The organism is Sphingomonas sp. P2_B6, assembly GCF_056404755.1.
Genome location: NZ_JBFUDK010000012.1, coordinates 1 through 110,929 on the forward strand (window position 1 = coordinate 1; position 110,929 = coordinate 110,929).

The following is a 110,929-nucleotide window of genomic DNA, read 5'->3' on the forward strand; positions in this document are numbered from 1 at the left end:
GAGGGGCTTGAAGCGCGGAACATCTGTCCCGCGCTTCAAGCCCCTCCACCACTTCGTGGTCCCCCTCCCCGAGCAAGCTCGGGGAGGAATAGAGGTCAGTTTTTGCGAGTGATTCTCACTCCTCGCGGCCTTGCCCAATAGGGGTCATCGTCCTAAAGCCGCGCCAATCATTCGCACCTGCGAGAAGCCCATTGGTCGACCTGTCGCAATATCTGCCGATCCTGCTGTTCCTTGGCGTCGCGATCGTGCTGTCCAGCGCGTTCGTGTTCCTGCCGATCATCGCCGCGCGCTTCACCGGCGCGCACAAGCCGACGCCCGAAAAGCTGACCGAATATGAATGCGGTTTCCCCGCCTTCGAGGATTCGCGCAGCCAGTTCGACGTGCGCTTCTATCTCGTCGCCATCCTGTTCATCATCTTCGATCTCGAAGCCGCGTTTCTCTATCCCTGGGCGGTCAGCGTCTTCTCGCTCGGCTGGACGGCATGGTTCGCGATGATGGGCTTCATTGCCGAACTCGCGCTCGGCCTCGTCTATGCATGGAAGAAGGGAGCGCTCGAGTGGGAGTAGAACTCACGCCAGCCGCCTCCGGTGGCGCGATCATCCCGCCTGACCAGACGTTCTTCAACGATCTGAACGGCGAGCTGACCGACAAGGGCTTTCTCGTCACCTCGACCGAGGATTTGTTCCACTGGGCCCGTACCGGTTCGCTGTGGTGGATGACCTTCGGCCTCGCCTGCTGCGCGGTCGAGATGATCCATGTGAACATGCCGCGCTACGATCTCGAGCGCTTCGGCGCCGCGCCGCGCGCCTCGCCGCGCCAGTCCGACGTGATGATCGTCGCCGGCACGCTGTGCAACAAGATGGCCCCGGCGCTGCGCCGCGTCTACGACCAGATGTCCGAGCCGAAATACGTCATCTCGATGGGCTCCTGCGCCAATGGCGGCGGCTATTATCATTATAGCTACAGCGTCGTACGCGGCTGCGACCGGATCGTGCCGGTCGACATCTATGTGCCCGGCTGCCCGCCGACCGCGGAAGCGTTGCTGTACGGCATCATGCAGCTGCAGCGGAAGATCCGCCGCATCGGAACGATCGAACGGTGAGGGCGCCGGCGCCGGCCTACACGGCCAATGACGGGGTTATCGATCGCGCGGGTGGGGTGCTCGGCGCGAACCTGGTGTCGTCCCTCGATGCGGTGGGCGAAGTCGCGCTGACCGTCGACCGCGAGACGCTGGTCGAGACGATGGTTGCGCTCCGCGACACGCCCGGCCTCGAATATCAGCAGCTGATGGAAATCGCGGGCGTCGACTATCCGGAGCGGCCCGACCGGTTCGAGGTGGTCTATTGCCTGCTCTCGCTGACCCGCAACCACCGCATCCGGGTGCATGTGCAGACCGATGAGGAAAAGCCGGTGCCGTCGGTGACGGGCATCTGGCCGGTCGCCGGCTGGCTCGAGCGTGAAGTGTACGACATGTACGGCGTGCTCTTCTCGGGCAATAGTGATCTGCGCCGCATCCTGACCGATTACGGTTTCCGCGGCCATCCGCAGCGCAAGGATTTCCCGCTGACCGGCTATGTCGAGCTGCGCTATTCCGAGGAAGCGAAGCGGGTGGTCTATGAGCCCGTCCAGCTCGCCCAGGATTTCCGCAGCTTTGATTTCATGAGCCCGTGGGAAGGCGCCGAATATATCCTGCCCGGCGACGAGAAGGCGAAGCTGCCCGAAGCCAAGGGCGCGCCGACGCCGCTCAAGGCCGACGAGATCCAGAAGGCGGATGCGGCCAAGACCGCCGCCGCTGCGCCGCCGGCGACGCCGAAGGTCACCGAGAGCACGGCGCAGACCGGTGCCGGCAAGGCCTCGCCCGACGCGGAACCCAAGCCCGCCGATCCGGATGTGGTGAAGAAGCCGCGCGCGCCGCGCAAGCCGAAGGCGTCGTGATGGATATTCTTCTTTGCTTCCCCGGCGAAGGCCGGGCCCCAGTTGGGGGACTTTCCTTGGCTGGCGTTGCGCTTCTTCACTTCAACCTTCCCAACTGGACCCCGGCCTTCGCCGGGGAAGAGCTAGTAGTGCCGGGAGGCGCGCATGGCTGATCATCTCGAAGCGATCGAGGGCAGGACCGACGCCGCCGACCCCGAAGTCGGCGATATCGCGATCCAGAACTACACGATCAATTTCGGCCCGCAGCATCCGGCCGCGCACGGCGTGCTGCGCCTGGTGATGGAGCTCGACGGCGAGATCGTCGAGCGCGTCGATCCGCATATCGGCCTACTCCACCGCGGCACCGAGAAGCTGATCGAGCACAAGACCTATATCCAGGCGTTGCCCTATTTCGACCGGCTCGATTACTGCTCGCCGCTCTGCATGGAGCACAGCTTCGTGCTCGCGATCGAGAAACTGCTCGATCTCGAAGTGCCGATCCGCGCGCAATATCTGCGCGTGTTCTTCGCCGAGCTGACGCGCATCTCGAACCACATGCTCAACCTCGGCAGCCATGTCATGGACGTCGGCGCGATGACGCCGAACCTGTGGCTGTTCGAGATCCGCGAGGATTGCCTCAACTTCTTCGAGCGCGTCTCCGGCGCCCGCATGCATTCGGCCTATTTCCGGCCGGGCGGGGTGCACCAGGATACGCCGCTCAAGCTGCTGACCGACATTGCCGACTGGCTCGACGGCCGCCTGCCGCGCCTGTTCGAGGATGCGATCAGCCTCGTCGCCGACAACCGCATCTTCAAGCAGCGCAACGTCGACATCGCGACCGTCAGCCGCGACGATGCGATCAAATGGGGTTTCTCCGGCCCGATGATCCGCGGCTCGGGCATTCCCTGGGATCTGCGCAAGTCGCAGCCCTATGACGTGTACGCCAAGATGGATTTCGACGTGCCGGTCGGCACGCGCGGCGATTGCTACGACCGCTTCATGGTGCGCGTGGAGGAGGTCCGCCAGTCAGTGCGGATCATGAAGCAGTGCCTGAACGAGATGCCCGAAGGGCCGATCGCCAGCCTCGACCGCAAGGTCGTGCCGCCCAAGCGCGCCGAGATGAAGCGCTCGATGGAGGCGCTGATCCATCACTTCAAGCTCTATACCGAGGGCTTCCACGTGCCGGCGGGCGACGTGTACGTCGCGACCGAGAGCCCGAAGGGCGAGTTCGGCGTCTATCTCGTCGCTGACGGCAGCAACAAGCCGTACCGCTGCAAGATCCGCCCGACCGCCTTCTCGCATCTCCAGGCGATGGATTTCATGGCCCGGGGGCACATGCTCGCCGACACCACCGCCATTCTCGGCGCGATGGATATCGTGTTCGGGGAGTGCGACCGGTAATGGACTCGTTCAGCATCATCCATATTCTGATCTACCTGATCCTATTGCCGCTGGTGTTCCTGCCGTCGATTATCGCGGCGGCGCGCAAACACCCGAAATTGCTGGCGATTTTTCTCATCAACCTCTTCCTTAGCTGGACGGTCGTCGGCTGGATCGGCGCCTTGGTTTGGAGTCTCTTGCCGATCTCACAACGCAACGAGTCGATCTGATGGCTGAAGCACCCAAAATCCCCGACGAGGCCGAGACCCGCGCACGCTGGGGTTCGTTCATCTGGACGGCAGAGAACCGCAAGAAGGCGACCGAGATTCTCGGCCGCTATCCCAAGGGGCGCGAGCAATCCGCGTCGCTGCCCTTGCTCGATCTCGCCCAGCGCCAAGTCGGCGCGGAGACGCATACCCAGGGCTGGCTGCCGGTCCCGGTGATCGAATATGTCGCCCGCGAGATCGGCGTGCCCTACATGCGCGTCTATGAGGTCGCGACCTTCTACACCATGTTCAACATGGCGCCGGTCGGCCGCTATCACGTCCAGGTCTGCGGCACGACGCCGTGCATGCTCGGCGGATCGGACGATGTGCTCGCCGCCTGCAAGAATCGTGGCCTGGTCAAGGGCGCGACCACGCCCGACGGCCTGTTCACCTTGACCGAGGTCGAGTGCCTCGGCGCCTGCGCCAATGCGCCGATGGTGCAGATCAACGACGACAATTACGAAGACCTGGATTACGATCGCACGACCGCGATCCTCGATGCGCTGGCCGAGGGCAGGACGCCCACGCCGGGCTCGCAGACCGGGCGCCGCGACAGCTGCCCGGCGGGCGGCCCGACCAGCCTCAAGGAAATGGTCGACGAGAATCACGATTACCGGGGGGAATGGGCATGAAGGGTACGAATCCCATCGTCGCGATCCTCGCGATCATCGGCGGCCTGGTCGTGCTCGGTTTCGTGCTGAAGGTGACCTTCAAGCTGCTCGGCCTGCTGATCCTGATCGGCATCGGCCTCGTCATTTACTTCGCGGTGCAGAGCGCGACGGGGAAGGGCCGCTAGATGCTCGCCGACAAGGACCGTATCTTCACCAACGTCTACGGGTTCCAGCCGTGGAATCTCGAAGGCGCGCTCAAGCGTGGCGATTGGGATGACACCAAGGGCCTGATGGCGCGCGGGCAGGATGCCCTGATCGACGCGGTCAAGGCATCGGGCCTGCGCGGCCGTGGCGGCGCGGGTTTCCCGACCGGCACCAAATGGTCGTTCATGCCGAAGGAGCCCAAGCCCGAGCGGCCGAACTTCCTCGTCATCAATGCCGACGAATCCGAGCCCGGGTCCTGCAAGGACCGCGAGATCATGCGCCACGATCCGCACAAGCTGATCGAAGGCGCGCTGATCGCCGGCTTCGCGATGCGCGCCCGCGCCGCGTACATCTATATCCGCGGCGAATATATCCGCGAGGCGGAGGTGCTCTTCGCCGCGGTCGCCGAAGCCTATGACAAGGGCCTGATCGGCAAGAACGCCTCGGGGTCGGGTTATGATTTCGACGTGTTCGTCCATCGCGGTGCGGGCGCCTATATCTGCGGCGAAGAGACCGCGATGCTCGAGAGCCTCGAGGGCAAGAAGGGCCAGCCGCGCCTCAAGCCGCCTTTCCCGGCGGGTGCCGGCCTCTATGGCTGCCCGACCACGGTCAACAATGTCGAATCGATCGCGGTCGTGCCGACGATCCTGCGGCGCGGCCCGGAATGGTTCGCCAGCTTCGGCGCGGAGAACAACCGTGGCACCAAGCTGTTCCAGATCTCCGGCCATGTGAACAAGCCCTGCGTGGTCGAGGAAGCGATGAGCATCCCGTTCCGCCAGCTGATCGAGGAACATTGCGGCGGCATCCGCGGCGGGTGGGACAATCTGCTCGCGGTCATCCCGGGCGGATCTTCGGTGCCGCTCGTCCCGGCGGCGCAGATCATGGACTGCCCGATGGATTTCGACGGGCTGAAGGCGCTGGGCTCCGGCCTCGGCACCGCGGCGATCATCGTCATGGACAAGTCGACCGACATCGTCCGCGCGATCAGCCGCATCTCCTATTTCTACAAGCATGAGAGCTGCGGCCAGTGCACGCCGTGCCGCGAGGGCACCGGCTGGATGTGGCGCGTGATGGAGCGGCTGCGCACCGGCGATGCCGATATCAGCGAGATCGACACGCTGCAGCAGGTCACCAAGCAGATCGAAGGCCACACCATCTGTGCGCTCGGCGACGCGGCGGCCTGGCCGATCCAGGGCCTGATCAAGCATTTCCGGCCCGAGCTGGAGCGCCGGATCAAGGAACGCGGCGGCGATCTCGCCCCGATGATGGAAGCGGCGGAATGAAGCTGCTGTCGATCGCGCACGTGACGGCCTGTCTCGCGATGACGATCGCCTGGCAACCGCTGCTCGCCCAGTCCCAGCCGGCGCCGAGACTGGCGTATTCGGCCGTTCGCGTGATCGGTTTTTGCGTGGCGGATCGCAGTTCCCCGGCCGCACGGCGGGTCATCGATCTGGATTTTGGCACCGAGACCTATCGTATGGCCCTGGCGACGCTGGTGCAGCCGTCAGACAGCTGCATGCCGCAGGGGCATGTCGTTTATAATCCGGTCCAGCTGGGCGGCGGGATCGCGGAATATTTCCTGGCGTCCCATCTGTCGCGCGGTTCGCTGGAGCGTGAACTGGCGCGAGGTTCCATGGACCGGGAACTGGCGTCCACGGATGCGACTCAACGTCTTGGCGCGTGCATCATCCACAGGTCGCCCGGGAAAGTGGTCGCCTGGCTGAAGTCCGTGCCGGACAGTGCCGAAGAGCCGCGCGCCTTGCGCGCCATCACGCCCGATGCGAGTGCCTGTGTCGCGGCGGTGCATAGCGCGCGTCCAAGCGCCGCCGGGCTCCGCGCAATCCTGGCGCTGACCAGCTACCATATCGCGACGCGGCCCGGCGCCGCGGTGAGGAGCTAGCGCCATGGGCACGATTGAGCTCGTGGGAAGCGGGATGCTGCGCGGCTATCCCATGTCGTTGTCGTCTGTCGGGGGGAAGGCGGAATGAGAATAATGGTCATTGCTGCCGCTATCGCCGCACTGCCATTGGCAGCGGCGGGCGCCGCCGCTGGCGAGCGCAAGGCCGATCCGCGCGAATTCCGCGCCACGGCCGAATGCGTGATGGCGGAAGCGCCCGATCAGGTGCGCCAGCTGCTCGGCAGCTTGCCCGGCTCTTCCGACGAGCAGCGTGCGGCGAAGCGGCTTGCTTCGGTCTACAGCTCGTGCAGCGGCGACTCGTTCGGTCTTTCGCTCAGCAACGGGACGCAGGGTCTCTATAACGGCCGGGCCGATATGGCGGCTGCCGCGACGTCGTTGGCGCTGAAAAGTGGCCGCAGGGCGCTGCGTCCGGGCGAAGTGAAGACGTGGTATCTCGGTTCTATTGCGGGACGGTCGCCGGGCAATGGTTATGACGCGGTCGCGCTCGGCATGCAGGAATTCGGCACCTGCGTGGTCAACGCGGCGCCGGAAGCCTCGACCGATCTCGTTCAGTCGGCGGCCGGCAGCGATGCCGAACGCCGCGCGCTCGATGCGATCAAGCCGGTGCTCGGCGGTTGCGTCGTGACAGGCAAGCCGATCAGCATGAAGCGCGATCAGCTCCGCCTGATGATCGCCGAACCCCTTTATCACGCCATTGTCGACGGCCCTTCGGCCGGCCGGCGCAGCTAGCAAGTACGAAACGCATGCCAAAGCTCAAAGTCGACGGAATCGAGATCGAGGTGCCGCAGGGCGCCACAGTGCTGCAGGCGTGCGAGCTTGCCGGCAAGGAAATCCCGCGCTTCTGCTATCACGAGCGCCTGTCGATCGCGGGCAATTGCCGCATGTGCCTGGTCGAGGTGAAGCCCGGGCCGCCCAAGCCCCAGGCGTCATGTGCGCTGCCCGCCGCGGAAAACCAGGAAGTCTTCACCAACACCCCGATGGTGAAGAATGCGCGCGAAGGCGTGATGGAATTCCTGTTGATCAACCACCCGCTCGATTGCCCGATCTGCGATCAGGGCGGCGAGTGCGACCTGCAGGACCAGAGCCTGGCTTATGGCCGCGGCCATTCCCGCTATGACGAGAACAAGCGGGCGGTCACCGAAAAGTACATGGGCCCGATCGTGAAGACGGTGATGACGCGGTGCATCCAGTGCACTCGCTGCATCCGCTTCGCCGAGGAAGTCGCCGGCGTCGAGGAAATCGGCGCGATCGGCCGCGGCGAGGACATGCAGATCACCTCCTACCTCGAGGGTGCGGTGACGAGCGAGCTGTCGGGCAATGTCGTCGATCTCTGCCCGGTCGGCGCGCTGACCTCCAAGCCCTATGCCTTCGAGGCGCGGCCCTGGGAGCTGAAGAAGACGCTGACCATCGATGTGATGGACGCGGTCGGCACCAATATCCGCCTCGACAGCCGCGGCCGCCAGGTGCTGCGCGCGCTCCCCGTGATCAACGAGGACGTCAATGAGGAATGGGCCAGCGACAAGACCCGCCACGCGGTCGACGGGCTGGTCCGCCGCCGGCTCGATCGTCCGTTCGTGCGCAAGCAGGGCAAGCTGACCGAGGCAAGCTGGGACGAGGCCTTCGCCGCCATCGCTGCGGTCGACGCCGGCTCCAGCGTCGCCGCGATCCATGGCGATCTGGTCGATTGCGAGACGCTCTACGCCGCCAAGGCGCTGCTCGGCGCGATGGGCTCGACCCTGCTCGAAGGCCGTCAGACCGGCATGGCGTATGACGCGTCGTCGCTGTCCGCGGTCAATTTCAACACCACCATCGCCGGCACCGAAGACGCCGACGCGATCCTGCTCGTCGGCACCAATCTGCGCTGGGAAGCGCCGCTGGTGAACACCCGCATCCGCAAGGCGATCAAGAAGGGCGCGAAGGTCTTCGCGATCGGCGAAGAGACCGACCTGACCTACAAGGTCGAATGGCTCGGCAACGACCTGTCGCTGCTCGGCAAGCTACCCGATGGCCCGGCCGAGGCGTTCAGGAATGCCCAGCGCCCGATGGTCATTGTCGGCGGCGGCGCGCTCAAGGGCGGTCACGGTGCCGCGCTCAAGCTGGCCTCGTCGCTGAACCTGGTGCGCGATGGGTGGAACGGCTTCAACGTGCTGCACATGGCGGCGTCACGCATGGGCAGCCTGATGCTCGGCCTCGCGCAAAAGGGCGGTATCGCCGATATCGTCGCGGCCAGTCCCAAGCTCACCTTCTTCCTCGGGGCCGACGAGGCCGATTTCTCGGCTTTCGTCGACAGCTTCAAGGTCTATATCGGCCATCACGGCGACAAGGGCGCGGCCGCTGCCGACGTCGTGCTGCCGGGCGCGAGCTATGCCGAGAAGTCGGGTACCTGGGTCAATCTCGAAGGCCGCGTCCAGCGCGGCGAACGCGCCGTCTTCCCGCCGGGCGACGCCCGCGAGGACTGGACCATCCTGCGCGCGCTTTCCGCCGTGCTGGGCAAGACCCTGCCGTTCGACACGCTCGAGGAACTGCGCGCGGCGATGGGCGTCGACACGCCCGATCTCGCCACGCTCGGCCTGCGTCGCTTTGCCTGGAACGCGCCGGCGCTCGACGCGAAAGGCGAGGGGCCTGTCGGTTACCCGATCAAGGATTTCTACCTGACCAACGCCATCTGCCGCGCGTCCCCGACGATGCAGCGCTGCTCGGCCGAGCTGATCCACGGCGAAGAGTTCGCGGAGGCAGCAGAATGACGGCTCTCTTCGTCTCCTGGGGCATGCAGTTCGAATGGGCGTGGTTCATTGCCACGATCATCGGCATCCTCGTCATCGCCCTGCCGCTGATGCTGGCGGTTGCCATGATCATCTATGCGGATCGCAAGATCTGGGCGGCGATGGCGCTGCGCCGCGGCCCGAACGTGGTCGGCCCGTTCGGCCTGTTGCAGAGTTTTGCCGATGGCCTGAAGGTCTTCCTGCAGGAAACCATCATCCCGACCAGCGCGAACAAGGGCCTGTTCCTGCTCGCGCCGATCATCACCTTCACCGTCGCGCTGATCGTGTGGGCGGTCATCCCGTTCCAGGCGGGCGTGGTGCTGGCGGACATCAATGTCGGCCTGCTCTATGTGCTCGCGGCCTCGTCGCTCGGCGTCTACGGCATCATCCTGGCGGGCTGGTCGTCCAACTCGAAATACCCCTTCTACTCGGCGATCCGCGCCGCGGCGCAGATGGTGTCGTACGAAGTCGCGATCGGCTTCGTGCTGATCTCGGTGGTGATGTGGGCGGGCAGCTTCAACCTGTCGGACATCGTCGTTGCCCAGAAGGGGCTCTACGGCTTCGTCAACGGCTTCTACGCCAACCCGCTGCTGTTCCCGATGGCGATCGTGTTCTTCATCTCCTCGCTCGCCGAAACGCAGCGCGCGCCGTTCGATCTGACCGAGGCGGAGAGCGAGCTCGTCGCCGGCTACCAGACCGAATATAGCTCGATGAGCTTCGCGCTGTTCTGGCTCGGCGAATATGCCAACGTCATCCTGATGTGCGCGCTCAACGCGACGCTGTTCTGGGGCGGCTGGCTGCCCCCGGTCGACTGGGCGCCGCTCTACTACGTGCCGGGCATCATCTGGCTGTTCGCCAAGATGCTGTTCTTCTTCTTCGTGTTCAGCTGGGTGAAGGCTACCGTCCCGCGCTATCGCTACGACCAGCTGATGCGGCTGGGCTGGAAGATTTTCCTCCCGCTCTCGCTGTTCTGGGTGTTCCTGGTGTCGGGCTTCCTGATGCTGACGCGGGTCGGCACCGAGTGCGATCCGTCACAGCGCGTGTATCTCAAGCAATATGCGACGGCTGAGGGGCTCTATCAGGCGCAGCGTCCTCAATATCCTACCGACGGCGCGTGTCGCAGCCAGCTCGTCGTCCAGCCGGAGAAACGCCCGTGAACGTCGGCCAGATCATCAAGTCCTACACGCTGTGGGAATTCGTGAAGGCGCACGCGCTCACCCTGAAGTATTTCTTCAAGGCGAAGGCGACGATCAACTATCCGTTCGAGAAGAACCCGATCTCTCCCCGCTTCCGSGGCGARCATGCGCTGCGCCGCTATCCSAAYGGCGAGGARCGCTGCATCGCGTGCAAGCTGTGCGAGGCGGTGTGCCCGGCCCAGGCGATCACGATCGAGGCCGAGCCGCGCGAGGACGGCAGCCGCCGCACCACGCGCTACGACATCGACATGACCAAGTGCATCTATTGCGGCCTGTGCCAGGAAGCCTGCCCGGTCGATGCCGTGGTCGAAGGGCCGAATTTCGAATTCGCCACCGAAACCCGCGAGGAGCTGATCTACGACAAGGCGAAGCTGCTCGATAATGGCGATCGCTGGGAACGCGCGATCGCTGCGAACCTTGCCGCCGATGCACCGTACCGTTAAGCGCCAGCCGAATCCGAGGGGCCTCCTGATTCCGTGATACAGACACTCGCCTTTTATCTGTTCGCCGTGATGGTGCTGCTGTCGGCAGCGCTGACGATCACCGCGCGGAACCCGGTCCATGCCGTGCTGTGGCTGATCCTCGCCTTTTTCAACGCGGCGGGGCTGATGGTGCTGCTCGGCGCCGAGTTCATCGCGATGCTGCTGGTCATCGTCTATGTCGGCGCCGTCGCGGTGCTGTTCCTGTTCGTCGTGATGATGCTCAACATCGATTTCGCCGAGCTGCGCAGCGGCTTCGCGCGCTACCTGCCGATCGGGCTGGTGCTGGCGATCGGCCTCGCGGCGGAGATCGTCGTCGCGATCGGCGCCTATAGCGCGGGCGCGATCGAGCTCAGCCGCCGCGCGGCGCCGATCGCTGAGGACGTGCCCAACATCCAGGCGATCGGCAACCTGCTCTACACCCGCTACCTGTTCATCTTCGAAGGCGCCGGCCTCGTCCTGCTCGTCGCCATGATCGGCGCCATCGTGCTGACTCACCGCGAGCGTGGCGGCACCCGTCCGCAGAACATCAACCGCCAGGTGTCGCGCCGGCCGCAGGATGCGACCCGCAACACACAGCCTGGCGTAGGGCAGGGGATCGAGCTGTGATCGCGTCCTCCACCCGTCATGCTGAACTCGTTTCAGCATCCATGCGCGTTCGCATCCTCTCGGGTGACGCTCGTGGATCGACTGTCCGCGCATGGACCCTGAAACAAGTTCAGGGTGACGAAGAAGAAGGATCCGGCCTGTGATCGGCCTGACGCATTATCTCGTCGTCGCGGCGATCCTGTTCGCGCTCGGCGTGCTCGGCATCGTCATCAACCGCAAGAACCTCATCGTCATGCTCATGGCGGTCGAACTGATCCTGCTCGCGGTGAACCTGAACCTCGTCGCCTTCTCCGCCTATCTCCACGATCTGGTCGGGCAGGTGTTCGCGATGTTCGTGCTGACGGTCGCCGCCGGCGAGGCCGCGATCGGCCTGGCCATCCTCGTTATCTATTTCCGCGGACGCGGCACGATCTCGGTCGACGACGTCAACCGGATGAAGGGGTAATTCGTTGATCCTCCTCATCGTCTTCCTGCCGCTGCTCGCGGCGATCGTCGCAGGCCTCGGCAACCGGGCACTCGGCAACACCGTCGCCAAGTCGCTCACGACAGGCGCGCTGTTCGTCTCGTGCCTGCTGAGCTGGCCGATCTTCATCTCCTATCTCGGCGGTGCCGAACCCAGCGTCACGCCGGTGTTCGACTTCATCCGCTCGGGGGATCTCGACGTCGCCTGGGCGCTCCGCGTCGATGCGCTGACCGCGGTCATGCTGGTGGTCATCACCAGCGTCTCCGCGCTCGTCCACCTCTATAGCTGGGGCTATATGGCGGAGGATCCGGATCAGCCGCGTTTCTTCGCCTATCTGTCGCTGTTCACCTTCGCCATGCTGATGCTGGTGACCGCGAACAATCTGGTCCAGATGTTCTTCGGCTGGGAAGGCGTCGGTCTCGCCTCCTATCTGCTGATCGGTTTCTGGTTCAAGAAACCCAGCGCCAATGCCGCCGCGATCAAGGCGTTCGTCGTCAACCGCGTCGGCGATCTCGGCTTCATGCTCGGCATCTTCGGCACCTTCCTGGTGTTCGGCACGGTGTCGATTCCCGACATCCTCACCGCTGCGCCCGGCATGGCCGGCTCGAGCATCGGCTTTCTCGGCCAGCGCTGGGATACGATGACGATCCTGTGCCTGTTGCTGTTCGTCGGCGCGATGGGCAAGTCGGCGCAGCTCGGCCTGCACACCTGGTTGCCCGACGCGATGGAAGGCCCGACCCCGGTGTCGGCGCTGATCCACGCCGCGACGATGGTCACCGCCGGCGTGTTCATGGTCTGCCGCCTGTCGCCGATGTTCGAGACGAGCCCGTTCGCGCTCCACGTCGTGATGACGGTCGGCGCCGCGACCTGCTTCTTTGCCGCGACGGTCGGCCTGGTGCAGACCGACATCAAGCGCGTCATTGCCTATTCGACCTGCTCGCAGCTCGGCTACATGTTCTTCGCGGCGGGCTGCGGCGCCTATGGCGCGGCAATGTTCCACCTGTTCACGCACGCTTTCTTCAAGGCGCTGCTGTTCCTCGGTGCCGGCTCGGTGATCCATGCGATGCACCATGAGCAGGACATGCGCTATTATGGCGGCCTCAGGAAACATATCCCGATCACCTTCTGGGGCATGATGGCGGGCACGCTCGCCATCACGGGCGTCGGCATCCCCGCGGTGTTCGGCAATCCGCTCGCGATCGGTTTTGCCGGCTTCCATTCGAAGGACGCGATCATCGAAGCGGCCTGGGCCGCTGGCCAGGGCGGCGCCTCGATCGTCGGCATGATCGTCGCGCTGCTGACCAGCTTCTATTCCTGGCGCCTGATGTTCCTGACCTTCTGGGGCAAACCGCGCTGGGCGCAGTCGGAGCATATCCAGCACGCGGTGCACGACGCGCATGGCCATGGCCATCACGACGATGCGCCTGCCGACGAGACGTCCGCGCACGGCGCGCATCATGACGATCATGGCCATGCGCATGATCATGATGACGGCACCGGCGGCTATCATCCGCATGAGAGCCCGCTGCCGATCCTGATCCCGCTGATCCTGCTGTCGATCGGCGCGGTCGCCGCCGGCTTCGTCTTCCATGGCTATTTCATCGAGCCGACGGCAGGCGAGGACTATTGGAAGGGCAGCATCGCCTTCAGCGAGCATCTCATGCACTCGATGCACGAAGTGCCGCTGGGCGTGAAGCTGTCGGCGTCGGTCGCGATGCTGCTCGGGCTGCTGGGCGCGTGGCTCGCCTATATCCGCAACCCGGATTTCCCGGCGAAGCTCGCGGGGCAGTTCAGCCTGCTCTACGATTTCCTGCTCAACAAATGGTATTTCGACGAGCTGTACAACATCCTGTTCGTCCGCCCCGCCTTCGCCCTTGGCCGCCTCTTCTGGCACCGCGGCGACGAGAAGACGATCGACCGCTTCGGGCCCAACGGCTCGGCCTGGGTCGTCGCGCTCGGCTCGCGGGTCGCCGGCAGGGTCCAGACCGGATATGTCTATACCTATGCCTTCGTCATGCTGATCGGCCTGACCGCCGCTATTACCTGGGCGATCACACGATGAGCGGTTTCCCCATCCTGTCGCTGATGCTCGCGATCCCGGCGATCGCCGCTGTCGCGTGCCTGTTCGTCAGTGCGACCAACGCGCGCTGGATCGCGCTGATCGCGACTCTGGTCGATCTGCTGCTCGGCATCGGTCTGTGGGCGCAGTTCGATATCGGCGGGCCGCAATGGCAATTCGTCGAGGCGCACGAGAATCTGTTCGGTCCGATCGGATGGAAGCTCGGTATCGACGGCTTCGCGCTGATGCTGATCATGCTCAGCGTGTTCCTGATGCCGATCTGCATCGGCGCCAGCTGGGTCGCGATCGAGAAGCGCGTCCAGGAATATATGTGCGCATTCCTCGTCACCGAGCTGCTGATGATCGGCACCTTCGCGGCGCAGGACCTGTTCCTGTTCTATATCTTCTTCGAAGCCGGCCTGATCCCGATGTACCTGATCATCGGCATCTGGGGCGGCGCGAACCGCATCTACGCGTCGTACAAATTCTTCCTCTACACCTTGCTAGGCTCGGTGCTGATGTTCATCGCGATGCTGTGGATGGCGCAATATGCCGGCACCGCCGACATCCCGACCCTGCTCAACACCGATTTCCCGGCGCATGCGCAGACCTGGCTATGGCTCGCCTTCTTCGCCTCCTTCGCGGTGAAGATGCCGATGTGGCCGGTCCATACCTGGCTGCCCGACGCGCACGTCCAGGCGCCGACCGCCGGCTCGGTCATCCTGGCGGGCGTGCTGCTGAAGCTCGGCGGCTACGGCTTCCTGCGCTTCTCGCTGCCGATGTTCCCGGAGGCGTCGGCCGAGTTCGTCTGGCTGATCTTCGGCCTGTCGGCGGTCGCGGTGATCTACACCTCGCTCGTCGCGCTGGTTCAGTCCGACATGAAGAAGCTGATCGCCTATAGCTCGGTCGCGCACATGGCGATCGTGACGATCGGCCTGTTCGCCTTCAACCGCCAGGGCATCGAAGGCGCTATGGTCGTCATGCTCAGCCACGGCCTCGTCTCGGGCGCGCTGTTCCTCTGCGTCGGCGTGATCTACGATCGGCTGCACACCCGCGAGATCGACCGGTATGGCGGCCTGGCGATCAACATGCCGCGTTACGCGCTGTTCTTCATGCTGTTCACCATGGCCTCGGTCGGCCTGCCGGGCACCAGCGGTTTCGTCGGCGAGTTCCTCTCGCTGGCCGGCACCTACAAGGTTTCGACCACCATCACGCTGCTGTGCACCACCGGCATCATCCTCGGTGCCGCGTACATGCTCTATCTCTACCGCCGCGTCGTGTTCGGCGATCTGACCAAGGATGACGTTCGCGCGATGCCCGATCTCAGCTTGCGCGAAATCGCGCTGCTCGCCCCCATCGCGGCGGTGGTGCTGTGGATGGGCGTCTATCCGGAAAGCTTCCTCGCCCCGATGCGCGGTGACGTCGCCACGCTCGAGGCGCGCATCGCCCGCGCCGCGCCCGCCGGTGACTCGCTGCCGACTGCAGGGAAACCTGCCGCCCCCGCCGCGCACCATGGGGAGGCACATCAATGAACGCCTCCCTGCTGATGACCCTGCCGGAACTGGTGCTGACCGCCGGCGCGCTGATCCTGATGCTCGCCGCCGCCTGGGGCGGACAGGCCTCGACCAAGGCCATTTCCTGGACGTCGGTCGCGGTGCTGTTCGGCGCCGGGATCGCGCTGATGGGCCCGGCCTCGTCGGGGGGTGAGGCGTTCGACGGCCTGTACCGCGCCGATGCCTTTGCCGCGTTCGCCAAGGTGCTGATCTATATCGCGGCCGGCGTCGCGATCCTGGTCGCCCCGCGCTTCTTCCAGCAGACCTCGGGCGACGATCTGCGTCCCGAATATCCGGTCCTGATCCTGCTCTCCGCCATCGGCATGGGCATGATGGTGTCGGCCGGCGACCTGCTGACGCTCTATGTCGGTCTCGAGCTGCAGAGCCTTGCCGCCTATGTGCTGGCGAGCTTCATGCGCCGCGACGCGCGGTCGGCCGAAGCGGGCCTCAAATATTTCGTGCTCGGCGCCTTGGCGAGCGGCATCCTGCTCTACGGCATCAGCCTGGTTTATGGCTTCAGCGGCACGACGCTTTTCTCGCTGATCGCCGATGCGTACGGCGCGGGCCATTCGCTCGGCCTGACCTTCGGCCTGGTATTCGTCTTTGCCGGCCTCGCCTTCAAGATCAGCGCGGTGCCGTTCCACATGTGGACGCCCGACGTGTACGAAGGCGCGCCGACGCCGGTGACGACCTTCTTCGCCTCCGCGCCCAAGGTCGCGGCGATGGCCCTGGCGGTGCGTGTCGCGGTCGAGGCGATGGGCCCGGCGACCGATCAGTGGCGCCAGATCGTGATCTTCGCCTCGCTCGCCTCGATCATCTTCGGTGCGGTCGCCGCGATCGGCCAGAGCAACATCAAGCGCCTGCTCGCCTATAGCTCGATCAACAATGTCGGCTTCGCTTTGGTCGGCCTCGCCTGCGGCACCGCCGAGGGCGTGTCGGCGGTGCTGATCTACCTGACCATCTATATCGCCATGACGCTCGGCAGCTTCCTCGTCGTGCTCCAGATGCGCGACCAGAGCGGCCAGCCGGTCGAGACGATCGCCAGCCTCTCGGGCATGTCCAAGACTCAGCCCGGCCTCGCGTTGGCGCTCGGCCTGTTCATGTTCAGCCTGGCCGGCATCCCGCCGCTGCTCGGCTTCTATGCGAAGTTCGTGGTGTTCCAGGCGGCCGTGCAGGCGGGGCTCTTCCCCTTCGCGGTGGTCGGCATCGCGGCCTCGGTGATCGGCGCCTATTATTATCTGCGCGTCGTGAAGACGATGTATTTCGATGACGCCGCGACGGCCTTCGCGCCGATCGACAGCAAGGTCGAGGGCGGGTTGATCGCGGTGGCCGCGACCTTCATTTCACCGATCGGCTATCTCGCCATCCCGTGCCTCGGTGCCTGGGCTGCGGCCGCTGCCAAGGCGTTGTTCTGACGCATAGCATCCGTACCGTCGCGGAGACGGGGTCGACCAACGCCGACATGCTGATGCTCGCCGGCAGCGGGGCCGTCGAGGGGCTCTGGCTTCGCGCCGAGCGCCAGACCGGCGGCCGAGGGCGGCAGGGCAGGGCCTGGTCCTCGCCCGAAGGCAATCTCTACGCGAGCACGCTGGTCCGCCTGCGCCCACACGATCCACAGGCGGCCACGCTGGCCCTGGTGGCCGCTGTGGCGCTGGAGGAGGTCGTTCGCGCCTACCTTCCTTCCCTGTTCCCCCGCGAAGGCGGGGGGGCAGAGTCGCAGAGCGCGTCGCTTGTGGCTCTGGACCCCCGCCTTCGCGCGGGAACGGTGGGGGTCGGTGGGCTGGCGATCAAATGGCCCAACGACCTGCTGCTCGATGGGGCGAAGCTCTCCGGTATCCTGCTCGAACGCGCTGATGATGCGGTGGTCATCGGCATGGGGGTCAACCTCGCGCACCACCCGACCGATCTCGAACGCGCCGCCACCAGCCTCGCGGCGCACGGCGTGGAGCCCGATCCCGCCGACTTCCTCGAAACCCTTGCCGACGCGTTCGAACGCTGGCTCGGCATTTGGCGCGTCGAAGGCCTTGCCCCGATCCGCACCCGCTGGCTGGAACGGGGATATCAGCCCGGCACCGCGCTTACCGCACGCCTGCCCGACGGCAGCGCGATCGACGGCCTGTTTCAGGGCCTGAACGCGGAGGGCGCGCTCATCCTGCGCTTGGCGGACGGATCGAGCCGTGTCATTCACGCCGCCGACGTCTTCCTGATCTGATATGACTCCGTTCGTTTCGAGCGAAGTCGAGAAACAGGGCTTGGCGCCAGGCAAATGTGTCTCGACTTCGCTCGACACGAACGGAAGGGATTGAGGTTCGCATGCTGCTCGCGATCGATGCCGGCAATACCAATGTGGTCTTCGCACTTGTCGATAGCGGCACGATCAAGGCGCGCTGGCGCATCGCGACCGACCCGCGCCGCACCGCCGACGAATATGCAGTCTGGCTCAGCCAGTTGCTCACGCTCGAAGGCTATGACCGAAGCGCCGTCACCGGCGTCATCATCGCCACCGTCGTCCCGCGCGCGCTGCACAATCTCCAGACGCTCGCCCGCAAATATTTCGGCGGCGAGCCGCTGATCGCCGGCCAGCCCCCGGTCGAATGGGGCATGCAGCTCGACGTGGAAGAACCGCACGCCGTTGGCGCCGACCGCGCCGTCAACATGATCGCGGCGCATGCGCTCCATGCCGGTGATCTGATCACGATCGATTTCGGCACCGCGACCACCTTCGACTTTTCGGACTTTCGCGGCGCGTACAAGGGCGGCATCATCGCGCCCGGCATCAACCTGTCGCTCGACGCCCTTGTCACCGCCGCCGCCAAGCTGCCGCGCATCGCGATCGAGGCGCCGGCCAACACCAGCGTCATCGGCCGCGACACGGTCAGCCAGATGCATATCGGCATCTATTGGGGCTATATCGCGATGATCGAGGGGCTGGTCTCGCGCATCAAGGCGGAGGTCGGGCGGCCGGTAAAGGTCATCGCGACCGGCGGTCTCGCCACGCTTTTCGAGAAGCAGACCGACGTTTTCGACGTGATCGAACCCGACCTCACCATTCAGGGGCTGGCGATGTTGTGGGATCGCGCCCATATAAGGGTCTGATGTGCGATCCCGGCAAGGGGTCCCGTGGCGTTACCGCCATCTCCATCGCGATATTATTCAGCGCTGACCGCGCATCCAGTACGTCCCCGCACTCGCGTGGACTCCACGACAAGAAAGAACAAAAACTAAGTGACTCCCAATAACGAACTCCTCTTCCTGGCCCTTGGTGGGTCGGGGGAGATCGGCATGAACGTCAATCTCTATGGCTGCCGCGGCAAGTGGCTGATGGTCGATTGCGGCATCACCTTTGCCGACCCCCAATATCCCGGGATCGATGTGATCCTGCCCGATCTCGCCTTTATCGAGGAACAGATCGACAATCTCGTCGGCATCGTGCTCACCCATGGTCATGAGGACCATATCGGTGCGCTGCCTTACCTCGCCGAGGATCTGGGCGTGCCGCTCTACGCGACGCCCTTCACCGCCGGCCTGATCCACGGCAAGCTCGAGGAAGAGGGTAACGCCGATCGCGTCCGCCTCAACATCGTGAAGCCCGGCCAGCGCGTCGATATCGGCCCGTTCGGCGTGAACTTCGTGCCGATGTCGCACTCGATCCCCGAAGCCAACGCGCTGCTGATCGACACGCCGTACGGCCGCATCTTCCACACCGGCGACTGGAAACTCGATACTGCCCCCGTGCTCGGCCAGCCGGCCACGCCAGAGCAGCTCGAGGTGATCGGCGACGAGGGCGTGCTCGCGCTCGTCTGCGATTCGACCAACGTCTTCAATCCCGAGCCTTCGGGCTCCGAGGCCGAGGTCCGCGTCGGCCTGGCCGACGTGATCGCCAAGGCCAAGGGCCGCGTGCTCGTCACCACCTTCGCCTCCAACGCCGCACGGCTGCACACGCTTGGCCAGGTCGCACGCGAGACGGGGCGCAAGCTCTGCGTCGCTGGCCGCTCGCTCGACCGCATCCTGAAGGTCGCGCGCGCGACCGGCTATCTCAAGGATTTCCCGGAGACGGTCGATCCCGATGCGGCGATGCGCCTGCCGCGCAACAAGGTGCTGATCGTCGCCACCGGCGGGCAGGGCGAGGAGCGCGCCGCGCTGGCCCGCGTCGCCGCCGGCACGCATCCGATCAGCCTCGATGCGGGCGACACCGTCGTCTTCTCGTCGAAGCAGATTCCGGGCAACGAAGTCGCCATCGGCCGTATCCAGAACCAGCTCGCCACCAAGGGTATCGAGATGATCACGGAGCGCCAGGCGCATGTCCATGTCTCGGGCCATCCCGGCCGGCCCGAGCTGGCCGCGATGTATCGCTGGATCCGCCCCGAGATCCTGATGCCGGTGCACGGCGAGATGCGCCATCTGATGGAGCAGGCGCGTTTCGGTCTGTCCGAGGGTATTCCGCGCGCGCTGGTGCAGACCAATGGCGATATCGTCCGGCTCGCGCCCGGCGTGCCCGAGAAGCTCGGCCATGCCCATGTCGGCCGGCTGGTGCTCGACGGCGACGTGATCCTGCCGGGTGACGGCGCGACGATCAACGAACGCCGCAAGCTGGGCCTGTTCGGCCAGATGTCGGTCGCGGTGGCGATCGATCGCGGCGGCAAGATGATCGGCCAGCCCCAGGTCCGGCTTCAGGGCATCCCGGTCGAGGAGGATCGTGATCCCTTCCTCGACGAAGCGATCGACGCGGTCATCGAGGCGACCCGCAAGGGCGGCCGCGACCGCGACCGGCTGCGCGAGGATATTCGCCTGTCGGCCCGCCGCGTCGCGACGCGGTGGACCGGCAAGAAGCCCATTGTCGACGTCTTGCTGATCGAGGCCTGATCCGATGCGCTGGCCGTCGATGCTCGCGATCTACTTCCTGTTCTGGGCCTTGTCGGTCTTCCTCGTCCTGCCCTTCGGGGTCAGGACGGCGGACGAGGCAGGAACCGAGCGCGTGCCCGGCCAGGCCGAAAGCGCGCCCCATGAATTCCGCGTGGGCCGCACGGCGCTGCGGGTGACGATCGTCGCGACCATCCTGTTCGGCATCTTCCTGCTGAATTATTCCTACGGCTGGGTCACGCCCCAGACGCTGGATTTCTACGGCCTGTCGAACGACGCGGCGCGGTAAAAAGGCTGGGTCTCGATCCTCCGTCATGCCGGACTTGTTCCGGCATCCATGTTTCGGCGATAGATGTCGCTCGTGAGAGAACGGCAGCCTTGCGTCTATATCTTGGCCAGCGGCTTTTACGGTCGCGTCTATACGGGGGTAACCTCGAACCTGGTCGGCCGCATCCAGCAACATCGCGACGGCATGTTCGATGGGTTCACCAAACGCTATAATATCAAGCGCCTCGTCTGGTTCGAGGTCGGCGACACGATGGACGGCGCGATCGCGCGCGAGAAAACCATCAAGAAATGGCCGCGCGACTGGCGGATCAACCTGATCGAGCGCGACAATCCGGCATGGAACGACCTTGCGGTGGGGTTCGGGCTGGATCCGCTACCATAACGCTTGTTGCCCGATGGACCCCGGAACAAGTCCGGGGTGACGGTTATTTCACGTCAGGCGTTTCCGCCTCACCCATCCTCATCCGCGGATTTGCTCTGCAGCTGCACATAATTGGCGATGCCCATGCGCTCGATCATCTCGAACTGGCGCTCCAGCGTATCGACATGCTCTTCCTCGCTGTCGAGGATGCGGCGGAACAGGTCGCGGCTGACATAGTCGCGGACCTTTTCGGAATGCTCGATCGCGTCGCGCAGCAGCGGAAGGGCCTCCATCTCCAGCGCGAGATCGGCCTTCAGCACTTCCTCGACCGTCTCGCCGATGCGCAGGCGCCCGAGCAGCTGGAAATTGGGCAGGCCATCGAGGAACAGGATGCGCTCCGACAGCATGTCGGCATGCTTCATCTCGTCGATCGATTCGTGCTTCTCGAACTCGGCCAGCTTGCGCACGCCCCAGTGATCGAACAGCCGGTAGTGCAGCCAATATTGGTTGATCGCGGTCAGCTCGTTCTTGAGCGCCTCGTTCAGATAGTCGATGACCTTGGGGTCGCCCTTCATGTCGTGTCTCCGTAATGCCTGCGTAACCTAACGCAGAACAGGGACTCCGAACAGGCGAAAAATGGCGGAAATCCGCGGTTTTCTATGCCTGCGAACGCTACGCAGCCGCACGTTCCTCGTCGATAATGGCTCGCGCGAACGGCACGCACTGGCCGCATTTCGGCTGGCGGCCGAGCGTCCGATAGGCCTGGCAGGCACTTTTTGCGCCGCCGCGCGCTGCCTCGCGCACATCCTGCTCACGAATCGCATTACAGATACAAACGACCATGGGTGCTCCCTCGCCTGACCCTGATCTAGGGCTAATGCGAACCAGTCGCAAGCGCTTTTGCGCATCAGTCGCAGAAGACTAATTGTCCCCGGCCGCCCCGCGCATGGGCTGAAACCGCATCCGCGCCAGCGATCGCCACAGCCATTCGAGCGGACCGAATCGGAAGCGGGCGAGCCAGGGCTTCGACCAGAGCAGCATCAGCACCCACACCGCGATCACCACCGGATAGAGCTGCGCCCGCGACAAATGCCCGTACCAGCCGAGCCCATAGCCGTAGAACAGGGTGGTGCAGACGATGCTGGTGCCGAGATAATTGGAAAAGGCCATGCGCCCCGCCGCGCCGATCCGCGTGACGATGGCGCCGCCGCGCTGCGCCAGCAGCACGATCAGGCAGGCCCAGCCGATGATCATCAGCGGCCGGAACAGCGTGGGCAATGCCAGCGCGCCGAGCACTAGCGGGAATAGCGCGAAATTGCGCGAGGCCACGTACCAGGCAAGCGCCATATAGGCGGGCACACCAGTCCCGAAGCCGATCGCGATCCAGCGCAGATACCGCCTTCGGTCCCACGCTCCGGTCAGCATCCCCGCTTTGAGGCACGCCATGCCCAGCAGCATATACGCCAGCGTCTCCGCCCCGACAAAGGCGGCGGTCTGCAAAGTCGTCGTCAGCGCCTTGGCCAGCCGGTGCGCCATCAGTGCCGGCCAGGGGCCGCGATGCAGCGCCAGGTCCTTCGCCAGCACCTCGGGCGTCGGCGCGCCGAATCCGCGCTGGAACTCCTGATATTGGCGCACGGCCTCGGCGCTTGGTTTGGGCGCCTGCATCGCGATCTCGCTCGCGCGCACGCTAGCCGTCACGGAGGAAATCAGCGCGAACTCGACCAGCAGCAGGAGGATCGCGATCGACACCAGCTTGTACGGCGCGGCCTTGCGGAACAGATAGGCGATGCAGCCGATCAGCGCATAATGGTGGAGGATGTCGCCCCACCAGAGCAGGATCAGATGCGCCTCGCCGAACAGGAACAGCCAGAACATCCGCGAGAAATGCACCCTGGCCGGGCTGGTCCCCTTGGCCGTCGCCAGGTCGATCACCAGCAGGGTCGAGGCGCCGAACAGGAAGGAGAACAGGCCGCGCATCTTGCCGTCGACCAGCACGAAGTTGAACGCCCACACGGCCAGATCGGCGCCCCTATGCCCGCCAAAGGCCGCCGGGTTCATATAGGCGACCTCGGGCATCGCGAACGCCACGATGTTCATGATCAGGATGCCCATCACCGCGACCCCGCGGATCACGTCGAGCGTCGCAATCCTGCGCGGTCCGGCGAACGCGGCTGCCTCTTCCGTCGTCGTCATGCAGTCCCCCCGGTTTGCACATGTGCGGTGGGGGAAGCTACCGGCCGCAACGGCCAAGGTCCATGCCGAGCTGACGCATTTTCGGACCGATCCGGGCCGGTCTCCGCCAAGGGCTCAGACGATCGTATCGCCCATCAGGGTCGGGAAGAAACCCTCATGCGCCGCGCGCAGATCGGCCAGGGTCACGACATGGTCGTCGTCGGGCAACTCGAAGATCAGCCGGCCGGCAATGGTCCGCCCGATCCGCTCGACCTCGATCCCCGCGGCACCGGCGCCCGCCAGCGTGTCGAGCAGCGCATGGTCGGCGACCGTCACGACATACAGCCCCTGGTCTTCGCCGAACAACGAGCAGGCGACGCCACAGGGCAGGGGGGCATGCAGCATCGCGCCGATGCCGCTCGCCAGCGCCATCTCCGCGATCGCCACCGCGACGCCGCCGTCGGACACGTCGTGCACCGCGGTGAACGCGCCCGAGGCGATATGCGCCCGCACGAACTCGCCGTTCCGGCGCTCAGCGGCGAGATCGACCGGCGGCGGCGGGCCCTCTTCGCGGCCATGCACGTCGCGCAGCCACAAGGACTGGCCGAGATGCCCGCGCCGCGTGCCGACCAGCAGGATCACGTCGCCCGTGCCCTTGAACGCGATCGTCGCCGATTTCGACCAGTCCTCGAGCAGTCCGACGCCGCCGATCGCCGGAGTGGGAAGGATCGCGCTCCCGGTACCGTCGTCATTCTTGGTCTCATTGTAGAGCGAGACATTGCCGCTCACGATCGGGAAGTCGAGCGCGGCGCACGCCTCGGCCATGCCCTCGATGCAGCCGACGAACTGGCCCATGATCTCGGGCCGCTGCGGGTTGCCGAAATTCATGCAGTCGGTCGTGGCGAGCGGCTTCGCGCCGACCGCCGAGAGGTTGCGATACGCCTCGGCGATCGCCTGCTTCCCGCCCTCATAGGGATCGGCATAGCAATAGCGCGGGGTACAATCCGTGGTGATCGCCAGCCCCTTGCTCGTCCCATGCACGCGCACCACCGCGGCATCGCCGCCCGGGCGTTGCACCGTGTCGGCGCCGACCATGTGGTCGTACTGCTCCCAGATCCAGCGCCGGCTGGCGACATCCGGCGAGCCCATCAGCTTCAGCAGATCGGCCGCGATATCGTTCGTGTCGGGCACGTTGGTCAACGGCGCCGCCGGCGGGGTCTTCACCCAAGGCCGGTCATAAGCCGGCGCTTCGTCGGCGAGCGGCCCGAGCGGAATGTCGGCGACGGTCTCGCCCTGCCATTTCAGCACCATCCGCCCGGTGTCGGTGACATGGCCGATGACCGCGAAATCCAGCTCCCATTTGTGGAAGATCGCCTCGGCGAACGCTTCACGGCCGGGCTTGAGCACCATCAGCATGCGCTCCTGGCTCTCGCTCAGCATCATCTCGTACGGCGTCATGCCGGTCTCGCGCTGCGGCACCGCGTCCATCACCAGCTCGATGCCGACCCCGCCCTTGGACGCCATTTCGACCGAGGAGGAAGTGAGGCCCGCCGCGCCCATGTCCTGGATCGCCACGATCGCATCCGACGCCATCAGCTCCAGGCACGCCTCGATCAGCAGCTTCTCGGTGAACGGGTCGCCGACCTGCACCGTCGGGCGCTTCTCCTCCGAATCCTCGGAGAAATCAGCCGAGGCCATGGTCGCGCCGTGAATGCCGTCGCGCCCGGTCTTGGAGCCGACATAGACGATCGGATTGCCGATGCCGGAAGCGGCCGAATAGAAGATCTTGTCCTGCTCGGCGACGCCCACCGTCATCGCATTGACCAGGATGTTGCCGTCATAGGCGCGGTGGAAATTCACTTCGCCGCCGACCGTCGGCACGCCGACGCAATTGCCGTAGCCGCCGATGCCATGGACGACGCCGGCGATCAGGTGGCGCATCTTGGGATGATCGGGCCGGCCGAAGCGCAGCGCGTTGAGATTCGCCACCGGCCGCGCGCCCATGGTAAACACGTCGCGCAATATGCCGCCGACGCCGGTCGCCGCGCCCTGATAAGGCTCGATGTACGATGGGTGGTTGTGGCTCTCCATCTTGAAGATCGCCGCTTGCCCGTCGCCGATATCGATCACGCCCGCATTCTCGCCCGGGCCGCAGATCACCTGCGGGCCGGTGGTCGGCAGCTTCTTCAGATGGATGCGGCTGGATTTGTACGAGCAATGCTCGGACCACATCACCGAGAAGATGCCAAGCTCGGTCAGGTTCGGCTCGCGCCCCATGGCGTGCAGCACGCGCTCATATTCTTCCACGGAAAGCCCATGCTGGGCGACGATCTCGGGGGTGATCTGGCTCATGCCCGCGGGCTTTAGCGGGGGAGGGCGGCAGGGGCTAGGGGCGTCGATAGGAGCAACAGCTATCGAAACGGCAAAATTGCGTGGTGTCACGGGAGAGCCGGGTTACGGCTTAACTTACGGGGCAAAGCCCGACGGCTCGCTGGGGCTGCTATCTATGAGGGAGATGAGGTGGCTCGATGCGTCTTCCACGAATCATCAGCCTTGAGGTTCGTAGCTGGGCTGCCCTACGCGTCGGCAGAGCCAGAGAAGAACTCAAGCCCGGCTCCTTCGGCGATTGACCGGGCCTCATTGACGGCGTCGACAAACTGTTGCTGGGTCACAGGGTCGCTAAACAGACTTTCACTTCGATAAAAGTCAAAATAGCTGCGCCACTGCTCTCCCGTTGGCTTATTTAGGTGAGTAACAAACATCATGCCAAAACCCAATTCCACCGCTAATCGTGCGGCGGCTACAAGCTGATCAATATTGGACTTGCAGGCCACGAAATACCAGCCCAGACGAGGCATGTTAACCCCGAGTCTGGCTTTCTCTTCATTAATGGCTTGGATGCCCAGCATCGTCTTTTCTATCGTTCCACCTTTGTGTAAATACGCGTAGGTATCCGGCTCGGTTGCATCAATTGAAAGCATGATCTTGTCAACGCCGAGGTCGACAAGTTCAGCAGCGCGCTCCGGAGTAATTAGCTGCCCGGTGGTATTGAACATAAAGCGACATCCGTTCGCCTTGATTTCGCGAACCATTTCGATGAACCGTTTGTGTAGCATGCATTCGCCATTCTCATGGCCGATAACCTCAAGTGCGGTTCTAAATAGGGGCTTGACCTTGTCGAAAACGGAGTCGGGCATATGGCCGAGGCCGTATTGCATATCGGAATGATAAACAAAGCATTTCTGGCAACGAATATGACACTTTGAGCTCATATCCATAACAATGACTATGGGGCCCGTGTTGGGATTAACGACGCCGCCAGACCACGAATCATAAACGTCATAATAATTCGCAACTTTATCAAAACCAAAATCTCCGCCAATATTACGCCCAAAGCTATTCAAATGATCTATTGTGCGTGTCGGCGAAGAAAAGCATGAGCGGCAGGCGGCATTTAATCGGCTGCCCTGTGCCACCGAATCCCTTACGCTCTGAAAGGAGGCGCCGTTCCACAAACTCCGTATGTCGGAGATGGAATCGAGCGAGCCCATATTCTGAGGCCCACGAATGCAAGGCCTGGTTACTTGACCATCCCATTGGACGTATAGAGTGGTCCAAGGCTGACTGCAGAACGGTAATTTCTCAGTTTCCATGGCTGGAGCATGCCAAAATCTTGATACGCCAGCAAGCAGTACGCGACGCGTGATCGCGAATATGGACAGCTTACGCAGTCCGTCGGCATGTCGATGCCATGACGCTGCCGCGAGGTTTTTCGAGCCCGAGAATGTGTCCGCCCAGGTCCGCGATGGGCGCGCCGGCGTGAATTCCGACGATTTCAGTGCGCTGACGTCGACCACCCCGGTATTCGCGCCAGAGGTCACCGATCGTCGGCAGGCGACGATCTCGGGGGCGATTCAGTCCATGCTCGTGGGCTTCAGCGGGACGTGCGCGCAGCGACAGGGCGCAGTCGTCACAGCACCGCTTCTCCGGCCGAAGCGGAAAACCATTCGGTCGCACTTCCGACGCATCCCCCTCGCCGCTGCAATATCGCTCCGCTAGCGTCACGACCGGGACCAAGGGGGCAATCGGCGATGCGCGAACCGTTCAATCCGCTGCAGGCGGTCATCCTCAAGGCGTTGACCGAGGCGCTGTTCCACGGCGTCGACATGAAGATCCCGCCCGAACGCGTCGTCGCCAATCTCCAGCATCAGTTCGGCATGGTCGAAGGGGGCAAGCCGCGCGAGATCGGCTTCACCCTTTATCTGATCTGCCTGTTGATGGGCGGCCCCTTCTTCCTGTTGATGGGTCCGGCCTGGCGCAAGCGGCGCGTGGCGAATCGGCTCCAGCGCAGCCGCAACAACCTCATGCAGGATCTCGCCCGCATCCGGGGCATCATCTATGCCGGCTATTACGGCCACTGGATCGGCGCGGCGGAGGCCGACAATGACGCCAATCCGGTCTTCCAGGCGATCGGCTTCGAGCTTCCCCACCAGCGCAAGCGCGGGCTGGGCGAGGTGGCGATCACGCCCTTTCCCGGCCGCGACCTCGGCCATGACGACGTGCTCGATCCCGCCGAGGCGCCGGCCTCGGCCGAGGTCATCGTCATCGGCTCGGGTGCCGGCGGCGCCGTCTCCGCCGCCAATCTCGCCCGCCATCACGATGTACTGGTGATCGAAGCCGGCCCGCATTTCCCCTCGGGCGCGATCACCCATGAGGAGCGCCGCATGACCGCGCGCCTGTTCGTCGACGGCGGCGTCCAGACCAGCCGCGACCATGACATCGTCGTCTTCCAGGGCCACTGTGTCGGTGGCTCGACCGTCATCAACAACGGCATCGCGCTGCGCGTGAAGCAGGACGGCCTCACGCACCCGCATGCGAACGACGTGTTCGCCACCTGGGCCGCGCTCGGCGCGCCGGTCGACGTCGCGCGGTTCGAGGAATCCTATCGCGCGGTCGAGACCCGGCTCGGCATCGAACCGATCGATCCGAAGGCCGGCCGCAACAACGGCACGCATCTGCTGAACGGCTGGGCCACCCACGCCGGTGCCAGCAGCGACCCGATGGACACCGCTGCCCCCGCGCTCTGGTTCAGCAAGAATTATGGTCCGCGCAGCCTCAAGGCGGACTGCGCCTATTGCGGCTATTGCAACACCGGCTGCCCTTACGGCCGCAAGCAGGGCATGGCCCAGTCCTTCCTGATCGACGCCCGCCGCTCGGGCGCCCGCATCCTGCCCGAGACCCGGGTCGAGAAGATCGTCTGGGGCGATCCCGGCCTCGACGGGCGCCGCGTCGCGACCGGCGTGGAGGTCCTGCTTCCCGATGGCAGCCGCCGCACCATCGCGGCGAAGAAAGGCGTGGTCGTCGCCGCCGGTACGATGGCGTCGAGCCGGATCCTCGACAAGAGCGGCATCGAGGGCACGGGGGAGGGCATCTCGCTCAACATCGCCTGCCCGGTGGTGGCGCTGATGCCCGGCCAGGTCCGTGCCTGGGACGAGGACCAGATGGCGACCTATGTCGATCGCGGCGACTTCCTGCTCGAATCGCATTTCCAGCCGCCGATGAGCATGTCGACCCTGATGCCCGGCTGGTTCGGCCGCCATGCGAAACGGATGCTCAACTACAACAAGCTCGCCTCGGCGGGCATCCTCTTCCCCGCCGACCGCCAGGGCCGGCTGATCGGCGGCTCGCTCCACTTCAAGCTCCGCGCCGATGTCGAGCTACCCCTGCTCCGCCGTGCGCTCGGCACGCTGGCCAAGGTGCATTTCGCCGCCGGCGCGACCGAAGTCTATCCAGCCCTCGCCCGCGGCCAGACCCTGCACCGGGGCGAGGACGTGGATGCGTTCTTCGATCGCCATATCGGCGAGGCGGACGACGTCACTTTGTCCAGCTCGCATCCCCAGGGCGGCAACGCGCGCAATGCCGATCCGGAAAAGGGCGTGGTCGACCTGGAGTGCCGCGTCCACGGCACGGCGAATGTGCTGGTCACTGACGCCAGCACCTTTTCGAGCTGCATCCGCGTGAACGCCCAGCTCACCACCATGGCGATGGCGCATTATGCGACGGCGACCGACCCCTTCGTCAGCGCGTCCTGAACAGCAGCTGGAAGGGCTGGGCGGGCGTGCCCGCCACGGACCTGAAGTTCATATAGGGCGCCCGGTTGAACCAGATTTCGTACTTCCGGCCCGGCAAGGTCGTGCAACGGAGCGTGAAGGTCCGCCGGTCCGCTGAAACCTGAGGGCGCGGCTCGCATGTCGGATAGGTCTCCTCCGACATCTGAACGAAGGAATAGCTCCCGTCGCGCATCGCCTGGTCGAACGTGACCGAGAGCGTGAGCGACCCGGACGGGATCGTGCTATCCCGCGCCGGATAGGTCGCGACGACCCTGGGTGCAGCGGCGGGGACCGGGCCTTCGTTCTTCTGGTCGGGTGCCGAGACCCAGAACATGATCGAGGACAGAGTCAGGAATATCATCAGTAGTGCTCCACCTGCATAGAGGAGCAGGCGGTTGCCGCCTGCGGTCCGCATCGCGTCCCGACGGCGAACAGCCATGGCGGCGATCCCGTCGCCAACCCCGATATCCTTGTGCCCAAGGAATTTGGGGACTTCCGCATCGGTCGCGCACAACAGGCGCGCCGCCTCGCGGCTGCTCGACACCCCGAGCTTGCGCCGTGCCTCCCGCAGGGGTTCGTTCACCGTGTGCACTGAAAGCCCGAGGGCATTGGCGGCCGACTTGGCGTTGTGGCCAGCGAACAGGAGCCGCAACGCCTCTCGCTCGCGCTCCGAAAGGCTGGCGATACGGTCGTTCAAGAACGGCTCCCGCATTGTCGGTCACGACCGACTTTGCAGGCGTCGCGGGGCGCTATCAAGACGGCAACGCCCACAGAGCAACTGCGGTCCTGGCTTCAGTCCAGCAACCTCTCCGCATCGAGAAAGTCGAGAAACGCCAGCGTGTCGGGCTCCACCGTATCGACCGGTACGCCATAGGCCTCAGCGAGCGCCTGGCAGAGATCGCCGACGCGGGTCGGGGTTTCCAGCCGATGCCAGATATCGCGGCTGGTCGCGGTCAGGGCGTAATATTGATCATTGTCGGCGCTCATCAGCACGGTTTCCGCGCCGAGCTGCGCATCGAGGATCCCGTCCTTGCGCACGACCACCCTGTCCATTGCCATCATCGTGTCGAACCCTTTCGGACCTGCCATCGGCACAGTATAGGAATCGTCCGGCATTCATGGTCGGATAAAATGTCCCACCGTCGATATTTCTCCCGCTTTCCGCGCGGGGGGCGAAAGCTGCCGGAGCGCATGAACGATTACGGTCTTTTCGGCTGGCGCGTGCGAAGCGCCCTGCCGCTTCCCGATCTGCTGCCGTGGCGGGGCGATGCCCGCGACCCGGACCTTGCCGTGGAGATCGGCGCGGTGCCGCCGCTCGATCCGGAACAGCCGGTTTTCAGCCCCGCCGTGCAGGTCCTGCCGGCCGGCGTGCGCGTGACGATTCCGGCGGTGGCGGATTATTGGGTCGAGGCCGGGCGGCGGGTGATCATCCAGCCGGTGCTGCCGCTGGAGGCGCCCGATATCCGCGTGTTCCTGCTCGGGTCGGTGCTCGCCATCCTCTGCTTTCAGCGCGGGCTGGTGCCGCTTCACGCCAGCGCGGTCGATATCCATGGCCACGTCCTGCTGCTGTCGGGGAATTCCGGCGCGGGGAAATCGACGCTCGCCGCCGCCTTCGTCCAGCGGGGCTATCGGCTGCTCGGCGACGATCTCTGCGCGCTTGACCTGGACGGGCCGGACGGACCGAAAATCCGTCCCGCCTTTCCGCGCCTGAAGCTGTGGCGGGATTCGGCCGATCATCTCGCCATTGCCACCGACGGCCTGGAACGCAGCCGGGAGGAGCTGGAGAAATACCATATCCCCCTTGGCGAAACCGGCTTCCAGCCCGATCCGCTATCGCCCGTCTGCACCCTGTTCCTGCGCGCCAACCACGCGTCCGGGCCACCGCGCCTCCGGCGGTTGAGCGGGCTGGAGGCCTTGCGACGCTATGATCTCGTGCACCGCTGGAAGCTGGGGCTCGGGCTCGGCCAGCAGGCGCTGATGTTCAGGGGCATGGCCCGGCTGGTGGAAGCCGCCCCGGTGGTCGAGGCGACGCGCGGCGACGATCTCGCCGATCTCCCGCGCCTGGTCGACTCGATCCTCGCCGCGCTGAACTCCTCGCCGCCATGACGGGCATCTACTGGCTCGCTTCCTACCCGAAATCGGGCAACACCTGGCTGCGGCTGCTGCTGCAATCCTGTCTGGCGGGGGGCGAGGCGGTCGACATCAATGCGATCGCGCTGGCCGGCCGGCGGGGCAAGGATCGCGCGCAGTTCGACGAGGATATCGGCATCGCGTCGGCGGATTTGACCGAGGACGAGATTCTGGCCTGGCGCCTTGCCGCGCTGCGCGCCTGGGCGCGGGCCGAGACGCCGCCGGTCTTTTTCAAGACTCATGAAATGCGGAGGCCGCTTGCGGGGATCGCCAGCCTGTTCCCCGCCGACCTGACATCGGGCGCGATCTATCTGGTGCGCGATCCGCGCGACGTGGCGCTGTCGCTGGCGCGGCATCTGGACGTGAGCGTCGATGCCGCCATCGCGGTGATGGGCACGCCCGGCCAGCGGATGGAGCGGTCGCGCCATCGCCTGCGACCGCAGCTGTTCGATCATTGGGGCAGCTGGAGCGAGAATGTCGAGGATTGGTGCGCGCCGCGGCCCTTCCCGGCGCATATCGTTCGGTACGAAGCATTGCGCGCCGATCCGGAGAGCGCTTTGGCCGGGATCCTCGCCGCTCTGGCCCTGCCGCTCGATCCCCGGGCCGCGCGGCTGGCGATCGCGGCCACCACGCTCGACACGCTGCGCGCACAGGAGGCGGAAAAAGGCTTCACTGAATGGGAAGGGCGGGCGTTTTTCGGCGAAGGCCGGGTGCAGGGCTGGCGCGACCGGCTGACACCGCACCAGGTCGCGCGGATCGAGGCCGATCACGGACCGGTCATGCGCCGCCTCGGCTATCGCCCGGCCTATTGATTGCTGCCCTCGGCCCAGCGGATGAAGCGGCCGGTCTGGATCGCGCGCGGTATCAGATGCTCATAGTCGAAGCGCCGGGCCGCCGCCGCGGCGGCATCGGCGGGCCAGGTGTCGATCAACTGCTTCAGCCGCGGCAGATCCAGCATCTCGGCGGCGAGCGGCACATGGCTCAACCGGTCGATCTCGTCGGCGAAACGCGCGCGCTGGACGGACAGGCGGGCGAACCATTCCGGGTTCTGCTGGCCATGGCGCCGTTCGGCGATCAGGGCGGGCGGCAGCCGGTCGGCCAGCGTGCGCCGGGCGAGGCTGCGCGGTTCCCCGCCCAGGAGATATTGGTCGCGCGGGATCGCCAGGCAGAAATCGACGAGATCGGGGTCGGCCAGGGGGTCGCGCAACTCGAAACCGTACAGGGCTCTCAGCGTGCCGAGCGTCTCGAGAATGCGGATCCGCTGCGTCTGCAGGAAATGCGCCGCCAATTTCCGACTGTCGGGGCTGATCTGATAATGCGCGTCCACCTTCGAGGCGCGCAGCATGGCCTCCAGATCGATCTCCGCTGCAAACGTGGCGCGGATCGCGGCATAGCTTGCCCAAGGGCGCTCGCCGGGATGCCGCCGGCGCCACAGCCCGTCGCGCACGGCAGGGGGCAGGGAGGGCGCCAGGACATGAGCCTTGATCATGGTCCACACGGATTGCTGCCGGAACCGTGCCGCGCCGGGCAGGAGCTGGAAGAGCTTGTCCAGCCGCCCGGCCCGCGCATAGTCGCCCAGCCCGCGCAGGCCATCGAAGCTCAGCGTCATATTGCCCATCGCACCGGTCAGCAGCGCGACATGCCCGTCGTTTCGAGCGGCGCGATAGGCCGCGTCGAACCAGCCGATGTGATTGGCGATGAACTGCATGCGCCCCCCGGCGACGAACAGGGCGGTCGGGTCCTCCTCGAACGACGCGGGCTCGGTCGAATGGCAGAAACGGGCGTCGAGATTCGGGTAGCGCGCGGCGAGCGCCTCGACATGCGGCCGCTCGCGATCATAACGGCCCTGGGTGCTTTCGAGCGCATGTCCCGGCGGCGGCTCGGCGGTATAGGTCTGGAGCGTCGCCGGCGCGATCAGGCGCGCTGCCGTGGCTGCGACCGCCGCGCTGTCGAGCCCGCCGGAGGCGAGCACGCCCGGCGTCCTCGCGCCGCGCAGCTGGCGCCGCACTGCCTGGTCCAGGCGCTCGCGTGCCGCCTCGACATAAGCCTGCGGTGTCGGCAAGGTCAGGCGGCGGCTGGGGTCGGGGCGCCAAAAGGCCCGTTCCCGCACGCCTCGGGCATCGGCCGTCAGATGCGTTCCCGGCGGCAGCAACCGGATCTGCTGGTAGAGCGTATCCGCCGGATCGGCGACGTGAGCGGTGAAGTGAAGCGCCAGCTGCAACGGATCGAGCTGCCGGGGAACGCTCGGGAACTGGTGGAGCGCGCTCAAGGTGGTGGCGAACCAGAAGCCTTTGGGCCGCGCATGCCAATAGACGACCCGGATCGCCATCGGCGCCACCACCAGGTGCATCTGCCGCCGGTTCGGATCCCATAGCGCGAAGGCATAGTCGCCCTTCAGCCGGTGCAGTTCGTCGAAACCATATCGCTCGATCCACGCCGCGGCGATCCGGGAATCGGGCGATCGCGGCGGCAGGCCAAGGGCCGCGCTCATCCCGGAAGGGTCGAACAGATAGCCATTGAACAGGATGACGCGCCCCGCCGGGTCCTCGATCGGCTGGCGTTCTCCGCGATCTTCCTCGGTCACGATCCGCTGAGCGAGCGCCAGCGCCGCATGCTCGTCAAACCAGGCGCGCGGCGGCCCGACACCGGCCGCGAGGAACGCCGCGCCCGCCCGCGCTCGATCGTCCGGTGAGCCTTCTTCCCGCTCGAAGGCGAGATAGCCGCGGAATTCCGTCATGCGGGCCGTGTCGATGGCGCGCGGGTCATGGTCGGCCCTGCAAGGTCATGGTGGGCGGCACCGTGCAGGCCTCCCGCCAATCGCGAGGCCGATGATCGGGAGAGCGTCGTCGTACCAGAAATGCGCCATCTCCGAAAGATGTCGCGCGTCTCGACTGGCTGGATTGAAAGATCATCTTGACGTAAAGGACGAAGTAAAATCCCAATACGACGGATCTTCGGCTCTCCATCGAAAGTCCCGGCAAGACGTGCCGAAGATGTCGTGGCCTGGAGAGTGATCCAGGTGCCGGCTTATCTCTGGCTGTTCAGGATGTCGTCCAGGTGCCGTTACCGTCGTCGTTGGGAGGAAACGCCCCACCTTCGGTGAATTCCGCGACCGAAAAGACCGTCACGCACTGGAGCGGGGCGACCCAAAGGGCCGGCGGGGCATCGGCCGCGCGCTGGCCCACAAGAGCGTCGGTATTGCACTGTTCGGTCATCATCACTCCCGTCATATCAATTAGTTGCCGTAACGGACCGCCGGGGATTTACGAAGCTCGTCGCGCCGCGGCAAGCTTGTTTATCTCCCTATGTCTCATCGGACTTACCGCAGCTTCCGGTTCATCTCAAGAACCTGCCCCACCCGTAATGGGGCGGGCAATAGTCGCATTTGATGATGGCAGCCGTTATCAAATCTGTTCTGTTCGCAGTGATTAAAAACGGACTTCCTGAACAAATTGCACCATTTCTTGTTGTAAAAGATGTGGCGCGCCAAGGTTGTGAAGTTACGTGCGGTTGAAATCGCCAGAGGATAATCGGTGGGAGGGAGTGGATGTCTGAAAATTTTGTTGGTGAATTGCGGCTGTTCGCGTTCGGAAAAACGCCCGTCGGGTGGCTACCGTGCGAGGGCCAGATCCTGACCATAACGCAATATCAGGCGCTCTTTGCGCTCATTCACAACACTTATGGCGGGGACGGCAAGGTCAATTTCGCGCTGCCCGATTTGCGGGGCCGCGTCGCCGTTGCACAGGGCCAATCGAACGCCGGTCCGACCAATTATCAGCTCGGGAAGACCGGGGGCGCGGAAGGCGTGACGCTGACGGCGACTCAAACCCCGCCGCATGTCCATGTCGTCGTTGCATCACAGTCCACGACGACGACAGCGAGCGGCCCCGCCAACAACTATATCGGGGAGGCGCTCGCCAGCAATACGGGAATTCAGCCCTTCAATCTCTATGCGCTGACGCCCGGGAATCCCAACGACCCCAGCTGGCTGCCGCTGCACCCTTCGACCTTTTCTTCGGTAGGCGGCGGCGGGGCGCATGAAAATCGGCAGCCGATTCTCGCGGTGCAGATCTGCATCGCCACGCGCGGCCTCTGGCCGGCGCGCAATTGATTGTGCTCCCCATCAAGCGGAGGAATATATGTCGGATTATTTCCTGGGCGAAATTCGCCTTCTGGCGTTCGATCAATTTGCGCCGGTCAATTTTCTGCCCTGTGACGGTCGCCTGCTCGGCATTTCGCAGTATCAGGCATTATTTTCGCTCCTTGGCACGACCTATGGCGGCGACGGAGTCTCGACCTTCGGTATCCCCGATTTGCGCGGCCGCAGTCCCGTCCACAAGGGCCAGACCACGGGCGGCGGTACCAATTATGCGCTCGGGCAGTCCGCCGGGGCGGAACTGGTGACGCTGACCCTGGCGACGGTGCCGCCGCATACACACACGATATCGGCGCTGAACAGCACGGCGACCGCCATGATACCCGCGTCGAACAATGCGCCGGCCAATGTCGGATCGGATTTCTATTATTGTAACGAATCCCAGGCCGGCACGATGGTGACTCTCGCCCCGGGGAGCGTGATCACGAATGGCGGGAGCAATCAGCCGCACCTCAATGTGCAGCCAAGTCTCGTGCTGTCCTATGTGATGGCCGTGAACGGCACCTATCCCGACTTCAACTCGTGATCCTGACCACAGGAGATTTTTATGGCTGATGCTTTCATTGGCGAAATTCGCATGTTTCCTTTCGGCTATGCCCCGATCGGGTGGATTGTCTGCAGCGGTCAGCAGGTCGGTCTGATGCAGAATCAGGCGCTCTACAGTCTGCTGGGGTCGAGGTTCGGCGGCGACAACAAGACCTATTTCAACGTGCCCAATCTGAACGGCCGCATCCCGCTGAGCTTCGGAACCGCGAAGACGGGCACGCCCTATACCTTTGCCGGGACATTGGGGCAGGAGACCGTAACGCTGGTCTTCAACGAGGCGCCGGCCCATACCCATGTCGTCACCGCCAAGGTGTCGAGCGCGGGGATAGCGGGCATGACGGGCGTCGCGCAGACGACCGGCACGCCGCCGTCGTTGGTCGGGACGTCGTTCCTGAGCCGGCCGCTGACGGCTGCGGGCCAGACCATCAAAGCCTATGATATTCCACCGGCGACCAACGATACGGCGTTTGGCGTGAAGGTTTCGGTGGGCTATGGCAATGTGCAGTTGGGCACGGATCCGCACCCGAACATCCAGCCCTATCTCGTCATGGCCTATTATATCTGCAACGACGGGACCTACCCGCCGCGCCCCGATTGATCGGGGCCGGACGGGTGGGGCCGAGTGGCCCGTGGTTGGCGCTGTCGGCCGAGTGGCAGGCGCGCGGGATCGGCCTCAGGCTGCGGCAGCCGGAGGATCTGGCGTTCCTGCGCGACCTCTACCGCAGCACCCGGGCCGAGGAAGTGGCGGCTGCCGGGCTCGATCCGCTGTCCGCCGCGCTTTTCCTGAGTAGCCAGTTCGATCTCCAGTGCCGCCATTTCGACGCGCACCATATGCTGGGCGGGCAGCGTCTCGTCGTGCTCGCCGGGGATCGGCCCATCGGCCGCATCGACCTCTGGCGGACCGAGGCGGCGGGGCGCCCCGATCTGCGCCTGGTCGATATCAGCGTCCTGCCCGAATGGCGCGGCCAGGGTCTCGGCGCCGGGCTTCTCGCCGCGGTGCAGCGTGCCGCGGCGGAGGGCGGGCGCAGCGTCAGCCTGCACGTCGACAAGATGAGCCGCGCCATCCACCTCTATCGCCGCATCGGCTTTCGCAAGACGGCGGACACCGGCGCTTCGTGGCGCATGGAATGGCGGGCGGGCGGCGCCCCCCAGGGCGCGAGGCTGAGCGATCCACGCTTGCCTGGTCGAGCGGAATCCCGCCCTGGCTGAAACTCCTGGCGCGGCTCGCCTTGCTCTCGGCGCCTTGGCCCGTTCAGGGATCGAGCAGGCCATAGTCGACAACCGCCCGGTTGCGGAACACGCGCTTGCCGAACGGGGTGAGCAACGTGTCTCGCGTATCGCGCCACTGGCGGATCAGTGAGTCCTTTAGCTGTGGGTGGCCATAATCGGCATAGACCTTGTTCTTGTCGAGCTCGCCCCGCTTGGCCCAGTGCATCGAATAGGGGATGTGGTTGCCGTCCAGCGTGTCGCGCACCAGTTTGGCACCTTGCGGCAGCGTGTCGGCGAGCAGTTCGAGGGCGGCCTTCAGGTCCGCGGCGTAGGACAAGGTCGGTTTGACTGTCGCATGGGCCATCGCGCAGATCAGCGGCGACAGGCCGTCGATCTCGATCACCGCATTCTTCTCGAAGCGAGTGAAGGCGAGCGTGCCGCATGCCTTTTCGACGAAACGCACGGTGAACACGAACGACGGAGGCAAATCCCTTACGGCAGCGCAGAGCAGCGGCAGCACCTGCGCAAGTTGCTCGAGCGGGACGGCGAAGGAGGCATTGTACAGCGCGCCCGGCCGGTCGCCCGTGATTTCCCCGTCATGCATCTGGCTCCAGCGAAACGGTCCCGGTGCGTCTGCGCCGTCCGGATCGAAGTCGCCATTGATCATGTCGTAATGCTGCATGCCGAGATACCGGGCGAAGGCCGACGGCGCGTTGATGAGGAGCGAGAAAACCCAGGCCGGGACGGTGCCGGCGGCCTTGGTGGCGAAGCCCATCGGAATGGTGGCCGGTGCGTTTGCCACCGCGTTGACGAGCAGATCGCCGAGTTCCATGAGCACCAGGTCCGGATGCTGGATGTTGGCGGATTCCGAGACGAACGCGGCGCGGCTGGTGCGGAAATACATGGTGTGTGTGGACACATCGTCGAACAACGCGTGCGGATTGATCGTGACCTCGTAGAACAGCGGCGCCGCCTTGCAGCCGAGGTGCTGGGCCATGGCGGTGAAGTCGCCGGCGGCGATGCTTGTCAGCAACGCGGGCTGCAGGATGTCGACGCGCCGCATCACCGTGAAATGGTCGTTGGTCGTCAGCTCCAGGGCCATACCGTTGACGATTCCCATCGCGCCGAGATGGACCAGCGCATCCTCGAAACGATCATCGTCCCGCACCAGCCTGGGCGGTTTGCCGTTGATCGCCAGCCTGGCCAGACCCTGGGCGCTCAGCAGCGGCGCTGACGCCGGCTCGATCCACACATGCTCGCCGCTGCCGACGATAAGGTGGAGACCCAGCACCATATTCTGGATACCGCCAAAGCCGAGCCGTGAGCCATGGCTCGACGTGCCGATCGATCCGGCGACGCTGGGCCATAAAAAGGTACCGCTGGTGTGGATCGTGCGGTTCCTGCTTTCCGCCCAGTCGGCGAGGTCGCGCAACGTCGTCCCCCCGCTGGTCAGCGCCACGAAATCGGCGGCCGACCGGCAGCGCGGGTCGCGTTCGTCGTCGGCGAGCATCTCGGTCCCCTTGAGGCCAAGCGCATCGAGCTGTGCGTCAGGCGTGCCGATCAACGGCGCGAAGCTCCAGCATTTGCCGGTGGTGCCGGCGGCGAAGCCGGTCGGAGGTGCGGGATTCTGCGCTTCGAGTTTGGCCAGATAGTCGAACAATACAGCCCCGGTCGCCGCGAAGCGGGCCAGCCCAGATGGCATCGTCACATCGCTCGCATCGATATGGGCCAGGCTCCTGATCTGGAGGTGCGGAACGGGGTTTTGCGGCGTCGGTACGCCCAGCGTATAGTGGAAGTTCGACCAGTCCACATTGGACTCATAGGTGATCTTGGGCATCGCTTGCTCCTTCACGGATCGGTTCAGCGGCCACCGGGGGTGGCGGGCAGGTGCTTCATCTCCAGCTCGGACAGCGCAATGAAGTCAGGCCCGTACCTGGCCTTGAACCGCCCCCAATCGGCCAGGCAGTTCATGAAGGTCTTGTCGAACAGCGCGGCCGGGCGGGGGCCGCAGGAAGGGGGAATCACTGGCACTTCGCCGGCCGGGTGCGAGATGTCGCCCGGCTTGGGGCGCGGCGCGTTGAAGCCGTCGGCCGAGATCACGCTGATCGGCCCCTTCGGATAGTTGATGCGCAGGCTCGCGATCGACATCAGCTCGTTCTGGTTCACGATCGTCGAATAGCCGCGCAGGCCCAGGCGCAGGATATCCGGCCTTGCATCGACTTCGGCGATGCCGGGATGGTCCTTGTCATCGGCGTCGCGGAAGACGATCGTCGGGCCGTTGCGGATCACATAGAGGTGCGGCCGGTCGCGGGCATCGGGGCGTGCCAGGAACTTCGTCATCCGCTCGCCGATGCCGGTATCGAACACCGAACTGCGCACGCCGCCATCGGTGTAGCTATGCCCGTCGATCTGCACGGGCGTGAGCCGCACCGGGATGGAGCTTGACGCGATCGCGGCGCCGGCGACGCATTCGGCCACGCGGGACAGCGGCTGGTTGGTGGCGATTGCCTGGCGCACCAGCCGGGTGATGTGCACTACCTTCAGGTCACCGCTGCGCGCTTCGACCGTCGCAACCGACAGGGCGGGGCTGTCGGGGCGGGCGATGCGCAGCAACGGCGATTCCGAGCCATCCGACGGGAGCAGATAGGCCATGACCTTCGCCCGGAGCGGCGTGATATCGTTTTCGGATCCACGCGACAGCATGCGGAGCAGACCGTTCTTCTTCGACAGCTCGCTCTCGTCCTTGATGCGATAGGCGGCCTCCAGGCCCGCATAGTCGTTGGCGGCGATGAACAGCCCCTGCAGCGCCCCCGTGCTCACGCCGGTCACCACCGCCCAGTCCCGCTTGCCGAGCTGGTTCAGATAACCGGCCCCGAACGCGCCCCAGCTGCCGCCGCCGGAGAGCATGAGCACTGGCAATTCCAGCGGCGCAGCGCGCTTGTCCGACAGGATACTGGCCCGCCGGTCCTCCCAGCCCTTGAGCGCCTCGATGATCGGATCGTTCCCGCTGCCATCGATCTGGAAGGACCGGATTCCGCTACAATCCGGCTTGCCGTCCGACCCGTTTGGGCATTCGTCATATCCGGCGTCACGCTGCAGTTCCGCGAAGAGCGGCGTGGATTGATAGCTCTCGATGTTGCCGCTGAGCATGTCGCCGCAGCGAAACTGCATCGGTCGTGCGCCCAGATGGACGCACCCCCCCAAAAGAACCGGGACGGAGATGATTGCCGCGATTCGCATTTCGGTTGCCCCTCTTTGGCGTTAGGAAAGGATTCACTCGTTGCCGGGGGCTTTAAGCGGCGCAGAGTCCGAAAAGCGTGAAACGGGCGTCGCTGCGTAACGGGTTCCGGCATCGGCCGTGGGGGCGGGGAATTGGGGATGCAGCGCTATCGGCTCAATCTGGTGGGGCCCTTCGGGCTTTTTGCGCCCGATGGCAGCCGCATCGAGATCAGCAGCCAGAAAGCCGCCGCGCTCATTGCGATCGTCGTCGTTTCGTCGGGCGGCGTGCGCGCCCGCCGCAAGCTGGAGGCGATGTTGTGGGGGGCTCGCGCGCCCAAACAGGCACAGGACAGCCTGCGCCGCGAACTCTCCAATCTGCGCAGGGTGCTGTCCGATCATGGCGCGAGCGATCTGCTGATCTGCGAGACCAAACGGGTGGCGCTGGCGATCGACCGGCTGGAAGTCGACGTGTTCGCGCTCGGCGTGAGCGCGCCCGATGCCCGCACCCGCTTCGGTGGCGATTTCCTGGAAGGCATCGATCTGCCGGATTGCGACGAGTTCGAGGACTGGCTGCGCGAGGAGCGCGAGCGCGTGCGCGACATGATCGAACTGGCGCTGCCCGAGCCTGCCGAGCCGCTGCCCAGCGCCGACGAGATCTTCGGCGGCGCCGTGCCGACCGCGCGCGAGACCCTGGCATTGGGTACGCGGCCGTTGCCACCGCCCAAGCCGTCGGTTGCCGTCCTCCCCTTTACCGTGCTCGGCCCCGATCCCCAGGCCTGGCTCGGCATCGGGCTGGCAGGTGAGATCAGCGTGTGCCTGAGTGGTTTTCCGCAACTTTTCATCGTCTCCAGCAACGCTTCGCGCCTCCTGGCGGAGGAGGGGCGGTCGCGCCCCGAGATCGCCAGCCGACTGGGCGTGCGCTATCTGCTCGACGGCACGATATTGAGCGACGGCGACAATCTGCGCGTGCTCGCATCGCTGATCGACGGGCTGAACGGCGAGCAATTCTGGTCGGACACCTTTATCGGCCGGATCGACGCCAGTTTCACCTTCCAGCAGGCGATCGCCGGAAAGATCGCACCGCAGATATGGACCAAGGTGGATCATGCCGAACGCCAGCGCAGCCTGCGCCTGACTGGCCCGATCTCCGGAGACTATGAACGTTATTGGCGCGCCAATGCCCTGTTCCGTAGCTGGGAGAAGGAGGCGATCGCCGAGGCGCTCGACCTGACCTTGCAGCTGGTCAATGACGATCCGACCTGCCCTTGGGCCACCTCGCTCGCCGCCTATTGTTGCAGCATCGCCTATCTCATGAACTATTCGCCGGACCGCGAGGCGACGCTGCGCCGGGCGATCAGCAATTATCAGGCCGCGATGCGCTTCGGGGCGGAGAATGTGGAGGCGCTGGGCTATTGCGCGGGCACGCTGATGAATATCGGCGGCGACCTGGAGATGGCCGATCGGATCGTCGCCAAGGCGCTGCATCTGCTGCCGGCGCACCAGCCGACGCTGTTCTGGGGCGGCTGGGTGGACGTGCTGCGCGGCGATGCCGAGCGCGCTTCCGAGCGGTTCGAACTGGCGCTGCGGATCAATCCGGCGACCGGCGCGCTTGGGCAGACGCTGTCGGGCATCGGCTTCGCGGCGCTCCAGCGCGGCACGATCGAGGACGCCTATCACTTCTTCGTCGAGGCGGACCGTGCGACGCCGGGCTTTCCGCCGACGGCGCTCGGCCTGTGCGTGAGCGCCCACTTGCTCGGCAGGCAGGAAGAGGCCCGCACGCTTGCCGCCACGCTGGTGAATGGTCCGGGACTGGCGCTCGCGCGGCAAATGCGCCGACCCGAGCATCGCCAGATGCTGGAGGCCATCTTGCAGGCGGCTGGCGCGTGATCGGGACATTCTGAACCGTTTCGGCGCGAATTCCCTTTTTCACGCTCGGCGAACAGGAATTTCACGCTGCCCGGACCCTGATGGGAGGACTGTCTCCTCGTTGCGATCGACCCGGATCGCGAAGGAGGAAGATCATGCAAGCCATTGTCACGATCACCGCATTGGTGATGGGCGGCCTGTGTTTCGCGCTGTTTCTCTGGTTGAGTGTGAAGGCGCAAACCGCAAGGCCGTCCGAACCGGCCAGGCAGATGGCCGTCAAAGCCCAGGGGCTCACCCCGGTGAGCGTCGGCGAACTCACTGACCTCGTCAAGGCGCTGACGTCGCTGAGCGAGAGCCTGTCCAAGGCGGGGCCTGCGCTTGCCTTGCTGATCGGCTCGATTCTGTTCCTTTCCATCGCCGCGGTCGCCAGCGGCGCGGTCGTCGGCAAGCCCGGGCCTGCGGAGTGCACCGCGAAATGCACGCCCGCCAGCGGTGCACAAGGCAATGCCCTCGCGCCGGCCGAGCCGCCCAGGAAATAGTCCTGTCCGCCGGCGCGTCGTCGGCATCCCAACTTCTTACCACAGGAGTGCGTCATGACCGTTCATACCTGCACGCCCAAGCGCCTGCCCGAAGCGTCGATCGACGGTGCGCTGATCAAGGCCGTCGAGATCAATCTGCGCAACTATTCTCCCGTCACGCGCTTCAAGCGACTGCTCCCCACGCACTACCTCGACCGCGCGTCGCTTTCAATTCTCGTCGAGCGGAAATGGAAGACCAACGGGGTGCGGCTGACCGTCGGATTTCTCGACAATCCCGAGCCGGTGCTGCGCCGGCGCATCCTCGCGCACATGAACGCATGGGGGACGAGCGCCAACGTCGCCTTCACCGAGACCAGCGGCGAGGCCCAGGTCCGCATTGCGCGCGGCGGCGGCGAGGATGGTGGCTATTGGTCCTATCTCGGCACCGATGTCCTGCTGATCGACGCCGACAAGCCCACGATGAATCTCGAGGGCTTCACCATGAACACGCCGGAAAGTGAGTTCATTCGCGTCGTCCGGCACGAGACCGGCCATACCCTGGGTTTCCCGCACGAACATATGCGCCGCGAACTGGTCGAGAAGATCGACCGGGAAAAGGCCATCGCCTATTATATGGCGACGCAGGGCTGGTCGCGCGAGGAAGTGATCGCGCAGGTCCTCACGCCGATCGAGGATGGCTCCCTGCTCGGCACGCCCCGCGCGGACAGCAATTCGATCATGTGCTACCAGATCCCCGGCGCGCTGACGCGGGATCACCATCCGATCCCGGGCGGCGCGGATATCGACACGCTCGACTATGACTTCGCCGCCACCTGCTATCCGCACGCGCCCGCCGCCGCGGCGATGGAGGCGCTGCATGCGCTCACGGCGGCGCGGGACACGGGCGGCGGCGTTGCCGACTTCTCGCAGGCGCAGGCGGAGACCTGCGTGATCGACGGCGTGCTGCGCGTGCCCGCCGAGGAACCTTCGCTGACCGACACGGTCGCGGATGCGTTCGACGATGCGGACAAGGTGCGGGTCCTGCTGAGCTGCGTGCAGGATGTGATCCACGATCTCGGAATCTTCGTCTCGCTTGCCAGCGGCAGCGACGCGGAAATGACCGAACTCGGCAAGGAATCCTATCTCTCCCTCGCCGCCTGGGTGCGCGACCAGGTGCTGGCCAATGGGAAATATCTGTGAACCGCGCGCTGCTCGCCGCCGCCACGGGGCTGGCGATCGCCGCCTCTCCCGCCGCGCAGGCACGCCCGGGGGCCGAGAGGCCGGACCGGAACCTCATCGACAACCTCGCCCCGCTGATCGCGAAGCATTGCACGCCCACCGGCGACAGGCGGGGTGAGATCAAGGCCGCGGCGCTGTACGAGGCGTTGCTGTCGAGCGATGTGGTGACCTTCAAGAACGTTGCGCCGCTGCTGGCGCAACCGGGGAGCGTGCTGGCGCCGCTCTTCATCGCCGGCAAAGGCGATGACCGGGGAGCGTATCTGCTGGTCAGCCGCACGGTCGGCGGCTGGACTGCGCCGACGGAGGAGGGGGCCGGACGCTTCCTGCCGCTCGCCTATGGTGGCATCGAGGTGCAGGCGCGCAGCGGCGGTCCGCTCGGCGCGGCTGACACCGCGGCCGTGCTTGCCGACATTTTCGATCGGAGCGACGCGAACTACCGCTTCCTGTGCATCCCGTCGGCCGAGCACACGCCGCCGCCCTCCGATGGCGGGGGTGTCGGGCAGTTGCTGATCGCCAAGGAGCCGACCGATTTCGCGGCGGCAAAGCTTACCGACCGCCCGTTCGCGGAGTTCGCCTATCTGCGCGACGAGGATGCGGACACTGACACCTATTCATTCTACGGCACGCTCGGCATCGGCTTTGGCGACCGGTCGATCGGTAGAAAGGCGTATGACGCGGGGCGCAGCAAGGTGATGGCGCGCATTCGTCCGCTTGTCTTCACGCAGCTCGAATATGAGAAGGCGAGCGATGCCGCGACGGCAAAGGTCGACAATCTCAATCTCGGTCTGCAACTCGGCGGTGTCGTGCAAACCCGCGGGAAGACCACCGCCAATCACTTCTATGCGCTGAGCGTGCGCTATCTCACCGATACGCGCTTCGACTCCTCGGGCTGGTCCGTCGCCGCCCAATGGACACCGCGCTTTCCCATCCCTGGCAATCTTATCGCCGCGCCGCTGGGCGGCGGCGTCGACTTCTCGTGGAAGCTGACCGGCGTCGGCGATCATGCGGGCTTCAGCGATATCGGCCGCAAGACCGATCTGACAGGCGCACCGCATTATACGCGGCTGGGGTTCGATGCTGCCGCCCAGCTGCGCCTGAAGCTGGCGAACGCGGATATCCTGTCGCTGGCCGGCACCTATGCGCTGCGCGAGAATCTGGAGCGCGGGCTCGGGGATGCCCAACGGCTCGGGCTTCGCCTGACCTTCGCGCCGTCGGACAATCTGTCGATCGGGCTCGGCTATGATCGCGGACGCAATCTCGACACGCTCGAGCATTCACGCACGGTGAAGCTCGTCGTCGGCATCCGCAAATGATCGCACAACCTCTCGATCGGGGCCGCGCACGCGCATCCCTCAGAGAATCTCGCGTACCTTCTCCGGCGGCCGGCCGAGCCGGACACCCTTTTCGGTCTCGACGAGCGGCCGCTCGATCAGGATCGGATCGACCATCATCGCGTCGAGGATCGCGTCGCCCTCGGCATATTTGAGGCCGCGCGCCGCATCCTCGGCCATGCGCAGGCCCTGGCGCGGGGTCATGCCGGCGCGTTCGTACAGCGCGGCGAGCTTCTCGCGGGTCGGCGGGGTCTTGAGATACTCGATCACCTCGACCTCGACGCCGGGCGCCTCCTGCAGGATCGCCAGGGTCTCGCGCGACTTGGAACAGCGCGGATTATGCCAGATCGTCGCCTTCAACTCTCAACTCCCAACCTTCAACTGTCTCGTCAGGCTCACCCACCAGGCGAGCAGCGCGAGCAGCACATAGGCAAGGAGTCCGAGAATGGCGAGCGATGGCGGCGGCGGATCGACGATCGTCGCCGGCTCCGGCCCGAACCAGTTGAACGCCTGGAACGCGGCCATCGCCACGGCCAGCGCCGCGACCGGCATCCACGGCCCGCGCGTCCTGCGGGTGAACCAGGCAAGCGTGCCATATGCGAGGATCAGTTCGAGCGGCATCTCGATCGCCGGATAATTCCACAGGCCCAGCCCGAACGGCGGCGGCCCGCCCGCGAGCGTCAGATCGGGCCGGTGGACCAACAGGTCGATCAGCCAGTGCGAGAACACCACCGCCCCGCCGATCAGCGCTGCCGCATTGCTCCGCATCCACAGCCGGATCAGCAGCGCGAACCCCGCTGACCAGGCCAGCGCGCCGATGAGGCTGTGAGTCCAGGGCATGTTGTACAGGTCCATCGGGTTCATCGCGGTGATGCCGGGGACGAGCCGCATATGCTCCACGCCGAGCAGCACGAAGGAGAAGAAGGCGAGATCGACGAGCTGCGCCGCGACGAACAAGGTGCCCAGCCGCGGCGCCTTCGGCGAGGTCGCCGCCACGAACGCTGCACTGTAATGACCGATGAACATATTTCCCTCTCCCCCTGTGGGATGAGGAGCATTGGGTGAACAGCGCCCCGCGCTGTTCAGGTCATGCCGGGGGCATGACCGACCCGATGCTGGGCCCAAGCGAAGCTTGGGAAGGGTGAGGGGGACACTCGCCTGTGTCCCGAACCTCACTCCCCCTCATCCGGCGCTACGCGCCACCTTCTCCCACAAGGGGAGAAGGTCTCTCCACAACTCAATCCTCCTGCCGCGCCAGCCATTCCTCGAGCCACTTGATCGTATAATCCCCCGCCTGGAAATCCGGGTCCTCGATCAATGCCTGATGCAGCGGAATGGTCGTCTTCATGCCCTCGATCACGAACTCCTCCAGCGCCCGGCGCAGGCGGCGGATCGCGCCCTGGCGGGTGGTGCCGTAGACGATCAGCTTGGCGATCATCGAATCATAATAAGGCGGCACGCGGTAGCCGGCGTAGAGCCCGCTATCGACCCGCACGTTCATGCCGCCCGGCGCATGATATTGCTTCACCAGCCCGGGCGAAGGCGCGAAGGTCCGCGGGTCCTCGGCATTGATGCGGCATTCGATGGCATGGCCGCGGAACACCACGTCCTGCTGGCGCAGCGTCAGCGGATGCCCCTCGGCGATGCGGATCTGCTCGCGCACCAGGTCCAGACCGGTGATCATCTCGGTCACCGGATGCTCGACCTGAAGCCTTGTGTTCATCTCGATGAAGTAGAACTCGCCGTCTTCCCACAGGAACTCGATCGTGCCCGCGCCGCGATAGCCCATGTCGGACATCGCCTTGGACACGATCCCGCCCATGCGCTCGCGATCCTCGGCGCCGAGCACGGGGGAGGGGGCCTCCTCCAGCACCTTCTGGTGGCGGCGCTGCAGCGAGCAGTCGCGCTCGCCGAGATGGATGGCATTGCCCTGGCCGTCGCCGAACACCTGGAACTCGATGTGGCGCGGGTTGCCGAGATATTTTTCCATGTAGACGGTCGCGTCGCCGAACGCCGCCTTGGCTTCGCTGCCCGCCTGCATCATCAGCGTTTCGAGCTGATCCTCGGACGCGCACACCTTCATGCCGCGCCCGCCGCCGCCGGAAGCGGCCTTGATGATCACCGGATAGCCGATCTCCCGCGCGATCGCCTTGGCCTCGACCACGTCGCCGATCGCGCCGTCCGAACCGGGGACGAGCGGCAGGCCGAGCGCCCCCGCGGTGCGCTTCGCCTCCACCTTGTCGCCCATGGTGACGATATGCTCGGGCTTGGGCCCGACGAAGATGATGCCATGCGCTTCGACGATCTCGGCGAACCGGGCATTCTCGGAGAGGAAGCCGTAACCGGGATGGATCGCGTCGGCATGGCTGATCTCGGCCGCCGAGATGATGTTGGCGACGTTGAGATAGCTCTCGGTCGCGGGCGGCGGGCCGATGCAGATCGCTTCGTCGGCAAGCCGGACATGCATCGCGTCGGCATCGGCGGTGGAGTGCACCGCGACCGTCTTGATGCCCATCTCATGGCAGGCACGATGGATGCGCAGCGCTATTTCGCCGCGATTGGCGATCAGGAGCTTCTTGATTTCAGCCATTATGGCTTACTCGACGACCACGAGCGGCTGGTCGAACTCGACCGGCTGGCCGCTCTCGACCAGGATCGCGCGGACGGTGCCGGCACTGGGCGCGAGGATCGGGTTCATCACCTTCATCGCCTCGACGATCAGCAGCGTATCGCCGGCCTTGACCGTCTTGCCGACGCTGATGAACGAGGCCGCACCGGGCTCGGGCGACAGATAGGCAGTGCCGACCATCGGCGACTTGACCGCGTTCGCGGCAGGAACGGCCGCTGGGGCCTCGACCGGCGCGGCGGCGGATGCCACGGGTGCGGCGACAGGCGCCGGCGCGTAATGCGCCGTTGGCGCCGCTGCGGCGGCCTTGCGCGCGATCCTGATGCGCCGTCCGCCGTCCTCGACCTCGATCTCGGTCAGCTGGGTTTCGTCGAGCATCTGCGCGAGCTGGCGGACCAGCTCCACATCGATCCGCATCGGATCGGTATTCGTTTCTTCGGCCATGCGACCCATGATCTCCCTTATTGGGCCAAAAACCCTATTAAGCGGGGCGTCCTGTCAGAGACGGGCGGCGGCATCAAGCGCAAGCAGGTACGAAAGCGCGCCGAAGCCGGCGATGGTTCCCCGTGCGGCACGACCTACCCAGCTCAAATGCCGGAAGTCCTCGCGCTTGTGGGGGTTGGAAAGATGCACTTCGATCACGGGCGTCTTGATCGACTTGATCGCGTCGTGAATCGCGACCGAAGTGTGGGTGAACGCGGCGGCATTGAGGATCACTGCCCTGGCGCCGACGGCCTGCGCCTCGTGCAGCCAGTCGACCAGATGCCCCTCGTGATTCGACTGGCGCACATCGACCTTCAGGTCGAGCTCCCGCGCCCGGTCCTCGAGCTGCCCGGCGATGTCGTCGAGCGTGTCGCTGCCGTAGATCTCCGGCTCGCGCAGCCCGAGCAGGTTCATGTTCGGACCGTTGAGGACGAAGATCGTATCGGCCAAGGAGGAGCCTTTCGGTTGCGGGCAGCGTCTCGCCCTCTATATCGCGGGCGGCCCTTCTTTAGCCGTTCGTGTCGAGCGAAGTCGAGACACAGTGGTGCGGGAACGGGCTTCTCGACTTCGCTCGAAGCGAACGGCTAGGGAAGATCAATGCACACCGATCACACCGTCTCGATCCGCGTCAACGGCGAACACCGCCGCGTCGCCGCGGGCCTCACCCTGGCGCAGCTCGCCGCCGATCTCGGCCTCATCCCCGAAAAGGTCGCGGTCGAGCGCAACCTCGAGGTGGTGCCGCGCTCGACGCTCGGCCAGGTCATGGTTGAGGATGGCGACGAGCTGGAGATCGTCCATTTCGTCGGCGGCGGCGACGTCACGCCGACGCTCGACAGCTGGACGGTGGCCGGCCGCACCTTCCGCTCGCGGCTGATCGTCGGCACCGGCAAATACAAGGATTTCGCCCAGAACGCCGCCGCGCTCGAGGCCTCGGGCGCCGAGATCGTCACCGTCGCGGTACGCCGCGTCAACGTGTCCGATCCCAAGGCGCCGATGCTGACCGACTTCATCGACCCGAAAAAGGTCACCTATCTGCCCAACACCGCCGGCTGCTTCGATGCCGAATCGGCGATCCGCACCCTGCGCCTGGCGCGCGAGGCGGGCGGCTGGGACCTGGTGAAGCTCGAAGTGCTGGGCGAGGCCAGGACGCTCTATCCCGACATGGTCGAGACGCTGCGCGCGACCGAGATCCTGGCGAAGGAGGGGTTCCTGCCCATGGTCTATTGCGTCGACGATCCCATCGCGGCGAAGCGGCTGGAAAATGCCGGCGCGGTCGCGATCATGCCGTTGGGCGCGCCGATCGGTTCGGGGCTCGGCATCCAGAACAAGGTGACGATCCGCCTGATCGTCGAGGGCGCGGGTGTGCCCGTGCTGGTCGACGCGGGCGTCGGCACGGCGTCCGACGCAGCGGCGGCGATGGAGCTCGGCTGCGACGGCGTGCTGATGAACACCGCCATCGCCGAAGCCAAGGACCCGATCATGATGGCCGCGGCGATGAAGGCCGGGGTCGAGGCGGGGCGGCTCGCCTATCTCGCCGGCCGCATGGGCAAGCGCCTCTATGCTGATCCGTCGAGCCCTTTGGCGGGGTTGATCTGATGAAGTCGGTGCGTGTCGGGTTGATGCTGCTCGCGGCGACCGCGCTGTCGTCGTGCGACAAGCCGGAGACCAAATACAACAATGTGCCCCCTTCGGAGGCGCATTCCTGGACGCCGGTGACCTTCAAGGCCGCCGACGACCTCACCATCTTCGCGCGCAGCTACCCGGCGGTTAAGCCCAGGGCCGTGATTCTGCTGTTCCACCAGGCGGACTCGAGCAAGGGCGAATATACCGAGATCGCGCCGCGCCTGCGCGACGCCGGCTATACCGCCATCGCGATCGACCAGCGCTCCGGCGGCAAGCTCTATGGCGATAACGAGACCGTGGCGTTGCTCGGCAAGAGCACTGACTATCTCGAGGCGAAGCCCGACCTGCAGGCCGCGCTCGATTTCGCCAGCCAGTCGAAGCTGCCGGTCATCCTGTGGGGCAGCAGCTACTCTTCCTCGCTGGCCTTCCCGCTCGCTGCGGAGAATCCCGGCAAGGTAAAGGCGATCCTGGCCTTCTCCCCCGGCGAATATTTCCCGGACAAGGCGCTGGTGAAGACGGCGGCGGCCAGGGTCGCCGTCCCGGTCTTCATCACCTCGTCCAGTGATTCCGGGGAGATCGCCGAGGCGAAGGCGATCGCCGCGGCGGTGCCCGGCGGTCGCGCCGAGCAATATGTACCCGCCGCTGGTGTGCATGGCTCGTCGACGCTGATCGCGGCGAAAGACCCCAAGGGCGCCGAGGCGAACTGGGCGGCGGTCATGGCCTTTCTGAAGAAGGTCGCGCCCTAGGGTGCACGCCTCGGCGGCATCTTCCCCCTCTGTTTTCAGTACATTGCGAGGCGGATACGCGATGAGCCGCAGGAACCGCGCGCCCGATCGACCGTTCTTGTTCCGGGAGTGGCTGGCGCCGGCCCTCGGCGCCGCGGACACCAAGGAGCACGGACATGGGTGAACTCGTCGACAAGATCAAAGGCAACGTCAACGAAGCGATCGGCAAGGCCAAGCAGCAGAGCGACAACCCCGCCACGCGCGATGAAGGCGCCGGTCAGGAAGTGAAGGGCAAGGCCCAGCAGACGATCGGCAAGGTCAAGGGCGCGCTCGGCGACGATATCTGACGCGATCCGTTTCGATTGTCTTGAAGGCCGCTCCGGGTGACCGGGGCGGCCTTTTCCATCCTGGTTATCGCTTCCGGATCGCCGAGATCGTCGTGGCGGGCGTGATTGCCTCCAGGTCGGTCTTCAGATGGAGCAGGCGTACCCCGGTCTCCGCCATCGCGCGTTCGAGCGCGGGGGCGAAGGCTTCGGTCGTCTCCACCGTCTCCGCCCAGCAGCCATAAGCCCGGCCGAGTGCCGCAAAGTCCGGGTTGCGCAGCTCGGTGCCGGAAATGCGCCCGGGATATTCGCGCTCCTGGTGCATGCGGATCGTGCCGTAGCCGCCATTGTCGATCACCAGCACCAGCATGTCGGCGCCGTGCCCGACCGCGGTCGCCAGTTCCTGCCCGTTCATCAGGAAGCAGCCATCGCCGGCCAGCGCCACCACCATGCGATCCGGATGCCGTAGTGCCGCGGCGGTGGCGGCCGGCACGCCATAACCCATCGCGCCGGCGGTCGGCGCCAGCTGGCAGCCGGGGCCGGCATAGCGCCAGTAGCGATGCCACCAGCCCGAATAATTGCCCGCGCCGTTGCAGATGATGGTGTCGGCCGGCAGCGCATCGCGCATCGCCGCGACACAGGGGCCGAGATCGAGCTTGATGTCGCGCGGGGCGGGGTTGGACCAGCCGAGCCACTCCTCATGCGCTTCCGTGCCGGCAAAGCCGGGCAGGGCGGCATTGGATGCGGCGAGCGCGGCCGAGAATTCCGCCATGCCCGCGCAGATCGCGAGATCGGCGTGATAGGCGCTGTTCAGCTCGTCCGGGTCGGGATGGACATGGATCAGGACCTGGCCGGGATGATCCGGGGTGATCAGCGCATAACCGTCGGTCGTCGCCTCGCCGAGGCGCGGTCCGACGACCAGCAGCACATCGGCCGCCTTGATCCGCGCGACCAGCTTCGGGCTGGGGCCATAGCCGAGATTGCCCGCCCAGGCCGACGAGGCATTGGGGATCGCATCCTGTCGGCGGAACGCGGCGGCGACGGGAAGGCTCGAGCGTTCGGCAAAGGCCGTGAAGTCTCGCGTCGCGGCGGCATCCCAGCCCGCGCCGCCGATAATGGCGACGGGCGCCTTCGCCCCGGCGAGAAGATCGATCGCGGCCGTGACCGCGTCACTGGAAGCCGCCTGCGCGGGCCGCTCGATCCGCGACCGATCCACCGCGACGACCTCGTCCAGCAACATGTCCTCGGGCAGTGCCAGCACCACCGGCCCCGGCCGACCCGACAGCGCGATACTCCACGCCCGCGCGACATATTCCGGGATGCGCGCGGCATCGTCGATCTTCGCCGCCCATTTCGCGATGGGCCCGAACATCGCCGGAAAATCGATCTCCTGAAACGCCTCGCGGTCCTTCGTCCCGCGATCGACATCGCCGATGAACAGCAGCATCGGCTGCGAATCCTGCATCGCGACATGGACACCGATCGAGGCGTTGGTCGCGCCCGGCCCGCGCGTCACGAAGGCGACGCCCGGCCGCCCGGTCAGGGTGCCGTCGGCGCAGGCCATGAAGGCGACCCCGCCCTCCTGCCGGCACACCACCAGGTCGATCTCGGGCGTATCGTGCAGCGCGTCGAGCACGGCGAGGAAGCTCTCGCCGGGAACGGTGAAGATTCGGTCGCAGCCTTGCGCGACGAGCTGGTCGACCAGGATACGGCCGCCGGAGCGTGAGTTCGTCATGCCGTGATTCCTGGACCGGCCCGCGCCAATTTGCTAGTCCGTGCCGGTCGAAAAGAAGCAGGCCGGTATCGGTAAGCCCGGCCACCGCTCCTTCGGGAGCGCTCTCCGTATCCGCCGAGGCGGAACCCGCGACAGGAAGGGACGCGATACCCGCGTTCCCGGCCTGTCGGGGTGTGCCCCACAGGCCTGTACGGAGAAACGACATGCCGATCATTACCAGCGGAACCGGGGTCATCACCCAGATCAACGTCTTCACCTGCGATCCCGCCAACCAGGCGGCGCTGATCGCCCTGCTCGCCGAGGGCGCGCGATCGGTCAGCGACGTGGAGGGCTGGATGTCGGCCAGCATCCACCGCGGGCTCGAAGGAAATCGGGTGGTGAACTATGCCCAGGTGCGCGACCAGGCGGCGCAGGATCGGGTGATGGCCCGGCTGAAGGCGAGCGATTTCTTCGCGCGCAACGCCGCGCTCGGCACCGCGCATCCCGGGCTGTACGAGGTCGCCGTCACCATCGGCGGTTGAACTGTCGGAAGGGTTTACAGTCGGCGCGGCGCGGGCAGGGGCGTTAACCATCGCCATGCCCGGATGTCCGTCCTTCATCGGGACTGGCACGCCGACTGCATAGTCTGAGGCATGCCGAGCGTTCATCGCTTCAGCAGGACGGGCCGATACTCCCCCCGATCTCGTATCGGTCCGTCCTACCCGGCTTCTCCATATCTCTTGAATGTTCGTGCGGTCATGACGTCATTGGCCAGTCTTTCCCCATTCGCCCTGAGCTTGTCGAAGCCTGTCCTGAGCGCCTGCCTTGGCAGGCAGTCGAAGGGGGCTGTTCTTTCTTCCGTCGAAGAAAAGAGCAGGGCTTCGACAAGCTCAGCCCGAACGGGGGGAGGGTGGCGAATAAAAAAGGCCCCGCACCGGGTTTCCGGTGCGGGGCCTTTCGGTACCGTTCGAAGCCTCAATTCCCCGACGTGACGCCCTGATCTTCCAGAAGCTGCGCGAGCTCGCCGCTCTCGTACATCTCCATCATGATGTCCGAGCCGCCGACGAACTCACCCTTTACATAGAGCTGCGGAATGGTCGGCCAGTCGGAAAACGCCTTGATGCCCTGCCGCACGCCCTGGTCCTGCAGCACGTCGACGCTGTCGAACTCGGCGTTCAGGTGGTTGAGGATGGCGACCGCGCGGCTGGAAAAGCCGCATTGCGGGAAGAGCGGGCTGCCCTTCATGAAAAGGAGAACGTCGCTCTTGGCGACCATCTCGGCGATGCGGGCCTGTGCGTCATCGGTCACTGGTTCTACTCCTGTTACTCGGGAACCGCGGTGGTGAGCTGAAGCGCGTGAAGCACGCCGCCCATCCGCCCGCCCAGCGCGGCATAGACCGCCTGGTGCTGCTTGATTCGGGGCAAGCCCCGGAAACTCTCGGACGTCACGCGCGCCGCATAATGATCGCCGTCACCGGCGAGATCGGTGATCTCGACCCTGGCATCGGGGATGCCCCCGGTGATCAGCGCTTCGATCTCTTCGGCTGCCATCGCCATGGGATTATTCCGCCCCCATCTTATTCGGACTGCATCAGCTGGCGGCGGGCCTCGATCGTATGGTCCTCGATCGCGCGGCGCACCGCCCCCTCGTCGACCTCGACACCCGCGGCGTTCAGGTCGCTGACCAGCTTGCGAATCACGTCCTCGTCGCCCGCTTCCTCGAAATCGGCCTGCACGACTGCCTTGGCATAGGCGTCGGTCTCTTCCGGGGTGAGCTTCATCTGGGCGGCGGCCCATTGGCCAAGCAGCCGGTTGCGCCGCGCCGTGATGCGGAACGCCATTTCCTCGTCGCGCGCATATTTGGTTTCGAAGGCCCGCTCGCGATCGTCGAAAGTGCTCATGGTTGCTCGGTCCCCTTGGGTCTCTCAAATATTACCGCGGAGATAGGGGCGCGGCCGCCATGACGCAACCGCGCAACGGCATGTGAAATCCTCCCCGGAACGGGGAGGGGGACCGCCCGCTTCTTCAGCGGGTGGTGGAGGGGCTTGGAGCGCGGGGCGATCGTTCCGCGCTCCAAGCCCCTCCACCACTTCGTGGTCCCCCTCCCCGTGCCGGGGAGGAATAAGGGAGGAACGTCACTCCGCCACCGTCACCACCAGTTTCCCGATCGCCCCACGCGCCGCCATCTTCGCGATCGCCTTGCCGCCATCCTCGAACGCGAAGGTCTCGGTGACGCGCGGCGCGATGCGGCCGTCCTTCCACAGGCGGAACAGCCGCTCGATATGCGCCTGGTTGGCCTTCGGGTCGCGCGCGGCAAAGGCACCCCAGAACACCCCGCACACGTCGCAGCTCTTCAACAGGGTCAGGTTGAGCGGCAGCTTGGGGATGCCCGCCGGGAAGCCGACGACCAGATAGCGCCCCTCCCAGGCGATCGAGCGCAGCGCCGGCTCGGCATAGTCGCCGCCGACCGGATCGTAGATCACATCGGCGCCGCCCGGGCCGAGCGCTGCCTTGAACTGCTCGGCGAGCGCCCTGGATTGATCCTTGTCGAACGGCGCGCGGGGATAGACCAGCGCGACATCCGCGCCCGCTTCCCGGGCGACCGCGGCCTTCTCCTCGGACGACACCGCCGCCACGACGCGCGCGCCGAACGCCTTGCCCAGCTCGATCGCGGCCAGCCCGACGCCGCCGGCCGCCCCCAGCACCAGCAACGTATTGCCCTCGACCAGATGCCCGCGGTCGAGCAGCGCATGGATGGTGGTGGCATAGGTCAGCAGCAGCGAGGCACCCTCGGCAAAACTGCGGCCTTCGGGCAGGCGGTAGAGCCGTGCCGCATCGACCGCGATCTTCTCGACCAGGCCGCCCGATCCCGTGGTGGCGATCACCCGGTCGCCCACCGCCCAGCCGGTCACGCCGTCGCCGACACTGTCGATCACGCCGGAAATCTCGCTGCCCGGCGCGAACGGCCGGGGCGGCTTGAACTGATATTTGTCCTCGATGATCAGGACGTCGGGATAGTTGATCGAGCAGGCCTTGACCGCGACCACCACCTGGCCGGGCCCGGCCACGGGATCCGGCATCTCGTCGATGACGAGGGTGTCAGGGCCGCCCGGCGCCTTCGACAACAGTGCCCGCATAGGATCGTCCTCCGCTCATCCACGGCCGGTGCTCGTTGACGCCGGACTCGTATTTCGAAATCGCGGTATCCCTTGCCAGCGTAAGCCCGATCTCGTCCAGCCCCTCCATGAGGCACTGGCGGCGGAAGGCGTCGAGCTCGAACGGAAAGCGATCCTGGTAGGGCGTGGTGACCGTCATCGTCTCGAGATCGATCGTCACCGGATCGGTCGCCGCGACCTCGACCAGCCGGTCGACCGCTTCCTGCGGTAGAACCACGGGTACGATGCCGTTCTTGAAGGCATTGCCGGAGAAGATGTCGGAGAAGCTCGGCGCGATCACCGCGACGATGCCCATGTCGGCGAGCGCCCAGGCGGCATGCTCGCGGCTCGATCCGCAGCCGAAATTGTCGCCTGCGATCAGGATCGGGCTGCCGGCATAGCGCGGATCGTCGAAGATATTGCCCGGCTGTGCGCGCACCGTCTCGAACGCGCCCTTGCCGAGCCCCCCGCGCGTCACCGTCTTAAGCCAGTGCGCCGGGATGATGACGTCGGTATCGATGTTCTTCGCGCCCCATGGATAGGCGCGGCCGGAGACCTGGCTGATCGCTTTCATTACCGGACCGCGATCGTTCCGTCGGCCGGTTTCGTCCTGGCCGTCGCGGCATAAGCGGCGATGCCGCTCAGCACGGTGCCCAGGATCAGCAGCACAAGCGCCTTCTTCATGGTCTCGACCCTCCCATCAGGTCGCGGACGTCGCTCAACCGCCCGGTGACAGCCGCTGCTGCCGCCATCGCGGGTGAAACCAGATGCGTCCGTGCTCCTGGCCCCTGACGCCCTACGAAATTCCGATTCGAAGTGGAAGCGCAGCGTTCGCCCGGCGGCACTTTATCCGGATTCATCGCAAGGCACATGGAACAGCCCGGCTCGCGCCATTCGAACCCGGCGTCGACGAAGATGCGGTCGAGCCCTTCGGCCTCGGCCTGGCGCTTGACCAGCCCCGATCCGGGCACGACCAGCGCGCGCACGCCGTCCGCGACATGGCGGCCGTTCGCGACCGAGGCCGCGGCGCGCAGATCCTCGATCCGGCTGTTGGTGCAGCTGCCGATAAAGACATGCTCGACCGGCACGTCCTGCATCGCGGTGCCCGGCGTCAGGCCCATATAGTCGAGCGATTTCCGCGCGGCGGCGCGCTTGGCGGGGTCGGCGAAGCTGTCGGGATCGGGCACCACGCCGGTGATCGCCACCACGTCTTCCGGGCTCGTCCCCCAGGTCAGCGAGGGCGCGATATCGGTCGCGTCGAGGCGCACGGTACGATCATAGGTCGCGGCGGGGTCGCTCCGCAGCGAAGTCCACCAGGCGACGGCCTTGTCCCAGTCCGCACCGGCGGGCGCCATCGGACGGCCCTTCAGATAGGCGAACGTGGTCTCGTCCGGCGCGATCAGCCCGGCGCGCGCGCCGCCCTCGATCGACATGTTGGCAACGGTCAGCCGGCCCTCGACCGACATGGCGCGGATCACTTCGCCGGTATATTCCAGGACATGGCCGGTGCCGCCGGCCGCGCCGATCCTGCCGATGATCGCCAGGATCACGTCCTTGGGGCTGACGCCGAAGCCGAGCGACCCGTCGACGCGGATTTCCATCGTCTTCGACTGAGTCAGCAACAGGGTCTGCGTCGCGAGCACATGCTCGACCTCGCTGGTGCCGATGCCGAACGCCAGCGCCCCCATCGCGCCATGCGCCGAGGTGTGGCTGTCGCCGCAGACCAGGGTGGTGCCGGGCAGGGTGAAGCCCTGTTCCGGCCCGACGACATGGACGATGCCCTGCTCGGGCGCGACCGCGTCGATATAGTCGATGCCGAACTCGGCGGTGTTGCGCTCCAGCGCGTCGAGCTGCGCCGCGCTCTCGGCATCGGCGATCGGCAAGCGCTTGCCCGCCGCGTCGAGCCGCGCCGTCGTCGGCAGGTTGTGATCGGGCACCGCCAGGGTCAGATCGGGCCGGCGCACCTTGCGGCCGCCCGCGCGAAGGCCGGCAAAGGCCTGCGGGCTGGTGACCTCATGGACGAGGTGGCGGTCGATATAGATCAGGCAGGTGCCGTCATCGCGCCGTTCGACGACATGAGCGGCCCAGATCTTTTCGTACAAGGTGAGCGGACGGGAAGCCATGCGGCGGCATCTAGCCCTTTCTTGCGCGCGATCAAGCGCGCGCGGCATTTAGTTACGCATAGCCTGGGTTCACACGCGCGAGCTCGCCGCGGCCTGGGCGTGCGGGAGCAACAGGACGTTCTTGTCCAGATCGTCCACCGTCCGGCACCCCAGCTGCGCCATGACAAGCTCCAGCTCGGCCCGCAGGATATGCAGCATATGCGCGACGCCTGCCATTCCGGCGACGGCAAGCGCGTGCATCTGCGGGCGACCGATCAGGACCGCGGCAGCGCCCAGCGCGAGCGCCTTGGCGATGTCGGTCCCGCCGCGCACGCCGCCATCGAGCAGCAACGGAACCTTGCCGCCGACCGCATCGATCATGCCGGGCATCACGTCGAGTGGCGACGGAAGGCCATCGAGCACCCGCCCGCCGTGATTGGAGATGATCAGCCCGTCCGCGCCCGCCGCGACGGCCAGGCGCGCATCGTCCGCCGCCAGCACGCCCTTGACGATCAGGGGAAGGCTGGTCAGCGACCGCAGCCACGCCAGATCCGCCCATCCCGGTGCCGCGTCGACGAGCGGCGTCCCGAACAGGATGCGGCCCTGCGGCATGCTCGTCTGGCGCAGGCCCGGCATGCCGCGGAGATTGGCGGCGTCCACGCCGGCGGGAAGGGTGAAGTCGGAGCGCTTGATCGACGCATCGACGGTGAGCACGATCGCGTCATACCCCGCAGCTTCGGCCCGCCGTACCAGGTCGGTCGTCCAGCTACGGTCTTCCTGAAGATAGAGCTGGAACCAGAGTGGTGCCGGATCGCTGCCCAGTTCCAGCGCCGCGCCTCGCCCCGCTCCGGCGATCTCTTCCAGCGTGACGCTGGACAAGGTGCTGGCGACCATGCCGATCTCCATCGCCGTCGCGGCGCGGACCGTCGCCAGTTCGCCGTCGGGATGGGCGAGGCGCTGATAGGCGAGCGGGGCGAGCAGGATCGGGGTGGCATGCGACCGCCCGAACAACTCGATCGCGGTGCTCCCGCCGGTCAGGTCCGCCAGGATGCGCGGCAACAGGCGAAGCCGGTCGAAGGCGGCGCGGTTTTCGATGAGCGTGAGTCCCGCCCCGGCGCCGCCCTGGAGATGCTCCCAGGCGGCGGGGTCGATGTGGTGACGGGCCCTCTCCTCATAATCCGTCAGGCTGCGCAGGTCGGGCGGTATCGCGGTGAGCGGCGGCACCAGGGTCATGTGATCGACCATTGACGCAGCAGATTGTGATAGACGTTGGTCAGCCCGTCGATCGACGCATGCTCCGGGTGATCCGCGGTGAGGCGCTGAATGGCGGTGTCGAGGTCGAACAGCAATTTGCGCTGGGGATCGGGCGGCACCAGGCTCTGAGTCCAGAAGAAGGCGGCGAAGCGCGTGCCGCGCGTCACGGGCGTCACGTGATGGAGGCTGGAGCCGGGATAGACGATCATGTCGCCGGCGGGCAGCTTCACCCGGTGCTCGCCGAACGTGTCCTCCACCACCAGTTCGCCGCCGTCATAATCGTCGGGATCGCTGAAGAAGACCGTCGTCGAGACATCGGTGCGCACGCGCGTCGGCGTGCCGGGGATGGGGAAGATCGCACTGTCGACATGAGCGCCATAGGTTCCCCCGCCTTCGTAGCGGTTGAACCGCGGCGGCAGCACGCGCAGCGGCAGCGTCGCCGCGATGAACAACGGGGTCGCGGCGAGCCTTTCGAGGATCAGGTCGCCAAGCGATCGTGCGACCGGATCGTCCAGGGCCAGCTGCAGGTTGTTCTTGACCTGCGCCGCCTGATGCCCGGCGGTCCGCCGGCCATCCTCCCAATCCGCCGCCTCGAGCCGCGCGCGCGCGTCGCGTGCTTCCTCGGCGGAAAACAGGCTGGGAATGTGGAGCAGCATATCGGATCCTTGCGGACACTAGGGTGGGGCCGGGCCATGGCGTCTAGCAGGATTACATCCCTGGCGATTGACGGCCATCAAGGAAAAACGGGCGGCGGGCAATCAGAAGCGGTAGCTGGCCGTCGGCAACGCCGGTCGGCCGTCGTCCGCCCTCAGCCCTCCGCCAATGGCGCGCGGCGCCGTCTCAGGTTTCCGCGTCCCCGTCATCCCGGATCACCACCGCACCCGACCGGCTATCGATGATGATATCCTCCGCATAATGGTCATAAGGGGGGACGTCGTCTTCACTCTCCTCCTTCCATTGGTGCAGCCGCACGGCGACTTCCTTGTCCCCGCGTTCGGCCACATTGTAGATCGCGACCTGCGCGCGCTTCTGCGCCGCCTCCGCCGCCTGCACCATCTCCGCCCAGCGGCGTTGCGCATTCAGGCTGCCCTTCAGGGCCGCCAGGCCGATCGCGCGGAATACCGCCTGGTTCGTCGGCATCTCGATTTCGCTGTCGCCGTCGCATACCGTCACCAGGCCATAGGCTTCGTCCAGGATCATCTGCTGCGTCGGCTCGGCCGCGCCGCGCAGCCGGTCACCCGGTGCACCGGTCCGGCGCGGCCGGCCCGCAGGGTTGCCCGATTGCCCCTTGCGGAAACGATATTCGACCGGCGGCTTGCAACGCCCGATCGCATAGCCCGTCGCACCTGATTCAACCTTCCGCTTCGTCATGGCAGTTTCCCGTCGATGAATGATCGCCGGATAAAAGCCGCTTTGCGCGGACATTTGAATCGAGCCGCTGCGTCACGGCCCGGGCGTTCGCTGTTCCTGCAACGGCCATTCCCTGTTCCGCGCGGCGCTTTCCCTGTTACGGATAACAGGGAAGCGCTCTTTAAGGTACTGATATATTTATGTAATAGTTGTAACAAACCGACGCTGAAAAGGGGAAAAGGTAATGCTTCCCTGTTCCTTCGCTGTTATCGGTCGATAACAGCGAAGGGGAGCGGCACTTTGGCGAGCCCGGCTATCGCGCCGGCACCTTGGCCGCTTCCGCCGTCAGATAGGCCTGGATCGCCGCGATCTCCTGATCGGTCAGCGCGTGCATCCCGGCGACCGCGACCACCCGCATCAGGCCCAGGTCGCGCTTGGAGGCGCCGACGCCGGTGCGCAGCAGGGTGCGGAACGCGGCCGGGTCATAGGCGGCCGCCATCGGCGCCAGCGCCGGCACGATCTGCTTGCCGTCATGCGAGGGCGAGGGCTCGTGCAGTTTGTGGCAGGCGGCACAGGAGATATCGACGAAATATTTGCCGGTATCCGCCGGGCGAGTCCGCACCGAGACATCCGGGAGCTGCACGCTCGGCCGCACCTTGCCGGCAAGCACCAGTCCGCGGCCCAGCGGCCCGAGACTCGTCTTCTCGCGGGAATCGGTCGGCTGCGGCTTGAGCGAGCGGATCCAGGCGATGATCCGCGCGGCGTCGTCGTCCGCCAGATAGGTGTGCGCGTCGGTCGGCATGATGAACAACGCGCTGCCGTCGCGCCGCACGCCATGGCGGATCGCGCGGAGCAGCTCGGCATCGCTGTAGCGCGCCGCCACCCGCGAAAAGGGCGGCGGGGCAATGGTGCCGATCATCGGGTCCTTCAGCATCACCGTGCCGCCGCCATTGGCGCCGTGGCAATCGCGGCAGCCGGTGATCTTGGCGAGCCGCGCGCCCTCGGCGATCGAGGCCGCGTCATGCGGCACCGCGATCGGCGTCAAGGCGACGTCATAGCCGCGCCGCATCTTCCATTCCGATCCTGCGTAGAGGACCATGACCGCCAGCACGACGATCGCGACCAGCCCAAGGACGATACGCTTCACTATCCGCACGAAAAACTCCCGCTTCCTCAAAAAATCGAGCGGGGCGCCTAGGCGGAACGGAGTGTCGGTGCTGCGGTCGCGCGACTGTGGCGACTAATTTGCGACGAAGACTTCCTTCGGCGAAACATAGTCCGCGTCATGCGCGAACGGCAGTTCCGCCTCGTCGCGCAATGCCTCGAGCACCGCCGCGAAATCGGTCGCGCAGCGGAAACCCAGCACGCGCTCGGCAAGGCTCGAGTCATAGACCCGGTCGATCGACGGCGGCAGCTGCCACCCGCGCCGCGCATAGAGCGCCGCCGCATCGGGGAAATGCCGCGCGATCACGGTTGGCGTATCGGCCTTCAGCGCCGCCACCTCGTCCCGCACAAATGGCGTGGGAGCGGAGACGATGAAGGTGCCGAACCCGATCTCTGGGGCCCGATCCAGCGCGACGATATGCGCCTCGGCCGCATCCTCCACGGTGAGGCGGCGGTGGAGCAGCTCGTTCGCCTTCATGTTCTCGCCCGACAGCACGAGATGCGTGTCGTCGTCCTCGGGAAAGAAGCGCGAGGTGCGCAGGATCATAACGGGCAGGCCATGTTCGGCATGGATCAGCCGGCACAATTGCTCGGCGGCAAGCTTGGTCACGCCGTAGATGTTGCGCGGCTCCAGCGGTGCCATCTCCTCGTCGATCCACACCGCCGTGTCGCCGCGCGCTTCGCGGATCGCGGTCGAGATCATCAGCGAGGTGGTCGAGGTGAAGACGAACCGGCTCGCGCCGCTGGCGACCGCTGCCTCGAGCAGGTGGAGCGTGCCGCTGCTGTTCACGTCGATGAAGGTCTGGTTGGGATAGCGCACGATGTCCGGCTTGTGCAGCGCGCCGCCGTGAATCACTGCCTCGATCCCGCGCTCGCCGAACAGCCGGTCGATCAGGGGCCGGTCGGCGACGCTGCCGATCACATCGGTGTCGGTGCCCGGCGCCACGTCGAGCCCGGTCACCTCATGGCCGAGCGTCCGCAGCCGGGGGGCCAGGAATCGACCGAGCCAGCCGCTCGATCCGGTCAGCAGGACGCGCATTCACTTCCTCCGTTCGGGCAGGGTCGCGACCCATGCCTCCAGCGCCGGCGTATCGCGCAGATTGCCCGGAAAGACATGGACCGGGTCGAGCGGCACGTTCGATCCGCGCTTGCGGCCGCGATAGACCTTCATCGGCACCGAAAGGCGCGCGACGCCGCTCGGCAGCACATCCTGGCGAACGTCCATGTAGAGCGTGTCGGCGCTGGTCTGCTGGCCGATCTGGATCGCGCCCAGCGCCGCCCACAGATCGGCCGCGTCGAGACAGGCCGATCCGCAGCCCGAATCGGTGACGAAATAGACCGGGCCCCGCGGCGGGGCAGGCGGATCGCCGGGGACCGGCGGCTCCTTGTCCTCCGGGTCGCGCCACAGCTTCTCGCCTTTGGCATGGGCCGCCTGCATGCCGGCGATGGTGCGGTCGAACCACTTCCTGGCCTCGGGCGAGAGGATCGCCTTGCGCTGTTCGCGCGTCTCGACGAGCGACGCGATATTGGCTTCGGACGCGCGCCATTCGACCGAATCCGAGTCGATATCGAGGCCGGCGAAGCGTTGCTCGCCCCACAGGATCGCGGCGATCTGGCGCGACCAGTCGGACGATCCGCCATTGTTGCCGCGCAGGTCCAGCACGATCGCGGGCGCGGCGACCAGCGCGGCGCGATCCGCCTTCATGCCTGCGATCACGCCGGGCAGGTTGCGCCCGGCATCCGAACCGGGATCGCCGTTGAAGTCGCTGAGCCCATACCAGCGAGTCCCGTCGGCCAGGGTCCGCGCGCCGACCGGCGGGCGGATCAGCTGGCTGGCGGTCCAGAGCCGCGGCGTGAGCGCCTCGGGCGCGATGGGTTTCCAGGTGAGGCTGACCTGTTCGAGCCTGCCGCCGACCTCGAACACGCAGGTCGCCGGGCGCCTGATGAACGGGTTGCCGCGATCGACGAACAGCTCGCCGCCGCGCCACATATGGCGGGATTTCAGGAACCATCGGCCCTCGAACGCGCCGACATTCTCGGCCGCGAGCGATTCCGCCGGCATGCCGTCGCACGAGGCGAGCCGAGCGCCGAGCGGTAGCGGCGCATCGTCGGCGCGCGACACCACGCGCTGCGCGCCGGCCGCGTCGAAGCCGGTCAGGAATCCGGGCCATCTGGTGTCGAACTTCGGCGCCTCGCCGGTCGTGCCGAACCCCATATGCCCGTCCTCGAACGAGGCGACATAGGCCTTCATCGCATACCAATAGCCCGCGAAATCACGCACCTGCCCGGCCCGTTTCAGCGCCAGGGCCAGGCCCTGGTCGTTGCGCTTGGCGAAGTCGGGGTCGAGCGTGTTGATCGGCCCGGGATGATTGGCCGCCGCATCGTCATGCAGCGCCTGCGCGTCCTGGCGCAGCGCCTGCGACCAGTCGCGATCGACGGGCATGGCGGCAAGCAGGAGCGGGAGAAGCGCGGCGATCATTATGGATCGCCTTTACTGCAGTGCGTATTACCGACGCAACACAGGCGACTTCTTTTGCCTTCCCCGGGAAGGAAGGAAGGGGGCGACCCTATTCCTTGAGCGCCGTCTCCAGGAACGCCACACTCTCCGCCAGCACCGGCGCCTTGCCGCGAAACGGTTTCGACAGCGCCATCACCACATCCTCGTGGTTGAGCCCGGCATGGATGCGCAAGGTCACCGGCGCGCCCAGCGCCTTCAGCCGCCCCGCGAGGTGGATGGCGTTGCGCGACCTGACGGTCGTGTCCCTGTCGCCGGTGACGAGCAGCATCGGTGGCGCGTCGGCGCGGGCGAAACGGATCGGCTGAGTCATCGCCGGATCGGCCACGCCCATCATCGCCGCTTCGGATCGCGGCGAGGTCCAGGGATAGAAATCATAGGGCCCGCTCAGCCCGATCGCTGCCTTGACGATGCCGGGGTCGACGCCCTCCGCTTCGAGCCAGCGCCGGTCGAGCGCCAGCATCGCGACGGTATAGGCACCGGCGGAATGGCCGGCGATGGCGATCCGCCCCGGGTCGCCGCCGAAGTCGGCGACATGGTCGCGCGTCCATTTCACCGCCTCGGCGCCGTCCTGCAGAAAGGCGGGAAAGCGCACGCCCGGCACCTTGCGATAGTCGGGTACGACAACGACGAAACCGGCCTTGGCGAAGGCGCGGGCGGCAAAGGCGTACGCGCGCCGGTCGCCCTTCACCCAGCCGCCGCCATACCAGAAGATCAGCACTGGCCGCTTCGCGCTGACCTTGCCCGCCGGGCGCCAGACGTCGAGCGTCTGGCCATGCGTGCCGAAGGGCAGGGCACTGCCCGGCCGGCTCGCCCCGGTCCCGCCACCCAGGGTGCCGTCATAAAGGCTGAGCAGGCCCGGCGGGGAGACGAGCGCCACCGTCAGCCCGAGCGAGACGAGGAGGAGGAGCGCGACGGCGGCGAGCGCACGCCGCATCAGGCCAGATACTGTGCCGTCGTCTTCGCCGCTACCTCATCCGCCGTCACGCCCGGCGCCGTCTCGATCAGCTTGAAAGGCGAGCTGTGATCGGGGCGCTGGAACACCGCCAGGTCGGTGATGACCATGTCGACCACATTCTTGCCGGTCAGCGGCAGGGTGCAGGCCGGGATGAACTTCGGGTCGCCATTCTTGCTGGTGTGCTCCATCACCACGATGATCTTCTTCACGCCGGCGACCAGGTCCATCGCGCCGCCCATGCCCTTGATCATCTTGCCCGGGATCATCCAGTTGGCGATGTCGCCATTCTCGGCCACTTCCATCGCGCCGAGCACGGTCAGGTCGATATGCCCGCCGCGGATCATCGCGAAGCTCTGGTCCGATCCGAAATAGGCCGATTGCGGCAGCTCGCTGATCGTCTGCTTGCCGGCATTGATCAGGTCGGGGTCGACTTCGTCGTCATAGGGGAACGGCCCGATGCCGAGCATGCCGTTCTCGGACTGAAGCGTGACGGTCACGCCTTCGGGGATATGGTTCGCCACCAGGGTCGGGATGCCGATGCCGAGATTGACGTAGAATCCGTCTTGCAGCTCGCGCGCGGCACGCGCCGCCATGTCGTCACGGGTCCAGGCCATGTCTTACTTCTCCGTCGTCGCGGGCAGGGCCCAGCGTTTGTCTGCAGGAAATACGTCGTCGAACCCGCCCTTGAGGCCACTACCATAGACGGGGTTGGGGAGCACGAACCAGCCGGCACCCCATTTGGCCGCGACCGGCGCGGCCAGCGTTGCGTCGCGGCGCGGCGCGGGCGCCAGGCCGGCATTGAACAGGTCGCTGAAATCGCCGAGCTGGTCGCCGCCCATCGCGAGCACGCAATATTTCGCGGCGATCACCGCGCGCCGGCCGTCCTTCTTGGAGCCCGTGGCGTCGTCGCCCGACAGGAACAGCGTGTCGCCGTGCACGGCGGGGCCGAGGCCCGCGCCTTCGATCGCGCCGGTCGTCTGGGCGGCATTGCCGGCCGAGCGGTTGGTGTTGAACACCACCGTCACGCCAAGTTTGCGCAGCGCGGTCAGCGCCTGGAGCGCGCCGGGCGTTGGCACGACCTTGTCGGCGCCGGTCTTCTCCCACGCCTGCCAGCGCGCTTCGTCATAGGGCTGCGGGTTGGCCGCGTCGGCATATTCGAAGCCGAGGTTGAGCAGCACCGTCTCGTCCACGTCGAACACCGCGGCGAAGGGCTTCTTCGCACACGGCACGAAGCTCGGCGCGGCAAGCGTCGCGCCGGCGGCGAGAACCACGCTGTCGCGCGGCCGCCTGCGAACCTGCTGCGCGACATAACCGGTGAGGCCGCGCCACGCCTGGAGGCTGATCGCCGAGCCTTCGCCCGAGCCGTAGAGGTACTGCATGCCGGGTGGGACGGTCGGGGCGGGGGGCGGTGCGGGTATCGGAGGCTGCGGTGGCGGCGCCTGAACGACCGGTTCCGGCGGGGGAGGCGCGACCCGTACCGGAGCCTCGGCATGCGCGCAGCCGGCGAGGAGCGCAGCAAGGGCCAAAATCATTCCCCTCCCGCTTGCGGGAGGGGTTAGGGGAGGGCATGTCCCCGAAAGGAGGGCGCTGTTTCGGACAGGCCCTCCCCCGACCCCTCCCGCAAGCGGGAGGGGAGAAGAAGTGCGCAAGATCACGCCGCCACCCGCTCGCGCACCGTCCTGAACTCGATCTTCTTGTCATACGGCGCGCCGACGATCATCCGCTTCACATAAATCCCCGGCAGATGGATGCAGTCTGGGTCGAGCGACCCGACCGGCACGATTTCCTCCACCTCGGCGACGCAGATCTTGCCCGCCGTCGCCATCGGGGCGTTGAAGTTGCGCGCGGTCTTGCGGAAGATCAAATTGCCGCTCTCATCCGCCTTCCAGCCCTTGATGATCGCCAGGTCGGCCCGGATGCCGCGTTCCAGGATATATTCCTGCCCGTCGAAGACCTTCACTTCCTTGCCCTCGGCCACCTGGGTGCCGACGCCGGTCTTGGTGTAGAAACCGGGAATGCCCGCGCCGCCCGCGCGGCAACGCTCGGCCAGCGTTCCCTGCGGGCAGAATTCCACCTCGAGCTCGCCCGCCAGATATTGCCGCTCGAACTCCTTGTTCTCGCCGACATAGGAGGAGATCATCTTCTTCACCTGGCGCGTGCGGAGCAGCTTGCCCAGGCCCTCGCCATCGACACCGGCATTGTTGCTGGCGATGGTCAGCTCTTTCGTGCCCGCATCGCGGATCGCGTCGATCAGCCGCTCGGGAATGCCGCACAGACCGAACCCGCCCGCGCAGATCGTCATGCCGTCGAACAGGATACCCTCGAGCGCTGCCGCTGCATCGGGATAGAGCTTCTTCATCGCCATGATCTCCTAGACATGTTTGGCGCGCATAAGCCATCGGCACGCGCCCCGGTCAATCGGGCGGTTGTTGCAAGCGCAGTTGCAGGAAATGCACGCAGTCGATTCAACCCGGCGCGCCAGCGATATAGTCGAATCGAGCCTAGTTGCGCTTGTTGGGGTTGCCCGATTCCTCAAGCATGGGGTGAGCCACACCGTTGGAAGGAGAGGGGCCGATGTCCGCCACACTTGATGCGGTTAGCTGGTTGCAGGTCATCGGACTTGGCGGCGCGATGGGAATGCTCGGGCAGGGCATCCGCGCGATCGTCGGCATCAAGAAGCTGAACGATGCCGCCAGCGGCACCACGGCCACCACCGGCGACATGATCCAGCCGAGCCGGGTCCTGATATCGTTCGGCATCGGATTTATCGCGGGCGCGCTCGCGGCGGTGAGCCTGGTCACCGATCTCGCTCATATCAGCGCGCAACAGATCTTCATGCTGATGGCGGCGGGCTATTCGGGCGCCGATTTCGTCGAAGGCTTCATGTCGCGCGAGACCGTCGCCGTAACGATCGCCACGACACCGCCGGCCTATACGCCGCCGATCCCTGCGCCACCGCCGCCATCCGCTACAGTGACGGCGACTGCAGCCGATGGCTCGGTGGGCTGATCATGGTCGCGCAGATCCTCGTCACCGGGCAGGTGCAGACCACCTCCCTCGTCAACCTCCGCCAGGGCGCGCCATCGACCACCGCGCCGGTGCTGCGCAAGGCGCAACCCGGCACGACACTCGCCGTCTCCGCGATCGTCGCCGGCGATTCGGTCGAGGGCAATCCGCTCTGGTACAAGATCGCCGAGGACGCCTTTGCCTGGAGCGGGGGCTGCGGTCCGTTCAAGGCGGGGCCTGCGCCCGCCAGCGTGCCGCAGACCGGCACGCCGGTCACGCCCGCCCCCGCGATTCCGTTCCCGCCGGCGGTGCCGCTGGTGCTGGACATCTATCACGGCGATGTGGTGACCAGCTTTCACCAGGCCTTCGCGGCCGGCGTGCGCGGGATCATCCACAAGGCGACGACGGGCGGCAGCGGTCGCGACTCGCTATATGACGATCGCCGTCCCGCCGCGCTCGCGGCGGGCATGTTGTGGGGTGCCTATCACTGGGGCACCGCCGCGCCGGCCAAGCAGCAGGTCGAGAATTTCCTCGGCTGGGCCAAGCCCGACGACAAGACGCTGGTCGCGCTCGATTACGAGCGCACCAACGGCAACCAGATGACGCTGGATATCGCGCGCGAATTCCTCACCCTGATCGAGCAGAAGCTCGGCCGGAAAGCGGTGATCTATAGCGGGGAGCTGGCCAAGGCCGATCTCGGCACGCGCGTCGATCCGTTCTTCGGCGCACACCGGCTATGGCTCGCGCAATATGGCCCGACCGCCGTCGTGCAGAAGAGCTGGGCGACCTATTGGCTGTGGCAATATGCCGAGAAGGTCGCGAACATCCCGGGCATCCCAGGCAATGGGACCGGCGCGCTCGATCTCGATCACTTCAACGGCACCGCCGCGCAGTTGGCGGCGCAATGGGCGGGTCAGTAGGCCAGCGTCAGCCCCGGTCGCGGCCACGCCATGCTGACCAGCTGACCGGTGCCAGACAGGGTGATGTAGGCGGTGCGCCGGTCGGGCCCGCCCCAGCAGATATTGGTGGTGAACGGATCGGGCGTCGCCACGAACTCGACCAGCTCGCCCGACGGCGAGATCACGCTGATCCCGCTCTCGCCGATCGTCGCGACGCAGATATTGCCGCTCTCCTCGACCCCGAGAGAGTCGAAGAACTTGTAGCCGGCCGGCCGATAGAGCGGGATGCCCGCGCCGCCGAGACCCACAGTCGGATCGATCTTGCCCGGCCCGGTGACGCGAAAGGCCATCAGCCGACAGGTATAGGTCTCAGCCGCATAGAGTGTCGCGCCGTCAGGCGAGAGGCCTACGCCGTTCGGGTTCTCGCTGGGGAAGACCACTTCCTCCAGATGACTGCCATCGGCCTTGGCGTAGAAGATGCCGGTGATGTCGCGCTCGCGCGGACGGTTCTTGCCATGGTCGGTGAACCAGAAGCCGCCATGCGCATCGAACACGATGTCGTTCGGGCCGCGCAGCACGCAGCCGAAATCGCCATCCTTGTAGAGTATCTCGACCGCGCCGGTCGCAAGATCGATCCGCTCGATCCGTCCGCCCGAATAATCGTCGGGCTGGCCATGCGGGATCAGCAGCCCGCCGCGCTCGACATAGTGGAAGCCGCCATTGTTGCAGCAATAGAGCTTGCCGTCCGGCCCCATCGCCAGCCCGTTCGGCCCGCCGCCCGGTTCGGCCACCGTCTCGGTCGATCCGTCGGGCTTCACCCGGGTGATCCGCCCGGCCGCGATCTCGACCAGGATCACGCTGCCGTCAGGCATTGCCACGGGGCCTTCGGGAAAGCGCAGACCGGTGGCGACGGTGGTGAACTGGCTCATCTTCCTCTCCCTCTTTTGGGCAACCTACAGCGCAACACCCTCTCCGTCATGCCGGACTTGTTCCGGCATCCATCGGGCCTGTGGCGAATTCGTCGGCGAGTACGCACCGCCAGTGCCTCGTTCCTCGCGCAGCGCCCGCGGCCCGATGGACCCCGGAACAAGTCCGGGGTGACGGGTGGCGTGGGAGGCGCCGCATTCATCGACCGTTCAGCCAATTGACTACAGATGTAATCGCGACGATTACAGATGTGGTCATTACGGGGAGCGAGTCGTGAGCGAACGGATCAGCGATGCCGAACATGCGGTGATGGAGGTGCTCTGGGATGAGTCGCCCTTGACCGCGCAGGACGTGGCCGAGCGCATCCCGCCGGAGCGCGACTGGTCGGCCAATACGGTGAAGACCCTGCTCGGCCGGCTGCTCGCCAAGAACATCATCGGACACCAGGAAGATGGCCGCCGCTACCTCTATCGACCGCTCGTCGCGCGCGGCGACTATGTCGAGGGTGAATCGCGCCGATTGATGGACCGGCTGTTCGGCGGCAAGCTTACCCCTTTGGTCGCCCATCTCGCCGAGCGCGACGCGCTGACCAACGAAGACATCGCCGAGATCGAGGCGCTGCTCAAGGGTCTCAAGTCGTGACGGCGTGGGCGATCGAGGCGCTGATCGCCTCCGCCGTGCTGATGGTCGCGGTGCTGTTGCTGCGCGGCCCCGTCCGCCGCGCCTTCGGGCCGGACATCGCCTATGCGCTCTGGGCCTTGCCTGCGCTCAGGCTGTTCCTGCCGCCCTTACCCCAGTCCTGGCGCGAGATCGCAGTCGCGCCGGTGATCCGTGCGAGCGAGCAGATCACGGTCTATGTGATCGAGCCGCTCGGCGGAGACGCCGCCGCGCCCGTTGCCCAAAATCCCTCGCTTGGCCCCTTGCTGGTCTCGCTCTGGGTGCTGGGAGCGGCGGCGTTCATTGCCTGGCACGCCACGGCGCATGCCCGCTTCGTCCGCCGCATGCTCGACCAGACGGCGCGCGAGACGGAGATCGAGGGCGGCATCCAGCTGATCGAGACCGACGCGGCCAGCGGTCCGCTCGCCTTTGGCATCTGGCGCCGCTACGTCGCCTTTCCGCGCGACTTCACCGAGCGCTACGATCTGGAGGAGCGCGACCTCGCGCTCGCCCATGAAGTCGGCCACCATCATCGCGGCGATCTGATCGCCAACTGGATCGCGCTGGTGGTGCTCGCACTGCATTGGTTCAACCCGATCGCCTGGCGTGCCTTCCGCGCCTTCCGTGCCGACCAGGAGATCGCCAACGACGCCCGCGTTCTCGCCGGCAAGAACCCCATGCTGCGGCACACCTATGCCTGCGCCATCGTCAAGGCGGCGCATGGCGGCGCCGTGTCGGCCGCCTGCCACCTGCACACCATCGAGGATCTGAAAGGGAGACTGAGAATGCTGACCACCAACAAGACGTCGCGCCTTCGCCTCGTCAGCGGCTGTGCCGCGGTCGCGATGCTGACCGTGGCCGGGCTGGGCGTCACCGCCTCCGGCACCCAGGCCGCCGAGCGCGTCCGCTCGGGCATGGAGAAGGCGACCGGCGTGAGCCTCGCCGAGCTGAACCCGATCGCCGCCGTGGCGCCGCTCGTCGCCCCGGCGCCGGTGCCGGCGCCCGCTGCTGTCCCGGCCGTCCCCGCCGTCGGCGCCATCCCCGCGCCGATGCCGGTCCAGGAAGTCGGCCCCGCACCGGTCGCGCCGCCGGCCCCGCCTGCTCCCCCCGCGCCGCCGGCATGGGGCGATGACGAGGACAGCGCCACCACCACCGTCTCGCCCGATGGGAAAGTCACCAAGCGCAGGGTCGTCCGCATCGTCCGCCGCGACAAGGACGGCAAGATGGTGACCGAGGACTTCCATGGCATGGGCGCCATGCCGCCCATGCCCCCGATGCCACCCATGCCCGAGGTCTCCTCGCGCAACTGCCCGGGCGACGGCCAGCGCCACGAGACGGTGATCAACGAGAAGAAGGGCGACAAGCGGATCATCATCATCTGCACTAACCGCATCGAGAGAGCGGCGCGAGAAGGCGCAGCGGTGGCGGCACGGAGCAAGGACATCGAGCGCAACGCCTATCGCTCGGCGCTCGAAGGGTTGCGCAACGCGCAGGCCCGCATGCGCAGCGACCAGGCGATGGGCGAGGTCGCCCGCAACGAAGCGATCAAGGCGATCGACGAAGCGATCCAGGACATGGAAGAGAATATCGCCAGGGCAAACTGAGCGATCTTCACCCCTCCCCTTCGGGGGAGGGGCTTTCCGTGCCACTTGCCATCCCGGCGCCGACCCGCCATCTCGCCATCATGAGCGAGCAACTACCTGGCGTCGCCGAGCAGCTCGAACCGCTCGTCACCCGCATCCTCGCGCCCAATCCGTCGCCCTTCACCTACACCGGCACCCAGACGCATCTGGTCGGCACGCGCGATCTGGCCGTGATCGATCCAGGGCCCGACGATGCCGGCCATGTCGAGGCGCTGATCCGCGCGATCGCGGGCCGCCGCGTCACCGCCATCGTCATCACCCATACCCACCGCGACCACAGCCCGGCCTCGCGCGCGCTGAAGGCAGCGACCAGCGCGCCGATCATCGGCTGCGCCCCGCTGGCGCTCGACGATCTCGGCCCCCGCGCCGACGCGTCGTTCGATGGCGATTACGCGCCCGACCATGTCCTGGCCGATGGGGAATCGGTGTCGGGCGATGGCTGGACGCTCACCGCCATCGCCACGCCCGGCCATACCTCCAACCATCTCGCCTTCGCGCTGTCCGAGAGCAAGGCGCTGTTCTCCGGCGATCATGTGATGGGCTGGTCGACCACCATCGTCTCGCCGCCCGATGGCGACATGGCGGCCTATATGGCCAGCCTCGACAAGCTGATGCACCGCGACGACCGCATCTATTACCCGGCGCATGGCGATCCGGTGGAGAATCCCCGCCGCCTCGTCCGCGGCATGATCGGCCATCGCAAGCAGCGCGAGGGCCAGATATTGCGGCTGCTGCGTGCCGAGCCCCGGGCGATCCCGGCGATGGTCGAGCGCATGTATGTCGGCATCGACCCCCGGCTGTTTCCCGCGGCGGAGCGATCCGTGCTTGCCCATCTGATCGATCTGCGCGACCGGGGCGTTGTCTCCCTCAGGGGCGACGACTGGGAGATGGCCGCATGAGGTTCCTCGGCAAGTTCGCCGGTGCGCTGGCGCTGATCGCCCTGTTCATCGCGGGTGGCTTCTGGGCGCTCGGCTATTATGTCAGCGGCAAGATGAAGGGCCCCGATCCAGTGACGATCGCGAGCGCCTCGCTTCAGGGCCTGAAGGAGCAGAACCGCCTGTCGGCCTTCGCCGCGCGGTTCGTGGCGGTGACGACCTCGACTCAGTCGCAATTCGGGCTGAGCGCGAAGAAGACGCTGATCATGCCCGGCATGGTCCGCTACGAGGTAGATCTCGCCAAGCTGCGGCAGAAGGACGTGTCCTGGGATGCCGGCACGCGCACGCTTGGCGTCGTGCTGCCGCCCATCGAGGTCTCCCCGCCGCAGATCGACCTCACCCAGATGCGCGAATATGGTGAGGGTGGCATATTGTCGGCCTTTACCGATGCCGATGCGAAGCTGCAGGACGCCAATCGCCGCGCCGGTCAGCAGGAGCTGGTGCGCCAGGCGCATGAAGCGGTACCGATGAACCTCGCCCGCGACGCCACGCGCCGGGCGGTGGAGCGGAGTTTCGCCATGCCGCTCAAGGCGGCGGGCATGGACGTGACGGTGAAGGTGCGCTTCGCCGACGAGGCGAAAGACAATAGCGAGGTCTGGGACACGACCCGCTCGCTCGACCAGGTTTTGGGGAATAGGAAGTAACCATGGACGCACGTAACGGCATCGGCGGCACGCTCACCGGGCTCGACCTCAGGGCCGAGATCGACCGGCTGCGCAAGGAGCGCAACGCGGTCATCCTCGCCCATTATTACCAGAAGCCGGAGATCCAGGACATTGCCGATTTCGTCGGCGACAGCCTCGATCTCAGCAAGAAGGCGGAGGCGACCGACGCCGATGTCATCGCCTTTTGCGGCGTCCGCTTCATGGCGGAGACCGCGAAGATCCTGTCGCCCCAGAAGATCGTGGTGCTGCCCGACATGAACGCCGGGTGCAGCCTGGAGGACAGCTGCCCGCCCGAGCAGTTCGCTGCCTTCCGCGCCGCGCACCCCGATCATATCGCGCTGACCTACATCAACTCCTCTTGCGAGGTGAAGGCGCTTAGCGACATCATCGTCACCAGTTCCTCGGCCGAAAAGATCCTCGCCCAGATTCCGAAGGACCAGAAGATCATCTTCGGCCCGGACAAGAATCTCGGCGGCTATCTCGCGCGCAAGACCGGGCGCGACATGCTGCTCTGGCCGGGCGTGTGCATCGTGCACGAGGCGTTCAGCGAAACCGAGCTGCTCAAGCTCCAGCTACAGCATCCCGGCGCGCCCGTCGTCGCGCATCCGGAATGCCCGCCCTATATCCTCGACCATGCCGATTATGTCGGCTCGACCCGCGGCATCCTGGAATATGCGCTGGCGATGGAGGGCGACACGCTGATCGTCGCGACCGAGCCGCACATCATCCACCAGATGCAGAAGGCGGTGCCGGACAAGAATTTCATCGGCGCGCCCGGTGCCGACGGCAACTGCAACTGCAACATCTGCCCGTACATGGCGCTCAACACGATGGAGAAGCTGTACGTCGCGCTGCGCGATCTCGAGCCGCGCATCGAGATCGAGGAGGGCCTGCGCCTCCGCGCCAAGAAGAGCCTCGACGCGATGCTGTCCATGGCCAGCGCAACGGTCGGCATGGGCGATCTCGGGCCGGTCAAGGTGACGGGCGACTAGGGTCGCCCAGGCGGGAGGGGAGTAGGATCATGTTCTTCCGCAAGAAAAAAGCGAAGGGCCTGCCCGGTGGTCCGGTTATGACCGCGCCGTTCCGCAGGATCGTGACCGGGCATGACGATGCCGGCTGGTCGATCGTGGACAGCGTCGACACCTTGCGCCCGGTCACCACCGGCACGGGGGAGGCCGCCCTGGCGCAGGTCTGGGCGACACCCGAGGTGCCCGCCAATCTCAACGACGACAGCGACGGGGATCGGATGCCGGGCGACGAAGGCGGATCGATGATCCGCGTCGTCGATTTCCTGCCGGGCCGGAAATCACGCACCCACCGCAGCTGGTCGATCGACTATGCCATCATCCTGGATGGCGAGATCGAGCTGCAGCTCGACGGTGGCGAGGTCGAGCATCTCGAGACCGGCGACATCGTCATCCAGCGCGGCACGAGTCATCTCTGGCGCAACCCCGGGACCGAACCCTGTCGCGTGGTGTTCATTCTGATCGAGGCGATTCCCGTCGCGATCGACGGGCACCTGCTGCCCGAGGTGTAACGTCGGCGGGTGGTTGGCGGACATGGGCGGTTTCGGCATCGGGCGATGCATCGGTTTTGTTGCGCAGCGACGGGCTGGATGCTTGCGTTCGCCGCCGGGTGTCGACAATGCTGACCCAAAGCAGCGGCGGAGCGGATGATGATGTCGGGCACTCTCTCTCCGGCACTGCCGGACGGCGCGGCTGACTGGGCGTTGCCCGGTTTCGACCTGCCGGCCTTTGTCGCCGCGACGCTGGCCGAGGATCTTGGCGATGCGGGCGACATCACCTCGACCGCCGTCATTCCGGCCGATGCCCGCTTCACCGGCGTGATGGACAGCCGCGACGCGATCGTCGTTGCCGGCCTGCCGATCGCCGAGGCCTTTTTCCGGTCGCTCGATCCCGAGGTGCGGATCGAGCGGCTGGTCCAGGATGGCGACCGGGTCGCAGCGGGCACTGACCTGATGCGGCTGGAGGGCAGCGCCCGGGCGATGCTGACGGCGGAGCGCTCGGCGCTCAACACCGTCCAGCACCTGTCGGGCATCGCGACGCTGACGCGCAGCTATGTCGACAAGATTCTCGGCACCGGCGCCACCTTGCTCGACACCCGCAAGACCATCCCCGGCCTGCGCGTGCTGGAGAAATATGCGACGCGGATGGGCGGTGCGACCAATCACCGCATGGGCCTGTGGGACGCGGCGATGATCAAGGACAATCACGTCGCGGTCGCCGGCGGGATCGGCGAGGCGGTGCGGCGCGCGAAGGAGGCAGGGATCGCGCGCATCATCGTGGAAGTCGATTCGACTGACCAGATCGAGCCGGCCCTGGCTGCCGGCGCGACGCATCTGCTGCTCGACAATATGGATCCGCCGATGCTGCGCGGCGCGGTGACCCTGATCGGTGGTCGCGTGCCGACCGAGGCGTCGGGCGGCGTACGGCTCGATACGATCCGCGCGATCGCTGAAACCGGCGTGACCTTCATCAGCGTCGGGCGGCTGACTCAGTCCGCTCCGGCGGCGGATATCGGGCTTGATTTCACGGCCGCCACCTGACGGTTGCATGAGAACAAAAGAGGACTAAGCTGTCGCCGACAGCGCTGGTGGGGGAGAGTCGATGGAACGGCCGAAATCGATCATTCAGTTCGAACGCTTCTATCTCGCCGCGATCGGCGTGGATGTGGTGAACACCGTCCTGTCCTGGTCGGAGCGGGAGGAGCGGGCGTTGCTGAAGCCCCAGATGTTCGGTGACGCGACCCTGCCGCTCATGACCGCGATCGGTTTCGTCATCGCTCTGGTCCTGTGGTTCCTGATCGCGCGCAAGGGGAGCATGATCGCCAAATGGATACTCGCCATCTTCATCGCCCTGGCACTGGCGTGGACGCTGTATGCGATCCCGAGCGGGCGCTATTCGCTTGGGCTGAGCGGCCTGCTCGGCCTGTTCTCGACCGTGCTTCAGGCCTATGCGGTCGTGATGCTGTTCCGCCCGGACGCACGGCCCTGGTTCGGCGCCAGGGCGGGAGCCGCCGCATGAAGCCGGCGCTCATCATCGCGGCCCTGCTCGCCGCCGCGCCGGGCGTCGCCCAGGCCCAGGCCTATCAATGCGCGATTCCCGCCAATCTCGCGCGTCCCCGCCCCGATTTGCCGAGCCGCAGCGAGCCGAAGCGCGTGCTGCCGATCGGCGGCTATACGCTGGCCGTCACCTGGGCCCCGCAATATTGCCACGACAATGCGCGCAACGCCTCGGCACGGCTCGAATGCGGCAGCGGCAATCGCTTCGGCTTCACCCTGCACGGGCTATGGCCGGACGGCGTCGGCAAGGAATGGCCGCAATATTGCGCCGCGACGACGATCCTGCCGCGTCAGGTGATCCGCAAGCATCTCTGCGCGACCCCCTCGGTGCAATTGCTTCAGCATGAATGGGCCAAGCACGGCACCTGCATGCGCACCACGCCGGCCGCCTATTTCGCGCGATCGACCGGGCTTTATGCCAAGTTGCGGTATCCGGACATGGATGCGCTCTCGCGCGCTGCCGTGACGGTAGGCGGCCTCACCGCGGCGATGGCGAAGGCCAATCCCGGCCTGCCGGCGAACGCGATCCGGGTGACCGCCAATCGGCAAGGCTGGCTCGACGAACTGTGGATCTGCCTCGACAAGCGATTTGCCTATGAACGCTGCAGGCCGGGCAGCGGCGGTCTTCCGGCGACGGCAGCATTGAAGATCTGGCGCGGGCCGCGCTGAGGCGGACGCGCAAAACGCTATTGGTCGATCACCACCGTCGAGGGGTGGTGCTTGTCGAGATGGCGTTTGATGATTTTCAGATTGCGGGTGTTCGACCGGAAGAAGAAATCGGGCACCGCGCCGACCCAGGGGATCAGGCCGAGCAGGAAGTCGACGCCGATATTGCCGGCCATCCGCGCGACCTGGGATTTTGACATGCCCAGGTTCCGGGCCTCCCACGCCATCCATGCGCCCATCAGCGCGGCGACCGCGCCGCCGCCGATCGGGACGATGTCGAGGATCACGTCGAGCCCGACCTTGCGGTTGGTACCCGGGATGGTGAACAGCCCTTCGAGCAGATGCTCCATCGCGACGATGCGTTTGCGCACCGACGCGGCGTCGCTACCGGTCAGGCTGCCCGCGATCGCGCCAAGGGGTTCGGGACTCATTCGGGTCGCACGGTTGGCCATATCACCTCATTTGGTGTCGTTACGCAGGTGATTCAACGGGTGCCAGGCGCGAGAGTTCCCCTGCCACTGCCCCAGTCGCAGCGCGACGAGCGACCAGCGCAGCGGCCGGGCGACCGGAATATAAGCGATATCCGCCGCAACCGCCGCATCCGCCTCGGCGATCCGGGCGGCACGTAACACGAGCGTCGGCGCGTCGCGGGCTGCATCGACCGCTGTCTGGGCGTCCGCGCCGCAAGGCTGGCACGCGGTGGCGAGATACCAGCGTGCGCTGTCATAAGGGGCGACCGCGTCGATCAGGCGCAGATCGGCATCGGCGTCGATCGCGACCCGCTGCGTATCGATGCCGATCCGCTGGAGCCCCGCCGCGACGATGCCGTACAGGATCGTGGAGCCCGGCCCGGATGGAAGGGCTATGCGCAGCAACAATGGTCCGTCATGCGCGGCGCGCCAGCTGTTGACCCGGTCGATCGCGGATGTCGTATCGGTCGCCGAGGCGACCCAGCCGGGGGTTGGCGCCGCCCCCGAATCGAGCCGGTCGGGCAGGAGCTGGGAAGTCGCATTCCAGCCGGGCGCGAAGGCGGTGACGATCGCCTGGCGATCCACCGATCGGGCGACGACCGCACGGTTCGCCGCCTCGGCGAGGAAACCCTTGCGGCTGACGATCGCCAGGCCGAACAGCCCGGCGGCGGGGTCGATCCGCTGGTTGGCCTGCGCGATCGCGGCAGAACCCAGCAACGGCCATTCGGCGAAAGTGCCGCCGGTGACCATGTCGGAATCGCGCGCGGCGAACCGCGCGATGGCACGGGCGGCTCGCTCGCCGATCAGGCGGACATGCCGCTCCGGGCCCGGCTCGGCAGCCTCCTCGTCCGGCGAGCGGGCGGGGTCGAACGCCGGGCGCAACATCGCGCCATCTCGATAAGTTTCGGTGATCCGGAACGGGCCGCTGCCGCCCGGCGGTCGTGTGCGAAACAGGGCAAGTTCGGGCTGCGCGAACAGCTTGAGCAGATCCGGGCGCGGCCGCTTCAGCCGGATCTCGATCACCTGTGGCGTCATTTCGACGATCTCGTCGATCGCGCTGAGAAAGGGCAGGAGGGAGTTGTCGGATCGGTTGGCGATCTGTCGCCGGAGGATCGCCACCACTTCCTCGGCGTCTACCGGCCGGCCGTCGCTCCACTCGGCGTCGCGCAGGCGAAAGATATAGCTCATGCCATCGTCGATCACGATCCAGCGCTCGGCGACGCCCGGCTCGATTTGCCCGGCAGCGTCGAAACGGACCAGTCCCTGTGCGGTCGAGTCGACGAGCAGGCGGGAGGGAGTGTCGAGTGCCCCCAGCGACGAATCGCCGAGCTTCGGCGCCCCGCCGATAGCGCTGACCACGACCGGTCCGGCGTCCGACCGCCGGCCGCAGCCCGACAGCGGCACCGCGCCGAGCAGCGCAAGCAGGAGCAAGGCGCCGCCCGCCTTCATCGCGGCTCCCGGTACAGCAGGCGGCTGGGATGGATGTTCATTGCGTTATCCTGCCATCCCCGAACCTCGGGCGCCACCAGCGAGCGGCTGACATAATGATAGATCGGCAGGATCGGCGCGGCGTGCAGCAGGCGCTCCTCCGCCGCGCGCAGCAGCTTGGCCCGTGCGGCGGGGTCGACCGTGTCGAGCGCCTGCGCGACCAGCCGGTCATAGCCGGCATCGGCATAGCCCGAATAATTGACTGCGCCCGCATTGCTCAGATGTACGGCGAGGAAATTTTCCGGTCGCGGCACGTCGGCGATCCAGCCGGACCGGGCGAGCTGGAAGTCGCCGAGCCGCAGCGCGGCGAAATGCAGCGCCGCCTCGCTGTTGAGCAGCCGGGCCTCCACACCATAAGGCCGCCACATCGCCGCCAGCGCCACCGCGATCCGCCGGTGATCGCCGCCGCTGTTGAACCGCACATCGAACACGAGCGGATGTCCTGGGCCATATCCCGCCCTGGCGAGCAGGCCGCGAATAGCCGCTGGACGATCGTGGTTCGCGAAAACGTCGGGGTCATCCCCGCCAAGCACCGGGGGCACCAGGCCCAGCGCGCCGGTCTCGCCGGTGCCCATCAATCTGGTCGCGATCCAGTCGCGGTCGACCGCCATCGACAGCGCGCGGCGGACCCGGACATCGTCGAACGGCGGCTTGCGGGTGTTGAAGGCGAGATAATAGGTGCCGGCATAAGGCGCGATCCGCGCTGCGCCGGGCAAGCGCTGGCGTACCCAGTCGATCCGGCTTCCCGGAATGTCGCTGACCGTGTCCGCCTCTTTCCCGCGAAAGCGCCGGAGTGCCGCCAGCTTGTCCTCTGCGGGTTGCCAGACGATGGTCGAGGTCGGGGCCGGGCGATCATGCCAGGCCGGGTTGCGCGCCAGGCTCAGCCGGTCGCCGAGCCGCCAGCCGGTGAGGCGGTACGGACCTGAGGTCACGAGCGGACGATCACTGGTCCAGCGGTCTCCTACGGCGGCGATCCGGTGCATCGGCAGCGCCGCCAGCGCGGGCTGGGCAAGCAATTCGGTCAGCCAGGGCAAGGGGCGGTGCAAGGTGACGGTCACGGTCGCCCGATCGCTGGCGGCGATGGTCGCGATGCCGTCGAACAGCTTGGCATTGGGCGCGGTCGTCTTCGGGTCGCGCAGCCGGGCAAAACCGTCCGCGAAGGTAGCGGCGGTGATGGGTGCGCCGTCCGAGAAGCGCAGGCCGGGCCGCAGGGTGAAGCTGCAGGAGAGCTTGTCGGCGGTGCAGCGCATCGCCTTCGCCAGGCCCAGCTCGGCCTGCCCATCGCCGCGATGCCGGGTCAGTCCCTCGAACTGGTCCTCGGCGACGCGCAGCGACGTGAGATCGGAGATCTTCTGGGGATCGAGATTCTTCACCTCGTCGTCCGACAGCCGGACGAGGCCGCCATGCGTGCCGCGCTCGTTCCGGCCGCAGCTGCTGGTCAGCACCGCAACGCACAAAGCGATGCCCAAAAGGCGGCCACGCTTCCATCGAATCCCGCTTCGATCGGGGAAATTCTGAAGGGGCGAGGGGGAAACCACGCCCGGTCCTACCGCCTTGCGCGTCCAGCTTCCACCTGCCTGTGGCGTGGCCCGGAACAGAAGCGGACAATAGCCGATCCGGTCGCGTCCGATCAGCGAATCCCGCCGGAATCCGCCGCGTTCACCGTGAGGCTTGATGAAGAGCATCATCCTTCATTTCAATGCTATTGCGAATGACGATCCGATTGAAATTCATCTCTATTCTATCCGAGAAAACTGCCCGAACCGCTCCGGGTGATTATTCGGAATCTTGTCAGCGTCACGTGCATCGCCAGTTGGAGTTCATCACTCGAACAAATAGCCAAGTAATACTCCAAGTGATTTATTGCACAGGCCCCGGACAAAGTTGCCGGAGTGCCGTAAAATTCTGCAATCACTCGCGAGTCTGTAGACAAGATGCTCTAGATAGGCGCATGAATGCGGCGTTCGATAGAATACACTCTCCCGCTGAAAGTATGAACGCCGTGTTGCAAGGTATAGTGCAGGCGCCGCAGGATGCCGCGCGCCATCTCGACCTGATGTCTTCGCCACATCGTCCTCCGCTGCGCATCCTGCTCGACCGGACGGCGGTTCTCCTGCTGGGCACTGCAGTGGGGGGGGCGATCGGCTGGGCCTTCCAGACCGGCAGCAGCGCCTCCGCGGCAGCCGTCTCGCCGGCCCGGCCCGCCATCGCCCGGCCGATGCCGGTGTCGGCCCAGGCGGAGGATGCGCTGATCCGCCAATATGCCGCACCGTTCCAGCAACTGGTCCGGACGGTCGCGACCGGCAACCGGATCAAGATCGGCGTGTTCGGCGACAGTTTCGGCGATGGCGTCTGGTGGGGGCTGGAGCAGCAACTGCCGAACAAGGCGGGTTACGAGGTCGTGAAGTACAGCCAGCCGGCCACCGGCTTCACCCGCTACAAGAGCCTCAACCTGGAAACCCGTGCCGCCGAGCAACTCGGTGATGCGCCGCTCGATATCGCGATCATTTCGTTCGGCGCCAATGACGCGCAGGGGATCATCACGCCCCAGGGCAAATATGCCAAGTTCATGGGGCCGCTCTGGCAGCAGGAAGTCGGCGGACGCCTCGATCGCTACGTCGCCTTGCTGCGCCGGCATCACGCGATGGTCTATTGGGTCGGCCTGCCGCGCATCGGCAAGGAATCGCTCGATACCGATGTCATGGCGATCAACGATTTCTATGCGGGGCGCATGGCGACCCTGGGCGTCCCATTCATCGACACCAGGCCGGTCGCGTCCGACGCGAAAGGAAATTTCGCGACCTATCTGAACGATCCGAAATCCGGCAAGCGCACCCTGATCCGCGCGGCGGACGGTGTGCACATGTCGATGACCGGCTATCTCTGGATCACGCGCGAGCTGGCCGGTCGAATCCGCAACTACGCCGATGCCGCCCGCACCGTCGCCGGCACGCCCGCAACCGGGGGCGGGGAAGCCGCGAAGTGAAGCTTGCCCCGCTGATCCTGGCCGCGCTCTCGGCGCCCGCGGCCGCGTCGACCTGTGCCGGGCCGCTGTGCAATCCAGAGGCGCTTGCACCCTATTTCGCCAGGCTCGAGGCCGTGCGGGTCGCGAAGGGCGTCGCCCCGGTTCATATCCTGCAGATCGGCGACAGCCACACCGCCGGCGATGCGGTGACGGGCGCCTGGCGGGACCTGTTACAGGCGCGGTTCGGCGGCGGCGGCAGGGGCGTGCTGCCGCCGGGGCGCCCCTATGACGGATATGTCACGCGCGGTGTCACGGTCTCCATGTCGTCCGGCTGGGCGATCGGCGCGACCTTCGGCAAGGGCGCCATTGCACCGCGGCCGCCGCTCGGTCTTTCCGGCTTCAGCATGACCGCGACACGTGTCGGCGCGAGCATGGCGTTGAATGCCGCGCCGGGCATGGCGTTCGACCGGTTCATCCTCTGCGCGATCGGTGGCCCGGACGCTGGCGGCGTCAGCGTCCGGTTCGATGGAGAGGATCAGCACCGGCTGGATTTCACGGCGCCGTCGCGGCGGCCGGCCTGCCGAACGATCCGTTCGACCGTGCCGCACGCGTCAGTCGAGATTGTCGCTGACGGGCGTCCTCTCACGCTCACGTCCTGGGCGACCTTCCGCGACGATGGCGGCATCGCTCTGTCCAATCTCGGCGTGGTCGGATCGCAACTCGCCCATTTTGCGCGGACCGACGATGCCGTTATGGCAGAGGAACTGAAAGCCTATCGCCCCGACCTGATCGTCCTCGCTTTCGGCACCAACGAAGGCTTCGCGCCACATTTCGATCCGGTCGCGTTCGAGGCCGTGCTCCGCTCGCAGATCACCCGGCTGCGCCTGCTCTCGGGCAACGTCCCGATGCTGCTGCTCGGCGCCCCGGATTCGCTCAGTCGCCAGCCCGCGCTGCGCACCAACGCACCCGGCGCGCTGGTCGGCTGCGAGGGCGCGGGCGACCAACCCTCCTTGTTCGCGCCGCCCGCCCTCGCTGCCGTACGCGACATCCAGCGCCGGGTAGCGAACGAGATGGGCCTTGCCCTGTGGGACTGGCAGGCACGGATGGGCGGCTCCTGCGCGGCCCGCAACTGGGTCCAGCGCGAGGTGCCGCTGATGCGCGGCGACTATGTCCATTTCAACACCGCGGGCGGACGGGAGATCGCACGGCGCCTCCAGGCCGACCTCGACAGGGGAGCCGCATCCGCGGAATAACCATGCTGTTTCCGACGCTCACCTTCGGCGTTTTCTTCCTCTTCGTCTTCACCCTCGTCTGGTCCGCGCGCTCGAACGAATGGCGCAAGATCCTGCTGCTTGTCGCGAGCTGGGTCTTTTACGGCGCATGGGACTGGCGTTTCGTCCCGCTGCTGATCTTCTCCGCGCTGATGAACTGGGCGGTCGCGGCGGGCCTCGCGAACGATCGTTTCGCCGATCGCCGTAAGCTGCTCCTGCTCTGCGGCGTCGCGGTCAATCTGATCATCCTCGGCTTCTTCAAATATTTCGACTTCTTCACCGAACAGATCGGCGCCACGCTCGCCGCGATCGGCTTCGAACGCGACTTGCCGATGCTCCGGGTGATCCTGCCGATCGGCATTTCCTTCTTCACCTTCCAGGGCATCAGCTATGTCGTCGACGTCTATCGCCGGCGCGTCGAGCCCGCGGCGTTGCTCGACATCTTGCTGCTGATGTCCTTCTTCCCGCATCTCGTTGCCGGGCCGATCGTCCGCGCGGCCGATCTCGTGCCGCAATTCCAGTCGCGGCCGAAGCTCGACCGGTCGATGGTCTCGATGGCGCTGCTGCTGATCGTCTGGGGCCTGTTCAAGAAGACGGTGATCGCCTCCGAGCTCGCGGTAGGCTTCGTCGACCCGGTGTTCGCCGATCCCGCTTCGCACTCTTCGCTCGACCTGGTCTTCGCCGCCTATGGCTATGCGGTGCAGATCTATTGCGACTTCTCCGCTTACACCGACATGGCGATCGGACTAGCCGCGCTGCTCGGCTATCGTTTCCCGCGCAATTTCGACCAGCCCTACCGCGCGACATCGCTGCAGGATTTCTGGCGGCGTTGGCACATCACTCTGTCGCAATGGCTGCGCGACTATCTCTATATCGAGGCGCTGGGCGGCAGCCGGGGCGGCAAGCTCGCCACCTATCGCAACCTGATGCTGACCATGCTGCTCGGCGGCCTGTGGCACGGCGCGAGCTGGACCTTCGTCATCTGGGGCGGCCTGCACGGCGGCGCGCTGGCGGTTGAGCGCTTCTGGGCCGATCATGCGCCGAAGAGCTGGCCGCCGCTGCCGGTATGGGCGAGGCTGCTGCTCACCTTCCACGTCGTGCTGCTCGGCTGGATCTTCTTCCGCGCGGCGAGTTTCGGCGACGCCATGGCCTATCTCGGGGGTATGCTCGATCCGTTCGGCAGCCCGGCCGGCTTCACTGCCTCGCCGCTGATCGTGCTGCTGATCGGCGTCGGGCTGGCGATTCACGCTGTGCCGACGCGGTGGATGAGCGGCATGGCCATCCGCATCCGCACCATGCCCGCGCCGCTGGTCGGTGTCGGCCTGGCCGGGCTGATCCTCGTCATCGACGCGATGCGCTTCGAAGGCGTCGCCCCGTTCATCTATTACCGCTTCTAGGAGCCTGGCATGCCCATAGCCTCCGAATTCCCCGTCGATCTGCCCGGCCCTGCGGGGCAGATGCATGCCCTGCGCTGGACGTCGATCGTCATTGCTGTGATGACGCTCTCGCTCACCCTGACCAACGCCGGTTCCATCACCAATTGGGCCGCCGAACAGACACCCGGGCCGCGCATCGCGTTACTGCTCGATCACGCCGATCGCTGGCGCGACACCACCGACCGCGCCGGACTGGGCAACGCGCGGGCCACGATGCACCGCCTGTGGAAGAAGATGGAGGCGGCGGGCTGGCCGGGCGGTTCCACCGATCAGGCAAAGGGCTGATCCTGTCCCCGGCTGACAAGGCAGTGCGCCCAAGCGTTTCATGACATTTTTTTGGCGGGATCGAACGCCCCCTGCGTCTCACAGGACGGAACCGCGATCAACGCGGCGGGAGGGTCATCATGCGTAATAGGGGGTTTATTTCCATCTATGGCTGCAGCTCGGCGGTGGCGACGGCGCTATTGCTTGCCACCGCGCCTGCCGCGGCTGCCCAGCAGTCACGGACTTTCGACATTGCCGCCGGTGATCTGGCAAGCGCGCTGAACGCTTTCGCCCGGCAGGCGAACCAGGAGATCATCTTCTCCAGCGCCCTGGTCGCCGGCAAGCGGACCAGAGGCGTTCGCGGCAGTGTCGAGCCCCGTGCGGCCCTGCAGGCCCTGCTTGACGGGACTGGTCTGCGCGCTGAGGGCGGCAGTGTCCTCACCCTGCGCAAGGTCATGGCGCCTGAGCCAGTCGCGGTGCGGCGGCAGCCGATCAACTATGAGGATGCTCCTTCAGCGCGGGCGGTCCGCGTTCAGGATCGCGCGACCAGCCTGACTCCCGGCGGGGTGGGAGAACCGGAGGAAAGCGAAGCCCCGGCGAGCGAGGTCATCGTCACCGGTTCGCGCATCGTGCGCAACGGCAACGACGCGCCGACGCCCACCACCGTGCTGAGCTCTGAAGACATCGCCGAGCGCAACCCGACCAACATCGCCGACTATGTCACGCAGTTGCCGTCGATGGGAACGGGCAACACGCCGCGCACAACGACCCTGTTCGCCAACGCGACCGGCGGTGCAAACCAGCTCAGCGCGCGCGATCTCGGCGTCACCCGTACGCTCGTGCTGCTTGACGGGCGCCGCGTCGTCGGCTCCGGCATGTCGCCTGCGGTGGACGTCAATCTGCTGCCGCAGAACCTGGTGCAGCGGGTCGATGTGGTGACGGGCGGCGCGTCGGCGGCCTATGGCTCGGACGCGGTGGCCGGCGTCGTCAACTTCATCCTCGACACCAAATTCACTGGCCTGAAGGGCAGCTTCAACGCGAGCCAGACCGACTATTCCGACGGGAGGATCATTACCGGCGATCTTGCCTGGGGCGCGAAATTCGCGGGCGGCCGCGGTCATGTCCTGCTCAGCGGCTCCTATTACAAGGGCGACAGGATCGATTTCTACGAGCATCAGCGCAAATGGTTTCAGCCCGGCCTGCGCCTGCTGAACAATCCGGACTGGACGGCGACCAACGGTCAGCCCGGCCAGATCGTGCGCACCGATGCCGGCTATAACAGCACGCCGGGCGGGGTGATCGCTGCCGGTCCGCTGAAGGGCATGTCCTTCGGCCCGGGCGGCACGGTCGGCACCTTCGTTTACGGGCCGATCCAGCAGGGCCAGGTACAGGCCGGCGGGACGGTGGAATCCATGCCCATTCGCGGCGCGCTGATGCCCGACGACAAGCATTGGAGCGTCTATGGCCGGCTCAGCTACGAGCTCACCGACTCGATCAACGCGATCGTCGAGGCGAGCTATGCCGGGAACGACACGATCAACTGGTCGGCGGTCTACAACCGCCAGGGTAGCACCAACCTCGTCATTACCCGCGACAATCCGTTCATCCCGGTATCGGTGCAGCAGGCGATGGACACCGCCAAGATCACCTCGTTCCAGATGAGCCGGCTCTTCTACGACATGATCAACACGCCCGGCACGCATATCGGCGAGGCGGGCTACAATCGCCGTCAGGACCGGGTTCTGCTCGCGCTGGAGGGCAGCTTCCTCGATAGCGGCAGGTGGCGCGCCTATTACCAGCGCGGTCACAGCAATGTGTGGTATACCCGCGACAACAACATCATCCTCAGCCGCTTCAACCAGGCCATCGATGCGACCACCAACCCCGCGGTCGGCGGTGTGCCGGGCATCGCGGTCGGCGCGCCGATCTGCCGCTCGACCCTGGCCAGTCCGACCAATGGCTGCGTGCCGATGAACGTGTTCGGCGAGGGATCGCTCGGCGCCGCGTCGATCGCCTGGGTCACCGGTGCCGCGCAAGGATACCGGACGCGCCAGGACCTGGATTTCTACCAGGACGTCTGGTCGATCGACGCCCAGTATAATCCCTTTTCCACCTGGGCGGGGCCGGTCTCGATCGCCGCCGGCTTCGAATATCGCAAGGAATCCTTTTCCGCGACGGCCGACGATCTTTCCGTCGCGTCGCAGTGGAACGTCGGCAACTTCAAGCCCGGCAGCAACGGGTATAATGTGAAGGAGTTCTTCGGCGAGGTACTGGTGCCGCTGCTGAAGGACTCGGTCGTCGCGAAGAATCTGGAATTGAACGGCGCGGTGCGGCGGACCGACTATTCGACCAGCGGCGCGGTGACGACCTGGAAGGCGGGCCTGACCTGGGAGCTGGTCGACGGCCTGAGGCTGCGCGGCACGCGATCGCGCGACATCCGCGCGCCGAACCTCAACGATCTGTTCGCGCCGGCGAGCCAGTTCGTGAACGCCTATCTCGATCGCAGCCAGCCCGGCAGCCCGCAGGTGCCGAACATCACGCTGAGCGGCGGCAATCCCAACCTGAAGCCTGAAATCGCCGACACCTGGACGGCGGGCGGAGTCTATACGCCGCGCTGGCTGCCCGGCTTCAGCGTCTCGGTCGACTGGTACAAAATCGATATCCAGGACGCGATTACCGCAGTCGGGGCGCAGCAGATCATCGACATGTGCTACGGCTTCAACCGGCCGCAGAATGCGGCGGCCTGCCAGTCCATCGTCAAGGCGGCGGGCGCCACCAACCTGGTCAACGCCACCATCTTCACCAGCGGCATCAACGCGCAGAATGTGGCGGTAGAAGGCATCGACTATGAGGCGAGCTATCGGACCAATCTCAGCGATATCTCGGAAAGCCTGCCCGGCGCGCTCAATCTCCGGCTGCTGGTGTCGCAGCGGCTGAAGGACGAAACCAATCTGCCCGGCGATTCGGCGCCTCCGACGCTCGGCACGTTCGCCAGCCTGCGGTGGCGTGGCCTCATGACGGCAACCTATGCCGTGGGCCCGAGCCGCACGACGCTGACCACGCGGTACCTTGGGGCCGGCAAGATCACCAACCAGCCCGAGACCAGCCGCACGGGAATCCCGGCGGCGTTCAATCATGTCGATCCGGTCTGGTATTTCGAGCTTGCCCAGAATTACGACATCAGCATCGGTGGCAAGAAGGTGACGATATTCGGCGCCGTCGAAAACCTGTTCGATCGTCAACCCGAGCCGATCCCGAGCAGCGGCACCTCGTTCGGCACCTCGGCGCCCTATGACCTGATCGGGCGGAGCTATCGTCTGGGGTTCCGCTTCAAATTCTAGACGGATCTCTCGCCCAGTTCCGCATCGCCATCCCGGTCAGCGCCGGGATGGCGATCATTAGAGTAGCTTGCGTTACATCAGAGCCGCCAGCACCCGTTCGTCCTGAGTAGCCATCGAGTAGCCGCGTAGCGGCGTATCGAGAGGGCGTATCGAAGGACAGGTTCCGCGCGACAACCTGTCCTTTGATACGGGCTCTCGATACGCCTTCGGCACCTCGATCCCTACTCAGGACGAACGGATCAGATTAACGCTCGCCGCTCTAATGAACCGGGCTCCCCCGATAGAATTACTCTCCGCGGTGCTCGTGCCGCGGAGGCATGGCTTCAGCGCCTTGCGGGCCTTGGCGCCCGGCCGCCGAAGGTGACGAGGCTTTCTGACCCGTCCGCCGACAGGGCGGATACGCCGATGAACACATCGTCGACGATCACGTCCTTCAGGACCAGTTCGCCCGCCGGGGCGGGGACGTCGCGATGGGCGGTCCAGTCCTGCTTGTCGTTGCGGCGCCAGTGGATCCGGTATCCGCTCGCATCGGGCACCGGCGTCCAGGTCACCGTCGTGTTCATGCCCAGCGCACCGTTCAGGCTTACCTGCGCCGGGGCTGCCGGCGCGGACGCGAGGCGCGTGATCGTGGCCGCGTTGATCGCCGTCACCCTGGCGAGATAGGGGAAGTCCATCTTGTCGACCGTGTCGCCATAGACCACGCCGTTCTCGGTGCGCAGGTCCTGATGCTGCTGGTTGTAGTTTTCGATGCCGACCGAGAAGCGCACGGCCGGATAGCCGAGTTTCAGGAACGGCTCATGGTCGCCGCCACGGCCGAAGCGATCATTGCGCCGGTCGACGAACACGTCGAACCCGCCGGGGATGCCATCCGCGACATGGTCGATCGCCTTGGCCAGCGCGCGGCTGGGGCCGTCATCCTCGCCGCCATCGACCCGGCGGGCCATCTGCGCGGTCTGGTCTTCCGAGGAACGGATGCCTTCGGAAAAGACCCGCACCCGGTCGGCAACGCGCTGGCCGTTCTGGCCGAGCGTGTTGCCGACGATATCGTTGTTGAGCACGGCGGCGACCTTCCAGCCGCGTTCCCTGGCGGTATCCGCCAGCAACTGTCCGCCGAACAGGCCCTGCTCCTCGCCCGACAGCGCGGCATAGATGATCGTCGCCTTGAACTTCTTCCCCGACAGCAAACGGGCGGATTCGAGCACCAGGGCAACGCCCGACGCATCGTCGTTCGCGCCGGGGGCATCGCTGGTGATGTCCATCACATTGGTGACGCGGCTGTCGATATGACCCTGCACGATCACCACCCGATTGGGATCGCTGCCAGGCTGCACCGCGAGCACGTCGACGATATTCACGCCATTGGGCGCTCGGTCGCCCGTGAAGATGCGCTCGACCGTCGACACCTCGATGCAGCCCCCGCAGCGCGCGCTGGTCCGTTTCATCTCCTCCGCGAACCAGCGCCGCGCGGCGCCGATGCCGCGCTTCGGATCGTCGGGCGAGGAGAGCGTATGCCGCGTACCGAAGCTCACCAGCTTCTCGACATCGGCCTTGAGCCGGGCCGGGTCCGGTTTGTCCTGGGCAATGGCCGTGGCGGGCAGCAGGGCAGCGGCGAGGGCGAGAGATGAAAAGCGCATATGTCCCCTTATCGATCAGTCGGCGGTGGTTTCAGGGCGTCCGGAAACGACCAGTCGGTCATTTCCTTCGCGGATCTTGACGGGCAGGGTCACCTGCAGCGCCTCCAGAAAACCGGCCTGATTGTTCGTGCGGAACATGCCGTTGATGCGCAAATCCGCCACGGCCGGATCGACCACGATCTTCTCGGGCCAATATTGGTTCATTTCCTCGACCGCGCTGGCGAGAGGTTCATCCTCGAAAAAGACCTGCCCGTCGGCCCAGCTCAGCGCCTTGTCCGCGTCGACGGCCCGGACCTGCGGTGACGCAACGCCGGCGCGTGCCACGAACTGCTGTCGCGGCTTCAGGACCTCTTCGGCCGGGCCGTGGGCGAACTGGACGGGGCGGACTGCGACTTTCCCTTCGACGAGCGTCACGCGCAGTTCCTGCGAGGAGAGGCGAACATCGAATATGGTGCCGAGTGCCGTGATGGTCCGATCCCCCGCCTTGACGACAAACGGGCGATGCTTGTCCTTGGCGACCTGGAACAGCGCGCGTCCGGCGAACAAGGTGATATCGCGACGCCCGGCGCCAAGCAGCGCCGACAGCCGGGTGGCGCCATCCAGCGTCACCACCGAGCCATCGGCGAGAGTCACCTTGGTGCGCTCGCCGGGCGAGGTCGTATAGAATGTGCTACCCTGCAGTCGGGCCACGACCTCCGCGCCATAGTCGGTCCGGGCGCCGAGCGTGATCATCACGACCATGACAATGGCAGCCGCCATGGCGACGGCGGAAGCGAGGCGGCGCCGTTGGTTCTCATGAACGCCATTACGGGCTTCATCGCGCAACGCGCTCAGTTCCGGCAGGGCGGCATTCTCCCGTAAGCTCGACAATGCCGCCTGCAGCCGGTCATGCGTCGCCTGGTGCAGATCGTCCTCGTGCAGCCAGGACTGGAATGCCCGCCGATCACGAAATGTCGACTTGGCACCGCGCAGGCGCGCGTCCCAGACCGCGGCGGTCTCTTCCATCTGGTCGAAGCGCTTGTTCATCGGACTTTCCGCAGACGGTAGAGGAGGTGGCTATTGGCCTTCGCCATATGCTTTTCGACGGTACTGACGGACAGGCCCATGCGACGCGCGATCTGGACCTGCGCCACCCCGTCGAAATGATAGAGACTGAACGTCATTCGCACCGTTTCAGGCAGCTCATAGAGCGCCGCGATCATGATCTGGAGTGCTTCCCGGCTTTGCAGGATGCGCTCGGGGGAAAAACCGGCCTCGTCCTCGACATCGAACCCCTCCGGGGCCTGAGTCATGATGCTTCGGACGCTCGCGCGGCGGGCCTTGTCGCGAAGCACGTTGGCGGCGACCTGGAAGATATAGCCCTGGATGTTGGCGATGGTGTCGACATCCTGGCCCGCCAGGCGGCTGAAGACGTCCTGCACCAGGTCGTCCGCATCCTCGCGGCGGTCTACACGGCGCTGGAAGAAGCGCAGCAACGGCGTGCGATATTGCGTGGCCACTTCATCGAGCCATTGGTGCCTGGCGGCATCTGGCATGCACGATCCTCCCGATCCGTTAGACGCGGCAGGCTCCCCATCCCGTAAAGAAAGTTCAGGCGGTGGCGGTCGGCTGTGCTCGCCGCGGTTATTGCCCCCTTGGGCAGAATAGGGATGACGGCATCCTCGGCAAGGATATTGAGGCCGCGGGCCGGGAAAACCGGATTCGAGCCGGCACCCTAAGTTGCGGTGGACGTGAGGCCGTGGTGCAGGCGGCCGCCCTTGATTGCAGGCCCGTTATTTACCGAACACGATACAGCGTCCAGCGGGTGGTCGCCCCGACTGCGCAAGCGACGCCGACGGATCGGGGACGTGGACAGGAATTCCCATGAAATGGTGCGGACGGCGGGACTCGAACCCGCATACTCTTTCGAGCGAGGGATTTTAAGTCCCGTGCGTCTACCAGTTTCGCCACGTCCGCGCCGCCTGCGACGAAGCGCAAGCCGGGCCGGGCGTCAAGCCGCGTTGGCCCTCAGACGTTCAATCGAAGGCGCATTTCCTTGCCCGGCTTGAAATAGGGAACGCGTTTGGCGTCGACTTCGACCACTTCCCCGGTGCGCGGGTTGCGGCCGGTCCGGGCATCGCGTGCCCGGGTGGAGAAAGCGCCGAAACCGCGCAGTTCGACGCGGCCGCCCGTCGCCAGCCGCTTCGAGATCTCGTCGAAGAAGGTCGTGACGATCGCCTCGACATCGCGAAGGGCGAGATCGGGGTTATCCGCGGCGAGCATTTCGACAAGTTCGGAACGGATCATGGCGTCGTCGACTCCTCAAGACCAAAGCACGGCGGCCGTCGGCCGCTCGATCTTTTCCCCAATGACGATCATTTTTCCAGCCTTTTTGGTGCCTTGAAAAACGACCGTCCCGGACCTTTATCTATATCAAGTGCTGGCCGCCGAATAGGATCGAATCGACGCAAATTTGTAAAAAATCGCCATTTCGGGGCAGACGGGGGTAACCCGCCCGCCCCGAAAGAGGGTTTTACTTCTTGGCTTCGCTGCTGCGCGCCTTGAGCGCCTCGCCGAGAATGTCGCCCAGCGACGCGCCCGAATCGGACGAGCCATACTGCGCAACTGCCTGCTTCTCCTCGGAGATCTGCATCGCCTTGATCGAGAAGGTCGGCTTCTTGGAACGATCGAAACCGGTCACCATCGCGTCGAACTTCTGGCCGACCTGGAAACGCTCCGGACGCTGCTCGTCGCGGTCGCGGCCGAGATCGGTGCGCTTGATGAAGCCCGTCGCGCCATCGTCGCCGACCTGAACCTCGAGGCCCGCGTCGCGGACTTCGAGAACGGTGACCGTGACGATCGCGTTCTTGTTGAGGCCGCCCGAACCGCCGCCGCTCGATGCGGTTGCGGCGCCGCCGGCTGCCGGAGCGCCACGCTCGAGCTGCTTCATGCCGAGCGAGATGCGCTCCTTTTCGGCATCGATGTCGAGCACGATGGCCTGAACCATTTCGCCCTTGCGGTGCAGGTTGAGCGCGTCCTCGCCCGAAACGCCCCAGGCGATGTCGGACATGTGGACCATGCCGTCGACATCGTTGTCGAGGCCGATGAACAGGCCGAACTCGGTGGCGTTCTTGACTTCACCCTCGACGGTCGAGCCGACGGGATGCGCTTCGGCGAAGGCCTCCCACGGGTTCGACTGGGCCTGCTTGAGGCCAAGGCTGATGCGGCGCTTGTCGGGATCGACCTCGAGCACGACGACATCGACTTCCTGCGAGGTCGAGACGATCTTGCCCGGATGGACGTTCTTCTTGGTCCAGCTCATTTCGGAGACGTGGACGAGACCCTCGATGCCCGGCTCCAGCTCGACGAACGCACCATATTCGGTGATGTTGGTCACGCGGCCCGACAGCTTGGCGCCGATCGGATACTTGGCGGCTGCACCTTCCCACGGATCGCTCTCGAGCTGCTTCATGCCGAGCGAGATGCGCTGCGTGTCCTTGTTGATGCGGATGATCTGAACGCGGACGGTGTCGCCGATGTTCAGCACTTCGCTCGGATGGCCGACGCGCTTGTAGCTCAGGTCGGTGACGTGCAGCAGGCCGTCGATGCCGCCGAGGTCAACGAACGCACCATAATCGGTGATGTTCTTGACGACGCCGTCGATCACCTGGCCCTCGGCCAGCGACAGGATCAGGCCCGAACGCTGCTCGGCGCGGGTCTCTTCCAGGATGGCGCGGCGCGAGACGACGATGTTGCCGCGCTTGCGGTCCATCTTCAGGATCTGGAACGGCTGCGGGATGTCCATCAGCGGGGTCACGTCGCGGACCGGGCGGATATCGACCTGCGAGCCCGGCAGGAATGCCACGGCGCCGTTCAGGTCGACGGTGAAGCCACCCTTCACGCGGCCGAAGATGACGCCCTCGACGCGGGCGGTCTTGGCGAATTCGGTTTCCAGCTTGTCCCAGGCGGCTTCGCGGCGGGCGCGATCGCGCGACAGCATCGCTTCGCCATGCACATTCTCGACTCGGTCGACATAGACTTCGACTTCGTCGCCGACCTTCAGATCGGCCTTCTGGCCGGGCATGGCGAATTCGCGGAGCGGCACGCGGCCTTCCGACTTGAGGCCGACGTCGATGACCGCGAGATCATTCTCGATCGCGGTGACGGTGCCCTTGACGACCCGGCCTTCAAAGCCGTCTGCGTCGCCGAGCGTGGCTTCGAGAAGTGCCGCGAAATCATCGCGCGTGGGGGATGCCGAAGTGGCCATAAATCTTTGATTCCTAAGTACTATGTTTCCGGCCAGCCGGTTGTCTCCGGCGGTCTTGGCCTAAATGTCGCGGCGGCCGGTTGCCGGTCGCGACGCCCAGCGTCCATCGCCCTTGTGAAGATCACCGACAAAGCGAAAAGGGCGCGTAAGCAGGATCGGCAGATACCATCCGACAAGGATGAGCGCCGTTTCCGCTTCGCGCCTCGCCCGGCTAGGGTGTTGCCACCTGCGCCGCTGTCCGAGCCTCCACGAGCGCAATCGCCCGCTGGATGGCGGCGTCTATAGAGAGAAAGCTGGTGTCCAGCAAGGCGGCATCGTCGGCCGGTGTCATGGGCGCGATGCCCCGTGTCGAATCGCGCAGGTCGCGGGCACGGATGTCGGCCAGCACGCGGTCCAGGCTGACCTGCGACCCACGCTCGCGCAGCTCGGCATGGCGGCGCTTGGCGCGGATCATCGGCGTCGCGCGGATGAACAGCTTGGCGTCGGCGTCGGGCGCGATGACCGTACCGATGTCGCGCCCGTCGAGCACTGCCCCGCCCGGCTGATGCGCGAAGCGGCGCTGGCGGTGGAACAGCGCCGCCCGCACCAGCGGGTGCGCGGAGACCACCGAGGCGTTCTTGCCGATCTCGTCGCTGCGCAGCTCGGGGTCATCGAGCAGGTGATCGTCGAAATCGGTGGCGGCGACGGCATCGGCCTCGATCGTCGGGTCAAGCTCGAGCCGCTGCACATTCGCCGCGACCGCGCGGTAGAGCAGCCCGGTGTCGAGATGGGGCAGGCCATAGCGTTTCGCGAGCGCGCGGGCGATGGTGCCCTTGCCCGATGCGGCGGGCCCGTCGACGGCGATGATCATGACCCTGCAACCACTTCTTTGCCCTTCAACCCCTCCAGCGTTTCGAGGAACATAGGGTAGGATGTTGCGATGGGCGAGACGTCGTCGATGGTCAGCGCGGATTTCGCGGCGAGGCCGGCCACCGCCATGCTCATCGCGATGCGATGGTCGAGCTGCGAGGCAATGGTCGCGCCGCCGGCGATCGGCCCGCCGCCATTGCCCTGGATCGCGGCACCGTCCTCATACTCCTCGACCAGCACGCCGCACGCGCCCAGCGCATCGGCCATCGCGGTGATCCGGTCCGATTCCTTGACGCGCAGTTCATGCGCGCCGCGGGCGACGGTCCGCCCCTCGGCAAAGGCCGCGGCGACGAACAGCACGGGATATTCGTCGATCATGCTCGGCGCGAGATAGGCCGGCACCTCGATCGCGCGCAGTGGCGCATGGCGTACGCGCAGATCGGCGACCGGCTCGCCGCCGACGAGTCGCGGATTTTCCTCGACGATGTCGGCGCCCATCATGCGCAATGCCTCGAACAGGCCGGCGCGCGTCGGGTTCAGCCCGACATTCATGACGAGCACGTCCGACCCCGGCACGATCGAGGCCGCGACGACAAGGAAGGCGGCCGACGAGGGATCGCCGGGCACCACGATCGATTGCGGCTTCAGCTCGGCCTCGCCGACGAGCGAGATGATCCTGCCTTGCTTCGTTTCCTCGACGCTCAGCTCCGCACCGAAGCCGCGCAGCATGCGCTCGCTATGGTCGCGCGTCGCGACCGGCTCGATCACGCGGGTGATGCCCGGGGTGTTGAGGCCGGCGAGCAGGATCGCCGACTTCACCTGGGCGGAGGCGACCGGCAGCGTGTATTCGATCGGCACCGCCGGATTCAGCCCGCGCACCATCAGCGGCAGGCGCCCGCCCGGACTTGCGGTGAAGTCGGCGCCCATGCGCGACAGCGGCTCGATGACGCGGCCCATCGGCCGTTTCGACAGCGAGGCGTCGCCGATGAACGTCGCGGTGATGGCGTGCGAGGCGACAAGGCCCATCAGCAGTCGAGTCGATGTGCCCGAATTACCCATGTCGAACGCCGCTTCCGGCTGCAGCAGCCCGCCGACGCCGACGCCGTTGACGGTCCAGATGCCGTCCTCGCCACGCCGGATGTCGGCGCCCATCGCCCGCATCGCCGCGGCGGTGGCGAGCACGTCCTCGCCCTCCAGCAACCCTTCGATCCGGCTTTCGCCGACGGCGAGCGCCGACAGCATCAGCGAGCGATGGCTGATCGACTTGTCGCCGGGCACGACGGCGGTGCCGTGCAGCGGGCCGGAAGGGGCGATCTGGAGCGGGCGGGGCAGGGGGTGGGGCATTGGCGCGGGCTTTTGACAGTGCGCTTGCGCTATGGCAAGGCGCGCCCCACTTTGCGGGTCAACTCGCAAAACTCCCATTTCTTCGAAAGGTCGAATCGGCATGATCAAGCCGGAATGGGGCACGAAACGGTCGTGTCCGAAATGCGCAACGCGCTTCTACGATCTCGGCAAGGACGATCCCGTCACCTGCATCGAATGCGGGTCGACCTGGGTGCCCGAGCCGATTCTGAAATCCAAACAGCCTCTGCCGTTCGACGCGCCGAAGCCGGAACTCGTCAAGAAGGACGCCGATCTGGTCGGCGACGATGAGGATATCGACACCGGTGAAGACGAGGAGCCCTCGCCCGACGACGAGGTCGATCTCGGCGGCGACGACGATCTCGGCGTGGAAGCGCCGACGGACGACGACGAGCATTGATCCAATGAAAAGCGGCGCCCCGGCTTTGGCCGGGGTGTCGCTTCGAGGTTTGTCTTAAAAATCGACCGGCATGGTGATCACACCGCTTGCCAAGGTCGTCTCGCCTCGGTAGGGGCGACGCCTTCGCGGGAAATTCCAGACCCGCGACGATGGGGCCGTAGCTCAGCTGGGAGAGCGCTGCGATGGCATTGCAGAGGTCTGGGGTTCGATCCCCCACGGCTCCACCATTTCCCTATAAATTGATTTTGTTGGTATAATTGGACGGTGCGGGGATAGCTCCGCCTCCCGCCAGACGCGGCGCGTCAGCTCCGGCGCTGATCGCGGAAGCGGCCGGCCGCCGGTTCCGGGGCCTGATCGCGTCCCGAAGAGCCGGACAGGTTGGACGCTCGACTGCCATTTCGTTGGCCGCAGGGTGAAATCGGAAAAACCCCTGCGTTCGTCATCCCTGTCACGTCCGATTGACACGGCCCTCCAGGGTCGCCCCGGCTTACTGGTGCGGAGCCACCGCCGTTTGCACTGCCGGTTCGAGCGCGCGGCTGCATCTGGGCGCCCGCATGGTCATGCCTGGACCCAGGACGGTGCCGCGCCGGCCGATCGGCCGGGCTCGCCACCACGATCGACGATGATGTCCTGCCGGCCGACCTGATCGCGGGCCGGGGGTGGGCGCAAAACCTGGCCTCGGCTGAACCTTGGTCTGGGCAGCGCTCGACCAGCGGATGGGTCGCCTGCCTCGATGATTCCGATAGGTCCCGCGCCATGGTTTCCGGGGGAGCGACGATATCGCGGACCTCGCCAGCTCGGGTGAAGCGTGATGCGAGCAGTTCGCGTTTCGAATTGCCGACTCAAACGCAGAGTGATATTGTCCGCGTTATGGCCCATCTCACCGTCAGCGTCGAATATGGGGTTCACTGCCTGCTCTGGCTGGCGGATTCGGGCGATGCGCCGCTGAGCAGCCGGGATCTTGCCGACCTGCAGGGCATCTCGCACAGCTTCCTCGCCAAGATTTTTCCCAAGCTCGAAAAGGCCGGGATAGTCCGCGCTTCGGAGGGCGTCCGCGGTGGCTATCGGCTCGCGCGCGCGCCCGAGGATGTCAGCGTTCTCCAGATCGTCGACGCGATCGAAGGGCGGAAGCCGTTGTTCGACTGCCAGGAGATCCGGGGGCGCTGCGCCGTGTTCGGCGAAGCGGCGCCGGGCTGGGCGACGCACGGAGTCTGCGCGATCCACGCAGTGATGTTGCAGGCCGAGAAATCGATGCGCGACACGCTTGCCCGCACGTCGCTGCGCGATCTGGGGCGAACGGTCAGCGGCAAGGCCCCCGCCGACTTCCCGGCCAAGGTGGACGCGTGGGTCGGCAACCGGATCGCGGGCCGCACCCGCACGTCGCACGTCGCATCATCTTCGCATCAGGAGGTACCGTCATGACTGCGCTCTTCGCTGACAGCGAGCGTCCGCTGGTCGTCATCGTCGACGACGATGCCGCGGTTCGCGCCTCGCTCGAGGAACTCATGCTGTCGGTGGGGATCGACGCGACCGGATTCGGTTCGACGCGCGAACTGCTCGATGCGGACCTGCCCGAACGCCCGGGCTGCATGGTGCTCGACGTCCGCATGCCGGGATCGAGCGGTCTCGATCTCCAGCAGCATCTCGCCGCCAATGGCAACGCCAAGCCGATCATCTTCCTGACCGGGCATGGCGACATCCCGATGACGGTCCAGGCGATGAAGGCCGGCGCCGTGGACTTCCTGACCAAGCCGTTCCGGGACCAGTCGTTGCTCGATGCGGTGACGGCGGGCATCAAGCGCGATCTTGCCCAGCGGGCGGATTCCAGGGCGGTGCGGCAACAGGCGGACCGCTACGCCACGCTCACGGCACGCGAACGGCAGGTGTTGCGGCTGGTTGCGCAGGGGCGGCTCAACAAGCAGATCGCCTTCGAGCTCGGCATCAGCGAGGTAACGGTCAAGCTCCACCGCAGCAGCGTGATGAAGAAGATGCAGGCGGCATCGATCGGCGAGCTCGTCCGCGCCTGGGACATGCTCCCTGCTGCGCTGCGCGACCGGGCGACCTAGACCATGGTATGGTTACAATCTTCCCGGAATTCAGCGACATCGACGGGGGGCCAGAAGGGCCTTGTCAGTGAGAGGCCTGCGCTTGTCGAACCCGCCTGTGATTGCCATCGTGGATGACGACGAGGCCGTGCGCGAGGCGCTTTGCGATCTCCTTCAGGTTGAAAGCCTTCCATGCCGCGGCTTCGACAGCGCGGCAGCGTTTCTGAAGGACTATGCGCCGGACAGGTTCAATTGCCTCGTCACCGATATCAGGATGCCCGGTATCGACGGGTTCGAGCTGCAACAGCAATTGCGCGCGCTCCGCTCGAACCTTCCGGTGATCGTCATTACGTCCGCGACGGATGAGGGATCCTATGCGCGCGCCATGGACGCCGGCGCGTTGGCCTGCCTGACCAAGCCTGTGGCCGACGAGGTCTTTCTCGGCCATGTGCGCCGGGCGCTCAGCGGAAGCGTGGTCACGGGCGGGGAGCACCCGAAACGCTGACATGGGGGAAGCTTTCCCCTCCATCGCCCCGCCGGGGCGCAGCGGCGAGACCATGCCGGAGGCAGCCGCCGCGCCTCGAGACGGCGGCCTGCATTATCACGACGAAATGCGTTGGGCGCTCGACATCTCCCGAGTGCGGCCGATCATCGATTCGGTGGCGCGGGGCGAGGCATCGCCCGACTGGATGCATGCCATCCTGAGCGGCACGCATGCTGCGGAAGTCGCCGACGATGTGGAAAATCTGCTCCGCTGGCCGGCAGGGCGCGACCATGTTCTTGGACAGCCTCTGTCGGCATTCTGGCCGCCTGGAAGCAGGGATGTGCTTACCGAGCTGATCGTAGCCGTGGCGAGCGACAATGCCGCCTCGAACACCCGCGTGCGCAGGATCGCGCCGGAGGGGCGATTGCAGGACCCGGTCCTCACGATCTGGAGATCGGTCGAGCCGCGACGCGGCGACCTGGTGTTCCTCACCATTACCGATGCCCCGAAGAGCGAGCGTCCCGGTTCCTCGCGCGGGAGCGAGGCCCGTTATCTCGACCTGATCCATCACGCCCAGACCGCCATGCTGCAGGTCGATGCCAGTTGCATGAGCCCGATCTACGACAAGCTCCAGTCGGAAGGCATCAGCGAGCTGGGCCTGAACCAGTATCTGAACGATCATCCCGAGCTGGTCGAACTGGCGGATGGCGAAGTGCGCGTAGTGCAGGCGAATCTGAGCGCGGCGCGCCTGTTGGGGTGCGCCACGCCGGCCGAAGTCATCGGGCCGGTCGCCTTCATGTTCACGGTGTCGCACGACAGCCAGCAGCGCATCATCGTCGCCCGTTTCGCCGGGAAACGGCATTATTCGGAGGTCGTGAAGCTGGTCACGTTCGACGGTCGCGTCCGTGACGTGCGGCTTTCGATCACCTTTCCCGCGCCCAGGGAAAATGTGGACGTGCATCTCGCAACGCTGGAGGACGTCACCGATCGCCTGCGAACCGAAGCGCAGCTCCGCCAGCTTCAGACCGATCTGACCCATGCGGCCAGAATCTCGACACTGGGCGAACTCGCGACCTCGATCGCGCACGAGGTCAACCAGCCGCTCTCCGCGATCGTCACCAATGCCGAAACCAGCCTGCGCTGGATGGCGCGCGAGGACCCCAACCTGGCGAAGGTAACCCAGCTCACCACCCGGATCGCGCAGAGCGCGCGGCACGCCAGCGACATCGTGCGGCGCATTCGCGCCATGACGACCCGTCACCCCCCGGAACGGGTTCCGCTCGACCTCAACGAGGTCGTCGACGAAACCTTGCTGTTCCTGGGCTATGAGATCGCCTCCAGGTCGATCGACCTGTCGGTCCTGCACGCCCGCGAGATTCCTCGCGTGCTCGGCGATCGGGTTCAGTTGCAGCAGGTCTTCGTCAACCTGGTGCTGAATGCCCTTCAGGCCATGACGCCGGATAGCGGCCGGAAGGGCAGGATATTCCTGCAAACCGGCATGGATGGGGAGGGGCGCGTCGTCTTTTCCATTCGCGACAATGGCCCCGGCATCCCGAACGAGAATCTCGACCTGATCTTCGACAGCTTCTTCACGACCAAGGACGACGGCATGGGAATCGGCCTTGCCATTTGCCAGTCGATCATCGCCGCGCATGGCGGCACCCTGACGGCGTCGAATGATCTCGGCGGCGGGGCGATCTTCCAGGTCACGCTGCCCGCTATCGCTCCCGGATGATGTCGTCCGGCGGCCCCTTTCGCGGAGCCGCCGGACAGCGAATGCTCAGCTGCGCAGAAAGGCGAGCAGGTCGGCGTTGAACTGGTCCGCATGCGTCGCCGTCAGGCCATGCGGCAGGCCGGGATAGAAGATCGTCCTGGCGCCCGCGATGAGCCTGGACGATTTGTGACCCGAATCCGCGATCGGCACGATCTGGTCATCCTCGCCGTGCATCACCAATGTCGGCACGTCGAACCTGGCGAGGTCCGCGGTGAAGTCGGTCTCGCCGAACGCCTTGATGCTGTCATGGGCGTTTTTGAGCCCGGCCTGCATGCTGATGAGCCAGAACTCGTCGAGCAGGCTCTGCGGCACGGTCGCGCCCGGCCGGTTGGCGCCGTAAAAGGGGATGGCGAAGTCCTGGTAGAATTTCGAGCGGTTGGCGAGGATGTCGCGGCGCAGGCCATCGAACACCTCGATCGGCAGGCCCTCGGGATTGGCCTCGCTCTTGAGCATCACGGGCGGCACGGCGCCGAGCAGCACGACTTTGGCGACCCGCGCGGTGCCGTGCCGGCCGATATAGCGTGCCACTTCGCCGCCGCCGGTCGAATGACCGACCATCGCGATATCCTTCAGGTCGAGCGCCTCGATCAGTTCCGCGAGATCGTCGGCATAACCGTCCATGTCGTTGCGCGTGCTGGTCTGGGCCGATTTTCCATGCCCGCGCCGGTCGTGCGCGATGCAGCGAAAGCCCCTCTCGGCCAAAAACTGCATCTGGATGCTCCAGGCGTCCGAGCTGAGCGGCCAGCCATGCGAGAATGTGACCACGGGCCCTGGCCCCAATCCTTGTAGAAGATGTCATGACCGTCCTTGGTGGTGAATAGCGGCACGATACGCCTCCTCTTCGTGCTCGGGCGGTCCGACGCGGGCGCCCTTGCGGCACCCGCCTCGCCTATCCGCGGGGCGGCCGACGATCGATCGAGCAGGAGACGAGGCTGGCCCATCCCCTGGTTGAAAGCGCCTTCGCCAAATCGTCGGGAGTCGGGAGAGCCTGGCATCGATGGATGCTCGCCGATGCCGGGAAGTCTGGCGCCGGACCTGCCCCAAGGGTGGGGTTCGCCTGACCTTTGGCGTGGCCGATGCAGCCGTCCGCACGATGGCGAGAGTCTGCCGATCCGCCCAGTTTCCCCCTCGTAGCGAAACGCCAGCAAGGGACGGAAAACATGAAGATCGTCGTCATCGGCGGGACCGGCCTGATCGGCTCCAAGGTCGTCGAGAAGCTGAAGGAGCGCGGTCATGATGCGATCGCCGCCGCCCCGAACACGGGCGTCAACACGATAACCGGCGAAGGACTCGCCGACGCGCTGGCGGGGGCCGAGGTCGTCGTCGACGTGTCCAACTCACCGTCGTTCGAGGAAGCGGCGGCGATGGAGTTCTTCCAGACCGCCGGCCGCAATCTGACCGCGGCCGAGTTGGGCGCTGGCGTCCGCCATCATGTCGCGCTCTCGGTCGTCGGTACGGACCGGCTGCAGGACAGCGGCTATTTCCGCGCCAAGCTCGCCCAGGAGGAGCAGATCAAGGCCTCGCCGGTGCCGCATACGCTGCTGCACGCCACCCAGTTCTTCGAATTCCTGCGCCAGATCGCCCAATTCTCCACCGTCGACGGCGCGGTCCGGCTGCCGGCCGTGCAATTCCAGCCGATGGCGGCGGCGGACGTGGCGAGCGCGATCGTCGAGGTCGCGCTGGGAGAGCCGGCGAACGATATGATCGAGATCGCGGGACCGGAGGCGTTCACGCTCGACGAGCCGGTCCGTCGGGTGCTCGCCTTCGACGGCGATCCGCGCGCGGTGATCGTCGATCCGGCCGCGCCCTATTTCGGCGTCGCCGTCAGCGACCGGACGCTGGTGCCAGGCCCTGGTGCCCGCCTCGGCAAGACCACGCTCGACTGGTGGCTGGCCAATGTGCCGCCGCCGGCGCGCCGATAAGCGCGGAGATCGCGCGATGCTCAGGCAATTCTGCCTCGCAACGGCCGTCATACTGGGTCTCGGCGCCCTGGCGAATGGCTGCTTCATGCTCGTCTCGCCGGCCAACTGGTATTTCGCGGTGCCCGGTGTGACCACCACCGGCCCGTTCAATCAGCATTTCCTGCGGGATATCGGCCTGATCTTCCTCTTCATCGGCGCGGCCTTCCTGCTCGGCGCGGCGCGGCCTGCCTATCGAACCACGCTCTGGGCGGCGGCGTCACTATGGCTGGGCGCGCACGCGACCTTCCATTTCTGGGAGGTAGCCGTCGGCATTTGCGGGCCCTCGGCGCTCCTCCGCGACTTCGCCGCGGTCACGCTGCCGGCGCTCCTCGGTGGGGGACTGACCATCTGGTCGGTCCTCGACCGCCGCCCCGCAGCGACGCCGGCATGATGGCCATTTCTCCAACGGAGTTCATCGCATGAAGCTTTATTACGCGCCTGGCGCTTGCAGTCTCTCCGGCCGGATATCGCTGCACGAAGCGGGGATTTCCGCCGATTTCGAGCGGGTCGACATCAAGACCAAGACCACCGAGCACGGTTATGATTATACGGCGATCAACCCCCGGGGCTATGTGCCCATGCTGGTGCTCGACGACGGCAATGCCGTTACCGAGAACACCGCCGTTCTGGACTTCATTTCCGGACTCGATCCCAATCTCGCGCCCGGCGGCCCGCTCGGCCGTACGCGGCTGATCGAGATGCTGTCCTGGCTTTCCACCGAGCTTCACATCGCCTTCAAACCCTTCTGGCATTCCGACGATGAAAAGGAGAGGGCGGCCGCGAGCGCGGCGGTGGCGCAGCGGCTGGATCTGATTTCGGAGCATATCAACGAACTCTATCTGTTCGGCGCGCGCTTCACCGTGGCCGACGCCTATCTGTTCGTCATGCTGCGATGGGCCCGGGCATTCGGGGTGCCGATGTCGCCCGAGATGCTGGGGTATTTCGAGCGTGTCGCGGAACGCGAGACCGTACGCCGCGCGCTCGCCGAGGAGGGCCTGTTCGATCCGCGCCCCCTGATCGACTCCTCCTCCTTCGATGCGCTGACATGAAAATCGTCGTGATCGGCGGCAGTGGCCGCATCGGCGAGAAGCTGGTCCGCAATTTGCGCCAGGAGGATCTGCGCGTGTTCGAGGCATCCCCCACTTTCGGCGTCGACACCGTTACCGGCATCGGGTTGGCGGCGGCGCTCGACGGGGCGGAGATCGTCGTCGACGTGTCGAATTCGCCGTCGCTGGATGGTCCCACGGCACTGCGCTTCTTCGAGGCGTCGGGCCGCAACCTGCTTGCCGCGGGGCGGGCCGCCGGGGTGCGCCACCACATCGCCTTGTCGATCGTCGGTCTCGATGGCCTGATCGCCAGCGACTATTTCCGCGCGAAAAAGATCCAGGAGGATCTGGTTGCGAGCTCGGGCATCCCGTTCACCATATTGCGGTCGACTCAGTTCTTCGAATTCATCAGCGACGTCGTGCAGGAAGGCACGGCGAGCGAGATTCCGATCTCGCCCGCGCTGGTGCAACCGATCGCCGGCGAGGACGTCGCCGATGCGCTGGCGGACGCGGTGTTCAGCGAGCCGTCCGACGCAATCCTCGAAGTCGCCGGGCCGGAATGCTTCAGGCTCGACGAGGTGGCGACCGAGATCGCGACCGCGCATGAGGATGGGCGCCGCGTCGTGCCCGATGTCCATGCCCGTTATTTCGGTGCTGAACTGGGCGAGCGTTCGCTGCTCGCCGGGCCGGACGCGCTTATCGCGTCGCTGAAATTCGAAGACTGGCTGCGCGACAGCCTGCAGCCGCGCCGCTTCTCGATCCGCGCCGGCTGAGAAGTAGGAGCTATCGTCATGCGTCTTTTTCCCGCGCTGTTTTCCGCGGCACTCATCCTTTCCGGCCCCGCCGCGGCGCAGACGGCGCCCGCGCCGGAAAAGCCGGTGATCGTGCTGGTCCATGGCGCCTTCGCCGACTCCTCGAGCTGGGCTCCGGTGATCACGCTGCTCGAGAAGCATGGCTATACCGCCATCGCCGCCGCCAACCCGCTGCGCGGCGTCGCGAACGACGCGGCCGCCGTTTCCACGATCGTCCGGTCGATCAAGGGGCCGGTGGTGCTGGTCGGCCATTCCTATGGCGGGCCGGTCATCACCGAAGCGGCCACCGGCAACGTCAACGTCAGAGCATTGGTCTATGTGGCCGGCTTCGCGCCGGAGACGGGCGAATCGAGCCTCTCGCTCTCCTCGAAATTCCCCGGCAGCACCCTTGGGGACAGCCTGACGGCGATCGCCTTGCCCGATGGCGACGAGGATCTTTATATCCGCGCGGAGACGTTCCACGCTCAGTTCGCCGCCGATGTCCCTGACGCGCAGGCCGCGACGATGGCGGCTACCCAGCGGCCGGTCACCCTGTCGGCGCTGGGCGAGCCGTCCCGGAACGCCAGCTGGAAGACTCTGCCGTCGTTCGTGATCTACGGCACCGCGGACCGGAATATTCCAGCCGCCGTGATGAAGTTCATGGCGGAACGCGCGCACGCGAAAAAGACGGTGGTGGTGGACGGCGCGTCGCACGCGCTGATGGTGTCGCACCCTGCCGAGGTCAGCGCGCTGATCGAGGACGCGGCCACGGCCAGACAGGGGCAGACCCGAATGCGGCCGTAGACTCATTCGCGGAGCCCCAGGTGCGCTGAGGCGAGTTGGACCATCGCGAGGAATTTCTCGGCGGCTTGCCGTATCGGATGGCGATATGACAAAAGTGCTTGAACCTGCTGAAGAAGCGCTCTCGATCACGCGCCACTCGAAGTCGGTCAGATCATATCGGCTCATGGTGCGCGTCCATCAAATTGTTGGACCGGCGGAAGTGCCATTTCAGCCGTTTGACAGGCGGTACTTCTCGCCGCAGGTTTCCTCCATGAGTGAGCCGTGGGCCAACATCATTGCCATCTTCGGGCAGAAGCGAACACTTGGGGACGAAACGTTTCGATCAGCAATAGCTGGTGTAGAACAGCTCGCCATTCTGATCGCTGAAGGCCCCCTGAACCGGTCGCTATTCGGGTGGACCTCGATGCACGATCTGTGCGTGCAGCAAACCGACACGGCTCCCTACGCTGGACCCTACCTCCGGATGTCACCGCTACCGTCGGGAATGGTGGACTTCCGTTACATCGACACCGCAATCGCAGACCGACAATGGCAACGGGCTGTGCCGGCGGATGCTGCCCCAGCTCAGCTCGTGACCTTCCTCGACCAACTCGGATGGACGCCGGGCATCGTGCCTGCCGTCAATGGGTTAACGGCCTAAAGTAGCGGCCCGGCACCCAGGGGCGCCGGGCCTTAGGTTACGTTCTGCTAGGGAGCATCAACGCAGCTTCTCTCTAATCCCTATCGGATGACTGGGAAATACAGAGCTGCTTTGCTTTGCGATAGTCCGCCTTGGCCATCGGATGAAATCCAGGCGGCGCGTCGCGCATTAAAAAGGCCGCGCGACCATCCGGTCGCGCGGCCTGTTCGACGCCTAGGGAGCGCCGGGTCGGAATCAGTTGGTCGTGACGTTCCCGGCGCTGTCCAGCGGGGCAATCGCATTGTCCACCGCGGTCGCGTTGTCCGTCAGGTTCAGCGCGGCTTCGTCGGTCGCGTTCACGTCCAGCGTGTCTTCGCTGTTCAGCGTGACGTCGGTCGCGTTCGCGCTGTTGTCGACGGGCGTCTTGGGGTCGCAGGCGGCGAGGCCGAGCGAGGCGACGGCGATGAGCGGCAGGATAACGAACTTCTTCATGGACGGTTTCTCCGTAGTTGTTTCAGGACGTCACGGGGAGACGCGATCGTCACCCGCTCCGTCCTGGCGTTGTGTCCGCCGCCTGCATGGATCAATTCCTACGCTTTTAATAGGAAAAAATGCGGCAGGGCGGTTATGAAACCGGGCGTGCCGTCGCTCGTTGGACGGCCGTGGCCCGGATCGCGCACCTCTCGGATATTCACTTCGGTGCGCATGATCCCCGGATCGTCGCGGCGACCGAGGCCTGGCTGGCCGAGCATCGCCCCGATCTCGTCATCGTCAGCGGCGATTTTACGCAGCGTGCGCGTGTTGCCCAGTTCCGCGAGGCGGCGGCCTGGCTCGATCGGCTGCGCGCGGCGGGCCTGAAACTGCTGCTCATTCCCGGCAATCACGACGTGCCGCTTTATGACGTGGCCCGGCGTTTCCTCGCGCCGCTCGATCGCTACAAGCGCTATGTCGACGACAATCTCTGTCCCTGGTTCGAGAATGACGAGGTCGCGATCCTCGGCATCAACACGGCACGCTCGCTCACCTTCAAGGATGGCCGGATCAATCGCGACCAGCTCGCGATGGTTCACGACCGCTTCGGCCCGGTGGCGCCGCAGAAGACGCGCATCCTCGTCACGCATCACCCGCTGTTCGCCATGCCGATCGGCGAGGGTGGCGAACTGAGCGAGGCGGTCGGCCGCCACCGCGACGCGGTGGTCGCGATGTGCCGCGCGGGCGTACATATCGCGCTGGCCGGGCATTTTCACCGGACCTATGCCGAGGCGGCACGCCGCATGGTGGAAACCGCCGGCGGGTCGCTCGTCATCCAGGCGGGCACCGCGACCTCGACGCGGCTCCGCAATGACGAGCTGCAGAGCTTCAACTGGATCCATGTCCATCGCAACGACGATATCGAACTGCAGGTGATCGCCTGGGACGGGGCCGCGTTCAATCGCGGCAACCATGTCCGCTTCGCCCGCGACGGCGACAGCTGGACGTCGCGCGAGGTGGCGGACGATATCTTTCAGACGCCCGCGATTTCGATCTGAACAAGCGCGACACTCGATCGTTACGGGTCTGTGTCGAATTTGCCGCTTCCCGTCCTGGTCAACCGCAAGGGAGGCACCGCCGCATCGGCCGGCGAGGATCTCGAACAGCATCTGGTCGATGCCTTTGCGGGTGCCGATATCGCGGTCCGCCTGCTCGATGGACCAGATACGGCGGACGCGGTGCGCGATGCCGCGGCCACCAGCAAGCGCGTGGTCGTCGGTGGCGGAGACGGCACCGCGGCGTGCGCCGCCGCCGTGCTGGCGGATGGCGATGTCGAAATGGGCCTGTTGCCGCTCGGCACGCTGAACCACCTCGCGCGCGACCTCGGTATCCCCGCGACGCTCGAAGAGGCGGCGGCGCTGGCCGTTCACGGCACCGCGACCTCGATCGACCTTGCCGAGGTCAACGGCCATGTCTTCGCCAACAACGCGTCGATCGGCCTTTACCCGATGATGGTTCGGCAACGCGACGCCTATCGCGAAAGGCTGGGCATGCCGAAATGGCTCGCGTCCATTCCCGCTTCCTGGAACGCCTGGAGGCGGTTGCGGCGCTATCAGCTCAGCCTCGACATGGGCGAGGGGCAGAAGCCGCTGGTCACGTCGCTGCTCTTCGTCGGCAACAATCTCTATTCGCTCGAACGCGGGCAGATCGGCGAGCGGGCGTCGCTCAGCCAGGGCAAGCTGTCGGTCTTCGCGCTGGCCGCGCCGGGGCGGTTCGCCCTGCTGTGGTTCGCCCTTCGCGCGGTGGCGGGCCGGGCCGACCACCACAAGGATTTCGTCGAATATGGCGAGTGCGAGACGCTGACCGTCCATGCGCATCGCAAGGGTGTCGATGTCGGTCTCGACGGCGAAGTGCGCGAGCTCGAATTCCCGCTGGAGTTCCGGATCAGGGCAGGGGCGTTGCGGATCGTCGCGCCGGCGGCCGACTAACTTCTACGTCCAAGTCTGTTTTTCCTCTTTTTCCGTTCGTTTCGAGCGAAGTCGAGAAACCGGGTCAGGCGCTCCATTAATGTTTCTCGACGTCGCTCGAAACGAACGGGGGAGTGGGGCTAACCGAACGCCCAGCGTAAAGTGCGCGCAATCCCGAACGTGCCCGCGCGCACCAGCGGCCGGGTCAGGCGCGGCGCGGCAAGGCCGTGCATGTGCCGTGCCCAATCCGGCAACAGATCGACCGCCGCCTGAAAGGTGATCGCCTGTACCGGCCCCGCCGACAGGGTTCGGGCGGGCTGGTTCAGCACCAGCGCGGCAACTTCCTGCGTGCGCGCATCGACGGTCAGTTCGGGCCGCATCGCGGCGATCAGCGCAGTCGCCTCCGCCCGGCTGCGCGGCACCGGATCGGCACCCAGCGCCTCGGGAATGCGCGCGAACTCGGCGAAATACCGGTCCTGGTCAGCGGCCGACATGTCCGGTTCGCTGTAGCGGATCCAGGCGTCGAGGAAGCTCGTCGCCTCGCTGACATGCACCCAGGCGAGCAGTTTCGGATCGCCAGCGCGATAGGGCGTGCCGTCGGGCAGCACCCCGCCCACCTTGTCGTGAATGCCGCGGACCCGGGCGATCGCGGCTTCCGCTTCGTCCCGCGCGCCATAGGTGGTCATCGCGATGAACCGCGCGGTGCGCCGCAGGCGGCCGAGCATGTCGGTGCGGAAATTGGAATGGTCCCACACGCCCGCCAGCACCGCGGGATGAAGCATCTGCAGCAGCAAGGCGGCGACCCCGCCGACCATCATCGTCGTCACGTCGCCGTGCACGCGCCACACGACAGTTCCGGGATCGAACAGCGCGTCGTCGCTGCGCACCACCGGGCGCTCGCCCTTCTTCGTATCGTTGAACACGGCCCGCACCTGCCGGACGAGTCCGCGCCGCACGCCGTGTGCGATCACACCGCCGATCTGCCGATGGGGGAGGGGTTTCGTCGGCAAGGTCAGCCTTCCTCGATCGTGCGGATATCTTCAGGTCCGACCGCCAGCTCGCGCCAGTCGAGTTCTTCCTGAAGCACCTCATAGGCATCTTCGCCGATCTTCTCCTCGTCGCGGAGGGCGAGCAGCCGGTCGCGCTGCGCGGTGATGGCGGTCCGCTTCAACTTCTGGCGCTCCTCGAAGACGGTGCAGGCGTCGGCATCGATCAACGCATCCCGGTCGATCTCGAGCTGGCGGCGCGTTTCCTCGGCGACCTTGCCCCTGGCATCGGCGATCGCCTCCAGGGCCACGTCGGCGAGGGATTTCCGGGCATTGGCCATCTCGCGCTCCTCGGCGCCGCCGTC

At 65.9% G+C, this 110,929-nt stretch carries 115 protein-coding genes and 2 tRNA genes (1 of these 117 cut by a window edge); 68 read left to right on the plus strand and 49 right to left on the minus strand.

The features are described 5' to 3' along the window. Positions 1–191 precede the first annotated feature (191 nt). The 23 genes from ndhC (at position 192) to AC1DX5_RS16545 (ending at position 20,944) form a co-directional block, all read left to right on the plus strand. Entirely contained in the window at positions 192–566 is a 375-nt protein-coding gene (gene ndhC / locus AC1DX5_RS16435) for an NADH-quinone oxidoreductase subunit A (protein WP_272625746.1), read from the plus strand. Beyond that, positions 557–1,102: a NuoB/complex I 20 kDa subunit family protein gene (locus tag AC1DX5_RS16440; protein ID WP_372852514.1), complete on the plus strand. Its 546-nt coding sequence runs from the start codon at positions 557–559 to the stop codon at positions 1,100–1,102. The genes ndhC and AC1DX5_RS16440 overlap by 10 nt, the downstream gene beginning before the upstream one ends. Beyond that, positions 1,099–1,935 carry an NADH-quinone oxidoreductase subunit C gene (locus AC1DX5_RS16445; RefSeq protein ID WP_478016408.1) on the plus strand — a complete coding sequence of 279 codons (837 nt, stop codon included), beginning with the start codon at positions 1,099–1,101 and terminating at the stop codon, positions 1,933–1,935. Before AC1DX5_RS16440 ends, AC1DX5_RS16445 begins: the two co-directional genes overlap by 4 nt. 144 nt (positions 1,936–2,079) lie before the next feature. After that, positions 2,080–3,315: an NADH-quinone oxidoreductase subunit D gene (locus AC1DX5_RS16450; protein WP_478016409.1), complete on the plus strand. Its 1,236-nt coding sequence runs from the start codon at positions 2,080–2,082 to the stop codon at positions 3,313–3,315. After that, a complete protein-coding gene (locus AC1DX5_RS16455; RefSeq protein WP_478016410.1) occupies positions 3,315–3,524 on the plus strand; it encodes a superinfection immunity protein in 210 nt (69 codons plus the stop codon). Before AC1DX5_RS16450 ends, AC1DX5_RS16455 begins: the two co-directional genes overlap by 1 nt. Next, positions 3,524–4,192 carry a complex I 24 kDa subunit family protein gene (locus AC1DX5_RS16460; protein ID WP_478016411.1) on the plus strand — a complete coding sequence of 223 codons (669 nt, stop codon included), beginning with the start codon at positions 3,524–3,526 and terminating at the stop codon, positions 4,190–4,192. Before AC1DX5_RS16455 ends, AC1DX5_RS16460 begins: the two co-directional genes overlap by 1 nt. Next, positions 4,189–4,356: a hypothetical protein gene (locus AC1DX5_RS16465; RefSeq protein ID WP_465172560.1), complete on the plus strand. Its 168-nt coding sequence runs from the start codon at positions 4,189–4,191 to the stop codon at positions 4,354–4,356. Before AC1DX5_RS16460 ends, AC1DX5_RS16465 begins: the two co-directional genes overlap by 4 nt. Then, entirely contained in the window at positions 4,357–5,658 is a 1,302-nt protein-coding gene (nuoF, locus tag AC1DX5_RS16470) for an NADH-quinone oxidoreductase subunit NuoF (RefSeq protein ID WP_478016412.1), read from the plus strand. Further along, positions 5,655–6,275 carry a hypothetical protein gene (locus AC1DX5_RS16475; RefSeq protein WP_478016413.1) on the plus strand — a complete coding sequence of 207 codons (621 nt, stop codon included), beginning with the start codon at positions 5,655–5,657 and terminating at the stop codon, positions 6,273–6,275. Before nuoF ends, AC1DX5_RS16475 begins: the two co-directional genes overlap by 4 nt. A gap of 84 nt (positions 6,276–6,359) precedes the next feature. Further along, positions 6,360–7,022, plus strand: a complete 663-nt coding sequence (locus AC1DX5_RS16480) for a hypothetical protein (protein ID WP_478016414.1) — start codon at positions 6,360–6,362, stop codon at positions 7,020–7,022. A gap of 14 nt (positions 7,023–7,036) precedes the next feature. Beyond that, positions 7,037–9,037 (plus strand): NADH-quinone oxidoreductase subunit NuoG, encoded by a 2,001-nt coding sequence (gene nuoG / locus AC1DX5_RS16485; RefSeq protein ID WP_478016415.1) that lies wholly within the window; start codon positions 7,037–7,039, stop codon positions 9,035–9,037. Further along, a complete protein-coding gene (gene nuoH, locus AC1DX5_RS16490; protein WP_478016416.1) occupies positions 9,034–10,212 on the plus strand; it encodes an NADH-quinone oxidoreductase subunit NuoH in 1,179 nt (392 codons plus the stop codon). Before nuoG ends, nuoH begins: the two co-directional genes overlap by 4 nt. Beyond that, complete coding sequence (gene nuoI, locus AC1DX5_RS16495) at positions 10,209–10,694, plus strand: NADH-quinone oxidoreductase subunit NuoI (protein WP_372852491.1); 486 nt, start codon at positions 10,209–10,211, stop codon at positions 10,692–10,694. The genes nuoH and nuoI overlap by 4 nt, the downstream gene beginning before the upstream one ends. Positions 10,695–10,727: 33 nt before the next feature. Next, positions 10,728–11,339, plus strand: a complete 612-nt coding sequence (locus AC1DX5_RS16500; protein WP_465172566.1) for an NADH-quinone oxidoreductase subunit J — start codon at positions 10,728–10,730, stop codon at positions 11,337–11,339. A gap of 139 nt (positions 11,340–11,478) precedes the next feature. Continuing rightward, positions 11,479–11,784 (plus strand): NADH-quinone oxidoreductase subunit NuoK, encoded by a 306-nt coding sequence (gene nuoK / locus AC1DX5_RS16505; protein WP_372852487.1) that lies wholly within the window; start codon positions 11,479–11,481, stop codon positions 11,782–11,784. A gap of 4 nt (positions 11,785–11,788) precedes the next feature. Continuing rightward, positions 11,789–13,864 (plus strand): NADH-quinone oxidoreductase subunit L, encoded by a 2,076-nt coding sequence (nuoL, locus tag AC1DX5_RS16510; protein ID WP_478016417.1) that lies wholly within the window; start codon positions 11,789–11,791, stop codon positions 13,862–13,864. Then, entirely contained in the window at positions 13,861–15,393 is a 1,533-nt protein-coding gene (locus AC1DX5_RS16515) for an NADH-quinone oxidoreductase subunit M (RefSeq protein WP_465176162.1), read from the plus strand. The genes nuoL and AC1DX5_RS16515 overlap by 4 nt, the downstream gene beginning before the upstream one ends. Further along, entirely contained in the window at positions 15,390–16,829 is a 1,440-nt protein-coding gene (nuoN, locus tag AC1DX5_RS16520) for an NADH-quinone oxidoreductase subunit NuoN (RefSeq protein WP_465176163.1), read from the plus strand. Before AC1DX5_RS16515 ends, nuoN begins: the two co-directional genes overlap by 4 nt. A gap of 47 nt (positions 16,830–16,876) precedes the next feature. After that, complete coding sequence (locus AC1DX5_RS16525) at positions 16,877–17,626, plus strand: biotin--[acetyl-CoA-carboxylase] ligase (RefSeq protein WP_478016418.1); 750 nt, start codon at positions 16,877–16,879, stop codon at positions 17,624–17,626. 101 nt (positions 17,627–17,727) lie between these two features. Further along, on the plus strand, positions 17,728–18,510 hold the full coding sequence (locus tag AC1DX5_RS16530; protein ID WP_465172571.1) for a type III pantothenate kinase: 783 nt from the start codon (positions 17,728–17,730) through the stop codon (positions 18,508–18,510). A 129-nt stretch (positions 18,511–18,639) separates the two neighbouring features. Further along, entirely contained in the window at positions 18,640–20,277 is a 1,638-nt protein-coding gene (locus tag AC1DX5_RS16535) for a ribonuclease J (protein WP_478016419.1), read from the plus strand. A 4-nt stretch (positions 20,278–20,281) separates the two neighbouring features. Beyond that, complete coding sequence (locus tag AC1DX5_RS16540) at positions 20,282–20,563, plus strand: DUF1467 family protein (protein ID WP_478016420.1); 282 nt, start codon at positions 20,282–20,284, stop codon at positions 20,561–20,563. A gap of 63 nt (positions 20,564–20,626) precedes the next feature. Next, on the plus strand, positions 20,627–20,944 hold the full coding sequence (locus AC1DX5_RS16545) for a GIY-YIG nuclease family protein (protein WP_465176165.1): 318 nt from the start codon (positions 20,627–20,629) through the stop codon (positions 20,942–20,944). A 68-nt stretch (positions 20,945–21,012) separates the two neighbouring features. Here AC1DX5_RS16545 and bfr read toward each other — a convergent pair whose 3' ends face one another. The 5 genes from bfr to AC1DX5_RS16570 form a co-directional block, all read right to left on the minus strand. Next, on the minus strand, positions 21,013–21,498 hold the full coding sequence (bfr, locus tag AC1DX5_RS16550; RefSeq protein ID WP_465172575.1) for a bacterioferritin: 486 nt from the start codon (positions 21,496–21,498) through the stop codon (positions 21,013–21,015). Positions 21,499–21,595: 97 nt separating this feature from the next. Beyond that, positions 21,596–21,766: a (2Fe-2S)-binding protein gene (locus AC1DX5_RS16555; protein ID WP_372852469.1), complete on the minus strand. Its 171-nt coding sequence runs from the start codon at positions 21,764–21,766 to the stop codon at positions 21,596–21,598. 78 nt (positions 21,767–21,844) lie between these two features. Further along, positions 21,845–23,116, minus strand: a complete 1,272-nt coding sequence (locus AC1DX5_RS16560; RefSeq protein ID WP_478016421.1) for a DUF418 domain-containing protein — start codon at positions 23,114–23,116, stop codon at positions 21,845–21,847. Between the two features lie 114 nt (positions 23,117–23,230). Continuing rightward, entirely contained in the window at positions 23,231–25,447 is a 2,217-nt protein-coding gene (purL, locus tag AC1DX5_RS16565) for a phosphoribosylformylglycinamidine synthase subunit PurL (RefSeq protein ID WP_478016422.1), read from the minus strand. A 224-nt stretch (positions 25,448–25,671) separates the two neighbouring features. Then, positions 25,672–26,748, minus strand: a complete 1,077-nt coding sequence (locus AC1DX5_RS16570; protein ID WP_465173892.1) for a radical SAM/SPASM domain-containing protein — start codon at positions 26,746–26,748, stop codon at positions 25,672–25,674. A 438-nt stretch (positions 26,749–27,186) separates the two neighbouring features. Here AC1DX5_RS16570 and AC1DX5_RS16575 point away from each other — a divergent pair, with 438 nt between their 5' ends. Continuing rightward, the gene (locus tag AC1DX5_RS16575) at positions 27,187–29,187 is read left to right on the plus strand and encodes a GMC family oxidoreductase N-terminal domain-containing protein (RefSeq protein ID WP_478016423.1); all 2,001 of its coding nucleotides are present in this window, start codon (positions 27,187–27,189) and stop codon (positions 29,185–29,187) included. On the opposite strand, the gene AC1DX5_RS16580 is transcribed toward AC1DX5_RS16575, so the two are convergent. Together AC1DX5_RS16580 and AC1DX5_RS16585 are read right to left on the minus strand one after the other, a co-directional pair. Then, positions 29,174–29,902, minus strand: coding sequence for a helix-turn-helix domain-containing protein (locus AC1DX5_RS16580; RefSeq protein WP_478016424.1), 729 nt, complete (start codon positions 29,900–29,902; stop codon positions 29,174–29,176). The genes AC1DX5_RS16575 and AC1DX5_RS16580 overlap by 14 nt on opposite strands. A gap of 95 nt (positions 29,903–29,997) precedes the next feature. Then, the gene (locus AC1DX5_RS16585) at positions 29,998–30,267 is read right to left on the minus strand and encodes a PqqD family protein (RefSeq protein ID WP_478016425.1); all 270 of its coding nucleotides are present in this window, start codon (positions 30,265–30,267) and stop codon (positions 29,998–30,000) included. 129 nt (positions 30,268–30,396) lie between these two features. On the opposite strand from AC1DX5_RS16585, the gene AC1DX5_RS16590 reads away from it, so the two are divergent. Together AC1DX5_RS16590 and AC1DX5_RS16595 are read left to right on the plus strand one after the other, a co-directional pair. Continuing rightward, on the plus strand, positions 30,397–31,311 hold the full coding sequence (locus AC1DX5_RS16590) for an HPr kinase/phosphorylase (protein ID WP_478016426.1): 915 nt from the start codon (positions 30,397–30,399) through the stop codon (positions 31,309–31,311). After that, positions 31,308–32,147: a sulfotransferase domain-containing protein gene (locus tag AC1DX5_RS16595; protein ID WP_478016427.1), complete on the plus strand. Its 840-nt coding sequence runs from the start codon at positions 31,308–31,310 to the stop codon at positions 32,145–32,147. Before AC1DX5_RS16590 ends, AC1DX5_RS16595 begins: the two co-directional genes overlap by 4 nt. On the opposite strand, the gene AC1DX5_RS16600 is transcribed toward AC1DX5_RS16595, so the two are convergent. Further along, entirely contained in the window at positions 32,141–34,072 is a 1,932-nt protein-coding gene (locus AC1DX5_RS16600) for an asparagine synthase-related protein (protein ID WP_478016428.1), read from the minus strand. The two genes, AC1DX5_RS16595 and AC1DX5_RS16600, sit on opposite strands and share 7 nt — an antisense overlap. Positions 34,073–34,376: 304 nt before the next feature. Then, positions 34,377–34,553 (minus strand): hypothetical protein, encoded by a 177-nt coding sequence (locus AC1DX5_RS16605; protein ID WP_465176173.1) that lies wholly within the window; start codon positions 34,551–34,553, stop codon positions 34,377–34,379. Between the two features lie 329 nt (positions 34,554–34,882). Here AC1DX5_RS16605 and AC1DX5_RS16610 point away from each other — a divergent pair, with 329 nt between their 5' ends. From AC1DX5_RS16610 to AC1DX5_RS16625, 4 genes are read left to right on the plus strand one after another with little or no spacing between them, the layout of a single operon-like run. Next, the gene (locus AC1DX5_RS16610; protein WP_478016429.1) at positions 34,883–35,446 is read left to right on the plus strand and encodes a phage tail protein; all 564 of its coding nucleotides are present in this window, start codon (positions 34,883–34,885) and stop codon (positions 35,444–35,446) included. Between the two features lie 28 nt (positions 35,447–35,474). Continuing rightward, the gene (locus AC1DX5_RS16615; RefSeq protein WP_478016430.1) at positions 35,475–36,017 is read left to right on the plus strand and encodes a phage tail protein; all 543 of its coding nucleotides are present in this window, start codon (positions 35,475–35,477) and stop codon (positions 36,015–36,017) included. Positions 36,018–36,038: 21 nt separating this feature from the next. Continuing rightward, positions 36,039–36,635: a phage tail protein gene (locus AC1DX5_RS16620; RefSeq protein ID WP_478016431.1), complete on the plus strand. Its 597-nt coding sequence runs from the start codon at positions 36,039–36,041 to the stop codon at positions 36,633–36,635. A gap of 14 nt (positions 36,636–36,649) precedes the next feature. Next, positions 36,650–37,246, plus strand: coding sequence for an N-acetyltransferase family protein (locus AC1DX5_RS16625; protein WP_478016432.1), 597 nt, complete (start codon positions 36,650–36,652; stop codon positions 37,244–37,246). Positions 37,247–37,289: 43 nt separating this feature from the next. Here the strand turns inward: AC1DX5_RS16625 and AC1DX5_RS16630 are convergent, their stop codons facing one another. Both AC1DX5_RS16630 and AC1DX5_RS16635 read right to left on the minus strand, forming a co-directional pair. Then, entirely contained in the window at positions 37,290–39,083 is a 1,794-nt protein-coding gene (locus AC1DX5_RS16630) for a hypothetical protein (RefSeq protein ID WP_478016433.1), read from the minus strand. Positions 39,084–39,106: 23 nt separating this feature from the next. Continuing rightward, positions 39,107–40,417, minus strand: a complete 1,311-nt coding sequence (locus AC1DX5_RS16635) for a patatin-like phospholipase family protein (protein WP_478016434.1) — start codon at positions 40,415–40,417, stop codon at positions 39,107–39,109. A gap of 207 nt (positions 40,418–40,624) precedes the next feature. Here AC1DX5_RS16635 and AC1DX5_RS16640 point away from each other — a divergent pair, with 207 nt between their 5' ends. From AC1DX5_RS16640 to AC1DX5_RS16655, 4 genes are all read left to right on the plus strand, one after another. Continuing rightward, complete coding sequence (locus AC1DX5_RS16640; protein ID WP_478016435.1) at positions 40,625–42,352, plus strand: hypothetical protein; 1,728 nt, start codon at positions 40,625–40,627, stop codon at positions 42,350–42,352. 134 nt (positions 42,353–42,486) lie between these two features. After that, positions 42,487–42,870: a hypothetical protein gene (locus AC1DX5_RS16645; protein WP_465176182.1), complete on the plus strand. Its 384-nt coding sequence runs from the start codon at positions 42,487–42,489 to the stop codon at positions 42,868–42,870. Positions 42,871–42,924: 54 nt separating this feature from the next. Next, positions 42,925–44,049 carry a zinc metalloprotease gene (locus AC1DX5_RS16650; protein ID WP_478016436.1) on the plus strand — a complete coding sequence of 375 codons (1,125 nt, stop codon included), beginning with the start codon at positions 42,925–42,927 and terminating at the stop codon, positions 44,047–44,049. Continuing rightward, positions 44,046–45,401 (plus strand): hypothetical protein, encoded by a 1,356-nt coding sequence (locus AC1DX5_RS16655; RefSeq protein WP_478016437.1) that lies wholly within the window; start codon positions 44,046–44,048, stop codon positions 45,399–45,401. Before AC1DX5_RS16650 ends, AC1DX5_RS16655 begins: the two co-directional genes overlap by 4 nt. Positions 45,402–45,440: 39 nt before the next feature. On the opposite strand, the gene arsC is transcribed toward AC1DX5_RS16655, so the two are convergent. The 5 genes from arsC to aroQ form a co-directional block, all read right to left on the minus strand. Then, positions 45,441–45,779, minus strand: a complete 339-nt coding sequence (arsC, locus tag AC1DX5_RS16660; protein ID WP_478016438.1) for an arsenate reductase (glutaredoxin) — start codon at positions 45,777–45,779, stop codon at positions 45,441–45,443. A gap of 3 nt (positions 45,780–45,782) precedes the next feature. Next, the gene (locus tag AC1DX5_RS16665) at positions 45,783–46,445 is read right to left on the minus strand and encodes a hypothetical protein (protein WP_478016439.1); all 663 of its coding nucleotides are present in this window, start codon (positions 46,443–46,445) and stop codon (positions 45,783–45,785) included. A 211-nt stretch (positions 46,446–46,656) separates the two neighbouring features. Beyond that, complete coding sequence (gene accC, locus AC1DX5_RS16670; protein WP_465172598.1) at positions 46,657–48,009, minus strand: acetyl-CoA carboxylase biotin carboxylase subunit; 1,353 nt, start codon at positions 48,007–48,009, stop codon at positions 46,657–46,659. Positions 48,010–48,015: 6 nt separating this feature from the next. Continuing rightward, positions 48,016–48,489, minus strand: coding sequence for an acetyl-CoA carboxylase biotin carboxyl carrier protein (gene accB, locus AC1DX5_RS16675; protein ID WP_478016440.1), 474 nt, complete (start codon positions 48,487–48,489; stop codon positions 48,016–48,018). A 54-nt stretch (positions 48,490–48,543) separates the two neighbouring features. Continuing rightward, the gene (gene aroQ / locus AC1DX5_RS16680; RefSeq protein ID WP_478016441.1) at positions 48,544–48,978 is read right to left on the minus strand and encodes a type II 3-dehydroquinate dehydratase; all 435 of its coding nucleotides are present in this window, start codon (positions 48,976–48,978) and stop codon (positions 48,544–48,546) included. 147 nt (positions 48,979–49,125) lie between these two features. Here aroQ and thiS point away from each other — a divergent pair, with 147 nt between their 5' ends. From thiS to AC1DX5_RS16695, 3 genes are all read left to right on the plus strand, one after another. After that, the gene (thiS, locus tag AC1DX5_RS16685; protein ID WP_478016442.1) at positions 49,126–50,124 is read left to right on the plus strand and encodes a sulfur carrier protein ThiS; all 999 of its coding nucleotides are present in this window, start codon (positions 49,126–49,128) and stop codon (positions 50,122–50,124) included. After that, positions 50,124–50,897, plus strand: a complete 774-nt coding sequence (locus AC1DX5_RS16690; protein ID WP_478016443.1) for an alpha/beta hydrolase — start codon at positions 50,124–50,126, stop codon at positions 50,895–50,897. Before thiS ends, AC1DX5_RS16690 begins: the two co-directional genes overlap by 1 nt. Positions 50,898–51,052: 155 nt before the next feature. Next, positions 51,053–51,223 (plus strand): CsbD family protein, encoded by a 171-nt coding sequence (locus AC1DX5_RS16695; protein WP_465176190.1) that lies wholly within the window; start codon positions 51,053–51,055, stop codon positions 51,221–51,223. 64 nt (positions 51,224–51,287) lie between these two features. On the opposite strand, the gene AC1DX5_RS16700 is transcribed toward AC1DX5_RS16695, so the two are convergent. Beyond that, on the minus strand, positions 51,288–52,934 hold the full coding sequence (locus AC1DX5_RS16700; protein WP_478016444.1) for a thiamine pyrophosphate-binding protein: 1,647 nt from the start codon (positions 52,932–52,934) through the stop codon (positions 51,288–51,290). 203 nt (positions 52,935–53,137) lie between these two features. Between AC1DX5_RS16700 and AC1DX5_RS16705 the strand changes: the two genes are divergently transcribed. Beyond that, the gene (locus AC1DX5_RS16705; RefSeq protein WP_465172605.1) at positions 53,138–53,455 is read left to right on the plus strand and encodes an antibiotic biosynthesis monooxygenase; all 318 of its coding nucleotides are present in this window, start codon (positions 53,138–53,140) and stop codon (positions 53,453–53,455) included. 433 nt (positions 53,456–53,888) lie between these two features. Here the strand turns inward: AC1DX5_RS16705 and grxD are convergent, their stop codons facing one another. From grxD to AC1DX5_RS16785, 16 genes are all read right to left on the minus strand, one after another. Beyond that, positions 53,889–54,221, minus strand: coding sequence for a Grx4 family monothiol glutaredoxin (grxD, locus tag AC1DX5_RS16710; protein ID WP_465172606.1), 333 nt, complete (start codon positions 54,219–54,221; stop codon positions 53,889–53,891). A 14-nt stretch (positions 54,222–54,235) separates the two neighbouring features. Continuing rightward, entirely contained in the window at positions 54,236–54,469 is a 234-nt protein-coding gene (locus tag AC1DX5_RS16715; protein WP_372852413.1) for a BolA/IbaG family iron-sulfur metabolism protein, read from the minus strand. 20 nt (positions 54,470–54,489) lie between these two features. Continuing rightward, positions 54,490–54,813 (minus strand): DUF1476 domain-containing protein, encoded by a 324-nt coding sequence (locus AC1DX5_RS16720; protein WP_465172607.1) that lies wholly within the window; start codon positions 54,811–54,813, stop codon positions 54,490–54,492. Between the two features lie 234 nt (positions 54,814–55,047). Beyond that, positions 55,048–56,049 (minus strand): NADPH:quinone oxidoreductase family protein, encoded by a 1,002-nt coding sequence (locus AC1DX5_RS16725; protein WP_465172608.1) that lies wholly within the window; start codon positions 56,047–56,049, stop codon positions 55,048–55,050. Continuing rightward, on the minus strand, positions 56,012–56,641 hold the full coding sequence (gene leuD, locus AC1DX5_RS16730; protein ID WP_478016445.1) for a 3-isopropylmalate dehydratase small subunit: 630 nt from the start codon (positions 56,639–56,641) through the stop codon (positions 56,012–56,014). The genes AC1DX5_RS16725 and leuD overlap by 38 nt, the downstream gene beginning before the upstream one ends. A gap of 106 nt (positions 56,642–56,747) precedes the next feature. Next, positions 56,748–58,190, minus strand: a complete 1,443-nt coding sequence (gene leuC, locus AC1DX5_RS16735; RefSeq protein ID WP_465176195.1) for a 3-isopropylmalate dehydratase large subunit — start codon at positions 58,188–58,190, stop codon at positions 56,748–56,750. A 69-nt stretch (positions 58,191–58,259) separates the two neighbouring features. Further along, positions 58,260–59,402 carry an alpha-hydroxy acid oxidase gene (locus AC1DX5_RS16740; protein ID WP_478016446.1) on the minus strand — a complete coding sequence of 381 codons (1,143 nt, stop codon included), beginning with the start codon at positions 59,400–59,402 and terminating at the stop codon, positions 58,260–58,262. Then, positions 59,399–60,079 (minus strand): Fe2+-dependent dioxygenase, encoded by a 681-nt coding sequence (locus tag AC1DX5_RS16745; protein ID WP_478016447.1) that lies wholly within the window; start codon positions 60,077–60,079, stop codon positions 59,399–59,401. Before AC1DX5_RS16745 ends, AC1DX5_RS16740 begins: the two co-directional genes overlap by 4 nt. A 184-nt stretch (positions 60,080–60,263) precedes the next feature. Then, the gene (locus AC1DX5_RS16750; RefSeq protein WP_478016448.1) at positions 60,264–60,794 is read right to left on the minus strand and encodes a DUF5681 domain-containing protein; all 531 of its coding nucleotides are present in this window, start codon (positions 60,792–60,794) and stop codon (positions 60,264–60,266) included. Between the two features lie 292 nt (positions 60,795–61,086). Then, a complete protein-coding gene (locus AC1DX5_RS16755; RefSeq protein ID WP_478016449.1) occupies positions 61,087–61,929 on the minus strand; it encodes a c-type cytochrome in 843 nt (280 codons plus the stop codon). Between the two features lie 84 nt (positions 61,930–62,013). Then, positions 62,014–62,976 (minus strand): NAD-dependent epimerase/dehydratase family protein, encoded by a 963-nt coding sequence (locus AC1DX5_RS16760; RefSeq protein WP_478016450.1) that lies wholly within the window; start codon positions 62,974–62,976, stop codon positions 62,014–62,016. Continuing rightward, entirely contained in the window at positions 62,977–64,416 is a 1,440-nt protein-coding gene (locus AC1DX5_RS16765; protein WP_478016451.1) for a hypothetical protein, read from the minus strand. 88 nt (positions 64,417–64,504) lie between these two features. Next, positions 64,505–65,389, minus strand: coding sequence for an alpha/beta hydrolase (locus AC1DX5_RS16770; protein WP_478016452.1), 885 nt, complete (start codon positions 65,387–65,389; stop codon positions 64,505–64,507). Next, complete coding sequence (locus tag AC1DX5_RS16775; RefSeq protein WP_465172618.1) at positions 65,389–66,024, minus strand: 3-oxoacid CoA-transferase subunit B; 636 nt, start codon at positions 66,022–66,024, stop codon at positions 65,389–65,391. The genes AC1DX5_RS16770 and AC1DX5_RS16775 overlap by 1 nt, the downstream gene beginning before the upstream one ends. Before the next feature lie 3 nt (positions 66,025–66,027). Next, positions 66,028–66,942, minus strand: a complete 915-nt coding sequence (locus AC1DX5_RS16780; protein WP_478016453.1) for an HAD family acid phosphatase — start codon at positions 66,940–66,942, stop codon at positions 66,028–66,030. Positions 66,943–67,061: 119 nt separating this feature from the next. Further along, positions 67,062–67,769, minus strand: a complete 708-nt coding sequence (locus AC1DX5_RS16785; RefSeq protein ID WP_478016454.1) for a CoA transferase subunit A — start codon at positions 67,767–67,769, stop codon at positions 67,062–67,064. 215 nt (positions 67,770–67,984) lie between these two features. On the opposite strand from AC1DX5_RS16785, the gene AC1DX5_RS16790 reads away from it, so the two are divergent. Further along, a complete protein-coding gene (locus AC1DX5_RS16790) occupies positions 67,985–68,419 on the plus strand; it encodes a hypothetical protein (RefSeq protein ID WP_465176205.1) in 435 nt (144 codons plus the stop codon). 2 nt (positions 68,420–68,421) lie between these two features. Then, a complete protein-coding gene (locus AC1DX5_RS16795) occupies positions 68,422–69,336 on the plus strand; it encodes a glycoside hydrolase family 25 protein (protein ID WP_478016455.1) in 915 nt (304 codons plus the stop codon). Here the strand turns inward: AC1DX5_RS16795 and AC1DX5_RS16800 are convergent. Further along, complete coding sequence (locus AC1DX5_RS16800) at positions 69,330–70,244, minus strand: SMP-30/gluconolactonase/LRE family protein (protein WP_478016456.1); 915 nt, start codon at positions 70,242–70,244, stop codon at positions 69,330–69,332. The two genes, AC1DX5_RS16795 and AC1DX5_RS16800, sit on opposite strands and share 7 nt — an antisense overlap. A gap of 271 nt (positions 70,245–70,515) precedes the next feature. Here AC1DX5_RS16800 and AC1DX5_RS16805 point away from each other — a divergent pair, with 271 nt between their 5' ends. The 9 genes from AC1DX5_RS16805 to AC1DX5_RS16845 all read left to right on the plus strand — a co-directional run bounded on the left by AC1DX5_RS16805 (position 70,516) and on the right by AC1DX5_RS16845 (position 77,893). After that, complete coding sequence (locus AC1DX5_RS16805; protein ID WP_372852358.1) at positions 70,516–70,884, plus strand: BlaI/MecI/CopY family transcriptional regulator; 369 nt, start codon at positions 70,516–70,518, stop codon at positions 70,882–70,884. Next, a complete protein-coding gene (locus AC1DX5_RS16810; protein WP_465172624.1) occupies positions 70,881–72,503 on the plus strand; it encodes a M56 family metallopeptidase in 1,623 nt (540 codons plus the stop codon). Before AC1DX5_RS16805 ends, AC1DX5_RS16810 begins: the two co-directional genes overlap by 4 nt. An 80-nt stretch (positions 72,504–72,583) precedes the next feature. Then, on the plus strand, positions 72,584–73,441 hold the full coding sequence (locus AC1DX5_RS16815) for an MBL fold metallo-hydrolase (RefSeq protein WP_465173893.1): 858 nt from the start codon (positions 72,584–72,586) through the stop codon (positions 73,439–73,441). After that, a complete protein-coding gene (locus AC1DX5_RS16820; RefSeq protein ID WP_465172625.1) occupies positions 73,438–74,121 on the plus strand; it encodes a DUF4230 domain-containing protein in 684 nt (227 codons plus the stop codon). Before AC1DX5_RS16815 ends, AC1DX5_RS16820 begins: the two co-directional genes overlap by 4 nt. A gap of 2 nt (positions 74,122–74,123) precedes the next feature. Then, positions 74,124–75,134, plus strand: coding sequence for a quinolinate synthase NadA (gene nadA, locus AC1DX5_RS16825; protein WP_465172626.1), 1,011 nt, complete (start codon positions 74,124–74,126; stop codon positions 75,132–75,134). A gap of 29 nt (positions 75,135–75,163) precedes the next feature. Beyond that, complete coding sequence (locus AC1DX5_RS16830) at positions 75,164–75,679, plus strand: cupin domain-containing protein (protein ID WP_465172627.1); 516 nt, start codon at positions 75,164–75,166, stop codon at positions 75,677–75,679. A 135-nt stretch (positions 75,680–75,814) separates the two neighbouring features. Next, positions 75,815–76,708 (plus strand): carboxylating nicotinate-nucleotide diphosphorylase, encoded by an 894-nt coding sequence (gene nadC, locus AC1DX5_RS16835; RefSeq protein ID WP_478016457.1) that lies wholly within the window; start codon positions 75,815–75,817, stop codon positions 76,706–76,708. A gap of 61 nt (positions 76,709–76,769) precedes the next feature. After that, positions 76,770–77,186 (plus strand): hypothetical protein, encoded by a 417-nt coding sequence (locus tag AC1DX5_RS16840; protein WP_478016458.1) that lies wholly within the window; start codon positions 76,770–76,772, stop codon positions 77,184–77,186. Continuing rightward, positions 77,183–77,893: a ribonuclease T2 family protein gene (locus tag AC1DX5_RS16845; protein WP_478016459.1), complete on the plus strand. Its 711-nt coding sequence runs from the start codon at positions 77,183–77,185 to the stop codon at positions 77,891–77,893. Before AC1DX5_RS16840 ends, AC1DX5_RS16845 begins: the two co-directional genes overlap by 4 nt. Before the next feature lie 17 nt (positions 77,894–77,910). On the opposite strand, the gene AC1DX5_RS16850 is transcribed toward AC1DX5_RS16845, so the two are convergent. The 3 genes from AC1DX5_RS16850 to AC1DX5_RS16860 are packed head-to-tail and all read right to left on the minus strand — an operon-like array spanning position 77,911 to position 81,536. After that, positions 77,911–78,321, minus strand: coding sequence for a DUF4112 domain-containing protein (locus AC1DX5_RS16850; RefSeq protein ID WP_465176214.1), 411 nt, complete (start codon positions 78,319–78,321; stop codon positions 77,911–77,913). 27 nt (positions 78,322–78,348) lie between these two features. Next, positions 78,349–79,809, minus strand: a complete 1,461-nt coding sequence (locus AC1DX5_RS16855; protein ID WP_478016460.1) for an ABC transporter substrate-binding protein — start codon at positions 79,807–79,809, stop codon at positions 78,349–78,351. After that, complete coding sequence (locus AC1DX5_RS16860; RefSeq protein ID WP_478016461.1) at positions 79,806–81,536, minus strand: peptide ABC transporter substrate-binding protein; 1,731 nt, start codon at positions 81,534–81,536, stop codon at positions 79,806–79,808. Before AC1DX5_RS16860 ends, AC1DX5_RS16855 begins: the two co-directional genes overlap by 4 nt. Positions 81,537–81,850: 314 nt before the next feature. Between AC1DX5_RS16860 and AC1DX5_RS16865 the strand changes: the two genes are divergently transcribed. From AC1DX5_RS16865 to AC1DX5_RS16885, 5 genes are all read left to right on the plus strand, one after another. Further along, positions 81,851–82,834 carry an SGNH/GDSL hydrolase family protein gene (locus AC1DX5_RS16865; protein WP_478016462.1) on the plus strand — a complete coding sequence of 328 codons (984 nt, stop codon included), beginning with the start codon at positions 81,851–81,853 and terminating at the stop codon, positions 82,832–82,834. Beyond that, positions 82,831–84,066, plus strand: a complete 1,236-nt coding sequence (locus AC1DX5_RS16870; RefSeq protein ID WP_478016463.1) for a GDSL-type esterase/lipase family protein — start codon at positions 82,831–82,833, stop codon at positions 84,064–84,066. The genes AC1DX5_RS16865 and AC1DX5_RS16870 overlap by 4 nt, the downstream gene beginning before the upstream one ends. Before the next feature lie 2 nt (positions 84,067–84,068). Further along, complete coding sequence (locus AC1DX5_RS16875; RefSeq protein ID WP_478016464.1) at positions 84,069–85,481, plus strand: MBOAT family O-acyltransferase; 1,413 nt, start codon at positions 84,069–84,071, stop codon at positions 85,479–85,481. A 9-nt stretch (positions 85,482–85,490) separates the two neighbouring features. Beyond that, positions 85,491–85,805 carry a hypothetical protein gene (locus AC1DX5_RS16880; RefSeq protein WP_478016465.1) on the plus strand — a complete coding sequence of 105 codons (315 nt, stop codon included), beginning with the start codon at positions 85,491–85,493 and terminating at the stop codon, positions 85,803–85,805. Between the two features lie 119 nt (positions 85,806–85,924). Next, the gene (locus tag AC1DX5_RS16885) at positions 85,925–89,125 is read left to right on the plus strand and encodes a TonB-dependent receptor domain-containing protein (protein WP_478016466.1); all 3,201 of its coding nucleotides are present in this window, start codon (positions 85,925–85,927) and stop codon (positions 89,123–89,125) included. Between the two features lie 323 nt (positions 89,126–89,448). Here AC1DX5_RS16885 and AC1DX5_RS16890 read toward each other — a convergent pair whose 3' ends face one another. From AC1DX5_RS16890 to aroA, 8 genes are all read right to left on the minus strand, one after another. Beyond that, positions 89,449–90,759 (minus strand): M28 family peptidase, encoded by a 1,311-nt coding sequence (locus AC1DX5_RS16890; RefSeq protein WP_465176221.1) that lies wholly within the window; start codon positions 90,757–90,759, stop codon positions 89,449–89,451. Between the two features lie 15 nt (positions 90,760–90,774). Further along, positions 90,775–91,785, minus strand: coding sequence for a FecR family protein (locus AC1DX5_RS16895; protein WP_478016467.1), 1,011 nt, complete (start codon positions 91,783–91,785; stop codon positions 90,775–90,777). After that, positions 91,782–92,294, minus strand: a complete 513-nt coding sequence (locus AC1DX5_RS16900; protein ID WP_465172641.1) for an RNA polymerase sigma factor — start codon at positions 92,292–92,294, stop codon at positions 91,782–91,784. Before AC1DX5_RS16900 ends, AC1DX5_RS16895 begins: the two co-directional genes overlap by 4 nt. Before the next feature lie 334 nt (positions 92,295–92,628). After that, positions 92,629–92,715 (minus strand) — tRNA-Leu (locus AC1DX5_RS16905). A gap of 51 nt (positions 92,716–92,766) precedes the next feature. After that, positions 92,767–93,045: an integration host factor subunit beta gene (gene ihfB, locus AC1DX5_RS16910; RefSeq protein ID WP_478016468.1), complete on the minus strand. Its 279-nt coding sequence runs from the start codon at positions 93,043–93,045 to the stop codon at positions 92,767–92,769. 226 nt (positions 93,046–93,271) lie between these two features. Continuing rightward, a complete protein-coding gene (gene rpsA, locus AC1DX5_RS16915; RefSeq protein ID WP_465172643.1) occupies positions 93,272–95,005 on the minus strand; it encodes a 30S ribosomal protein S1 in 1,734 nt (577 codons plus the stop codon). A gap of 211 nt (positions 95,006–95,216) precedes the next feature. Then, entirely contained in the window at positions 95,217–95,855 is a 639-nt protein-coding gene (gene cmk / locus AC1DX5_RS16920) for a (d)CMP kinase (protein WP_465172644.1), read from the minus strand. Continuing rightward, positions 95,852–97,198: a 3-phosphoshikimate 1-carboxyvinyltransferase gene (aroA, locus tag AC1DX5_RS16925; RefSeq protein WP_478016469.1), complete on the minus strand. Its 1,347-nt coding sequence runs from the start codon at positions 97,196–97,198 to the stop codon at positions 95,852–95,854. The genes cmk and aroA overlap by 4 nt, the downstream gene beginning before the upstream one ends. 100 nt (positions 97,199–97,298) lie before the next feature. Here aroA and AC1DX5_RS16930 point away from each other — a divergent pair, with 100 nt between their 5' ends. The 6 genes from AC1DX5_RS16930 (at position 97,299) to AC1DX5_RS16955 (ending at position 101,880) form a co-directional block, all read left to right on the plus strand. After that, positions 97,299–97,616, plus strand: coding sequence for an FYDLN acid domain-containing protein (locus tag AC1DX5_RS16930; protein WP_465172646.1), 318 nt, complete (start codon positions 97,299–97,301; stop codon positions 97,614–97,616). A 151-nt stretch (positions 97,617–97,767) separates the two neighbouring features. Then, positions 97,768–97,843: transfer RNA gene (locus AC1DX5_RS16935), tRNA-Ala, on the plus strand. Between the two features lie 643 nt (positions 97,844–98,486). Next, the gene (locus tag AC1DX5_RS16940; protein ID WP_478016470.1) at positions 98,487–99,038 is read left to right on the plus strand and encodes an RrF2 family transcriptional regulator; all 552 of its coding nucleotides are present in this window, start codon (positions 98,487–98,489) and stop codon (positions 99,036–99,038) included. Then, positions 99,035–99,682, plus strand: coding sequence for a response regulator transcription factor (locus tag AC1DX5_RS16945; protein WP_465176226.1), 648 nt, complete (start codon positions 99,035–99,037; stop codon positions 99,680–99,682). The genes AC1DX5_RS16940 and AC1DX5_RS16945 overlap by 4 nt, the downstream gene beginning before the upstream one ends. Positions 99,683–99,791: 109 nt before the next feature. Next, positions 99,792–100,166 (plus strand): response regulator transcription factor, encoded by a 375-nt coding sequence (locus AC1DX5_RS16950; RefSeq protein WP_465176227.1) that lies wholly within the window; start codon positions 99,792–99,794, stop codon positions 100,164–100,166. A gap of 1 nt (position 100,167) precedes the next feature. Then, positions 100,168–101,880, plus strand: a complete 1,713-nt coding sequence (locus tag AC1DX5_RS16955; protein ID WP_478016471.1) for a sensor histidine kinase — start codon at positions 100,168–100,170, stop codon at positions 101,878–101,880. Positions 101,881–101,925: 45 nt separating this feature from the next. Here AC1DX5_RS16955 and AC1DX5_RS16960 read toward each other — a convergent pair whose 3' ends face one another. Beyond that, entirely contained in the window at positions 101,926–102,684 is a 759-nt protein-coding gene (locus AC1DX5_RS16960) for an alpha/beta fold hydrolase (RefSeq protein WP_478016472.1), read from the minus strand. A 395-nt stretch (positions 102,685–103,079) separates the two neighbouring features. Between AC1DX5_RS16960 and AC1DX5_RS16965 the strand changes: the two genes are divergently transcribed. The 6 genes from AC1DX5_RS16965 to AC1DX5_RS16990 all read left to right on the plus strand — a co-directional run bounded on the left by AC1DX5_RS16965 (position 103,080) and on the right by AC1DX5_RS16990 (position 107,161). Next, on the plus strand, positions 103,080–103,841 hold the full coding sequence (locus AC1DX5_RS16965) for an SDR family oxidoreductase (protein ID WP_465176230.1): 762 nt from the start codon (positions 103,080–103,082) through the stop codon (positions 103,839–103,841). A 16-nt stretch (positions 103,842–103,857) separates the two neighbouring features. Next, positions 103,858–104,271 carry a hypothetical protein gene (locus AC1DX5_RS16970; protein ID WP_465176231.1) on the plus strand — a complete coding sequence of 138 codons (414 nt, stop codon included), beginning with the start codon at positions 103,858–103,860 and terminating at the stop codon, positions 104,269–104,271. A gap of 28 nt (positions 104,272–104,299) precedes the next feature. Continuing rightward, the gene (locus tag AC1DX5_RS16975; RefSeq protein ID WP_465172654.1) at positions 104,300–104,929 is read left to right on the plus strand and encodes a glutathione binding-like protein; all 630 of its coding nucleotides are present in this window, start codon (positions 104,300–104,302) and stop codon (positions 104,927–104,929) included. Continuing rightward, a complete protein-coding gene (locus AC1DX5_RS16980) occupies positions 104,926–105,699 on the plus strand; it encodes an SDR family oxidoreductase (RefSeq protein ID WP_465172655.1) in 774 nt (257 codons plus the stop codon). The genes AC1DX5_RS16975 and AC1DX5_RS16980 overlap by 4 nt, the downstream gene beginning before the upstream one ends. Positions 105,700–105,717: 18 nt before the next feature. Then, positions 105,718–106,521, plus strand: a complete 804-nt coding sequence (locus tag AC1DX5_RS16985) for an alpha/beta fold hydrolase (protein ID WP_478016473.1) — start codon at positions 105,718–105,720, stop codon at positions 106,519–106,521. A gap of 85 nt (positions 106,522–106,606) precedes the next feature. After that, positions 106,607–107,161, plus strand: coding sequence for a hypothetical protein (locus AC1DX5_RS16990; protein WP_465172657.1), 555 nt, complete (start codon positions 106,607–106,609; stop codon positions 107,159–107,161). A 234-nt stretch (positions 107,162–107,395) separates the two neighbouring features. On the opposite strand, the gene AC1DX5_RS16995 is transcribed toward AC1DX5_RS16990, so the two are convergent. Then, positions 107,396–107,632, minus strand: coding sequence for a hypothetical protein (locus AC1DX5_RS16995; protein ID WP_465172658.1), 237 nt, complete (start codon positions 107,630–107,632; stop codon positions 107,396–107,398). Positions 107,633–107,802: 170 nt separating this feature from the next. Here AC1DX5_RS16995 and AC1DX5_RS17000 point away from each other — a divergent pair, with 170 nt between their 5' ends. Together AC1DX5_RS17000 and AC1DX5_RS17005 are read left to right on the plus strand one after the other, a co-directional pair. Beyond that, positions 107,803–108,669: a metallophosphoesterase family protein gene (locus tag AC1DX5_RS17000; RefSeq protein WP_465173894.1), complete on the plus strand. Its 867-nt coding sequence runs from the start codon at positions 107,803–107,805 to the stop codon at positions 108,667–108,669. A 39-nt stretch (positions 108,670–108,708) separates the two neighbouring features. Continuing rightward, the gene (locus tag AC1DX5_RS17005) at positions 108,709–109,599 is read left to right on the plus strand and encodes a diacylglycerol/lipid kinase family protein (RefSeq protein WP_478016474.1); all 891 of its coding nucleotides are present in this window, start codon (positions 108,709–108,711) and stop codon (positions 109,597–109,599) included. Positions 109,600–109,718: 119 nt separating this feature from the next. Here AC1DX5_RS17005 and AC1DX5_RS17010 read toward each other — a convergent pair whose 3' ends face one another. Then, positions 109,719–110,558 (minus strand): oxygenase MpaB family protein, encoded by an 840-nt coding sequence (locus AC1DX5_RS17010; protein ID WP_465177108.1) that lies wholly within the window; start codon positions 110,556–110,558, stop codon positions 109,719–109,721. 32 nt (positions 110,559–110,590) lie between these two features. After that, positions 110,591–110,929: the final stretch of a cation:proton antiporter gene (locus tag AC1DX5_RS17015; protein ID WP_465172660.1), read on the minus strand. 1,203 nt of this gene lie beyond the right edge of the window; the window shows 339 of its 1,542 coding nt (coding positions 1,204–1,542); its start codon lies beyond the right edge, outside the window; the stop codon is at positions 110,591–110,593.

What these genes read in the sequence shown, in the direction of transcription:
- AC1DX5_RS16605 (WP_465176173.1), bottom strand. Translation starts at nt 34,553, where the DNA reads ATGATGACCGAACAGTGCAATACCGACGCTCTTGTGGGCCAGCGCGCG.
- AC1DX5_RS16875 (WP_478016464.1), top strand. Translation starts at nt 84,069, where the DNA reads ATGCTGTTTCCGACGCTCACCTTCGGCGTTTTCTTCCTCTTCGTCTTC.
- AC1DX5_RS16955 (WP_478016471.1), top strand. Translation starts at nt 100,168, where the DNA reads ATGGGGGAAGCTTTCCCCTCCATCGCCCCGCCGGGGCGCAGCGGCGAG.
- AC1DX5_RS16815 (WP_465173893.1), top strand. Translation starts at nt 72,584, where the DNA reads ATGAGCGAGCAACTACCTGGCGTCGCCGAGCAGCTCGAACCGCTCGTC.
- AC1DX5_RS16945 (WP_465176226.1), top strand. Translation starts at nt 99,035, where the DNA reads ATGACTGCGCTCTTCGCTGACAGCGAGCGTCCGCTGGTCGTCATCGTC.
- AC1DX5_RS16615 (WP_478016430.1), top strand. Translation starts at nt 35,475, where the DNA reads ATGTCGGATTATTTCCTGGGCGAAATTCGCCTTCTGGCGTTCGATCAA.
- AC1DX5_RS16460 (WP_478016411.1), top strand. Translation starts at nt 3,524, where the DNA reads ATGGCTGAAGCACCCAAAATCCCCGACGAGGCCGAGACCCGCGCACGC.
- AC1DX5_RS16795 (WP_478016455.1), top strand. Translation starts at nt 68,422, where the DNA reads ATGGTCGCGCAGATCCTCGTCACCGGGCAGGTGCAGACCACCTCCCTC.
- AC1DX5_RS16650 (WP_478016436.1), top strand. Translation starts at nt 42,925, where the DNA reads ATGACCGTTCATACCTGCACGCCCAAGCGCCTGCCCGAAGCGTCGATC.
- AC1DX5_RS16575 (WP_478016423.1), top strand. Translation starts at nt 27,187, where the DNA reads ATGCGCGAACCGTTCAATCCGCTGCAGGCGGTCATCCTCAAGGCGTTG.
- AC1DX5_RS16590 (WP_478016426.1), top strand. Translation starts at nt 30,397, where the DNA reads ATGAACGATTACGGTCTTTTCGGCTGGCGCGTGCGAAGCGCCCTGCCG.
- AC1DX5_RS16690 (WP_478016443.1), top strand. Translation starts at nt 50,124, where the DNA reads ATGAAGTCGGTGCGTGTCGGGTTGATGCTGCTCGCGGCGACCGCGCTG.
- AC1DX5_RS16800 (WP_478016456.1), bottom strand. Translation starts at nt 70,244, where the DNA reads ATGAGCCAGTTCACCACCGTCGCCACCGGTCTGCGCTTTCCCGAAGGC.
- AC1DX5_RS16785 (WP_478016454.1), bottom strand. Translation starts at nt 67,769, where the DNA reads ATGAAGAAGCTCTATCCCGATGCAGCGGCAGCGCTCGAGGGTATCCTG.
- AC1DX5_RS16595 (WP_478016427.1), top strand. Translation starts at nt 31,308, where the DNA reads ATGACGGGCATCTACTGGCTCGCTTCCTACCCGAAATCGGGCAACACC.
- AC1DX5_RS16765 (WP_478016451.1), bottom strand. Translation starts at nt 64,416, where the DNA reads ATGATCGCCGCGCTTCTCCCGCTCCTGCTTGCCGCCATGCCCGTCGAT.
- AC1DX5_RS16610 (WP_478016429.1), top strand. Translation starts at nt 34,883, where the DNA reads ATGTCTGAAAATTTTGTTGGTGAATTGCGGCTGTTCGCGTTCGGAAAA.
- nadA (WP_465172626.1), top strand. Translation starts at nt 74,124, where the DNA reads ATGGACGCACGTAACGGCATCGGCGGCACGCTCACCGGGCTCGACCTC.
- leuD (WP_478016445.1), bottom strand. Translation starts at nt 56,641, where the DNA reads ATGAAAGCGATCAGCCAGGTCTCCGGCCGCGCCTATCCATGGGGCGCG.
- thiS (WP_478016442.1), top strand. Translation starts at nt 49,126, where the DNA reads ATGCACACCGATCACACCGTCTCGATCCGCGTCAACGGCGAACACCGC.
- bfr (WP_465172575.1), bottom strand. Translation starts at nt 21,498, where the DNA reads ATGAAGGGCGACCCCAAGGTCATCGACTATCTGAACGAGGCGCTCAAG.
- purL (WP_478016422.1), bottom strand. Translation starts at nt 25,447, where the DNA reads ATGAGCCAGATCACCCCCGAGATCGTCGCCCAGCATGGGCTTTCCGTG.
- nuoN (WP_465176163.1), top strand. Translation starts at nt 15,390, where the DNA reads ATGAACGCCTCCCTGCTGATGACCCTGCCGGAACTGGTGCTGACCGCC.
- AC1DX5_RS16745 (WP_478016447.1), bottom strand. Translation starts at nt 60,079, where the DNA reads ATGCTGCTCCACATTCCCAGCCTGTTTTCCGCCGAGGAAGCACGCGAC.
- AC1DX5_RS16645 (WP_465176182.1), top strand. Translation starts at nt 42,487, where the DNA reads ATGCAAGCCATTGTCACGATCACCGCATTGGTGATGGGCGGCCTGTGT.
- AC1DX5_RS16450 (WP_478016409.1), top strand. Translation starts at nt 2,080, where the DNA reads ATGGCTGATCATCTCGAAGCGATCGAGGGCAGGACCGACGCCGCCGAC.
- AC1DX5_RS16820 (WP_465172625.1), top strand. Translation starts at nt 73,438, where the DNA reads ATGAGGTTCCTCGGCAAGTTCGCCGGTGCGCTGGCGCTGATCGCCCTG.
- AC1DX5_RS16525 (WP_478016418.1), top strand. Translation starts at nt 16,877, where the DNA reads ATGCTGATGCTCGCCGGCAGCGGGGCCGTCGAGGGGCTCTGGCTTCGC.
- AC1DX5_RS16995 (WP_465172658.1), bottom strand. Translation starts at nt 107,632, where the DNA reads ATGAAGAAGTTCGTTATCCTGCCGCTCATCGCCGTCGCCTCGCTCGGC.
- AC1DX5_RS16775 (WP_465172618.1), bottom strand. Translation starts at nt 66,024, where the DNA reads ATGGCCTGGACCCGTGACGACATGGCGGCGCGTGCCGCGCGCGAGCTG.
- AC1DX5_RS16530 (WP_465172571.1), top strand. Translation starts at nt 17,728, where the DNA reads ATGCTGCTCGCGATCGATGCCGGCAATACCAATGTGGTCTTCGCACTT.
- AC1DX5_RS16885 (WP_478016466.1), top strand. Translation starts at nt 85,925, where the DNA reads ATGCGTAATAGGGGGTTTATTTCCATCTATGGCTGCAGCTCGGCGGTG.
- AC1DX5_RS16760 (WP_478016450.1), bottom strand. Translation starts at nt 62,976, where the DNA reads ATGCGCGTCCTGCTGACCGGATCGAGCGGCTGGCTCGGTCGATTCCTG.
- AC1DX5_RS16600 (WP_478016428.1), bottom strand. Translation starts at nt 34,072, where the DNA reads ATGACGGAATTCCGCGGCTATCTCGCCTTCGAGCGGGAAGAAGGCTCA.
- cmk (WP_465172644.1), bottom strand. Translation starts at nt 95,855, where the DNA reads ATGATCATCGCCGTCGACGGGCCCGCCGCATCGGGCAAGGGCACCATC.
- AC1DX5_RS16715 (WP_372852413.1), bottom strand. Translation starts at nt 54,469, where the DNA reads ATGGCGATGGCAGCCGAAGAGATCGAAGCGCTGATCACCGGGGGCATC.
- nuoG (WP_478016415.1), top strand. Translation starts at nt 7,037, where the DNA reads ATGCCAAAGCTCAAAGTCGACGGAATCGAGATCGAGGTGCCGCAGGGC.
- AC1DX5_RS16475 (WP_478016413.1), top strand. Translation starts at nt 5,655, where the DNA reads ATGAAGCTGCTGTCGATCGCGCACGTGACGGCCTGTCTCGCGATGACG.
- AC1DX5_RS16890 (WP_465176221.1), bottom strand. Translation starts at nt 90,759, where the DNA reads ATGCGCTTTTCATCTCTCGCCCTCGCCGCTGCCCTGCTGCCCGCCACG.
- AC1DX5_RS16695 (WP_465176190.1), top strand. Translation starts at nt 51,053, where the DNA reads ATGGGTGAACTCGTCGACAAGATCAAAGGCAACGTCAACGAAGCGATC.
- AC1DX5_RS16860 (WP_478016461.1), bottom strand. Translation starts at nt 81,536, where the DNA reads ATGATGCTCTTCATCAAGCCTCACGGTGAACGCGGCGGATTCCGGCGG.
- rpsA (WP_465172643.1), bottom strand. Translation starts at nt 95,005, where the DNA reads ATGGCCACTTCGGCATCCCCCACGCGCGATGATTTCGCGGCACTTCTC.
- AC1DX5_RS16515 (WP_465176162.1), top strand. Translation starts at nt 13,861, where the DNA reads ATGAGCGGTTTCCCCATCCTGTCGCTGATGCTCGCGATCCCGGCGATC.
- AC1DX5_RS16725 (WP_465172608.1), bottom strand. Translation starts at nt 56,049, where the DNA reads ATGCGGGCACTGTTGTCGAAGGCGCCGGGCGGCCCTGACACCCTCGTC.
- AC1DX5_RS16540 (WP_478016420.1), top strand. Translation starts at nt 20,282, where the DNA reads ATGCGCTGGCCGTCGATGCTCGCGATCTACTTCCTGTTCTGGGCCTTG.
- AC1DX5_RS16975 (WP_465172654.1), top strand. Translation starts at nt 104,300, where the DNA reads ATGAAGCTTTATTACGCGCCTGGCGCTTGCAGTCTCTCCGGCCGGATA.
- AC1DX5_RS16855 (WP_478016460.1), bottom strand. Translation starts at nt 79,809, where the DNA reads ATGAAGGCGGGCGGCGCCTTGCTCCTGCTTGCGCTGCTCGGCGCGGTG.
- AC1DX5_RS16845 (WP_478016459.1), top strand. Translation starts at nt 77,183, where the DNA reads ATGAAGCCGGCGCTCATCATCGCGGCCCTGCTCGCCGCCGCGCCGGGC.
- AC1DX5_RS16850 (WP_465176214.1), bottom strand. Translation starts at nt 78,321, where the DNA reads ATGAGTCCCGAACCCCTTGGCGCGATCGCGGGCAGCCTGACCGGTAGC.
- AC1DX5_RS16750 (WP_478016448.1), bottom strand. Translation starts at nt 60,794, where the DNA reads ATGACGAAGCGGAAGGTTGAATCAGGTGCGACGGGCTATGCGATCGGG.
- AC1DX5_RS16980 (WP_465172655.1), top strand. Translation starts at nt 104,926, where the DNA reads ATGAAAATCGTCGTGATCGGCGGCAGTGGCCGCATCGGCGAGAAGCTG.
- AC1DX5_RS16840 (WP_478016458.1), top strand. Translation starts at nt 76,770, where the DNA reads ATGGAACGGCCGAAATCGATCATTCAGTTCGAACGCTTCTATCTCGCC.
- AC1DX5_RS16700 (WP_478016444.1), bottom strand. Translation starts at nt 52,934, where the DNA reads ATGACGAACTCACGCTCCGGCGGCCGTATCCTGGTCGACCAGCTCGTC.
- nuoH (WP_478016416.1), top strand. Translation starts at nt 9,034, where the DNA reads ATGACGGCTCTCTTCGTCTCCTGGGGCATGCAGTTCGAATGGGCGTGG.
- AC1DX5_RS16455 (WP_478016410.1), top strand. Translation starts at nt 3,315, where the DNA reads ATGGACTCGTTCAGCATCATCCATATTCTGATCTACCTGATCCTATTG.
- AC1DX5_RS16635 (WP_478016434.1), bottom strand. Translation starts at nt 40,417, where the DNA reads ATGCAGTTTCGCTGCGGCGACATGCTCAGCGGCAACATCGAGAGCTAT.
- AC1DX5_RS16740 (WP_478016446.1), bottom strand. Translation starts at nt 59,402, where the DNA reads ATGACCCTGGTGCCGCCGCTCACCGCGATACCGCCCGACCTGCGCAGC.
- nuoF (WP_478016412.1), top strand. Translation starts at nt 4,357, where the DNA reads ATGCTCGCCGACAAGGACCGTATCTTCACCAACGTCTACGGGTTCCAG.
- AC1DX5_RS16830 (WP_465172627.1), top strand. Translation starts at nt 75,164, where the DNA reads ATGTTCTTCCGCAAGAAAAAAGCGAAGGGCCTGCCCGGTGGTCCGGTT.
- AC1DX5_RS16665 (WP_478016439.1), bottom strand. Translation starts at nt 46,445, where the DNA reads ATGTTCATCGGTCATTACAGTGCAGCGTTCGTGGCGGCGACCTCGCCG.
- AC1DX5_RS16585 (WP_478016425.1), bottom strand. Translation starts at nt 30,267, where the DNA reads ATGATGGCAATGGACAGGGTGGTCGTGCGCAAGGACGGGATCCTCGAT.
- AC1DX5_RS16480 (WP_478016414.1), top strand. Translation starts at nt 6,360, where the DNA reads ATGAGAATAATGGTCATTGCTGCCGCTATCGCCGCACTGCCATTGGCA.
- AC1DX5_RS16570 (WP_465173892.1), bottom strand. Translation starts at nt 26,748, where the DNA reads ATGGAAACTGAGAAATTACCGTTCTGCAGTCAGCCTTGGACCACTCTA.
- aroA (WP_478016469.1), bottom strand. Translation starts at nt 97,198, where the DNA reads ATGCCCCACCCCCTGCCCCGCCCGCTCCAGATCGCCCCTTCCGGCCCG.
- AC1DX5_RS16560 (WP_478016421.1), bottom strand. Translation starts at nt 23,116, where the DNA reads ATGACGACGACGGAAGAGGCAGCCGCGTTCGCCGGACCGCGCAGGATT.
- AC1DX5_RS16900 (WP_465172641.1), bottom strand. Translation starts at nt 92,294, where the DNA reads ATGCCAGATGCCGCCAGGCACCAATGGCTCGATGAAGTGGCCACGCAA.
- leuC (WP_465176195.1), bottom strand. Translation starts at nt 58,190, where the DNA reads ATGGCTTCCCGTCCGCTCACCTTGTACGAAAAGATCTGGGCCGCTCAT.
- AC1DX5_RS16770 (WP_478016452.1), bottom strand. Translation starts at nt 65,389, where the DNA reads ATGCGGCGTGCGCTCGCCGCCGTCGCGCTCCTCCTCCTCGTCTCGCTC.
- nadC (WP_478016457.1), top strand. Translation starts at nt 75,815, where the DNA reads ATGATGATGTCGGGCACTCTCTCTCCGGCACTGCCGGACGGCGCGGCT.
- AC1DX5_RS16790 (WP_465176205.1), top strand. Translation starts at nt 67,985, where the DNA reads ATGTCCGCCACACTTGATGCGGTTAGCTGGTTGCAGGTCATCGGACTT.
- AC1DX5_RS16965 (WP_465176230.1), top strand. Translation starts at nt 103,080, where the DNA reads ATGAAGATCGTCGTCATCGGCGGGACCGGCCTGATCGGCTCCAAGGTC.
- AC1DX5_RS16545 (WP_465176165.1), top strand. Translation starts at nt 20,627, where the DNA reads ATGTCGCTCGTGAGAGAACGGCAGCCTTGCGTCTATATCTTGGCCAGC.
- AC1DX5_RS16555 (WP_372852469.1), bottom strand. Translation starts at nt 21,766, where the DNA reads ATGGTCGTTTGTATCTGTAATGCGATTCGTGAGCAGGATGTGCGCGAG.
- ihfB (WP_478016468.1), bottom strand. Translation starts at nt 93,045, where the DNA reads ATGATCCGTTCCGAACTTGTCGAAATGCTCGCCGCGGATAACCCCGAT.
- AC1DX5_RS16780 (WP_478016453.1), bottom strand. Translation starts at nt 66,942, where the DNA reads ATGATTTTGGCCCTTGCTGCGCTCCTCGCCGGCTGCGCGCATGCCGAG.
- AC1DX5_RS16940 (WP_478016470.1), top strand. Translation starts at nt 98,487, where the DNA reads ATGGCCCATCTCACCGTCAGCGTCGAATATGGGGTTCACTGCCTGCTC.
- AC1DX5_RS16720 (WP_465172607.1), bottom strand. Translation starts at nt 54,813, where the DNA reads ATGAGCACTTTCGACGATCGCGAGCGGGCCTTCGAAACCAAATATGCG.
- AC1DX5_RS16620 (WP_478016431.1), top strand. Translation starts at nt 36,039, where the DNA reads ATGGCTGATGCTTTCATTGGCGAAATTCGCATGTTTCCTTTCGGCTAT.
- accB (WP_478016440.1), bottom strand. Translation starts at nt 48,489, where the DNA reads ATGGCCGAAGAAACGAATACCGATCCGATGCGGATCGATGTGGAGCTG.
- AC1DX5_RS16895 (WP_478016467.1), bottom strand. Translation starts at nt 91,785, where the DNA reads ATGAACAAGCGCTTCGACCAGATGGAAGAGACCGCCGCGGTCTGGGAC.
- AC1DX5_RS16705 (WP_465172605.1), top strand. Translation starts at nt 53,138, where the DNA reads ATGCCGATCATTACCAGCGGAACCGGGGTCATCACCCAGATCAACGTC.
- AC1DX5_RS16985 (WP_478016473.1), top strand. Translation starts at nt 105,718, where the DNA reads ATGCGTCTTTTTCCCGCGCTGTTTTCCGCGGCACTCATCCTTTCCGGC.
- AC1DX5_RS16465 (WP_465172560.1), top strand. Translation starts at nt 4,189, where the DNA reads ATGAAGGGTACGAATCCCATCGTCGCGATCCTCGCGATCATCGGCGGC.
- AC1DX5_RS16630 (WP_478016433.1), bottom strand. Translation starts at nt 39,083, where the DNA reads ATGCCCAAGATCACCTATGAGTCCAATGTGGACTGGTCGAACTTCCAC.
- AC1DX5_RS16640 (WP_478016435.1), top strand. Translation starts at nt 40,625, where the DNA reads ATGCAGCGCTATCGGCTCAATCTGGTGGGGCCCTTCGGGCTTTTTGCG.
- AC1DX5_RS16990 (WP_465172657.1), top strand. Translation starts at nt 106,607, where the DNA reads ATGACAAAAGTGCTTGAACCTGCTGAAGAAGCGCTCTCGATCACGCGC.
- AC1DX5_RS16970 (WP_465176231.1), top strand. Translation starts at nt 103,858, where the DNA reads ATGCTCAGGCAATTCTGCCTCGCAACGGCCGTCATACTGGGTCTCGGC.
- AC1DX5_RS16880 (WP_478016465.1), top strand. Translation starts at nt 85,491, where the DNA reads ATGCCCATAGCCTCCGAATTCCCCGTCGATCTGCCCGGCCCTGCGGGG.
- AC1DX5_RS16930 (WP_465172646.1), top strand. Translation starts at nt 97,299, where the DNA reads ATGATCAAGCCGGAATGGGGCACGAAACGGTCGTGTCCGAAATGCGCA.
- accC (WP_465172598.1), bottom strand. Translation starts at nt 48,009, where the DNA reads ATGGCTGAAATCAAGAAGCTCCTGATCGCCAATCGCGGCGAAATAGCG.